Origin of the sequence: Pseudomonas sp. B13(2017) (assembly GCF_002113245.1) — a bacterium.
In the GTDB taxonomy this organism is placed as follows: domain Bacteria; phylum Pseudomonadota; class Gammaproteobacteria; order Pseudomonadales; family Pseudomonadaceae; genus Aquipseudomonas; species Aquipseudomonas putida_Z.
In genome coordinates, this window is sequence record NZ_NEJX01000006.1 from 169,425 (window position 1) to 272,548 (window position 103,124).

95 protein-coding genes, 5 tRNA genes and 1 pseudogene (1 of these 101 only partly in view) are annotated in these 103,124 nt (G+C 64.2%); 45 read left to right on the forward strand and 56 right to left on the reverse strand.

Going from position 1 to position 103,124, the window contains the following annotated elements:
- From CAG44_RS10815 to CAG44_RS10840, 6 genes are all read left to right on the forward strand, one after another.
- Positions 1-375, forward strand: partial view of a hypothetical protein gene (locus tag CAG44_RS10815; RefSeq protein WP_085592213.1) — the 3' portion only. The gene continues 708 nt to the left of window position 1, outside the view; only the last 375 of its 1,083 coding nucleotides appear in the window; its start codon lies off the left edge, out of view; its stop codon occupies positions 373-375.
- 138 nt (positions 376-513) lie between these two features.
- Positions 514-1,209 carry a sel1 repeat family protein gene (locus tag CAG44_RS10820; RefSeq protein WP_075044645.1) on the forward strand — a complete coding sequence of 232 codons (696 nt, stop codon included), beginning with the start codon at positions 514-516 and terminating at the stop codon, positions 1,207-1,209.
- A 309-nt stretch (positions 1,210-1,518) separates the two neighbouring features.
- Complete coding sequence (locus CAG44_RS10825; protein WP_025338488.1) at positions 1,519-2,211, forward strand: AzlC family ABC transporter permease; 693 nt, start codon at positions 1,519-1,521, stop codon at positions 2,209-2,211.
- Entirely contained in the window at positions 2,208-2,522 is a 315-nt protein-coding gene (locus CAG44_RS10830; protein WP_046615691.1) for an AzlD domain-containing protein, read from the forward strand. The genes CAG44_RS10825 and CAG44_RS10830 overlap by 4 nt, the downstream gene beginning before the upstream one ends.
- The gene (locus tag CAG44_RS10835) at positions 2,519-3,352 is read left to right on the forward strand and encodes an AraC family transcriptional regulator (protein WP_025338486.1); all 834 of its coding nucleotides are present in this window, start codon (positions 2,519-2,521) and stop codon (positions 3,350-3,352) included. Before CAG44_RS10830 ends, CAG44_RS10835 begins: the two co-directional genes overlap by 4 nt.
- 72 nt (positions 3,353-3,424) lie before the next feature.
- Positions 3,425-3,652, forward strand: coding sequence for a hypothetical protein (locus tag CAG44_RS10840; RefSeq protein ID WP_003260451.1), 228 nt, complete (start codon positions 3,425-3,427; stop codon positions 3,650-3,652).
- A gap of 127 nt (positions 3,653-3,779) precedes the next feature.
- Here CAG44_RS10840 and CAG44_RS10845 read toward each other — a convergent pair whose 3' ends face one another.
- The 5 genes from CAG44_RS10845 to CAG44_RS10865 all read right to left on the reverse strand — a co-directional run bounded on the left by CAG44_RS10845 (position 3,780) and on the right by CAG44_RS10865 (position 9,404).
- The gene (locus tag CAG44_RS10845) at positions 3,780-4,262 is read right to left on the reverse strand and encodes a copper chaperone PCu(A)C (RefSeq protein WP_085592211.1); all 483 of its coding nucleotides are present in this window, start codon (positions 4,260-4,262) and stop codon (positions 3,780-3,782) included.
- Positions 4,263-4,871 carry an SCO family protein gene (locus CAG44_RS10850; RefSeq protein WP_024086651.1) on the reverse strand — a complete coding sequence of 203 codons (609 nt, stop codon included), beginning with the start codon at positions 4,869-4,871 and terminating at the stop codon, positions 4,263-4,265.
- Positions 4,872-5,217: 346 nt separating this feature from the next.
- Entirely contained in the window at positions 5,218-5,802 is a 585-nt protein-coding gene (gene nfuA, locus CAG44_RS10855) for a Fe-S biogenesis protein NfuA (protein WP_003250416.1), read from the reverse strand.
- 58 nt (positions 5,803-5,860) lie between these two features.
- Positions 5,861-6,895, reverse strand: a complete 1,035-nt coding sequence (locus CAG44_RS10860) for an acyltransferase (RefSeq protein ID WP_075044641.1) — start codon at positions 6,893-6,895, stop codon at positions 5,861-5,863.
- Between the two features lie 208 nt (positions 6,896-7,103).
- Entirely contained in the window at positions 7,104-9,404 is a 2,301-nt protein-coding gene (locus CAG44_RS10865) for a fatty acid cis/trans isomerase (protein WP_085692122.1), read from the reverse strand.
- Between the two features lie 183 nt (positions 9,405-9,587).
- Here CAG44_RS10865 and metH point away from each other — a divergent pair, with 183 nt between their 5' ends.
- Together metH and CAG44_RS10880 are read left to right on the forward strand one after the other, a co-directional pair.
- Entirely contained in the window at positions 9,588-13,295 is a 3,708-nt protein-coding gene (gene metH, locus CAG44_RS10875; protein ID WP_085663175.1) for a methionine synthase, read from the forward strand.
- 171 nt (positions 13,296-13,466) lie between these two features.
- Positions 13,467-13,682 (forward strand): DUF2970 domain-containing protein, encoded by a 216-nt coding sequence (locus CAG44_RS10880; RefSeq protein ID WP_046615696.1) that lies wholly within the window; start codon positions 13,467-13,469, stop codon positions 13,680-13,682.
- 330 nt (positions 13,683-14,012) lie between these two features.
- Here CAG44_RS10880 and CAG44_RS10885 read toward each other — a convergent pair whose 3' ends face one another.
- The gene (locus CAG44_RS10885) at positions 14,013-15,089 is read right to left on the reverse strand and encodes an ABC transporter substrate-binding protein (protein WP_085692123.1); all 1,077 of its coding nucleotides are present in this window, start codon (positions 15,087-15,089) and stop codon (positions 14,013-14,015) included.
- A gap of 212 nt (positions 15,090-15,301) precedes the next feature.
- Between CAG44_RS10885 and CAG44_RS10890 the strand changes: the two genes are divergently transcribed.
- From CAG44_RS10890 to CAG44_RS27805, 7 genes and pseudogenes are all read left to right on the forward strand, one after another.
- Positions 15,302-16,954 carry a nitrite/sulfite reductase gene (locus CAG44_RS10890; protein ID WP_085692124.1) on the forward strand — a complete coding sequence of 551 codons (1,653 nt, stop codon included), beginning with the start codon at positions 15,302-15,304 and terminating at the stop codon, positions 16,952-16,954.
- The gene (locus tag CAG44_RS10895; RefSeq protein WP_025338480.1) at positions 16,938-17,432 is read left to right on the forward strand and encodes a DUF934 domain-containing protein; all 495 of its coding nucleotides are present in this window, start codon (positions 16,938-16,940) and stop codon (positions 17,430-17,432) included. The genes CAG44_RS10890 and CAG44_RS10895 overlap by 17 nt, the downstream gene beginning before the upstream one ends.
- A gap of 354 nt (positions 17,433-17,786) precedes the next feature.
- Positions 17,787-18,590, forward strand: coding sequence for a 2,5-didehydrogluconate reductase DkgB (dkgB, locus tag CAG44_RS10900; protein WP_085692125.1), 804 nt, complete (start codon positions 17,787-17,789; stop codon positions 18,588-18,590).
- A 4-nt stretch (positions 18,591-18,594) separates the two neighbouring features.
- Positions 18,595-19,548 carry a TIGR03571 family LLM class oxidoreductase gene (locus CAG44_RS10905; protein WP_085692126.1) on the forward strand — a complete coding sequence of 318 codons (954 nt, stop codon included), beginning with the start codon at positions 18,595-18,597 and terminating at the stop codon, positions 19,546-19,548.
- Entirely contained in the window at positions 19,545-19,889 is a 345-nt protein-coding gene (locus CAG44_RS10910; protein WP_085592197.1) for an adenylate cyclase, read from the forward strand. The genes CAG44_RS10905 and CAG44_RS10910 overlap by 4 nt, the downstream gene beginning before the upstream one ends.
- Positions 19,886-21,061 carry an MFS transporter gene (locus CAG44_RS10915; protein ID WP_085692127.1) on the forward strand — a complete coding sequence of 392 codons (1,176 nt, stop codon included), beginning with the start codon at positions 19,886-19,888 and terminating at the stop codon, positions 21,059-21,061. Before CAG44_RS10910 ends, CAG44_RS10915 begins: the two co-directional genes overlap by 4 nt.
- A gap of 207 nt (positions 21,062-21,268) precedes the next feature.
- A pseudogene (locus CAG44_RS27805) lies at positions 21,269-21,406 on the forward strand (DUF1348 family protein); the annotation flags it as partial.
- Here the strand turns inward: CAG44_RS27805 and CAG44_RS10925 are convergent.
- Positions 21,407-22,762 carry an ATP-binding protein gene (locus tag CAG44_RS10925; protein ID WP_085592955.1) on the reverse strand — a complete coding sequence of 452 codons (1,356 nt, stop codon included), beginning with the start codon at positions 22,760-22,762 and terminating at the stop codon, positions 21,407-21,409.
- Positions 22,759-23,469, reverse strand: coding sequence for a response regulator (locus CAG44_RS10930; protein WP_085592953.1), 711 nt, complete (start codon positions 23,467-23,469; stop codon positions 22,759-22,761). The genes CAG44_RS10925 and CAG44_RS10930 overlap by 4 nt, the downstream gene beginning before the upstream one ends.
- A gap of 168 nt (positions 23,470-23,637) precedes the next feature.
- On the opposite strand from CAG44_RS10930, the gene CAG44_RS10935 reads away from it, so the two are divergent.
- From CAG44_RS10935 to CAG44_RS10960, 5 genes are all read left to right on the forward strand, one after another.
- On the forward strand, positions 23,638-24,420 hold the full coding sequence (locus CAG44_RS10935; RefSeq protein ID WP_085692129.1) for a VacJ family lipoprotein: 783 nt from the start codon (positions 23,638-23,640) through the stop codon (positions 24,418-24,420).
- On the forward strand, positions 24,410-24,643 hold the full coding sequence (locus tag CAG44_RS10940) for a hypothetical protein (protein ID WP_085692130.1): 234 nt from the start codon (positions 24,410-24,412) through the stop codon (positions 24,641-24,643). The genes CAG44_RS10935 and CAG44_RS10940 overlap by 11 nt, the downstream gene beginning before the upstream one ends.
- Before the next feature lie 257 nt (positions 24,644-24,900).
- A complete protein-coding gene (locus tag CAG44_RS10950) occupies positions 24,901-26,133 on the forward strand; it encodes an MFS transporter (protein WP_085617563.1) in 1,233 nt (410 codons plus the stop codon).
- Between the two features lie 36 nt (positions 26,134-26,169).
- Positions 26,170-26,943 carry a helix-turn-helix domain-containing protein gene (locus CAG44_RS10955; RefSeq protein WP_025338469.1) on the forward strand — a complete coding sequence of 258 codons (774 nt, stop codon included), beginning with the start codon at positions 26,170-26,172 and terminating at the stop codon, positions 26,941-26,943.
- 107 nt (positions 26,944-27,050) lie between these two features.
- Positions 27,051-28,199, forward strand: a complete 1,149-nt coding sequence (locus tag CAG44_RS10960; protein WP_085692131.1) for a M14-type cytosolic carboxypeptidase — start codon at positions 27,051-27,053, stop codon at positions 28,197-28,199.
- 117 nt (positions 28,200-28,316) lie between these two features.
- Here CAG44_RS10960 and CAG44_RS10970 read toward each other — a convergent pair whose 3' ends face one another.
- From CAG44_RS10970 to CAG44_RS11000, 7 genes are read right to left on the reverse strand one after another with little or no spacing between them, the layout of a single operon-like run.
- Entirely contained in the window at positions 28,317-29,285 is a 969-nt protein-coding gene (locus CAG44_RS10970) for a spore coat U domain-containing protein (RefSeq protein ID WP_085592945.1), read from the reverse strand.
- Complete coding sequence (locus CAG44_RS10975) at positions 29,282-31,675, reverse strand: fimbria/pilus outer membrane usher protein (protein WP_371858547.1); 2,394 nt, start codon at positions 31,673-31,675, stop codon at positions 29,282-29,284. Before CAG44_RS10975 ends, CAG44_RS10970 begins: the two co-directional genes overlap by 4 nt.
- Before the next feature lie 12 nt (positions 31,676-31,687).
- Complete coding sequence (locus CAG44_RS10980) at positions 31,688-32,464, reverse strand: molecular chaperone (protein WP_085692132.1); 777 nt, start codon at positions 32,462-32,464, stop codon at positions 31,688-31,690.
- A gap of 39 nt (positions 32,465-32,503) precedes the next feature.
- Entirely contained in the window at positions 32,504-33,007 is a 504-nt protein-coding gene (locus CAG44_RS10985) for a spore coat U domain-containing protein (RefSeq protein WP_085592943.1), read from the reverse strand.
- A gap of 3 nt (positions 33,008-33,010) precedes the next feature.
- Positions 33,011-33,541, reverse strand: coding sequence for a spore coat U domain-containing protein (locus CAG44_RS10990; protein ID WP_085692133.1), 531 nt, complete (start codon positions 33,539-33,541; stop codon positions 33,011-33,013).
- An 18-nt stretch (positions 33,542-33,559) separates the two neighbouring features.
- On the reverse strand, positions 33,560-34,096 hold the full coding sequence (locus CAG44_RS10995; protein WP_085692134.1) for a spore coat U domain-containing protein: 537 nt from the start codon (positions 34,094-34,096) through the stop codon (positions 33,560-33,562).
- A 30-nt stretch (positions 34,097-34,126) separates the two neighbouring features.
- The gene (locus tag CAG44_RS11000) at positions 34,127-34,654 is read right to left on the reverse strand and encodes a spore coat U domain-containing protein (RefSeq protein ID WP_085692135.1); all 528 of its coding nucleotides are present in this window, start codon (positions 34,652-34,654) and stop codon (positions 34,127-34,129) included.
- 264 nt (positions 34,655-34,918) lie between these two features.
- Between CAG44_RS11000 and CAG44_RS11005 the strand changes: the two genes are divergently transcribed.
- From CAG44_RS11005 to CAG44_RS11015, 3 genes are read left to right on the forward strand one after another with little or no spacing between them, the layout of a single operon-like run.
- On the forward strand, positions 34,919-37,168 hold the full coding sequence (locus CAG44_RS11005) for an ATP-binding protein (RefSeq protein WP_085692136.1): 2,250 nt from the start codon (positions 34,919-34,921) through the stop codon (positions 37,166-37,168).
- A gap of 15 nt (positions 37,169-37,183) precedes the next feature.
- Entirely contained in the window at positions 37,184-37,645 is a 462-nt protein-coding gene (locus CAG44_RS11010) for a response regulator (protein WP_015269730.1), read from the forward strand.
- Positions 37,646-37,658: 13 nt separating this feature from the next.
- Positions 37,659-40,046: a response regulator gene (locus tag CAG44_RS11015; RefSeq protein ID WP_085692137.1), complete on the forward strand. Its 2,388-nt coding sequence runs from the start codon at positions 37,659-37,661 to the stop codon at positions 40,044-40,046.
- Positions 40,047-40,137: 91 nt separating this feature from the next.
- Here CAG44_RS11015 and CAG44_RS11020 read toward each other — a convergent pair.
- A tRNA-Gln gene (locus CAG44_RS11020) sits at positions 40,138-40,212 on the reverse strand.
- A gap of 260 nt (positions 40,213-40,472) precedes the next feature.
- Between CAG44_RS11020 and CAG44_RS11025 the strand changes: the two genes are divergently transcribed.
- Positions 40,473-40,715, forward strand: coding sequence for a DUF465 domain-containing protein (locus CAG44_RS11025; protein WP_025338457.1), 243 nt, complete (start codon positions 40,473-40,475; stop codon positions 40,713-40,715).
- A 1-nt stretch (position 40,716) separates the two neighbouring features.
- On the opposite strand, the gene CAG44_RS11030 is transcribed toward CAG44_RS11025, so the two are convergent.
- Positions 40,717-41,142, reverse strand: coding sequence for a DUF1810 domain-containing protein (locus CAG44_RS11030; protein ID WP_085692138.1), 426 nt, complete (start codon positions 41,140-41,142; stop codon positions 40,717-40,719).
- A gap of 159 nt (positions 41,143-41,301) precedes the next feature.
- Between CAG44_RS11030 and zapE the strand changes: the two genes are divergently transcribed.
- Entirely contained in the window at positions 41,302-42,372 is a 1,071-nt protein-coding gene (zapE, locus tag CAG44_RS11035) for a cell division protein ZapE (protein WP_085692139.1), read from the forward strand.
- A 127-nt stretch (positions 42,373-42,499) separates the two neighbouring features.
- Here the strand turns inward: zapE and CAG44_RS11040 are convergent, their stop codons facing one another.
- Entirely contained in the window at positions 42,500-44,389 is a 1,890-nt protein-coding gene (locus tag CAG44_RS11040) for a propionyl-CoA synthetase (protein ID WP_085692140.1), read from the reverse strand.
- 180 nt (positions 44,390-44,569) lie between these two features.
- Between CAG44_RS11040 and CAG44_RS11045 the strand changes: the two genes are divergently transcribed.
- Positions 44,570-45,436, forward strand: coding sequence for a LysR family transcriptional regulator (locus CAG44_RS11045; protein ID WP_085592929.1), 867 nt, complete (start codon positions 44,570-44,572; stop codon positions 45,434-45,436).
- Here CAG44_RS11045 and CAG44_RS11050 read toward each other — a convergent pair.
- The 5 genes from CAG44_RS11050 to CAG44_RS11070 all read right to left on the reverse strand — a co-directional run bounded on the left by CAG44_RS11050 (position 45,410) and on the right by CAG44_RS11070 (position 49,591).
- Entirely contained in the window at positions 45,410-46,564 is a 1,155-nt protein-coding gene (locus CAG44_RS11050; protein WP_085692141.1) for an HPP family protein, read from the reverse strand. The genes CAG44_RS11045 and CAG44_RS11050 overlap by 27 nt on opposite strands.
- Before the next feature lie 416 nt (positions 46,565-46,980).
- Complete coding sequence (locus tag CAG44_RS11055) at positions 46,981-48,300, reverse strand: sensor histidine kinase (protein WP_085692142.1); 1,320 nt, start codon at positions 48,298-48,300, stop codon at positions 46,981-46,983.
- Entirely contained in the window at positions 48,297-48,965 is a 669-nt protein-coding gene (locus CAG44_RS11060) for a response regulator transcription factor (RefSeq protein WP_013971919.1), read from the reverse strand. The genes CAG44_RS11055 and CAG44_RS11060 overlap by 4 nt, the downstream gene beginning before the upstream one ends.
- Positions 48,966-49,280, reverse strand: a complete 315-nt coding sequence (locus CAG44_RS11065) for a PepSY domain-containing protein (protein WP_025338450.1) — start codon at positions 49,278-49,280, stop codon at positions 48,966-48,968.
- Positions 49,280-49,591 (reverse strand): PepSY domain-containing protein, encoded by a 312-nt coding sequence (locus CAG44_RS11070; RefSeq protein WP_025338449.1) that lies wholly within the window; start codon positions 49,589-49,591, stop codon positions 49,280-49,282. Before CAG44_RS11070 ends, CAG44_RS11065 begins: the two co-directional genes overlap by 1 nt.
- A 359-nt stretch (positions 49,592-49,950) precedes the next feature.
- Here CAG44_RS11070 and CAG44_RS11080 point away from each other — a divergent pair, with 359 nt between their 5' ends.
- Positions 49,951-51,030 (forward strand): patatin-like phospholipase family protein, encoded by a 1,080-nt coding sequence (locus tag CAG44_RS11080; RefSeq protein WP_085692144.1) that lies wholly within the window; start codon positions 49,951-49,953, stop codon positions 51,028-51,030.
- 53 nt (positions 51,031-51,083) lie between these two features.
- On the forward strand, positions 51,084-51,440 hold the full coding sequence (gene queD, locus CAG44_RS11085) for a 6-carboxytetrahydropterin synthase QueD (RefSeq protein WP_025338446.1): 357 nt from the start codon (positions 51,084-51,086) through the stop codon (positions 51,438-51,440).
- A 39-nt stretch (positions 51,441-51,479) separates the two neighbouring features.
- Here the strand turns inward: queD and CAG44_RS11090 are convergent, their stop codons facing one another.
- The gene (locus CAG44_RS11090; protein ID WP_085692145.1) at positions 51,480-52,739 is read right to left on the reverse strand and encodes a hypothetical protein; all 1,260 of its coding nucleotides are present in this window, start codon (positions 52,737-52,739) and stop codon (positions 51,480-51,482) included.
- Positions 52,740-52,810: 71 nt separating this feature from the next.
- Entirely contained in the window at positions 52,811-53,278 is a 468-nt protein-coding gene (locus CAG44_RS11095) for a DUF1289 domain-containing protein (protein ID WP_161795747.1), read from the reverse strand.
- A 406-nt stretch (positions 53,279-53,684) separates the two neighbouring features.
- Between CAG44_RS11095 and acnB the strand changes: the two genes are divergently transcribed.
- On the forward strand, positions 53,685-56,294 hold the full coding sequence (acnB, locus tag CAG44_RS11100) for a bifunctional aconitate hydratase 2/2-methylisocitrate dehydratase (protein WP_025338443.1): 2,610 nt from the start codon (positions 53,685-53,687) through the stop codon (positions 56,292-56,294).
- A gap of 176 nt (positions 56,295-56,470) precedes the next feature.
- Here acnB and prpD read toward each other — a convergent pair whose 3' ends face one another.
- The 6 genes from prpD to CAG44_RS11135 form a co-directional block, all read right to left on the reverse strand.
- Positions 56,471-57,955, reverse strand: coding sequence for a 2-methylcitrate dehydratase (prpD, locus tag CAG44_RS11105; protein WP_085592923.1), 1,485 nt, complete (start codon positions 57,953-57,955; stop codon positions 56,471-56,473).
- A 170-nt stretch (positions 57,956-58,125) separates the two neighbouring features.
- Positions 58,126-59,316, reverse strand: coding sequence for a 2-methylaconitate cis-trans isomerase PrpF (prpF, locus tag CAG44_RS11110; RefSeq protein ID WP_085692146.1), 1,191 nt, complete (start codon positions 59,314-59,316; stop codon positions 58,126-58,128).
- A 157-nt stretch (positions 59,317-59,473) separates the two neighbouring features.
- On the reverse strand, positions 59,474-62,062 hold the full coding sequence (acnD, locus tag CAG44_RS11115) for a Fe/S-dependent 2-methylisocitrate dehydratase AcnD (protein WP_085692147.1): 2,589 nt from the start codon (positions 62,060-62,062) through the stop codon (positions 59,474-59,476).
- 194 nt (positions 62,063-62,256) lie between these two features.
- Positions 62,257-63,384 (reverse strand): 2-methylcitrate synthase, encoded by a 1,128-nt coding sequence (gene prpC, locus CAG44_RS11125; RefSeq protein ID WP_013971911.1) that lies wholly within the window; start codon positions 63,382-63,384, stop codon positions 62,257-62,259.
- A 167-nt stretch (positions 63,385-63,551) separates the two neighbouring features.
- Entirely contained in the window at positions 63,552-64,442 is an 891-nt protein-coding gene (prpB, locus tag CAG44_RS11130; RefSeq protein WP_003259689.1) for a methylisocitrate lyase, read from the reverse strand.
- On the reverse strand, positions 64,439-65,155 hold the full coding sequence (locus tag CAG44_RS11135) for a GntR family transcriptional regulator (RefSeq protein WP_085592915.1): 717 nt from the start codon (positions 65,153-65,155) through the stop codon (positions 64,439-64,441). The genes prpB and CAG44_RS11135 overlap by 4 nt, the downstream gene beginning before the upstream one ends.
- A 329-nt stretch (positions 65,156-65,484) precedes the next feature.
- Between CAG44_RS11135 and CAG44_RS11140 the strand changes: the two genes are divergently transcribed.
- The 5 genes from CAG44_RS11140 to CAG44_RS11160 all read left to right on the forward strand — a co-directional run bounded on the left by CAG44_RS11140 (position 65,485) and on the right by CAG44_RS11160 (position 71,004).
- The gene (locus CAG44_RS11140; protein WP_025338438.1) at positions 65,485-66,021 is read left to right on the forward strand and encodes an ATP-dependent zinc protease; all 537 of its coding nucleotides are present in this window, start codon (positions 65,485-65,487) and stop codon (positions 66,019-66,021) included.
- A 5-nt stretch (positions 66,022-66,026) separates the two neighbouring features.
- Entirely contained in the window at positions 66,027-67,562 is a 1,536-nt protein-coding gene (locus tag CAG44_RS11145; RefSeq protein ID WP_025338437.1) for an inactive transglutaminase family protein, read from the forward strand.
- Complete coding sequence (locus CAG44_RS11150) at positions 67,562-68,542, forward strand: alpha-L-glutamate ligase-like protein (protein WP_025338436.1); 981 nt, start codon at positions 67,562-67,564, stop codon at positions 68,540-68,542. Before CAG44_RS11145 ends, CAG44_RS11150 begins: the two co-directional genes overlap by 1 nt.
- Before the next feature lie 200 nt (positions 68,543-68,742).
- Positions 68,743-70,086 (forward strand): aminodeoxychorismate synthase component I, encoded by a 1,344-nt coding sequence (gene pabB, locus CAG44_RS11155; RefSeq protein ID WP_085692149.1) that lies wholly within the window; start codon positions 68,743-68,745, stop codon positions 70,084-70,086.
- Between the two features lie 183 nt (positions 70,087-70,269).
- Complete coding sequence (locus CAG44_RS11160) at positions 70,270-71,004, forward strand: phosphoadenylyl-sulfate reductase (RefSeq protein WP_085692150.1); 735 nt, start codon at positions 70,270-70,272, stop codon at positions 71,002-71,004.
- 139 nt (positions 71,005-71,143) lie between these two features.
- On the opposite strand, the gene cysB is transcribed toward CAG44_RS11160, so the two are convergent.
- The 3 genes from cysB to CAG44_RS11175 all read right to left on the reverse strand — a co-directional run bounded on the left by cysB (position 71,144) and on the right by CAG44_RS11175 (position 73,816).
- The gene (gene cysB, locus CAG44_RS11165) at positions 71,144-72,118 is read right to left on the reverse strand and encodes an HTH-type transcriptional regulator CysB (RefSeq protein ID WP_013971904.1); all 975 of its coding nucleotides are present in this window, start codon (positions 72,116-72,118) and stop codon (positions 71,144-71,146) included.
- A gap of 128 nt (positions 72,119-72,246) precedes the next feature.
- Positions 72,247-72,744, reverse strand: coding sequence for a universal stress protein (locus tag CAG44_RS11170; RefSeq protein WP_015269711.1), 498 nt, complete (start codon positions 72,742-72,744; stop codon positions 72,247-72,249).
- A gap of 124 nt (positions 72,745-72,868) precedes the next feature.
- Entirely contained in the window at positions 72,869-73,816 is a 948-nt protein-coding gene (locus CAG44_RS11175) for a putative 2-dehydropantoate 2-reductase (RefSeq protein ID WP_085692160.1), read from the reverse strand.
- A 231-nt stretch (positions 73,817-74,047) separates the two neighbouring features.
- On the opposite strand from CAG44_RS11175, the gene CAG44_RS11180 reads away from it, so the two are divergent.
- Positions 74,048-75,124: a 3-deoxy-7-phosphoheptulonate synthase gene (locus tag CAG44_RS11180; RefSeq protein ID WP_025338433.1), complete on the forward strand. Its 1,077-nt coding sequence runs from the start codon at positions 74,048-74,050 to the stop codon at positions 75,122-75,124.
- Between the two features lie 130 nt (positions 75,125-75,254).
- Here the strand turns inward: CAG44_RS11180 and CAG44_RS11185 are convergent, their stop codons facing one another.
- Complete coding sequence (locus CAG44_RS11185) at positions 75,255-75,536, reverse strand: GNAT family N-acetyltransferase (protein ID WP_025338432.1); 282 nt, start codon at positions 75,534-75,536, stop codon at positions 75,255-75,257.
- A gap of 509 nt (positions 75,537-76,045) precedes the next feature.
- Here CAG44_RS11185 and oprI point away from each other — a divergent pair.
- On the forward strand, positions 76,046-76,297 hold the full coding sequence (oprI, locus tag CAG44_RS11190) for an outer membrane lipoprotei OprI (RefSeq protein ID WP_003259780.1): 252 nt from the start codon (positions 76,046-76,048) through the stop codon (positions 76,295-76,297).
- Between the two features lie 133 nt (positions 76,298-76,430).
- Here the strand turns inward: oprI and CAG44_RS11195 are convergent, their stop codons facing one another.
- The 3 genes from CAG44_RS11195 to CAG44_RS11205 form a co-directional block, all read right to left on the reverse strand.
- Positions 76,431-77,408: a L,D-transpeptidase family protein gene (locus tag CAG44_RS11195; protein ID WP_085592905.1), complete on the reverse strand. Its 978-nt coding sequence runs from the start codon at positions 77,406-77,408 to the stop codon at positions 76,431-76,433.
- A 111-nt stretch (positions 77,409-77,519) separates the two neighbouring features.
- The gene (locus CAG44_RS11200) at positions 77,520-77,810 is read right to left on the reverse strand and encodes a hypothetical protein (RefSeq protein ID WP_025338431.1); all 291 of its coding nucleotides are present in this window, start codon (positions 77,808-77,810) and stop codon (positions 77,520-77,522) included.
- 58 nt (positions 77,811-77,868) lie between these two features.
- On the reverse strand, positions 77,869-78,474 hold the full coding sequence (locus CAG44_RS11205; RefSeq protein WP_025338430.1) for an arylesterase: 606 nt from the start codon (positions 78,472-78,474) through the stop codon (positions 77,869-77,871).
- Positions 78,475-78,484: 10 nt separating this feature from the next.
- Here CAG44_RS11205 and CAG44_RS11210 point away from each other — a divergent pair, with 10 nt between their 5' ends.
- Both CAG44_RS11210 and CAG44_RS11215 read left to right on the forward strand, forming a co-directional pair.
- The gene (locus CAG44_RS11210; RefSeq protein ID WP_016714756.1) at positions 78,485-79,168 is read left to right on the forward strand and encodes an ABC transporter ATP-binding protein; all 684 of its coding nucleotides are present in this window, start codon (positions 78,485-78,487) and stop codon (positions 79,166-79,168) included.
- The gene (locus CAG44_RS11215) at positions 79,168-81,675 is read left to right on the forward strand and encodes an ABC transporter permease (protein ID WP_085692151.1); all 2,508 of its coding nucleotides are present in this window, start codon (positions 79,168-79,170) and stop codon (positions 81,673-81,675) included. Before CAG44_RS11210 ends, CAG44_RS11215 begins: the two co-directional genes overlap by 1 nt.
- A gap of 126 nt (positions 81,676-81,801) precedes the next feature.
- Here the strand turns inward: CAG44_RS11215 and greB are convergent, their stop codons facing one another.
- From greB to CAG44_RS11240, 4 genes are all read right to left on the reverse strand, one after another.
- Complete coding sequence (gene greB / locus CAG44_RS11225; protein ID WP_013971895.1) at positions 81,802-82,275, reverse strand: transcription elongation factor GreB; 474 nt, start codon at positions 82,273-82,275, stop codon at positions 81,802-81,804.
- 11 nt (positions 82,276-82,286) lie between these two features.
- Positions 82,287-82,595, reverse strand: coding sequence for a hypothetical protein (locus tag CAG44_RS11230; RefSeq protein ID WP_025338428.1), 309 nt, complete (start codon positions 82,593-82,595; stop codon positions 82,287-82,289).
- A 223-nt stretch (positions 82,596-82,818) separates the two neighbouring features.
- Positions 82,819-83,256 carry a DoxX family protein gene (locus tag CAG44_RS11235; protein ID WP_085692152.1) on the reverse strand — a complete coding sequence of 146 codons (438 nt, stop codon included), beginning with the start codon at positions 83,254-83,256 and terminating at the stop codon, positions 82,819-82,821.
- A 113-nt stretch (positions 83,257-83,369) separates the two neighbouring features.
- Positions 83,370-84,776: a transglycosylase SLT domain-containing protein gene (locus CAG44_RS11240; protein WP_085663148.1), complete on the reverse strand. Its 1,407-nt coding sequence runs from the start codon at positions 84,774-84,776 to the stop codon at positions 83,370-83,372.
- Between the two features lie 158 nt (positions 84,777-84,934).
- On the opposite strand from CAG44_RS11240, the gene CAG44_RS11245 reads away from it, so the two are divergent.
- The 3 genes from CAG44_RS11245 to CAG44_RS11260 all read left to right on the forward strand — a co-directional run bounded on the left by CAG44_RS11245 (position 84,935) and on the right by CAG44_RS11260 (position 87,911).
- Positions 84,935-85,732 (forward strand): TatD family hydrolase, encoded by a 798-nt coding sequence (locus CAG44_RS11245; protein ID WP_085692153.1) that lies wholly within the window; start codon positions 84,935-84,937, stop codon positions 85,730-85,732.
- A 256-nt stretch (positions 85,733-85,988) separates the two neighbouring features.
- Positions 85,989-87,467, forward strand: coding sequence for a methyl-accepting chemotaxis protein (locus CAG44_RS11255; protein WP_025338425.1), 1,479 nt, complete (start codon positions 85,989-85,991; stop codon positions 87,465-87,467).
- 75 nt (positions 87,468-87,542) lie between these two features.
- Positions 87,543-87,911, forward strand: a complete 369-nt coding sequence (locus CAG44_RS11260; RefSeq protein WP_038409214.1) for an Mpo1-like protein — start codon at positions 87,543-87,545, stop codon at positions 87,909-87,911.
- Positions 87,912-88,047: 136 nt separating this feature from the next.
- On the opposite strand, the gene CAG44_RS11265 is transcribed toward CAG44_RS11260, so the two are convergent.
- The 3 genes from CAG44_RS11265 to CAG44_RS11275 form a co-directional block, all read right to left on the reverse strand.
- Positions 88,048-88,845 (reverse strand): acyl-CoA thioesterase II, encoded by a 798-nt coding sequence (locus CAG44_RS11265; RefSeq protein ID WP_085592892.1) that lies wholly within the window; start codon positions 88,843-88,845, stop codon positions 88,048-88,050.
- A gap of 77 nt (positions 88,846-88,922) precedes the next feature.
- Complete coding sequence (locus CAG44_RS11270) at positions 88,923-89,702, reverse strand: CHAD domain-containing protein (RefSeq protein WP_085692155.1); 780 nt, start codon at positions 89,700-89,702, stop codon at positions 88,923-88,925.
- Between the two features lie 17 nt (positions 89,703-89,719).
- Complete coding sequence (locus CAG44_RS11275) at positions 89,720-89,998, reverse strand: hypothetical protein (protein WP_085692156.1); 279 nt, start codon at positions 89,996-89,998, stop codon at positions 89,720-89,722.
- 178 nt (positions 89,999-90,176) lie between these two features.
- Here CAG44_RS11275 and CAG44_RS11280 point away from each other — a divergent pair, with 178 nt between their 5' ends.
- Complete coding sequence (locus tag CAG44_RS11280; protein WP_085692161.1) at positions 90,177-91,217, forward strand: patatin-like phospholipase family protein; 1,041 nt, start codon at positions 90,177-90,179, stop codon at positions 91,215-91,217.
- 177 nt (positions 91,218-91,394) lie between these two features.
- Here CAG44_RS11280 and CAG44_RS11285 read toward each other — a convergent pair whose 3' ends face one another.
- From CAG44_RS11285 to CAG44_RS11315, 7 genes are all read right to left on the reverse strand, one after another.
- The gene (locus CAG44_RS11285) at positions 91,395-93,266 is read right to left on the reverse strand and encodes a SurA N-terminal domain-containing protein (RefSeq protein ID WP_025338420.1); all 1,872 of its coding nucleotides are present in this window, start codon (positions 93,264-93,266) and stop codon (positions 91,395-91,397) included.
- Positions 93,267-93,449: 183 nt separating this feature from the next.
- Positions 93,450-93,722: an HU family DNA-binding protein gene (locus CAG44_RS11290; RefSeq protein ID WP_003259401.1), complete on the reverse strand. Its 273-nt coding sequence runs from the start codon at positions 93,720-93,722 to the stop codon at positions 93,450-93,452.
- Positions 93,723-93,874: 152 nt separating this feature from the next.
- Positions 93,875-96,271 (reverse strand): endopeptidase La, encoded by a 2,397-nt coding sequence (gene lon, locus CAG44_RS11295; protein WP_015269697.1) that lies wholly within the window; start codon positions 96,269-96,271, stop codon positions 93,875-93,877.
- 163 nt (positions 96,272-96,434) lie between these two features.
- Positions 96,435-97,718 carry an ATP-dependent Clp protease ATP-binding subunit ClpX gene (gene clpX / locus CAG44_RS11300; RefSeq protein WP_025338419.1) on the reverse strand — a complete coding sequence of 428 codons (1,284 nt, stop codon included), beginning with the start codon at positions 97,716-97,718 and terminating at the stop codon, positions 96,435-96,437.
- Between the two features lie 108 nt (positions 97,719-97,826).
- Positions 97,827-98,468 (reverse strand): ATP-dependent Clp endopeptidase proteolytic subunit ClpP, encoded by a 642-nt coding sequence (gene clpP / locus CAG44_RS11305; RefSeq protein WP_003259400.1) that lies wholly within the window; start codon positions 98,466-98,468, stop codon positions 97,827-97,829.
- 91 nt (positions 98,469-98,559) lie between these two features.
- Positions 98,560-99,873 carry a trigger factor gene (gene tig / locus CAG44_RS11310; RefSeq protein WP_024086620.1) on the reverse strand — a complete coding sequence of 438 codons (1,314 nt, stop codon included), beginning with the start codon at positions 99,871-99,873 and terminating at the stop codon, positions 98,560-98,562.
- A gap of 247 nt (positions 99,874-100,120) precedes the next feature.
- Positions 100,121-100,420, reverse strand: coding sequence for a DUF6388 family protein (locus tag CAG44_RS11315; RefSeq protein ID WP_025338418.1), 300 nt, complete (start codon positions 100,418-100,420; stop codon positions 100,121-100,123).
- A 206-nt stretch (positions 100,421-100,626) separates the two neighbouring features.
- Between CAG44_RS11315 and CAG44_RS11320 the strand changes: the two genes are divergently transcribed.
- The gene (locus CAG44_RS11320; RefSeq protein ID WP_085692157.1) at positions 100,627-100,983 is read left to right on the forward strand and encodes a type II toxin-antitoxin system RelE/ParE family toxin; all 357 of its coding nucleotides are present in this window, start codon (positions 100,627-100,629) and stop codon (positions 100,981-100,983) included.
- Complete coding sequence (locus CAG44_RS11325; protein ID WP_025338416.1) at positions 100,980-101,282, forward strand: XRE family transcriptional regulator; 303 nt, start codon at positions 100,980-100,982, stop codon at positions 101,280-101,282. Before CAG44_RS11320 ends, CAG44_RS11325 begins: the two co-directional genes overlap by 4 nt.
- 73 nt (positions 101,283-101,355) lie before the next feature.
- Here the strand turns inward: CAG44_RS11325 and CAG44_RS11330 are convergent.
- The 4 genes from CAG44_RS11330 to CAG44_RS11345 form a co-directional block, all read right to left on the reverse strand.
- Positions 101,356-101,431, reverse strand: a tRNA-His gene (locus tag CAG44_RS11330).
- 44 nt (positions 101,432-101,475) lie between these two features.
- Positions 101,476-101,560, reverse strand: a tRNA-Leu gene (locus tag CAG44_RS11335).
- 52 nt (positions 101,561-101,612) lie between these two features.
- Positions 101,613-101,688, reverse strand: a tRNA-His gene (locus tag CAG44_RS11340).
- 41 nt (positions 101,689-101,729) lie between these two features.
- Positions 101,730-101,806 (reverse strand) — tRNA-Arg (locus tag CAG44_RS11345).
- Positions 101,807-102,077: 271 nt separating this feature from the next.
- Between CAG44_RS11345 and folD the strand changes: the two genes are divergently transcribed.
- Positions 102,078-102,932, forward strand: coding sequence for a bifunctional methylenetetrahydrofolate dehydrogenase/methenyltetrahydrofolate cyclohydrolase FolD (folD, locus tag CAG44_RS11350; protein ID WP_085692158.1), 855 nt, complete (start codon positions 102,078-102,080; stop codon positions 102,930-102,932).
- Positions 102,933-103,124 lie beyond the last annotated feature (192 nt).

Below are 103,124 nucleotides of genomic sequence, written 5' to 3' on the forward strand. Positions count from 1 at the left end.
CATTCCACCCTCACCTTCATCCTGCAGCCATTGCTGCCCTGGTGCCGGGATAGCCTGCCCGCTGGCGAGCAGGCCATGCTGGAGGCGCTGCAGCGACGACCGGCGAATTTCGACCGGCTGCTGGACGGCGCGTTCGACAGCCAGTTGCACTCGGCCTTCTTCCGTCGCATCAAGAGCCAGGCCGACCCGGTGCCCTGCTATGACATGAACTGCATGCTCAGCAGCTCGCCGGTGTTCGGCGCCGACCTGTTCATCGATCGCCTGCACCTGAACGACCTGGGCAACAATGCCCTGGCCAAGGTCATTACCGCCAAGCTTGGCCTGGCCCAGGAAAAACATGCCCAGCGCAAGGTCACGCCGATCAAGCTCGTCTGACAGTTGCCAGGTGGTCTTCCGGCCAGGCCCCTTGGGTGGCTAGAATAGGCCGTCGTTCCGATCTGCCCGAGGCGCACGCTTGACCGCCATGAACATCGAAGCCATCCATCAGTACCTGGCACCCCATGGGGCTTGCCTGTGAGCCGCATGCTTCGCTTGCCCCCACTGCTGATCGCCCTGATGCCGCTGGCCGCGCACGCGCTGGAAGTGCGCATCGACCCTCATGCCGACCTGCTCTACCGCCAGGCCTTGCCCCTGCTGGAGCAGGCCGACAGCCAGGACGACGGCGCCAGCACGCTGCGCACGGCCATCGGCGGCGACCCGGAGCTCAGCCGCCAGGGCCAGGCCATGGCCCACACCCTGCCGACAGCCGTCGCCTTGCTGAAAAAGTCCGTGGAGCTGGGCCACCCGGTCGCACAGTACCGCCTGGCGCTGTACTACATGACCTACCTGCCCGCCGCGCAAATCCCGGATGCCGCCTGCCCGCTGCTCGAAGCCAGCCTCAGACAGGGCTTTGCCGCACCGGCGCCGGCCATCGCCACCTGGTGCCCGCCCTATAACGTCAGCAGCGAGTACCGTACTGCGCTGGAGGCCATCCCCAACATGGCCACCGTGTATGCGCCCTACTACCCGCAACCGGCCACGCGCCTGGCCTGCAACCGCAACCGGCCACAAGGCCTGGAAATGCAGTGGGGGCGCCAGCGTGACTACCAGGCCGAGGTATACCGCCTGCTCGGCGACCTCGACCCGCAGCACCGCCAGAGCCTGCTGCAGAAGGCCGTGGATACCAACGGCTGCGTGACAGCGCAGCAGCACCTGACCAGCCGTCCCTGACCATCAGCAGTCGCGATCCTTTGTGGGAGATGGCCCAGCCTTTGGGCTGCGCTGGCGCGTAGAGAACTCAATTCGCAAGCGCGACGCGGCCTGTGTGGGAGCGGGCGTGCCCGCGAAGCATCCAACGCGGTGCATGGCACCGGCTGCGCCGGTGTTCGCGGGCATGCCCGCTCCCACAGTGACCGCGTGTGCCTTGAAATTTTGAGCAAGACAGTTGCCCCCACAAGGTGGAGACCAGCAAGATCGTTCAAGCCATCCCCCGCCCTGTCTGGCATGCTGGCCTGCCAACGTACACGCACTGCAGCCACCATGCCCCACATCGCCCGCCAAGCCTTTCTCCACGGCGCCATCGCCATTCTCCCGTTGTCCCTGGCCGTCGCCCCCTGGGGCCTGCTGGCCGGTTCCATGGCCATCGAGGCCAACCTCAGCGCCTGGGAGGGACAAGGGCTGTCGGCCATCGTCTTCGCCGGTGCCGCGCAACTGGTGGCGATCGGCATGCTCAAGGGCGGCGCCAACCTGGCGTCGATCCTGCTGACCACCCTGCTGCTGACCTCGCAGCACCTGCTGTATGGCCTGACGATGCGCCCGGTGCTGTCCAGCCAGCCGCTGCGCTGGCGCCTGGGCCTGGGCTTCCTGCTCACTGACGAGTTCTTCGCCCTGACCAGCCAGTACGACCAGCAGCAGTTCAACCGCTGGTACGCCCTGGGCGTGGGCCTGACCTTCTACGTCGCCTGGAACCTGTTCACCCTGGCCGGCATCCTGCTGGGGCAGAACATTCCGCACCTGGACCAGCTCGGCCTGGACTTTTCCATTGTCGCCACCTTCGTCGCCCTGATCGCGCCGCTGGTGCGCAACCTGGCCACGCTGGTGTGCGTGGCGGTGTCGCTGTTCTGTTCGGTGCTGTTCAGCTACTGGCACTGGGAAACCGCCCTGGTGGCCGCAGGCCTGCTGGGCATGAGCGCCGGTTTCGTCTGCCAGAAATTCACCGGAGCCCGCGCATGACCTGGGTCCTGATTCTTGCCATGGGCGCCATCGTGTTCCTCAACCGCTATGCGTTCCTGGAGCCGCGCCTGCCCTTGCGCCTGAGCTCCAACGCCCGGCAGTTCCTCGGCTTTGCCGTGCCGGGCATGCTCACCGCAATCTGCGGCCCGATCATCTTCATGCCCGAGCACCAGTTGAACCTGAGCCTGCTCAACCCCTACCTGCTGGGTTCGCTGGTGGCCATCGCCCTGGTGCTGTTGACCCGCAGCGTGTTGCTGAGCATGCTGGTGAGCATGTTGATCTTCTTCCTCCTGCGCAGCTGGCTGGCATGAGCACGCCTCTGCGCGAGCAGACACACCTTTGGCAGGCGCCGGCACTGGGCGACGTCGAGATGCTGCACGCGCGCTATTTCCAGCAGCGTTTCGCCCCGCATGTGCATGAAGGCTATGTGTTCACCGTGATCGAGTCGGGCGCCCAGCGCTTCTGGCATCGCGGCAGCGAGCACCTGGCGCCGGTCGGCAGCATGGTGTTGATCAACCCCGACGAACTGCACACCGGGGCCACCGCCCACGAAGCGGGCTGGCGCTACCGAGGGTTCTACCCGGAACATGAACGGGTAACCGGGGTGCTCGACGAACTGGAACTGGGCCGCCACGGCATGCCCAGCTTCAAGGACAGCGTGATCCACGACCCGGCCCTGGCGCTTGCCTTCAGCCAGTTGCACCAGCTGTCCGAAGCCGGCGCCAGCGCCCTGCAGCAGCAGACCGCCTGGCGCCAGGCGGTGCTGGCCCTGGTGCAACGGCACGGGCAATGCGCCGAACCAGCCGCGCCTGGCCACGAACCGCTGGCAGTGGCCCGCGCCCGTGAGCTGCTGGAAAGCCAACTGGCCGACCCGCCCTCGCTCGAGGCCCTGGCGGCGGCGGTCAACTTGTCACCATTCCATTTCGCCCGGGTGTTCCGCCAGGCCACCGGCCTGCCGCCACATGCCTGGTTGAAGCAGCGGCGCCTGGCCCGTGCGCGGGAAATGCTCAAGCGTGGCTGGGCTGCCTCGGAGGTGGCGTTCGACCTGGGCTTTGCCGACCAGAGCCATTTGAGCCGGCAGTTCAAGCAGGCCTATGGGGTAACGCCAGGGGCTTATCGCAGCGCCTGCCTGCAAGGCTGAGCTGCGACAGCCGGCCTCAGGCAGGCCGGCCAGCCACTGCTACACTGACAAGGCTGAATGGAGGATCCTGCCATGTCCGAAAGAGAGCTCACCACCCTCCTGTCGCTGATGAACCAGCGCCAGGCCTGCCTGAGCAGTGCCTGCAAGGAGATAGCCGACTGGATCGACCGGCAGGGCGACGTGCCCGCCGCCGGCAAGATCCGCGCAAGTCTCAAGGCCCTGGAGGCCGATGAGGCCCAGGTCCGCAAGACCTTGACCTCGCTGACCCTCGACAGGCCGCTGCCCAAGTTTCGCAGCTGATTGAACCGGGGGCTGCCTGGCAGCCCATCGCGACACAAGGCCGTTCCCACAGGGGATACGCGTTCTCCTGTGGGAGCGGCCTTGTGTCGCGATGGGGCGCAAAGCGCCCCCAAAGGGTTCAGCCTGATCAGTGCTTCATGTGCATGTGATCATGCCCACCGCCCGCCTCCGCGTTGAGCGCACGCACTTCGGCCTGTACGTCCAGGGTTTCCTTGGCCCCCTTGGCATCTTCGATGGTCAGGGTCAGCGGCACTTTCTCGCCTTCCTTCACCTGATTGTTCAGGCCCATCAGCATCACATGCAGGCTGTTCGGGTCGAGAGTTACGGCCTTGCCGGCCGGCAACTCGACCGCCTTGACTTCACGCATGCCCATCACATCACCGTTCATGGTCATCTCGTGCACCTGCACGGTCTTGGCCACAGGCGAAGCCACGCCCACCAGCTTGCTGTCGCTGCTGGCGGTCAGGGTCATGAAGGCACCGGTGGACTGCTGGTGCGGCACGGTCGCCCGCACCCAGGCGTCGCTCACGGTGGTCTGGGCCAGGGCCGGCAGCGCCAGGCCCATCAGGACCAGGGCAGCCAGGCCCTGCTTGATCGGTTGCATCGACATTCAGCAGATCTCCATCAGGGTGACCAGGTCTTCGGCGCATTCCTGGGCGGTCAGGGAATGGCCCAGGCTCAGGCGCAGGGTGCCACGCGTATCGTAGACGTAGCTGGTGGACGAGTGAGAGACGGTATAGGTATCACCGGCCGGGACTTTCTCGTAGAACACCTTGAATTCCTTGGCCACCGCGGCGATTTCCTCAGGGGTGCCGGTCAGCGCGGTGAACGACGGGTCGAACGCCTTCACGTAGGCATCGAGCACTTCGGGGGTGTCGCGCTCCGGGTCCAGGGTAATCAACACCACCTGGAACAGGTCGCGATCGCGGCCGCGCAGCAGCTTGCGGATTTGCGCGGCGCGCGCCAGGGTGGTCGGGCACACGGCCGGGCACTGGGTGAAGCCGAAGAAGATCATCGGCATGCTGCCGTAGAAGCTCGACAGGGTGCGCACATTGCCTTGGGTGTCCTTGAGGCTGAACTTGCGCCCAAGGATTTCGTTGCTCATGTTCTTGCCGTACTTGAACTCGAGCCCCCGGGCCGGGCTGCAGCCTGCGAGCAGGCCAAGCCCGAGAACGCCCATCCCGGCGACAACTGCGCGCCGGGTATATAGATCATTCATGAAACCATCCTTTACAGGGAAGGTGCCGGCCCTCGGGACGGGCCGGTCGAAAAACCGGGGCATTCTGGCACGACACCCCGAGGGGTTCTACCCGACGAAGGCAAGGATCGGCTGCAGCCCTTTGAATACGGGCTGCGGCCTGTTGTCGCAGGGGTTGAAACAGTAACACTTTGTTGCTAAGGCCTGACCAGGTTGTGCGGTCGTTGTGGGAGCGGCCTTGCGTCGCGAAAGGGCTGCATAGCAGCCCCTGGGGTATTGGCGGCGAAGCTGATATTGCTGGGGCCGCTTCGCGGCCCTTTCGCGACGCAAGGCCGCTCCCACACAACAGACCGCGCCCGCCTCTACATCAGTAGTAGGCGTTCTCTTTCTGGCTGTGGTCAGTCACGTCACGCACGCCCTTCAGCTCGGGAATACGCTCGAGCAGGGTACGCTCGATGCCTTCCTTCAGGGTCACGTCGGCCTGGCCACAGCCTTGGCAACCACCACCGAACTGCAGCACGGCAATGCCGTCGTCGACCACATCCACCAGGCTCACCTGGCCGCCGTGGCTGGCCAGGCCGGGGTTGATCTCGGTCTGCAGGTAGTAGTTGATGCGCTCGTTGATCGGGCTGTCTTCGTTGACCATCGGCACCTTGGCATTCGGCGCCTTGATGGTCAGCTGGCCACCCATGCGGTCGGTGGCATAGTCGACCAGTGCGTCTTCCAGGAACGGCACGCTGACCGCGTCCAGGTAAGCGGTGAAGCTCTTCAGACCCACGGCGGTGTCGTCAGGCTTTTCTTCGCCCGGCTTGCAGTAGGCGATGCAGGTTTCGGCGTACTGGGTGCCCGGCTGGGTGATGAAAATGCGAATGCCGATGCCAGGCGTGTTCTGCTTGGAGAGCAGATCGGCCAGGTAGTCATGGGCGGCGTCGGTAATGGTTATAGCGCTCATGTAGGTTCCTCACAGACTTGCGGCCAAGTGTACGCCAACCCGGCCTTCGAACAAAGTCCTAGTATTTGACTCGGGAAAGCGCATATTCAGGGGCCTGCCCCCGTGGCGCCGCCAGCCAGGCCTGCATGCGCCGGTACAGGCCGCGCTCCAGCCACTGGTAGCTGAACCACGACATTAGTCCAATGGACGGCACGCACAGGGCGAACACCAGGTACGGGTTCAACTGCAGGCGCTGGCTGGCGAACCAGCCTGCGTACAGCACCAGCACATGGACCAGGTACACCGAATACGAACAGTCGCCCAGCGCCTTGAGCAGCCGGTTGCCGCGGAACACCGGCTCCAGGGCGACGAAGGCCAGCACGATCATTGCGCTCGGCACGCCCCAGTGCAGCAAGCGCCGGGAAGCGTCCAGGTGGTAGATGGCAAGGCCTGCCACCGCCAGCAACGCCAACGGCAGCCAGCGGCCCTGGTGGATCAGCCCGCGACGGTGCAGCACGCCCAGGCCGATACCGAGCAGGAATTCGTAGATGATGTCGTTGCTGTAGAAGCGGCTGAGCACGCCCAGCCGGCCCAGTATCTCGCTGGCCAGCAGCAGCGCGGCGGTGACCAGCAACTGGTGATGACGCTGGCGCACCAGGAAGGCCAGGCCGAACAGCAGGTAGAAGAACATCTCGAAGTTCAGCGTCCAGCCCACGTTCAGGGTCGGGTACAAGCCGTAGCCACCGGGGTTTTCCGCCGGGATGAACAGCAGCGACAGCAGCAGGTGGTGCCAGGTGAATGCCTGGTGCGGCATCCATTGACTGAAGGCCAGCAGCAGGGTTGCCATCAGCGCCGTGTAGAACCAATAGGCCGGGACGATACGCAGCGCCCGGTTGAGCAGGAACTGGCGAGGCTCGATGGCCTTGTCGCAAGTCGACAGGTAGATGACCAGCCCGCTGATGACGAAGAAGATGTCGACGCCTGCGGCGCCGCGGTCGGTGAGCAGTTGGCCGATGGGGCCGGAGGCTTGGAAGTCGAAGAAGATCTGCATGAAATGGTGGCAGACCACCACCCAGGCGGCGAACGCCCGCAGTGCCTGAAGCGAATACAGCATGGAGAACCCTGCAATTGCCGGTGCATTGAGGCCTTTGGGAGCGCGTTGCGCTCCATCGCCGGCAAGCCAGCTCCCACAAGTACTGCGCAGCCTTCAGGCATGTGCGGCCCCTGTGGGAGCTGGCTTGCCGGCGATTGGGCTGCAAAGCAGCCCCCGGACCACCCAGCAAGTCCGACCACAGGGTAATCGGAAAGGTCAGCCCAACCGATCAGAGGTTCTCGTAGCGGTTCATGTCCAGCACGCCCGCCTCGACCGGTTCGGTCTCCTTGATGAAGCTGTTCAGGTCATGGAAGTAGCGCCAGAACTCTGGGTGACTGCGACGCACACCCCAACGCATGACGATGCGCTCGAACCTGGCCGGGTCATCTTTCGCATACTCCATGTCCTCGACGAACTCCGGCACATCCTTGGTCGGGATGTTGAAGATGAAGTTGGGGTAGCTGCTGAGCACGCCCGGGTACAGCGTCAGGGTATCCAGCCCCGGCTGGTAGCGGTACGCCTCGCCCAGCAGGAACGCCACGTTGCTGTGCGCGCGGTTGCGCAGCAGGCTGTACACCTGGCGCAGGCCGCCCTGCCCTTCGATGCGCAGCATGGTCGCTTCGGGCAGCTGGTTGATCACCCTCAACCCGGCAGCCGGGCGCGACACCAGGCGGCTGAGCGACTGCTCGGCATTGCGGAACTCTTCGCTCACCTGCGGTCGCGAGCAGAATGCGCCCTGGCAGCGGTTGATCGGGTCAGGCGCGGCATTCAGGCTGCCGGTACGCTGCAACAGCTTCAGGCCGAAGTCGCGCTTGGGGTTGCGCGGGTCGAGCTGGATGCCGCTCGGGGTGTCGGTGTCGATGTCTTCATAATCCATCCACATCTTCACCTTGCCGCTGTTCTGGTACCAGTCGCCGAGGATCGCCTTGCGCTGGTCGGCCGGCATCAGGCGCAGGAAGTTGACCTCGGCGCCGTTGCGGATCAGGTCGAAGTACAGGCGCGTCTGCAACTGGTGCGAGACGTTGCCGAACACATCGAAGTTGACCGCCAGCTGGTAATAGGTGCGCTCGAACAACGGGTAGTCGAACAGCCACACGGTCAGCGGCACATCACCGATCAGGCCCTTGGTCACCGACGCGCTGTCGAAGTGGCGGAAAATGCTCAGCAACGCGTTGTCGTTACCGGCCCACAGCGTCGCCCAGCCCGGCGCCGGCATGTCGGCATAGGCTTCGCGGCGCAGTTTCTCGTACTCGTTGCGCTTGTCACGGTAGGCGTGCCACAGGCTCAGCACGCTGCCCACGTCATCGATCTGCCCAGGCATGGCCAGCAGCGGCGTGGCCTCGCCACGGTACTTGGCATCGGTGATGTAGCGGTCGTGGGCCGGCTCCTGGAACAACGCCCAGAAGTTGTCGCGGATCACGTCGGTGGCAATCTGCCCACGGCATACCGGGCCACGGATGAAGGTGCGCACGAAGTACTCGGCGTTATCCAGCATGAACTGGTAGCGCGCCACGGCCGGGATCGCTTCGAAGGTTTCGAACGGGTTGGCCCGGTGGCGCGGGCCGTAGCCTGGCAGCGCGGTGGCATGCCAGTCGCCGGCGTAGAACAGTTGCTTGACCCGCTTGAGCTTCTGCGGCCCCATCGGGTAGGTGATGTGCGTCTTGTGCACGATCACGCCCTGCACCGGGATCAACCGGTAGTAGAAGTCGGTGCCCGGCGGGTCGTTGGGGCGGCGCGTGGCGATCAGGTCGACCGGCTGGCCGCTCGGTGTACGCGAACGTACCCACTGGAAGAAGTGGCCCTGCTCGCCACCAACGAAATAGATGTGCGCCAGGAACAGGTGCTCGTACAGCCAGCGGCCGACCAGCGCCTCGGTGGAGCCCGGGCGGTTGAGCAGCTCTTCCCAGTCGGCAATCTGCTTGGCTTCGGCCGCACTTGGCTTGATCGGCTGGTACTCGACCGGCGCACCGGCGGCCAGCCAGCGGCGCATGGTGTCGTATTCCTTGTCGGTCAGGCCGGTCACCGCCAGTGGCATGCCTTCCTTGGGGTGGGCGCCGGCATAGGCATCGAACTCATGCGGCAACGGGCACATGTTGTTGCGGTTCAGGCCCAGGACGATTTCCTCGGGCAGCTTGGCGTTGGGCGTGAGCGGGGTTTTGTGCCCCAGCTCGAGCATGCGCGCCATCAGCGCGGCCTGGCTGCCCTGGTTGTCCAGCACCGAGTAGAAGCCCTTCTTGCGCCACTCGCCCTCGTTGTGGGCGTCGTAGAACAGCCGCGTGGTGGGCACTGCCTTGCTGCGCTCGCCCTGGTACACCGGAACCTTGGTGGCGCCGCGCACCGCGCCTTCGGGGCTTTCCAGCTTCAGCTGGCAGGCGGCGTCGTTGCAGGCGTGGCAGGCCACGCATTTCTCGGTGAAGATCGGTTGAATGTCCCGGGTGTAGGAAATAGCCGGGCTCGACTGGGGGGCTTGCCCGAACGCCACACTGCTGATGAGCAGGGCGAAAACGCCGGCAAGAATACGATGCACCATGTGCGGAAAGTCCTGGGTATTGAAAGCCATCACGATTTGTTGCCTGGTCGTCCTTGGGTGCCCTGCTTCGCCGACGCCCGCCCAACATGAGCCATTTTCATGCAAATGGGCGATGCGCCTAAAAACCGCGCAGCTTTGTTATGATTCTGCACCTTCTGAAATTTGCCCGACCAGGTAGTTCCTATGTCCGACCGCAGCGCTCGTCTCCAAGCACTCCAGAACGCACTCAAAGAGCGCATCCTGATCCTCGACGGCGGCATGGGTACTATGATCCAAAGCTACCGGCTCGAGGAACACGACTATCGTGGCACGCGTTTCGCCGATTGGCCAAGCGATGTCAAGGGTAACAACGACCTGTTGCTGCTCAGCCGCCCGGATGTGATCGCCGCCATCGAAAAGGCCTACCTGGATGCCGGCGCCGATATCCTCGAAACCAACACCTTCAACGCCACGCAGATTTCCCAGGCCGACTACGGCATGGAGTCGCTGGTCTACGAGCTGAACGTCGAGGGCGCGCGCATCGCCCGCCAGGTGGCCGATGCCAAGACCCTGGAAACCCCGCACAAGCCGCGCTTCGTCGCCGGCGTGCTCGGCCCTACCAGCCGCACCTGCTCGATTTCCCCGGACGTCAACGACCCCGGCTACCGCAACGTCACTTTCGATGAGCTGGTAACGAACTACATCGAGGCCACCCGCGGCCTGATCGAGGGCGGCGCCGACCTGCTGCTGATCGAGACCATCTTCGACACCCTCAACGCCAAGGCGGCGATCTTCGCCGTGCAGCAGGTGTTCGAGGAAGACGGCATCGAACTGCCAATCATGATCTCCGGCACCATCACCGACGCCTCGGGCCGTACCCTGTCGGGCCAGACCACCGAAGCGTTCTGGAACTCGGTGCGCCACGCCAAGCCGATTTCCGTGGGCCTGAACTGCGCCCTCGGCGCCAAGGACCTGCGCCCCTACCTGGAAGAGCTGGCGACCAAGGCCGACACCCATGTCTCGGCCCACCCCAACGCCGGCCTGCCGAACGCCTTCGGTGAATACGACGAAACCCCGGCGGAAATGGCCGTGGTGGTCGAGGAATTCGCCGCCAGCGGCTTCCTCAACATCATCGGCGGCTGCTGCGGCACCACCCCGGGCCACATCCAGGCCATCGCCGAGGCCGTGGCCAAGTACAAGCCGCGCGAGATTCCGGAAATCGCCAAGGCCTGCCGCCTGTCGGGCCTGGAGCCGTTCACCATCGACCGCCAGTCGCTGTTCGTCAACGTCGGCGAGCGCACCAACATCACCGGCTCCGCCAAGTTCGCCCGGCTGATCCGTGAAGAGAACTACACCGAAGCCCTGGAAGTCGCCCTGCAGCAGGTCGAGGCCGGCGCCCAGGTGATCGACATCAACATGGACGAAGGGATGCTCGACTCCCAGGCCGCCATGGTCCGCTTCCTCAACCTGATCGCCGGCGAGCCGGACATCTCGCGCGTGCCGATCATGATCGACTCGTCCAAGTGGGAAGTGATCGAAGCGGGCCTCAAGTGCATCCAGGGCAAGGGCATCGTCAACTCCATTTCCATGAAGGAAGGCGTCGAGCAGTTCAAGCACCACGCCCGCCTGTGCAAGCGCTATGGCGCTGCCGTGGTGGTGATGGCCTTCGACGAAGTCGGCCAGGCCGACACTGCCGCGCGCAAGAAGGAAATCTGCCAGCGCAGCTACGACATCCTGGTCAATGAAGTGGGCTTCCCGCCGGAAGACATCATCTTCGACCCGAACATCTTCGCCGTCGCCACCGGCATCGAGGAGCACAACAACTACGCCGTCGATTTCATCGAGGCCTGTGCCTACATCCGCGACCACCTGCCGCACGCCCTGAGTTCGGGCGGTGTGTCCAACGTGTCGTTCTCGTTCCGTGGCAACAACCCGGTGCGTGAAGCCATCCACTCGGTGTTCCTGTACCACGCGATCCAGAACGGCCTGACCATGGGTATCGTCAACGCCGGCCAGCTGGAGATCTATGACGAGATCCCGGCTGCCCTGCGTGAAAAGGTCGAGGACGTGGTGCTCAACCGTACCCCGCATGGCACCGACGCACTGCTGGCCATCGCCGACGACTACAAGGGCGGCGGCGCAACCAAGGAAGTGGAAAACGAAGAGTGGCGCTCGCTGCCGGTGGAAAAACGCCTGGAGCACGCGCTGGTCAAGGGCATCACCGCGTTCATCGTCGAAGACACCGAGGAATGCCGCCAGCAGTGCGCCCGCCCGATCGAAGTGATCGAAGGCCCGCTGATGAATGGCATGAACGTGGTCGGCGACCTGTTCGGCGCGGGCAAGATGTTCCTGCCCCAGGTGGTCAAGTCGGCCCGCGTGATGAAACAGGCGGTAGCACACCTGATCCCGTTCATCGAAGCCGAGAAAGGCGACAAGCCGGAAGCCAAGGGCAAGATCCTGATGGCCACGGTAAAAGGCGACGTGCACGACATCGGCAAGAACATCGTCGGCGTGGTGCTGGGCTGCAACGGCTACGACATCGTCGACCTCGGCGTGATGGTGCCGGCCGAGAAGATCCTGCAAACCGCCCGCGACGAGAAGTGCGACATCATTGGCCTGTCCGGCCTGATCACGCCGTCGCTGGACGAGATGGTCCACGTTGCCCGCGAAATGCAGCGCCAGGGCTTCCAGTTGCCGCTGATGATCGGCGGCGCCACCACCTCCAAGGCGCATACCGCGGTCAAGATCGAGCCCAAGTACAGCAACGACGCCGTGGTCTACGTCACCGACGCCTCGCGTGCGGTGGGCGTTGCCACCCAGTTGCTGTCCAAGGAGCTGAAAGCCGGCTTCGTCGAGAAGACCCGCCAGGAATACGAAGAAGTACGCGAGCGCACCGCCAACCGCAGTGCCCGCACCGAGCGCCTGAGCTATGCCCAGGCTATCGCCGCCAAGCCGCAGTACGACTGGGCTGGCTACCAGCCAGCGGTGCCCTCCTTTACCGGCGTCAAGGTGCTGGAAGACATCGACCTGCGCACCCTGGCCGAGTACATCGACTGGACCCCGTTCTTCATTTCCTGGGACCTGGCCGGCAAGTTCCCGCGCATCCTCACCGACGAAGTGGTCGGCGAGGCGGCCACGGCGCTGTACAAGGACGCCCGCGAGATGCTCGACAAGCTGATCGACGAAAAGCTCATCAGCGCCCGCGCGGTGTTCGGCTTCTGGCCGGCCAACCAGGTGGCCGATGACGATATCGAGGTGTACGGCGAGGACGGCCAGGCCCTGGCTACCCTGCACCACCTGCGCCAGCAGACCATCAAGCCGGACGGCAAGCCCAACTGGTCGCTGGCCGACTTCGTCGCGCCGAAGGCCAGTGGCGTTACCGACTACGTGGGCGGTTTCATCACCACCGCCGGCATCGGTGCCGAGGAAGTGGCCAAGGCCTACCAGAACAAGGGCGACGACTACAGCTCGATCATGGTCAAGGCCCTGGCCGACCGCCTGGCCGAGGCCTGTGCCGAATGGCTGCACGAGCAGGTGCGTAAAGAGCACTGGGGTTATGCCCGCGACGAACACCTGGACAACGAGGCGCTGATCAAGGAGCAGTACCGCGGCATTCGCCCGGCCCCCGGCTACCCGGCCTGCCCGGACCACACCGAGAAGGAAACCCTGTTCCGCCTGCTTGACGGCACTGCCATCGGCGAGACCGGGCCGAGCGGCGTGTTCCTCACCGATCACTTCGCGATGTTCCCGGCGGCGGCGGTCAGCGGCTGGTACTTTGCCCACCCACAGGCGCAGTACTTTGCCGTGGGCAAGGTCGACAAGGACCAGATCGAGCGCTACAGCGCGCGCAAGGGCCAGGATGTGAGTGTCAGCGAGCGCTGGTTGGCGCCTAACCTGGGTTACGACAGCTAAATCGGCGTTGGCGTCTTCGCGGGCTCGCCCGCTCCCACAGGGACCGCACTGCTCTTCAGGGTTGCGCAGTATCTGTGGGAGCGGGCAAGCCCGCGAAGAGGCCGGCAAGGCCAACCTCAGCCTCATTGCCTACACTGTCCCTGATTGCCTCTGATTTCCTCAGGAGCCACCATGGACGATTCCAGCCAGGGCAAGCCCCCTACCTTCTGGCAGATGTTGCACAGCATCCTCGCTGCCGCCTTCGGCGTGCAAAGCGGCAAGAACCGCGCCCGCGACTTCACCCACGGCAAGGCCAGCCATTTCATTGCGCTGGGGACGCTGTTCACCCTGGTGTTCATTGCCGTGCTGATCGGCCTGGTGCAGTTGGCCATGCACCTTGCTCGCTAGCCTTTGAAGGGCAGTGATTTACCTGTGGGAGCGGGCAAGCCCCGCGAAAGGGCCGGCACAGGCAAAGCAAAAACGCCTGCGGGACTCCCTCCCGCAGGCGCTCTGGCTGCATCACGGTCTTGAATACAAGTCTACTGGTGGCTGACCCAATACACGGCAGTGACCACCACCAGAACGATCAGGCAGAGGATCGCCCAGGCATCGACGCTGCTGTCAGCTTTGCGGACCTTGGTTGAGTTTCCCATTGCATTGCCTCTTGTAGTGGTTATGGGAATGCACTTCACCTCCAGCAGTTAAGACGAGCAATGCCCTTCCCTCAAGCAGGGTCTTTCAATAATTGATCGGTGATGTCAGAAACGGGTACTGGTAGTCGGGCGGCCGCCCTTCGGCACTGTAATGCTGGAAATCGATGCCGTAGTCCGGCCGCTCCAGCAGTTTCAGCCAACGGGTTGCCTTGGCCTGGTCGATCGGCTGCAACACCGGCACGCGATGCTCGCGCAGGCCATCACGGTTCACTGCCAGCCCCTGGGCATCATCGTGCAGCATCACCATGGCCCAGCCGCCGAGGGTGAAATGCCCGCCCATCAGCACGCTCAGGCGCCCGTCGATACGTGCGTGCAGGGCCTCTGGCGAGCTGTTGACGGCGCTGAACAGCACATCGCGCCCCGGCTTGCGCCCCGCCTCCTCGAACGCCTGCATGGCACCAAAGGCCATTTCGTCATTGGCCGACCACACCAGGCGGGTGGCCGGGTAGCGCTCCAGCAGTTGCTGCGCCTGCTCGTAGGCGCGCTGGCGGCTCCAGCCGCCATATACCACCTGGCGCAGGCGCACCTGGGGGAAGTCGGCCAGGGCCCGGCGCATGCCTTCCTCGCGCAGTTGCGAGGCCGGGGTGGTCTTGACCCCGGCAAACGCCAGCAGGTCCACCGGCCCGCTGTCACGGGGCAATTGCGCGACCATCTGGTGCAACATCTGGAAGCCCGCCTGCTCGTCGTTGGCCGTCAAGGTGCCCAGCAGCTCGGCATACTTGTCGGGCTGGGCCTCGATGCTGCGGGCCTGGCTGGCAGTCAGGCCGTTGTTGACCAGGAACAGCTTGACCCCGCTGCCGCGCGACAGGCGGATGATCTCCGGCGCCACGTACTGCTCGTTGACCAGTACCAGGTAATCCGGGCGCTGCGGCCCGCCCAGGATCGCCCTGGCCTGGGTCAGCGCCAGGTCGGCGCGGCGTTCGCTGTACTCCACGCGCAGGGTCATGCCCAGCTCGTCCGCGGCGGCCTGCATGAAGCGTGTATAACTGGTCCAGAACGTCTCGGTGGACAGCCCCGGGTTGAGGAAAACCACCGAAGCCGGCTGCGCGCTTGCCGCCAGCGGCAAGGCAAGACACAAGCTTTGGCACAACGCCTTGAGCATGGGTGACATCCCTGCGATGCAAACATCGGATTATAAACGCCAGGCCACATCCAGCGCACAAATGGCAGTCAGTCTCACATAGTCCATTTGGTTCTTTTCATATGCAAAAACATCACTTTAGCGCATAAACGCAACCTGCTATCGTTCCCCGGCTCCGAAGCGGAGTGCGCGGCCGTGCGCGCGAATAGCTGCATGCCTGAGACAGGACTTTTATGTACGTATACGACGAGTACGATCAGCGGATCATCGAGGACCGCGTCAAGCAGTTCCGTGATCAGACCCGCCGCTATCTGGCCGGTGAGCTGAGCGAAGAAGAATTCCGCCCTCTGCGCCTGCAGAACGGCCTTTACATCCAACGTTTCGCACCGATGCTGCGCGTCGCCGTGCCGTACGGCCAGCTGAACGCCACCCAGGTCCGCACCCTGGCCAGGATCGCCCGCGACTACGACAAGGGCTACGCCCACATCTCCACCCGCCAGAACGTGCAGTACAACTGGCCGGCACTGGAAGACATCCCGGACATCCTCGCCGAACTGGCCACCGTGCAGATGCACGCGATCCAGACCAGCGGCAACTGCCTGCGCAACACCACCACCGACCAGTTCGCCGGTGTAGCCGCAGACGAGATCGTCGACCCGCGCCCGTGGTGCGAAATCGTCCGCCAGTGGACCACCTTCCACCCGGAATTCGCCTACCTGCCGCGCAAGTTCAAGATTGCCATCAACGGCTCGCAGGAAGACCGCGCCGCCATCGAAGTGCACGACATCGGCCTGGAGCCGGTGCGCAATGCCGCTGGCGAGCTGGGCTTCCGTGTGCTGGTCGGTGGCGGCCTGGGCCGTACCCCGGTGGTGGGCTCGTTCATCAACGAGTTCCTGCCGTGGCAGGACCTGATCAGCTACCTCGACGCCATCCTGCGCGTGTACAACCGTTACGGTCGCCGTGACAACAAGTACAAGGCGCGGATCAAGATCCTGGTCAAGGCCCTTACCCCGGAAGTGTTCGCCGAGAAGGTCGAGGCCGAAATGGTCCACCTGCGCGGCGGCAGCACCACGCTGACCGAAGCCGAAGTGCAGCGTGTATCGCGCCACTTCGTCGACCCGGCCTACCTGGCCCTGGACAACGTCGACTACACCGCCCAGGACGCCGAGTACCCAGGCTTCGCCCGCTGGCGCTCGCGCAACACCCGCGCCCACAAGCGCCCTGGCTACGTGGCCGTGACCCTGTCGCTGAAGCCCACCGGCGTTGCCCCGGGCGACCTGACCGACAAGCAGCTGGACGCCGTGGCCGACCTGGCCGAGCGCTACAGCTTCGGCTTCCTGCGCACTTCGCACGAGCAGAACATCATCCTCGCCGACGTCGAGCAGCGCCAGCTGCACGCCCTGTGGCTGGAACTGCGCGAAAGCGGCTTTGCCACCCCGAACATCGGCCTGCTGACCGACATCATCTGCTGCCCGGGTGGTGACTACTGCTCGCTGGCCAACGCCAAGTCGATCCCGATCGCCGAATCCATCCAGCGCCGCTTCGACGACCTGGACTACCTGTTCGACATCGGCGAGATCGACCTGAACATCTCCGGCTGCATGAACGCCTGCGGCCACCACCACGTGGGCCACATCGGCATCCTCGGCGTGGACAAGAAGGGCGAGGAGTTCTACCAGGTGTCGCTGGGCGGCAATGCCGCGCGTGGCGCGAGCCTGGGCAAGATCCTCGGCCCGTCCTTCGCACAGGATGACATGGCCGATGTGATCGAGAAGCTGATCGCCGTGTACGTCGAGCAACGTACCGAGGAAGAGCGTTTCATCGACACCTACCAGCGTATCGGCATCGACCCCTTCAAGGAACGCGTCTATGCAGCGAATCATTAAGAACAACCAGATCGTCGACGAAACCTGGCATCTGCTGCCCAAGGAAACGTCCTTTGACGAGCTGACCAACTGCGACGACTACATCGTCCCGCTGCAGATGTGGCGCGACCATGCCCACGTACTCAAGGCCCGCGACGGCGGCCTGGGCGTGTGGCTGGACAGCGACGAGCAAGCGGAAGAAATCGGCGAGGACGTGCAGCACTTCCAGGTCATCGCACTGAACTTCCCGGCGTTCACCGACGGGCGCAGCTACTCCAATGCGCGCCTGCTGCGTGACCGCTACAAGTTCAAGGGCGAGCTGCGCGCCATTGGCGACGTGCTGCGCGACCAGCTGTTCTTCATGGCCCGTTGCGGTTTTGACGCGTTCGCCATCCGTGCCGACAAGGACCCGGAAGACGCGCTGCAAAGCCTGAAGGACTTCTCGGTGACCTACCAGGCCGCCACCGACGAGCCGCTGCCGCTGTTCCGCCGCCGCTGATCGTCACCTTGCAATGCCAGACGGCCCGCCTATATGGCGGGCCGTTTCGTTTTCCTGTACCGGCCTCTTCGCGGGCTTGCCCGCTCCCACAGGTACACCGCAGGCTTCAAGGACTGTGGCATTCCTGTGGGAGCGGGCAAGCCCGCGAAGAGGCCGGTACAGGAAGAATCTGCTATTCCAGCAACACAGTCACGACTTTGCCGCTGATTCTTGACTGTGAATCAAATGACCTTGGCCCCGCCCCACCTTAATCAATCCCCCTCAAAGCCGCACACTGCTCCCCACACGAAGAGCGATCGAACCCGAGCGACCAGGCTCGATTCGGCTCACCCCTCACTCACCAGGAGCAGATCCATGAGCATTCCATCCTTCGGCCTCGGCACCTTCCGCCTCACCGGCCAAGCCGTCATCGATTCGGTCAAGTCGGCCCTGGAACTGGGCTACCGGGTCATCGACACCGCGCAGATCTACCAGAACGAAGCCGACGTCGGCCAGGCCATCGCCGAAAGCGGCGTCAAGCGCGACGAGCTGTTCATCACCACCAAGATCTGGGTCGAAAACTACGCCGCCGACAAGCTGATCCCCAGCCTGCGCGACAGCCTGCAGAAACTGCGCACCGACTACGTCGACCTGCTGCTGATCCACTGGCCTGCCCCAGGCAACGGCGTTGAGCTGCCCGAGTACATGGCCGCCCTGGCCGAAGCCAAGGAGCTGGGCCTGACCCGCCAGATCGGTGTGTCCAACTTCAACATCGAACTGACCCGCCAGGCCATCGAAGTGGTCGGCAAAGGCGAAATCGCCACCAACCAGATCGAACTCAGCCCGTACCTGCAGAACAGCAAGCTTACCGCGTTCCTCAAGGAGCAAGGCGTCACCGTCACCTCGTACATGACCCTGGCCTACGGCAAGGTGCTGAAGGACCCGGTTCTGGCCGACATCGCCGCCAAGCACAAGGCCACCGTCGCCCAGGTTGCCCTGGCCTGGGCCCTGCAGCTGGGCTACGCGGTGATCCCGTCGTCGACCAAGCGCGAAAACCTGGCCAGCAACCTGCTCGCCCGTGACCTGAAGCTGGACGCCGACGACATGGCACGCATCGCCAAGCTCGAACGCAATGGCCGCGAAGTCAGCCCTGACGGCCTGGCGCCAATCTGGGATTGATACCATGACCACGCCCCTCGAACGCCTGACCGCTGGCGGCTTCAGCATCGGCCTGGAAGCACCGCTGGACCACGACTGGACGCCCGCCGGCGACCAGGCGCGGCGCCGCGATGGCCGCCAGTTCGGCGAGCCGGACCTGGCCCGCCACGCAGAACTGGCACAACTGGCCGACCGCCTGGGCTACCGCGCCCTGTGGGTCCGCGATGTGCCGCTGTACGACCCGTCGTTCGGCGACGCCGCCCAGGTGTTCGAGGTGTTTGCCTACCTCGGCTACCTGGCCGGGGTAACCCGCGACATCCTGCTTGGCACGGCTGCCGTGGTACTGCCGATTCGCGAACCGCTGCTGACCCTGAAATCGGCCAACAGCGTGCAGCGCCTCAGTGGCAACCGCCTGCTGCTGGGCGTGGCCAGTGGTGACCGGCCGGTGGAGTACCCACTGTTCGGTCGGGATTTCGAGGGGCGTGGCAACACCTTCCGCGAACAGGTCGCGCTGTTGCGTGATGGTGCCAACGGCCACCTGCCCGAAGGGATGGCCGTGCTACCCAGCACCGCTTCGCCGCTACCGTTGCTGGTAGCCGGCCTGGCCCAGCAGAGCCCGGCATGGATCGGCAGCAACCTGGACGGCTGCCTGGCCTACCCCGGCACAGCGGACGACCACCGGCAGCGGGTCGCCGCCTGGCGCGCGGTGGCGGGTAACAAGCCCTACAGCAGCTTCATCCACCTGGACCTGGCGGACAACCCCGACGAACCGCTGCAACGCTGGCGCTTCGGTTTCCGCGGCGGCCGCAAGGCGCTGGCGGCCGAGCTCGGCGCCCTGCGTGCGGCAGGCGTCGACCATATCGGCCTGCACCTGCGGCGTAACGTGCGGCCGCTGGACGAAACCCTGCGCGAAATCGCCGAATACGTATTGCCACAATTCCATGAGACAAAAGCCCAACTGACGGAGGCCACCCCATGAGCACCCCAACCCCACTGCCGGCCTTCGCAGGCCGCAGCTTCCAGGTCGAATACCCCGGCCTGGCCGCGCACAACATCTATTCCGCCGATGGCCGCCGCGTAAGCTACGCCATCGTTTCCGGCCCTTACGCTGGCGCCAGCGGCGAAGCCGAATGCCAGTGGCGGCAGATTGCCGAAGGGGTCTACGTGATCTCCTGGCAGGAAGCCGACGGCGCCACCGTGGTGCATGTCGATGACTTCGCCAACGGCCATTCGCAGGCCTTCTTCACCGCCAGCGACCTGACCTTCTACCGTATGCAAGGGCCATTGACCGAACTGGACACGCAGGAGCCTGCGCAATGAAAGCCGGGCACGTCCTGTTTGCCCTGGCCATCGGCGCCTTCGGCATCGGCACCACCGAGTTCACCCCGATGGGCCTGCTGCCGGTGATCGCCCAAGGTGTCGATGTCAGCATCCCCAGCGCTGGCATGCTGATTACCGCCTATGCCATCGGGGTGATGGTCGGTGCGCCGATCATGACCTTGCTTTTCAGCCGTTTCGGCAAGCGCGCCGCGCTGATGGCGCTGATGGCCATCTTCACCCTCGGCAACCTGCTGTCGTCGCTGTCACCGGACTACTACACCCTGCTCGCCTCGCGCCTGGTCACCAGCCTCAACCACGGCGCGTTCTTCGGCCTTGGCGCGGTAGTGGCCGCCAGCGTGGTGCCCAAGGAGAAACAGGCCAGTGCCGTGGCCACCATGTTCATGGGCCTGACCATCGCCAACATCGGCGGCGTGCCGGCCGCCACCTGGATCGGCCAGCAGGTTGGCTGGCGCATGGCCTTTGCGGGTACCGCCGTGCTGGGCCTGCTGGCCATGGCCGCGCTGTGGTATGCCCTGCCCAAGGGTGAACGCGGCAGCGTGCCGCACGTGCGCAAGGAGCTGGCGGTCATCGCCCGCCCCAGTGTGCTGCTGGCAATGGCCACCACCGTGCTCGGTGCCGGCGCCATGTTCACCTTGTACACCTACGTGGCACCGGTACTGGCCGAACTGACCGGCGCCTCGGACAGTTTCGTCACCCTCGGCCTGGTGCTGATCGGTGTGGGCTTCACCCTGGGCAACAGCCTGGGTGGCCGCCTGGCCGACTGGTCGCTGGATGGGGCGGCGCGGATCTTCCTCGCGGCACTGGCGGTGATCATGCTACTGATGCCGCTGGTGCTGGGCAGCCACATCGGCGCCGCCATCGCCTTGCTGGTGTGGGGCATGTTCACCTTTGCCGTGGTACCGCCGCTGCAGATGCGGGTGATGATCGCCGCCATCGAAGCACCGGGGCTGGCCTCGTCGATCAACGTCGGCGCGTTCAACCTTGGCAATGCCGTGGGCGCGGCGCTGGGTGGTGCGGTGATCAGCCTGGACCTGGGCTATGCGGCAGTGCCGATGGCAGGTGGCGTGCTGGCGGCTGCCGGGCTGCTGTTGGTGTGGCTGGGCGGGCGTAGCAAGGCTGCCGGGAAAACCGCAGCCGACGCAGCCTGCTAGAGCCCCCCCTCCTGTGGGAGCGGCCTTGTGTCGCGAAAGGGCTGCATCGCAGCCCCGGCAACCTATGCATCACAGCTGAAATCCCGGGGCCGCGTTGCGGCCCTTTCGCGACACAAGGCCGCTCCCACAGGGATTGCGCAAGCTTTCAGATTTGAGCAAGACAGTTGCCCCATCTCGAGCGGTCTCAATTGTTCCACGCACTGCAATTTTGCCGAGGACGGGCTGATGCAGAACCGTCATTCGAGCATCAACGAGCACCCTATCAACGAAGCCGAGCGCAAGTTCCGCTGGCCGTTGGGCCGGCGCCCGGATGATCACCCCGGGCTCAGCGAACTGGGGCTCTGATCAGCCCTGCGGCAGCATGACCCTGACTTCCAGCCCGCCACCCGGGCGGTTGCCCAGGGTCACGCTGCCCCCCTGCTCCAGCACGATGGCCCGTGCTGCGGGCAGGCCCAAACCAACGCCACCGGTATTGCGGTTGCGTGAACCTTCGATACGGTAGAACGGCGCGAATACCTGCTCATGCAGCTCCGGCGCGATGCCCGGCCCGCGATCCAGCACGGTAATCTCGATCTGCCTGGCGCTTACCGCCAGCACCACCGTTGGCTCACAGCCGTATTTCGCTGCATTGTCGATCAAGTTGACCAGCACGCGCTTGATACCCACGGGCCGCCCCGTGTACACACAGCGGCGCGGCCCGCTGAGGCCGACCTCGACCCCCGCGTCCTTGAAATCGTCCACCACGGTCAGCAGCAACTCGCCCAGGTCGAACACGGTCGTCTGTTCCAGCCGTGCGTCATCACGGAAGAACTCCAACGCCGCATCGACCATCGCCTGCATCTCGTCGACGTCCTTGAACAACTTGGCCTGTAGCTGGGCGTCGTCGATGAATTCGGCGCGCAAGCGCATGCGCGTCAGCGGTGCACGCAAGTCATGGGAAATGGCCGCAAGCATCTGGGTGCGGTCGTTGAGAAAATGCTTGAGCTGCGCCTGGGTGGCATTGAACGCAAGAATGGCCTGGCGCAGGTCGTGCGGGCCGACCACCGGAATGGGCGGGGCGTTGAAGTCCTTGCCAAAACGCCGCGCACCTTCGGCAAAGCGTTCCAGCGGCTTGGCCAGGTAACGCGTGGCCAGCAGCGCGACGGCAAGGCTGGAAACCAGCATCAGGCCGAGGATGATCAGGTTGCGCGGCAGTTCATCCAGGCCCCAGCTACGGCTGGTGGCACGGAACAGCACCCAGGACTTGTCGCTCAGCTCGATCATCAGCGCATAGCCACGTTCAGGTGCGTACTCCGGCATGTCGGACGGTTCGAAAGCCTCCACCCTGGCATCCGGGCGCTTTAGCAGTGCGCGCAGGATAGGCGTGCCCTCGCTGAACTCGGCATCGACCAGCACCGGCACGCCCGCTTCGTCATGGCGGCGCAGCCAGCGCACGGAATATGAGCCGTCGCCCGCCGCACTGGCGATGTTGGCACGCTGCGCCATGGGCGCGGCATCGAGGATGCGGGTGACCGCTGCAACCTTCTCGATCACCCCGCTCTCCAGCAGCGGTGGCTGCGCCCAGACACTCAGCAACAGGCTGAACAACCCCTTGAGCAGCAGCAGGAACAGCATCGCCGTCAGGGTGGTCAGCGCGATCCAGCGGGCAATGGTGATCCTGGGCCGTGGCAGGGCCTGGCGAACCCTGGCCAGCAGCTTCATCGCTTCGCGACCGTGGGCGTGAACAGGTAACCGGCGTTGCGCAGGGTACGGATCAAGGGCTCGTTGCCATTGTCGGTTTCAAGCTTGCGGCGCAGCCGGCTCACCTGGACGTCAATGCTGCGGTCATAGGCGTCGTAAGCATCGCCACGAGCCATGTCCAGCAACTGCTGGCGGCTGAGCACCCGCCGCGGATGCTCGGCGAACACCAGCAGCAACTCGAACTCACCGTTGGACAAGGGGATCATGACGTTGTCCGGCGAACGCAGCTCGCGCCGCACCACATCCAGCCGCCAGCCGGCAAACTCCAGGGTCGCGCAGGCATGGCCCGCCGTGCCACCGGCCGCTTCACCGGCACGGCGCAGCACTGCCCTCACCCGGGCCAGCAGTTCACGGGCGGCGAACGGTTTGGTCAGGTAGTCGTCTGCCCCCAGCTCCAGGCCAACCACCCGGTCACTCAACTCGCCCATCGCGGTGAGCATGATCACTGCCACCTTGTGCTCGGCCAGCAGGCGCTGGCACAGCACCAGGCCACTGTCGCCAGGCAGCATCACATCCAGAATGACCAGGTCCGGCACCCGCCGCTCGACGGCCTGCCACAGCGCCTTGCCATCCTTGGCCACATCAACCTCGTAGCCATGCTGGCAGAGAAATTTCTGCAGCAGGTCGAGCACCTCGACATCATCGTCGACTATCAGCAAATGGCTCACAAAAAAGCACCGCAAAACAAGGTTACCAAGCCGTACTTTAAGGCCATCCCCACGCAGCCGTCATATATTTCAACCCGGAAACAAAGTGTCGACGCCGAGACAATCCGGACATTCCCAGGCAAAGAAAACTGCGCAGCATCGCCGCCAGTTCTTGCCAGGAATGTATCTATGTCCCGTTCATCATCCGCCTCCCGCTCAGCGCGCTCAGCCGCGCTGGCCTTGTCGCTGCTTGCGGCGGGAGGCTGCAGCCAACGTGCACCGGCCACGGCGGCCTGCGGCAATGTCGCCTATCAGGTCAGTGACCCGGCCGAGCCCGCCAACCGCGCCGTATTCGCCTTCAACCGCACGGTCGATGACTATCTGCTGGCCCCCGTCGCCCGGGGCTACACCGCGCTGCCCGGTTTTGCCCAACAGGGCATGCACAACTTTGCCAGCAACTTCGGTGAGCCCAAGGTGTTCGTCAACGACTTGCTGCAGGGCAATGGCGAACGGGCGATGACCAGCCTCAGCCGCTTCATCTTCAACACCACCCTGGGTGTGGCGGGGCTGGTCGACGTGTCTGGCAAGATGGGGCTAAGCCAGCATCGCTCGGACTTTGGCCAGACCTTCGGGGTGTGGAACATCGCCGCAGGCCCCATCGTCGAGCTGCCGCTGCTGGGCACCCACAACCTGCGCGATGCCAGCGGCACGCTGCTGGGCCTGGCACTGGACCCGTTTGGCGGCAACAGCGATACCGTCGAAACCATGGGCAACGTAGCCACGGCCGGCGGCATCGTCGATGCACGGGCCGAAGCACTGCCATTGACCGACCTGCTGCGCACCTGGCCTGACTACTACCTTGCGCTGCGTGACTATACCGCGCAGCGGCGCAGCAACCGGGTGGCAGAAGGCAAGGCCGGCGAGCCGGGGGAGTGGCCAGTGGATTGTGCAGGGGGTGCCCGTGAAGAATGATGCCCAAGCCGCCGTGCTGCTGTTCAGGCGCCTGGAAGGCGCTGCCCGGCAACCGCTTTTGCTGCATGAACTGGAGGCCCGGGTTTCGGCCGATGGCCGGAGCCTGGTGCTGAGCCGCTATCGCGAACGCTTTACCGCCGAAGGCAAGCCCTACCGGCACGAGGCTCACCGCAGCGTACCGATTGCAGCATTGCTGCGCTGGGTGGCGCGGCAGGGTCAGTGAAATTGGGGCCGCTTTGCGGCCCTTCGCGGGCACGCCCGCTCCCACAGGTGTCGCGCTGAGCTCAGGAAGTACGCGGTTCCGGTGGGAGCGGGCGTGCCCGCGAAGGGCTGCAAAGCAGCCCCAATAAAGCCGCAGCCTCGATGGATATGTCCGAAACGCGACAGTGGCTGCCTGTTCGGCGTGAGACAGGCAAACCGGGCACTGGCTACCCTTCTTCGGCAAATGCCTTGTTCCCTTTCGCCAGAAGAAGATCGCCCATGACGACCTCCACCGCCTCCATGGCCGCCACCACACCTGCCGACCAACCCCAGGGCTTTCTGGTCCGCATCGTCGGCGCTGCCGCATTCGCCCATCTGCTCAACGACCTGATCCAGGCCGTGCTGCCATCCATCTACCCGATGCTCAAGAGCGATTTCGCGCTGAGCTTTGCCCAGATCGGCTGGATCGCCCTGATCTACCAGGTGACCGCGTCCCTGCTGCAACCCTGGGTCGGCCTGTACACCGACAAGCACCCGCAACCCTACCTGCTGCCGGCCGGCATGCTGGTGACGCTGGTGGGCATCGCCCTGCTCGCCTTCGCCAGCAGCTATGAAATGCTGCTGGTAGCCGCGGCGGTGGTCGGCGTGGGCTCGGCGACCTTCCACCCCGAAGCCTCGCGAGTGGCCAGGATGGCCTCCGGTGGGCGCTTCGGCACCGCGCAATCGACCTTCCAGGTCGGTGGCAACACCGGCTCGGCCCTCGGCCCGCTGCTGACGGCTGCCATCGTCATTCCGCACGGCCAACCGGCCATTGCCTGGTTCATGCTGGCCGCCGCGCTGGCGGTATTCGTGCTGCTGCGGGTGACCGGCTGGACCGTGCGCCACGGCCAGACCCGGCTCAAGTCCTTCGCCGGCCAGCAGGCCCCCGGCCTGTCGCGTGGCGCCATGTGGCGCGCCGTGGCGGTTATCGCCGTGCTGATGTTCGCCAAGTTCGTCTACATCGCCTCGTTCACCAACTACTTCACCTTCTACCTGATCGAGCATTTCGGCCTGAGCGTGCAGCACAGCCAGCTGTACCTGTTCGTGTTCCTCGCGGCCGTGGCCCTGGGCACCTTCGCCGGTGGCCCGGTGGGTGACCGTATCGGGCGCAAGGCGGTGATCTGGGTCTCGTTCCTCGGCGTGGCGCCCTTCGCCCTCGCCCTGCCCTACGCCAACCTGGCCTGGACGGCAGTACTGGCGGTGGCCATCGGCCTGGTGATGTCCTCGGCCTTCGCCGCCCTGGTGGTGTACGCCCAGGAGGCCGTGCCGGGCCGGGTCGGCATGGTGTCGGGGGTGATGTTCGGGTTGATGTTCGGTATCAGCGGCATCGGCGCCGCCGGGCTCGGCGAACTGGCCGACCGGCATGGCATCGAGTGGGTGTACCAGGTCATCTCGTTCCTGCCGCTGCTGGGGTTGGCCACCGCGCTGCTGCCGGCAACCCGCTCGCAAGCCCGCCCCAGCCGCTGCTGTTAAAGTGGGCGTGCCAGGCTGCCCGTACAAGAGGTCGAAATGCTGAAGCCGCAGCACGAATTGCTGGTGGAGGTGGATGAGTGGAGCTGGGAGGTGGGCAGCCGTGCGACGGACTACCCGACCGACTGGTTCATCGAGCCCCACAGCCATGCCAAGCACCAACTGATCTATGCCATCAAAGGCCTGATGATCGTCGAGTCCGGTAACGAACGCTGGACCGTGCCACCCAGCCGCGGCGTATGGATGCCCTGCGGCCAGGTGCACGCGATCCGCTGCGTGGGCGATGTGAAGATGCGCAGTGTGTTCGTGCGCACCGACGCGGCGGTGCAGTTGCCCGTGCAGAGCAAGGCTATCAGCATCTCGCCGTTGCTCAGCGAACTGATCAAGGCCTCCGTAGGTTTTACCGCGCCGTTTGCCGAGGACTCGCGTGAAGCCCGGGTGATGCGCCTGATCCTCGACGAGATCTGCGTGCTGCCGACCTTGCCGCTGAAGCTGTCGCAGCCCGGCGACAAGCGCCTGCAGGCAATCTGCGCCGCGCTGCACGAGCGGCCTGACGATAACGCCACCGTGGCCGACTGGGGCCAGCAGCTGGGGGTGGACGAAAAGACCATCCAGCGCCTGTTCCGCAAGGAAACCGGCATGACCTTCGGCCAGTGGCGCCAGCAGGCGCGGCTGATGCAGGCACTGGAGCGGATTGCCCTGGGCGAGCGGATCATCGATGTGGCGGGGACGCTGGGGTATGACAGCCCAAGTGCCTTCGCCAGCATGTTCAAGCGCCAGTTCGGTATCACGCCGAGTCAGTTCTTCAAATAGCCTGTAGGAAACGTATGATATCGCCCACGCGTTGCTGATCTCGCACAGCAACCCTGTCAAGCCGTGTACAGTACCCTCACAACAAAGCCCCAGAAGGAGCCCGGTACATGACCGTGACGCTGTCCCCCCTGCAGATCGACTGCGATTTCGACTCCGGCAACATCCAGGTGCTGGATGCCAGTAACCCGGCCCGGGTGCACCTGGCCATCCGCCCGGACACCCACAGCGGCCACTACCAGTGGTTCCACTTCAAGGTCAGCGGGCTGACGCCGGGCCAGATCCATCGCTTCAGCCTCGACAACGCCTCCGGTTCCTCCTACAAGAACGCCTGGAGCGGCTACAACGCCGTGGCCTCCTACGACCAGCAAACCTGGTTTCGCGTCCCCAGCCAGTTCGACGGCACGGCGCTGTCGTTCGAGGTAAAGGCCGAACAGCCGCACATCTGGTTCGCCTACTTCGAGCCCTACCCGCGCGCGCGCCACAACCAGCTGATCGAGCGTGCACGGCAACTGCCGGGGGTCGAATTGCTCGCCAGTGGCCGCAGCGTACAGGGCCGCGACATTCCCCTGCTGCGTGCCGGCGATGGCGCCGCAGGCAAGCGCAAGCTGTGGCTGATTGCCCAGCAACACCCGGGCGAACACATGGCCGAATGGTTCATGGAGGGCGTGATCGACCGTCTGCAGGCCAACGACGCGGTGATCCGGCAGTTGCTGGCCAAGGCCGACCTGTACCTGATCCCCAACATGAACCCCGACGGCGCCTTCCTCGGCCACCTGCGCACCAACTTCAAGGGCAAGGACCTCAACCGTGCCTGGCAGGACGCCAGCGTCGAGCTCAGCCCCGAGGTGTTCTTCGCCCAGGCGCAGATGAAGCAATACGGCGTGGATGCGTTCATCGACGTACATGGCGACGAGGAGATTCCCCATGTGTTCACCGCGGCCTGCGAGGGCAACCCCGGCTACACGCCGCGTCTGGCCAAGCTGGAAGAGCAGTTCCGCAGCACCCTGTGCAGCCTGACCCGCGACTTCCAGACCGTGCATGGCTACACCCGCGACGAACCGGGGCAAGCCAACACGACGCTGGCCTGCAATGCGGTGGGGATGGCGCATGACTGCCTGTCACTGACTCTGGAAATGCCGTTCAAGGACCATGACGACGCGCCGGATGCCGTCACCGGGTGGTCGGGGGCGCGCTCGAAAGCGTTGGCCGGGGCGGTGCTGGAGACACTGGCGAAGATGGTTGGCGATTTGCGCTGAGCCTGTGGGAGCGGGCGTGCCCGCGAAGAATCCAACGCGGTGTATGGCACCGGCTTCGCCGGTGTTCGCGGGCACGCCCGCTCCCACAAGGTCCCTCGGCCGATAGCAATCCTGCGCTCAGAACTGCACATCCAGAAGCACGCTGTCGGTATAGGTCGCAGCCGGGGGTGTAGCCTGGTCGGTGTAAACCTTGGCGTTGTAGTTGAACACCTGGCTACCGGTGCCGGTCCCCGTGCCGGGGTTCACATCGGCATCGGCACTGGCCCGTCGCGCAGCCCCTACCGAACCCCAGCGCACCGCACCGGCGCCCTTGAAAATGTCATAGGCCAGGTAGTTGTTGGCCGCCGACTTCATCCGCCGCCGCCCATTGGCCACGTTCTGCCCGTCATCCAGGCCCACGGTGTAGTTGCTGCCCTTGGTGCACGACACGCTCAGGCTCTGGCTCACCGTGCCGAACCCCGCCACCACCGGCGCGCTGGCGAAATTGATGCTGGGTGTGGTGATCTGGCAGTCGTTGGTCACCGTCATGCTCACCAGCAGGGTCTTGGTACCAGTGCCCTGGTCTCGCCCTATGCAAAGCCCGCCAACACCAATCCCGTCGCAATAGTCCCAGGTCCATTCGACAGTGAGGGTTTCCTGATACAACCCGGCCGATACGTTGCTGCCTACCTGCGTGCGCATGTAGATGGGCACGTTCTTCGGTGTACCGTTGAGCAACCCGAGCAAGTCGAGGATGCCGGTGGTCCTGAATTCGAAGGCGGTGCCACGGGTAATCGGATAGGTGGTCGTGGCGTCGGCATACAGCGTGTAGGGGATCACATCCCCGGTAGGGCCTACCAGCCCGCTGGTGGTAGAGGTGACCTTGATCTTGAAGGAGTCGGTGCTGCTGAGCACGCTGATCACCGAACCGTTGCATTGCAGGCCCGAGTTGGTACTGGAAGCTGTCTGTACCGCGCCACGTACCTGGGTCGAGTTGAGCGAACCAAACGCCGCCGGCGTAGTCAGCACTGACGTGCACTTGGCCCAGGCCGAGCCCGCCCACAACAACAAGGCGCATGCCCACAAACCACGCCAGCAGGCCTTCACTTGCACACCAACGGGCCGATCAAAGGGATCGAACCTTGTGCTTCAGGCAGGTCGAACGCCACCTGGCACTGCCCGCCCCCTTCCAGCTCCACCTGCAGGCGGTTATGCGGCGCCAGGTTCTCCAGATACACCAGGCCATCCCAACCGACCACCGCCTGGCTGCCGCTTTCTGCATGGGTGACACGGCTGCCCAGCTTGAGCACCTGCCGGTCGGCGTCCACCAGTTCGACACTGGCCGCCAGCACGCGCCTGAGCGGGAACTCCAGCAGGTAGCCGCTGCCCCGGCGCACCGCCACCCGCTGCTCCACTTCCGGCGCGAGGATGTCCGGCGGCAAGTCCATGGGGTCGATCTCGTACTTGCCGCGGTAGTAACCGCTGCTGTACGGCACCAGCAGGTGGCCACCGGCATCGGTGCGGCCGACCTCCTGGTTTTCATAGCGCACAGGCACATCGGCGTAACCACCGGTGCTGACCACCACGAAGGCATCGTCGATGCGGTTGGCAGCGAACAGCCCGGCATCCATCCACACCAGCGAACCACTGGCGTCGGCCCAGCGGGTCATCTCGCCACTGCTGCCATACACACCGGCCTGCAACTGCACCGACTGCAGGCGCCAGGTGACATCGGCCTGGCGGTAGGCATCGCGCTCGCTACCGGCGGCGTAGCCCAGGTTGTAACCGACACCACCACCCACCGGCGTCGCGCGGCTGTAGTTGACCCGCTGCAGGCTTTCGCCTTGCTGGCTGCGCTCCATGCCCAAGGCCAGGGTGCCGTGCAGGTCGAACGGGATCACCAGTTGCGCCTGCACCGCCCACTGGCTGTCCCCCACTTCACGGTTGGCCGACAGATACACGCTGCTGTTGCCCCACAGCGGCCTGCTGTAGCTCAGGTTGATCAACCGGGTTCGTGCACCGTCGCCGGCGCGCACATCGAAATAGCCGGCGCCGATGTTGCCGTATTCGTTCAGGTTCAGGCTCAACGTGACCTGTTCGCTGCGCTGGCTCAGCTGTATGTCCCGGCTGTCGACCCGGGTCAGGTCGGCATAGTCGCCATGGCGTTGCAGGCGCTGGTAGCTGAAGCCGATGCGCTGGCTGTTGTACTGGTAACCGAGGGCGACCTGGTGGCCCTGGTCGCCGTCGAACCGGCTCTGCGCCAGGGCCGCGTTGAGCACGCCGAAGTTGCCCAGCCGCATGTTGCCGCCCAGGCCGCCCAGCATCAGCGATTCGGCGCTTTCGGCATGGGTCTCCAGGGTGAAGATGTCGCTGACCCCGTAGCGCAGGCTGGCCGAAGCAACCCCTGGGCCGTAGGCAAAATCGCGCACCCCGTAGTCACGGCGCAGGCTGCCGGCTGCCACCGAATAGTCGCTCAGGCCCTGCTGCAGCAGGCTGCTGGTGACGTAGAACGGCAAGGTGGTCGACACCTGCCGGCCAAGGGCATCGGTGGTAACCACCACCGCCTCCCCGGCGCCGTTGATGAACGGCACGTTGGTCAACGTGTAGGGGCCCGGCTGCAATTCGCTGGTGCTGGACTTGTAGCCATTGATGAACAGGTCCAGCGAGGTCGGTACCGCCGCCTCACCGGAGAACGCCGGCAGCGGATAGGTGACCAGGTCGGGGCGCGCAGCGAAATCGCGCGACAACTGCAGGCCACCGACCCGCACCGAGCTGGTCCAGGGCAAGGCCCCGGTTATCAGGTCACCGGCTTCGTAGGTCAGCAGGCGCTGCTCGTCGGTGAAGCGCCAGGTGGTGTCGTAGCGCAAGAAGCCCTGGCGCGTGTCGTCGGTCGGCGCACCATTGAACGACTGGCGCCATTGCCCGGTGCTGGAGAACGTACCCCAGCTGTCGAACAGACGCAGTTCGTTCCAGGCCGCCAGGTAGCTGCCGCCGTCATCGGTGTCGTTCAGGTACAGGTCGTAGTTGAACAAGGCGCCGAAACTGCTGCGCGCATCGCTGGCCGGGTACAGGTTGCGGTCGCCCAGCTGCTGGTCGGGCAGCCAGGCCGGCGGCACTTGCAGCAGCAGGCGCTGGTTCTGGCTGTCGTAGTCGGCGTGCAGCCCGGCGATGGCCTCCAGGGCCACCTCGCCCTGCGGGTTGCCTGGCAGGGAGACGCCGGCCGCCCGCAACACCTCGCTGTCCAGGTACAACTGCCCGGCGCGCTGCTGCACCGGCACCAGTTCAGCCCTGGGCATCTGGTTCACCAGCAGCTCGAGGTACAACGTGGCATCGGCGATCGCGGACAGCTCCGTGGGTGGTGGCGGCAGGTCGTCGGCCAGCACCAGGCCAGGGCCGATCAGGGCCAGCCCCAGGCACCAGCGGTGCGTCCTCGCGGTCAGCCCCCTCACACACGGTTTCCAACCATTGCCGGGTCCTCCCTGGCCCCTGCGCGGCATTCAGGCGCAGGCTCATTGGCTTTGGCGGATGGCGTCCGCGCTGCTCTGGCCGTTTACCCTCCCCTTCAGCACACTGCCGGCACTCGGTGCCAGCGGTGCCGGCCAGCGCATGCTGGCCCCCGGCAGCACATAGCCCAGCAGGCCCTCGGCCAGTGGCTTGCTCTGGCTGCCCTGCTGCACCACCACATCGGTCAGCCGCGCATGCACCGCGCCGGTGTTGCGCAGCTCCACGTACGGCTTGCCCTGCACGGTCACCGCGCGCCAGCTGAGTTGCGGCTTGCCGACGCCCTCGGCATTTCGCTTGCCCGCGGGATCGGCCTTGCCCCACAGGCCTTCGCCGTAGACGAACAGGGGTACCGAGTAGCGCATCTGCAGGCGGATCGCCGCGGTGGTGCCGGGCTCGGCCTTGTCGACGGGGATGGCGGGCGGAATTTCGTCGATGATGATGCGGTAGGCCTGCTCCTGGCCGACTGGCGAGGGGCCGGTGCGGGTCAGGCGGATCAGTTGCTTCTGCCCGGGGGCGATGTTGGCCACCGGCGGGCTGCCAATGATCTCGCGCTGCGCCTGGTACTGTTCCTGATAGTCACCCTGGCGCCAGGCGAACACCCGCACCTGCAGGTTGGCCGGTGCCGTGCCGCGGTTTTCCAGCCACAGTGCGCCGGCCTTCTGGTCAGCCTCCAGCACCGGGTCGATCGGCCAGATCAGCACCGAGGTGGCCGCCCCGGCCGGCAGGCTCGCCAGCCACAATGCTCCGATCAATCCACGCGCCCACTTCGCGCCTGCCCCCATGAAGCTCTCCTTGAATACCGGTCGTTGGTGCCGGTGCATTCACCAGGTCACCGTCACTTGCACCACATCGGTGTAGGTCCCCGCCGGCTGCGTGCCGGTCAGCTGGACCCGCCCGTACACCGGCAGCTTGATCGCCGTCGGGTCGGTGTAGCTCACGGCCACGCTCTGGCCGATCCCCAGGCTCTGGCTGTAGGCCGCGTCCCGGTACAACTGGTAGGCCAGCACCTGCGTGCCGCCCGTACGCTTGAGGTTGCGTGTGCCACTGGCACTGTTCTGCCCGCCATCCACGCTCATGCTCAAGGCCACCCCCGGGGTGCACTGGAAGGTCACCGTGCTGCCGCCCAACGAGGTGCCGATGACTCCGCTGGCCAGCGCCGATTGCGAACCGTAGTCGAGCGTCCCGAAGCTGCTCACACCGCCCACCACCAGGCACCCGGCAACGATCTGCGCCGTCACCTGGAAGCTGCTGGTGGTCGCCGCATCCAGAGGCGCGGCCAGCAGCACGCCGAGGCCGCTCAGGCTGCCCGCCAGCCAGCTGCGCATGGTTCAGAACGACAGCTCGACGGACACTGTGTCGGTGTACACCCCCGCCGGCAGGCCGGCCTTGCCGCGTGCCTGGCCATACAGGTTGACGGTCTGGGCCGTACCGCTGCTGATCGGCAAGGTGATGGTGCCGTTGATGGCCAACACCTGCGTGCGGCCGGAATCGGTGTAGAAGTCGTACGGCACGAAGTTGCCGGCGCCATCCGCCAGCGCACGGCTGCCCCCGGTCGACTGGCCATCATGGACGCCTGCCCCCACGCGGATCACCGGTACCGTGCCGGCCGAGCAGAGAATGCTGATCGCCCCTCCTCCGCCGCCGATCACCTGGGCGTCTGCGCTGGCGAACAGGGCATCGCGAGTACCGAAGTCCAGGGCGCCGAAGTTCACCCCCGAAGTGCCCGAGCTGCCATTGACCTGGCACGCCGCGGTCAAGGTCAGCGTCGAGTCGATGGTTCCGGTCGTGGCGGCCTGCGCCTGGGAAGCCAGCATCAGCCCCAGGCCGGCAAGGATGCAGCGTGGAAGGTTCGTTCGCATCGAAATCTCCTTGTGTCGTTACCAGTCCAGGGTCACCCTCAGGGTGTCACGGTACAGCCCGGCCGGCAGCGCGCGCGGTTGCGCCACTACCACACCGTAGATGGGGATCGGTATCTGCCGGGTACTGCTGATGGTGAAGGCACGCGGCTGGCCGATGCCGTAGCGGCTGTTACCGCCTGGGTCGATCGCCAGTTGATAGGGGATCAGCTCGCGGCCGTTGCTCAGGCGCCGTATGCCGTCGCTGCCATTCAGGCCGCCGTTGATGCGCACGTTGAACGCCCGCACCTCGGGCGTGCAGCTGATCTGCAGGCTGCCCTCGCCGCTCACATCATCAACCCGGCTGCGCAGCGGCTGGTCCCAGTTCGGTCCGCGCTCGCCGAAGTCCATCAGGCCGGGGTTACCCACCGTTGCCGGTTGCGTCTCGTTGCTGCTGATCTGGCAAGCGGTGCTGATAACCAGCCGCGCCTGGATGAAACCGGTGCTGGTGCCATGCGCGGCACCACCGGGCACCAGCAGCGGGCCCAGGGAAAGCAGCAGGATCGAGGTACGGTTCATGGCGTCGCGTCCTTGTGCATGGTGGCATCCCTACCAGCTGACGGTGACTTTGAGCAGGTCAGCGTACAGGCCTGCAGGCGGTACCCAGGCCAGCTTGTCGATCCGTGCATACAACGGCAGCTCGACCGAACCGCTGTCCGGCACCCGCGCCGAATGCGCCACATTCACCGCCAGCGGTTCGCGCCAGGCAGCGTCGCGGTAAAGGCGATACGGGATGGGCCGGGCCGTGGCATCGTCACTGGCCAGGAAGCGCAAATCGCCGACGCCGCCATGCTGACCACCGTCGACGCGGACCTGATAGGGGGTGTGGGGATTGCATTCCAGGCGTGGCGGGCGCTGGCTCAACAGCGCGCCGGTGAGCGGCGCGCCAGGGCCATCCAGCCGTGCAGCAGCGCCCAGGTCTATGCGCCCCAGCGCCTGTGCCCCGGCATCGCGGGGCTGGTTGACCAGCATGCAGCCGCGCTGCACCAGCACCCGCACCTCCACCAGGAAGTCCGCCGCCATGGCGCTGCTGCTCAACATAAGGCCCAACAGGGCGGCCAGGTAGCGCTCCGTCACCTAATTATCCTTGTCGATGTCTGCTGACCTGAGCGTAGCAGCGGAGTGGCATCACGCTGCTGGCATCGAGCCATTTTTTTGTATTAGCCAAAAAGCGCTACCACCTGAAAAAAATAGCCGCACGACACAGAACGCATCGCCGAGATTCTCCTCAAATGGCCAAAGGCCGTTATCCGGGCCGATATTCTGTTAGGGTGTATCCCCTTCATCCTGCCTAGACTCATGCGGCATGCATGGAAGGACACGACAGGAGCGTTTTCATAGATGATTGCAGACAGCACGCTCACCCAAGCCCTCGAGCGCTGCGCCCAGGAGCCGATCCAGCTGCCTGGCAGCATCCAGCCCCACGGTTTCCTGCTGGTGCTGGACGAAACCGACATGCGGGTACTCCAGGCCAGTGAGAATGTCGAACACTGGCTGGGCATACCGGCCAGTGAACTGATAGGTCGCGACTTCTCCGAACTGGTCAGCGGTGCCTTCGACCTGCGCCTGCACCTGGCCCGCCTGCCACAGGACGAGGTCTTTCCGTTCCACATCAGCGATGTGTACCTGCGCCAGGACGCGCCTTGCCGCGGCAACCTGCACCTGCTGGTGCATCGTCACGACCAGGTGCTGATCGCCGAATTCGAACCCCCTCGCCTGCCGGCGGACCTTGCCGGGCAAGGCGACTACTACCCGCTGGTGCGCAGCTTCGTAGGCCGCCTGCACCAGGCCGGCAGCCTCGAGGAACTGCTGCAGCAAACCGTGCTGCAGCTCAAGCGCATCACCGGCTTTGGCAGGGTCAAGGCCTATCGCTTCGATGCCGAAGGCAACGGCCAGGTGCTGGCCGAGGTGGCCGACCCGGGCTACCCGAGCTACCTGGGCCTGTGTTTCCCCGCTTCGGACATACCGCGCCAGGCGCGCGAGCTGTACCGAATCAACCGCATCCGCGTGATCGAGGACGCCAACTACCAGGCCTCGCCGTTGCTGCCAGCTGCCAACCCGCGCACCGGCAAGCCGCTGGACCTGAGCTTTGCCGCGCTGCGCAGCGTGTCGCCAGTGCACCTGCAGTACATGCGCAACATGGGTACCCTGGCATCGATGTCGCTGTCGATCGTGGTCGACGGGCAACTCTGGGGGCTGGTGTCCTGTCATCACGAACAGCCGCGCCCGGTGGACCTGCGCACCCGTACCGCCTGCGAGCTGCTGGCCAGTGTGCTGTCGCTGCAGATCGAGTCGCGCGAGTCCCACGCCAACACTCGCCAGTTGCTGGAGCTGCGCCAACACATCGTGCGCATGATCTCGTCCATGGCCGACCATGACAGTGTCGGCGACGGCCTGCGCGACTTGCCGGAAGTACTGCTGGCCTTCGCCGGCGCCCAAGGTGCCGCGGTCATATCCGCCGAACGTTGCGACCTGATCGGCAAGACCCCTCCGGCCGCGCAGGTAAACGCCCTGGTGCACTGGCTCTCCCAGCGTGGCGAAGAGAGCGTGTTCCACAGCGACAACCTGCGCCGCGACATCGATGAACTGCCCGAGCTCGCGGCCCATGCAGGCGGTGTGCTGGCAGTGGCCATTTCGCAGATCCACTCGCACTACCTGCTGTGGTTCCGCCCCGAGCAGGTGCGCACGGTGAACTGGGCCGGGCAGCCGAACAAACAGGTCGGGCCGCAGGGCAACCTCGACCCGCGGCACAGTTTCGAAAGCTGGCAGGAAAAACTGCGCGGCTACTGCGAGCCCTGGCACCCGCTGGTCATCGAAGGCGTGCAGGAGCTGCGCACGGCAGTGCTCGGCATTGTCCTGCGCAAGGCCGAGGAACTGGCGCAGCTGGCTGGGGAGCTGCGCCGCTCGAACAAGGAGCTCGAAGCGTTTTCCTACAGCGTGTCCCATGACCTGCGCGCGCCCCTGCGCCATATTGCCGGCTACTCCGAACTGCTCGGCGAAATCGAGGGCCAGGGCCTCAGCGAGCGCGGCAGGCGCTTTCTGCAACACATCGAGGAAGCCGCGCATTTTGCCGGAAGCCTGGTCGACAACCTGCTCAACTTCTCGCAAATGGGCCGCTCTGCCCTGCGCCTGTCCGAGGTCGACCTCAACGCCCTGGTCGAGGCCATTCGCGGCGAACTGGCGCCCGACTACCAAAACCGCGAAATTGTCTGGGACATCGCCCAGTTGCCCAAGGTGGTCGGTGACCCGGCGTTCATCAACATGGCCTTGCACAACCTGCTGGCCAACGCGATCAAATACACACGTGGGCGCACCCCGGCGCGCATCGGCATCAGCGCCGTGCAACACCCGGGCGAAACCGAGATCTGCATTCGCGACAACGGCGTGGGCTTCGACATGGCCTACGCCAACAAACTGTTCGGCGTGTTCCAGCGCCTGCACCGCATGGAAGACTTCGAAGGCACCGGGATCGGCCTGGCCAGCGTGCGTCGCATCATCGAACGCCATGACGGCCGGGTCTGGGCCCATGGCAAGGTTGGCCAGGGTGCAACCTTCCACTTCACCCTCCCGCGCCACCCCGCGACTACCTGAGGCACCGCTACCATCATGCTCAAACCCATCCTGCTGGTCGAAGACAACCCACGGGACCTGGAGCTGACGCTCCTGGCGCTGGAGCGCAGCCAGTTGGCCAACGAGGTCATCGTGCTGCGTGACGGTGCCGAAGCACTCGACTACCTGCTTCGGCGCAATGCCTATGCCGAACGTGACGATGGCAACCCCGCCGTGTTGCTGCTGGACCTGAAACTGCCAAAGGTCGACGGCCTGGAGGTGCTGAAGGAAGTGCGCGCCACTGCCGAGCTGCGCAGCATCCCGACGGTGATGCTGACGTCCTCGCGCGAGGAGCCCGACCTGCTGCGCGCCTACGAGCTGGGGGTGAACGCGTACGTGGTCAAGCCGGTGGAGTTCAAGGAATTCGTCGCCGCCATTTCCGACCTGGGGGTGTTCTGGGCGGTACTCAACGAACCGCCACCCGGCTCGCTGCGCCTGAACCGGCGTGGCAGCATCTGAGGTGCCCGCGACGATGCAGCCAACGCCGCTGAAACTGCTGATGGTCGAAGACAACTCGATGGACGCCGAACTGACCCTGATGCGCCTGGAGCGCAGCGGGCTGCAAGTGCAGGCGCAACTGGTGTTCGACCATGCCGGTGTCGAGCAAGCCCTGATCGAGGCCCGCTACGACCTGATCCTGTGCGACTGCGTGCTGCCGGGCTCGTCCGGCACCGAAGTGCTGGCCATCGCCCAGCGCCTGGCACCGGACATTCCGTTCATCTTCCTGTCTGGCATCTATGGCGAAGAACATGCGGTGGAAATGATCCGCCTGGGCGCCACCGACTATGTACTCAAGAAGAACCTGCCGCTGCTGCCCAAGGCCGTACGCCGGGCCCTGACCGAAGTGCAGGAGCGCCAGCGCCGACGCCGCGCCGAAGAAGCCCTGGCCGACGTCGAGGCACGTGCACGCATTGCCATCGACGCTGCCGGCATGGGCACCTGGGACATGCGCCCGCAAGAAGGCCTGTTGTTGTGGGATGACCGCTGCAAGACCCTGTTCGGCCTGCCCGCCGATACCGAAATGAGCCTCGAGGTGTTTTACGCCGGCATCTACCCCGACGACCTGCCGCAGGTGCGCGAGGCGGTGGAGCACGCCATGTGCCCGGAAAGTGGCGGCCTGTATCGGGTCGAATTCCGCATCGCCCAACCCGCTGGCCTGGAACCGCGCTGGCTGCTCAGCAGCGGCCAGAGCCAGTTCGTCGACGGAAAGTGCGTGCGTTTTTCCGGGGTGCTGCAAGACATCCACGCCCAGCGCCTGGCCAACCAGGCACTGCACCAACTCAACGAGATGCTGGGTGAAAGGGTCGAGCGCCGCACCCGCGAACGCGACCGTGCCTGGGAGCTGTCGCAGGACTTGCTGGCCGTGCTCAACAAGGACCTGACCCCAGTCGCGCTGAACCCCGCCTGGGAAGCCAGCCTGGGCTTGTCCCGCGAACGCCTGAGCCAGTCGTCCTTGCTGCACCTGCTGCCCGAGCCCGACCAGGAGCTGCTGCTCACCGAACTGGCCGCCCTCGCCCATGGCCGCACCAGCGCCCGCTTTGTCGGGCGTATCCTGGATGCCGGTGGCCAGCAACGCTGGTTGTCGTGGGTGGTGGTGCCGGAAGACACCCTGCTGTACGTGGTGGCGCGCGACATCACCAGCGAGCGCGAAGCCGCCCTGGGCCTGGCCGAAGCCAACGCCCGCCTGCGCGAGCAGATCGCCGAGCGCGAACGTATCGAGGCCGCGCTGCAGCAGATGCAGCGGCTGGAAGCGGTCGGCCAGCTGACCGCCGGTGTGGCTCACGACTTCAACAACCTGCTGACGGTAATCCTCACCGGTGCCAGCTTCCTCGAGCGCGACCTGGCCAAAGCCGACGTTGAAAAAGCCCGTGCGCGGCTCACGCACATCCGCGAAGCCGGCGAGCGCGGCGCCAAGCTGACCTCGCAGTTGCTGGCTTTCTCCCGCCGCCAGCGCCTGGAACCGGTGGCGCTGAACCTCAACCGCACCCTGGCCGGCCTGGAAGAGTTGCTGCGCCGCACCTTGGGCGGCAATGTCTCGGTGCGCCTGGACCTGGAACCAACCCTGTGGCAGGCGCTGACCGACCCGACCCAGACCGAAATGATCATTCTCAACCTGGCGATCAATGCCCGCGATGCCATGCCCGACGGCGGCCAACTGACGCTGTCGACCCGCAACACCCGGATCGACGCCCGCCCGCAGCGCCCGGAAGACCCGGACCCTGGCGAGTACGTGATGCTGAGCATCCGCGATACCGGCTGCGGCATGAGTGAAGAGGTGCTGGCCAAGGTATTCGAGCCGTTCTTCACCACCAAGGATATCGGCAAGGGCTCGGGCCTGGGCCTGGCCCAGGTATTCGGCTTCGCCAAACAGTCCGGGGGTGGCGTGCGCATCGACACCACGCCTGGGCGTGGTACGCAGGTGGCCGTGTATCTGCCGGCAGTCAAGGGTGAAGCCGTCAACGAACCGGTGCCGTCGCTGTTCAGCCACTCGATAAGCGAAAGCGGCCGTAATCGCACCGTGCTGCTGGTGGATGACGACCATCTGGTACGCGACATGCTCGGCGATGTGTTGCGCCAGTACGGCTACCAGGTGCGCCAGGCGCACAGTGGCGAACAGGCCTTGGCCTTGCTGGATGAGCAGATCGACCTGCTACTGAGCGATTTCGCCATGCCCGAGTTCAACGGTGCGCAACTGGCACTGGCGGCACGCGAGCGGTACCCGCACCTGCCGGTGGTACTGCTAACCGGTTATGCAGAATTGCAGGGGCTGGAGTTGCCGGGCAGCCTGGTGATCCAGAAGCCGGTACAGGCCGATGAACTGGCCCGCTTGCTGAACGAGATGCTTGGAACTGCCAGGTGACCGAACAGCCCGCGACAAAACCTGCGGAAACGACAAAGCCCAGCGCTTGTCTTTCCAAGCACCGGACCGAGATACGTTTGAAGCAGGAAAATGGCAGGGGCGGCTGGATTCGAACCAACGCATGGCAGGATCAAAACCTGCTGCCTTACCGCTTGGCGACGCCCCTGTATCGGATGCAGCGTTTGCTGCTCTGACAATTCCAACTGAGTGACAACTGGGTTGTTGTCTTGGAATGCGCGGCACTTTAACAACAAACTTTCGGTCTGTGAACCCCCCGATGAAAAAAAATTACCAAAAAACAGCGAGTTAGTCATTTTCGGGGTTGGCGCGGCGACCATCCGTCGTTTTCCGCCCGCTTGGCTTCAACACAATCGCTTTCCTCCCTTCCAATCAGATGAGCCATCTGCATTGACCAAGGAGGACCCCATGCCTGTCTCCCACGACCTTTACCAGGACTTGCACTACCCGCGCGAAATCGTCCAGCAACGCCGTCAGCAGGACAAGGCACTGGACCGGCTGCTGGACGAGTACATGGACATCGACAACCAGGTGCTGGCCGCCGAGTCGATCTCGGCGGGCAACTTCGAGGATGAAGACCTGCGCCGCCTGAAAGAACGTCGGCTGGCAGTGAAGTACATGATCGAGCGCCAACTGGAGCACAAGGCCTGAACTAACCCTGCAACATGGCCAGGGTCAGGGCGTCCTGATCACCGCCGTAAAATTGCACCAGCGCCAGCTGGAACAACGGGTTGTCGGGCTCCGCCCGGGCGAACAGGGTCAGGCACGAGCGCAGCTTGAGGTGGTCGGGGCTGCCGAGCATTTCACGGGCGCTCTTGTCGCTGTGCTGCAGCAGCGCAGTCACACAAGCCTCCAGGCGTGGGCCAAGCAGCGGATGAGCCAGGTAGGCACGGGCCTCGTCGATACCGGCCAGCGCATAGCGTTCGGCCATGGCGCTGTGGCCCAGGCCATCGAGCTGCGGGAACACGTACCACATCCAGTGGCTGCGCTTGCGCCCGGCCTGCAGCTCCTGCATCACCTGGTCATACACAGGGTTCTGCGCCTCTACGAAGCGCTGCAGATCAAAGTCGGCGTGCATGCTCGCCCCTCCTCGCATCGGCTCCAGCCTCTACTGTACGCCTGCCATGGCAAACCTATCTCATCAGGCGATGATTGCCGCGCACTTTCTGTATTGGTCAAAATGGCCGCCCTCGGGCAAGCTGCACGCTGCCCCGCCATCGCCCAAGGAGCTTTGCTTTTGCCTGCCTGGATCCCTACCCCGCTACGCCAGCTTGGTCAACGCCTGCGCGGCGCCGCCGCCAACCAGAGCGAACTGCTCGGCTGGTTCGAGGACAAGGCGCACAGCCGCGGTTACCAGCTCAGCGACGGCCAACGCCGGGTGATCCACTGCATGGCCGAACAACTGGCGCAGCTCGAACAAGGCCAGCCGCGCAGCCTGTACCTGTACGGTTCGGTAGGCCGGGGCAAGAGCTGGCTGCTCGATGGCTTTTTCCAGGCCGTGCCGGTGCAGGCCAAGCTGCGCTTGCACTTCCATGACTTCTTCGCCCGCCTGCACCAGGGCATGCACCGCCACCGGGCGCTGGACGATGCATTGGGCGCGACCCTCGACGAGCTGGTGGGCGATTGCCAGGTGCTGTGCTTCGACGAATTCCATGTGCACGACATTGGCGATGCCATGCTGCTCACCCGGCTGTTCAATGCGTTGTTCTGCCGTGGCGTGTTCCTGCTGGTGACGTCCAACTATGCACCCGAAGGGCTGCTGCCCAACCCGCTGTACCACGAGCGCTTCCTGCCGGTGATCCGCCTGATCAACAGCGCGATGGAAGTGCTGGAAGTGGGTGGCGATACCGATTTCCGCAGCCTGCCGGCCAACCGCGAGCATCAGCGCTTTACCCGGGGCCACTATATGTGGCCGGGCAATGCAGCGCAGCGCCAAGCGCTGAATGTGCCCGAGCCGCAGCCGGTGATGCTGGAAGTGAACAAGCGCCCGCTGCGCGCGCTGGCCGTCGATGGCCGGCGGGTGGTGCTTGGCTTTGACGACCTGTGCGAAAAGGCCACGGCAGTGATCGACTACCTGGTGCTGGCCGGGCAGTACGATGAGTGGATCATCGATGGGCTGGATGATCTGTCTGAATGTTCGCTGGCGGCGCAGCAGCGCTTCGTCAACCTGGTGGATGTGCTGTATGACCAGGACCGGCAGGTGCTGGTGATCGGCAAGCGGCCGCTGGAAGAAAGCCTGGGCGGGCCGCTTGCCGACCTGATGCGTACGCGCAGCCGGTTGGGGCAGCTGCATCAGGTAGGGCCCTAGAACTGCATTGCCTGGGCCGGCCTCTTCGCGGGCACGCCCGCTCCCACAGGTATTGCACAGTTCTCAAGGCCTGTGACATCCCTGTAGGAGCGGGCGTGCCCGCGAAGAGGCCAGCAAGGTCAAACCCTCAGCCAGCCCTGGGCAAATCCGCCAGCACCGCCTCGATCTCCCCCAGCACCGCCGGGTCATCCAGGGTCGATGGCGGCACATAGTCCTGCCCGTCGGCAATCTTGCGCAGCACCGCCCGCAGAATCTTCCCGGAGCGGGTCTTGGGCAGCCGCTTCACCAACCGCACCCGGTTGAAGCACGCCAACGCGCCAATCTCCTCGCGCACGCTGCCCACCAGGTCCACCAGCAACTGCGCCTCGGCAATGCCCTCGCCGTCCTTGAGCACCACCAGGGCCAACGGCACCTGCCCCTTGATCTCGTCATGCACGCCAATCACCGCGCACTCGGCCACCGCCGGGTGGCGTGCCACCAGGTCCTCCATCTCGCCGGTGGACAGCCGGTGCCCGGACACGTTGATCACGTCATCGGTGCGCCCCATGATGTAGACGAAGCCGTCATCGTCCAGGTAGCCACCATCGCCGGTGTGGTAATACCCCGGGTAGGTCCGCAGGTAGGCCTGCAGGTAACGCTCATGGTCGCCCCACAGCGTCTGGCTGCACCCGGGCGGCAATGGCAGGGCGATGACGATCGAGCCCTGGTGGTTGGGCCCCAGCAGGTGGCCCTCGTCATCCAGCACGCGCACGTGATAGCCCGGCACCGCCCGGTTGCTGGACCCCGGCTTCGCCGCGCTGCCTTCCAGCCCTACGCAAGGCGCGGTGACCGGCCAGCCGGTCTCGGTCTGCCACCAATGGTCGTGCACCGGCTTGCCACTGACCCGTTCCAGCCATTCGTGGGTGCTGGAATCCAGTTTCTCGCCAGCCAGGAACAACTGGCGCAGCGAGCTCAGGTCGTGCTTGCGGATCAGCTCCCCCTCGGGGTCTTCCTTGCGGATGGCGCGCATCGCCGTGGGCGCGCAGAACAATGCGTTGACCTTGTATTGCTCCACCACCCGCCAGTAGGCCGAGGCGTCCGGGGTACGGATCGGCTTGCCTTCGTAGAACACCGTGGTGCAGCCGCTCATCAGCGGCCCATAGACGATCAGCGAATGGCCAACCACCCAGCCCACGTCGGATATGCCCCACCACACATCGCCGGCCTGCATGCCGTAGATATGGCGCATGGCGTAGCACAGCGCCACGGCATTGCCGCCGTTTTCCCGCACGATGCCCTTGGGTTTGCCGGTGGTGCCAGAGGTATACATGATGTAGAGCGGGTCGCCGGCATCCAGCTCCACCGGTGCCACCGGCTCGGCGTTGGCCAATGCCGCCTGCCAGTCCAGGTCGCGGCCTGGCTGCAGCTGGGCACGCGCCTGCGGGCGCTGCAGCACCAGCACGTTGCGCGGCTGGTGGCGGGCCAGTTGCAGGGCGCGATCGACCAGCGGCTTGTATTCGATTACCCGGTCGAACTCCAGCCCGCAGGAGGCCGTCAGCAGCAGCGCCGGCCGGGCATCGTCGATGCGCAAGGCCAGCTCGTTGGCGGCAAAGCCACCGAACACCACCGAATGCACTGCGCCAATCCGCGCGCAGGCCAGCATGGCCATGGCCGCCTGCGGCACCATGGGCATGTAGATGATCACGCCATCGCCCTTGTTCACCCCCAGCTGGCGCAACAACCCGGCCAGGCGCGCCACCTCGTCGCGCAGTTGGTGGTAGGTGTAGGCCTGCTGCACGCCGGTCACCGGCGAGTCGTAGATCAGCGCCAGCTGCTCGCCACGGCCCTGCTCGATCTGGTGATCAAGGGCCAGGTAGCAGCTGTTCAGGCGGCCATCGGCAAACCAGCGGTGGGTACCGTCGGCATTGTCTTGCAGCGTGAGGGCAGGCTTGCGGTGCCAGGCCAGGTGCGCGGCCTGCTCCGCCCAGAAAGCGGCAGGGTCGGAAATGGAATGGGCGTAGCTGTGCTGGTAGCTCATATCGAAAGAAACCCGGTACTTGTTGTTATTGAAGGGCGAAACTTGAGTATGGACCGCTACACCCGCACCGCCATGGGACTAAAGTCACAACCGACCTGCAAATTTGCAGACAACGCAAAAACGCCCCATAACGGTGCAAAGCCTCTAGAATAGGCCACCCCTTCAGCCACCGAGCAGCTCATGGACATCGATCAGGCTCGTACCTTTCTGGAAATCGTGCGTTGCGGCAGCCTGGTCGCCGCCGCCGAACGCCTGTTCGTGTCACAGACGGCGATCACCGCGCGGGTACAGCGCCTGGAGCAGCAACTGGGCTGCCAGCTGTTCGTGCGCAGCCGCAACGGCGCCAGCCTGACCAGCGACGGCGAGGCATTCGTCAGTTATGCCAACCAGATGGTGCAAACCTGGGAAGCGGCGCGCCGCGACCTGCCGCTGCCCGAAGGCTGCCAGCAAGTGCTGCACGTGGGCGCTGAGGTGAGCCTGGGCAACCCGATGCTGCTCGACTGGGTCAGTGCCCTGCACCGCGAGCTGCCCAGCCATGCCATCCGCAGCGAGGTGAGCGACGGCGAATCGCTGCTGCGCAAGGTCGAGATGGGCCTGCTGGATGCCGCACTGGTCTACCAGCCGACCTACGGCCCGGGCCTGCAGGTGGAGCAGTTGATGGAGGAAAAGCTGATCCGTGTGCGCCGGGTCGCCCAACCGGACCCGTACATCTATATCGACTGGGGCGAAGCCTTCCGTCGCCAGCACGATGCCGCCCTGCCCGACTGCGCGCGCCCGGCGCTGAGCTTCAACCTGGGCCCGCTGGCCTTGCAGTTCATACTCGACCAGGGCGGCAGTGGCTACTTCCGCACGCGGGTGGTGCAGGCCTATCTGGACAGCGGCGTGTTCGAGCGGGTACCGCAGGCGCCGGAATTCACCTACCCGACCTTCCTGGTGTACCCGCGCAAGCGCGACAGCGAAGCCCTGCAACAGGCCTTCGCCATCCTGCGCCGGCTGGTGGCCGCCGGCGCCAGCGACTGGTCACAACGCTGGGACCCGGTTATCTGAAGCCTCGGCCTTGCTGAGCAGCTGGCGCTTGAGGCCGGCGATCAGGTCGGTCTGGGTGATCACCCCCACCAACTGGTCGGCATCGAGCACCGGCAGGCAATGCAGGCCCTGTTCGCACAGCAATGGCAGCAAGCGCTCCAGCGGGTGCTGGCTGCTGACGCTGATTACCCGGCGGCTCATCACCTGCTCCATGCGCACCGCCTTGCGGCCGAACAACCCGCGCCAACTGAAGCGACCACGCTGCATGGCCGGGCCGACCAGGTCGCTGAGGCTGACTATTCCCACCAGCTTGCCCTGCTGCAGCACCGGCAGGGTTTTCAGGTGGTGGCTGGCCAGCATTTTCCAGGCCTGCTCCAGAGTGGTGTCAGGCGTGGCGAACTGCACGTCGCGGGACATCACCGAGGCCGCGGTGATACCGCCGAGGCTGCGCTGCAGGGCGTGTTGCTCGGTGGCCAGGATGATGCGTTCCAGTTCGTCACGGGTGATGTCGACGAACTCGCCCAGTTCTTCCAGGGCCTGGTCAAGGTCTTCTCCACGGATGCCGACCCGCTCGCTGGGCAGCGGATCATGGGTGTGGTGCAGGTCCTTGCGCGGCACCGTGCCTTTCGGGTAGCGCACGCCGGTGAGGCGGTTGTAGAGGATCGCCACCGCTACCAGGATCAACGCGTTGAGCAGCACCGGCTCCATCAGATGGTCGCCCATGGCGGTCAGCCCCGGGTCGGCCAGCACCGCGCTCACCGCCACCCCACCACCCGGTGGGTGCAGGCAGCGCAGCAGGCACATCACCAGGATCGAGATACCCAGGGCGGCAGCGGCCACCCACAGCTCCGGGCCGAAGCCCTGGCGCATGGCCAGGCCGACCGCGCCGGCCAGGGCATAGCTGCCCAGTACCGGCCAGGGTTGGGCCAACGGGCCCGAGTGCACGGCGAACACCAGCACGGCCGAAGCCGCCAGCGGGCCGAGCAGGTGCAAGGCGATGCTGGGGCCATAGGCCATGCTGGTCAGCCAGCCGGCGAGGAACAGGCCGAGCAACGCGCCGATACCGGCACGCAACCATTCTTTGGGGGGAATATTCAGGGGCGCTGGCAACAGCCGCTGCAGACGACTTTCGGAACGCGAGGCAGACATGTAGGTAATCGGAATCTGTAGTTTTTCTGGTTAAAAAGAAAGCCCAGCCGAGGTGGCCTGGGCCTCGTATTGCGGTTGCAATAGCACAAGGGGCTCCGTCCGTGGAGAGATGGAAACCGCAGGGTTTCGTGGGGGAATTTTGCCGGGTGGGGTGAGATTGGGCTAATTCAAAAAAATGCGGCTGTACTGCAATTTTTTTGCAGTGGTGATATGGCCCATGGGGTCATGCTTGTCGGCTCCCACAATGGGGCTGCTTTGCAGCCCATCGCCGGCAAGCCAGCTCCCACAGGGCCCTGCACATGGCTTGAGGTCGATGCGAGCGGCGTGGGAACAACTGTCTTGCTCAAATTCTAAAAGTTGGCGCGATCCCTGTGGGAGCTGGCTTGCCGGCGATGGGCCGCAAAGCGGCCCCGGCATTACCGAGCCTTGCGCGGCAAGTCGATGCTCACCCGCAAGCCACCCAGGGGGCTATCCAGCAGCGCCAGGCGCCCGCCCCAGGCCTCGACGATATCGCGCACGATGCCCAACCCCAGCCCGTGCCCGTCTACCTGCTCGTCCAGCCGCGAACCGCGCTCCAGTACCTGCTGCCGCTGGCCCTCGGGGATACCGGGGCCATCATCATCGACCCACACCTGGTAGCCCTCGGCATTCGGCACGATACCCAGCCGCACCTCGCTGTCGGCCCACTTGCAGGCGTTGTCCAGCAGGTTGCCGAGCAGCTCCAGGAAGTCCTCGCGGTCCCAAGGCAGCAGCAGCCCGGGCGGCACATCCCTGGCCAGCAGCAGGCCCTCGCCATGGATCATGCCCAGCGTCCCCAGCAACCCCGGCAGCTCGACGTCACAGTCGAACTGCGCGCCAGGCAGCGCATCCCCGGCCAGGCGCGCACGGTTCAGCTCACGCGCCAGGCGCTGCTGAATCTGCTCCAGCTGCTCACGCATCTGCGCGCGAACATCCGGCAGGTCCTTCAGGCGCTCGCTGGAGGCCAGGCTCAGCAGCACCGCCAGTGGCGTCTTCAGTGCATGGCCCAGGTTGCCCAAGGCATTGCGCGAGCGGCGCAGGCTGTCTTCGGTATGGCTCAGCAGGTGGTTGATCTGCCCCACCAGCGGCGCCAGTTCGCTGGGCACTTCGGCATCCAGCTGCGAGCGCTGGCCCTGCTGCAACTGGGCGATCTGCTGGCGTGCCCGCTCCAGCGGCCGCAGCGAGCGGGTGACGGTGATGCGCTGCAACACCAGCACCAGGATCAGCGCCACCAGGCCCATGCCCAAACCGATCTGTTGCAGGCGCCGGAAACCTTCGCGTACCGGTGAATAATCCTGTGCCACGCTGATCGAGATGTCCTGGCCCAGGCGCCGGTAGTCGGCACGCAGGGCAAGCAGTTGCTGGCCTTCCGGGCCGAGTTCGTGGCTGTCGGAAAGGCCCGGCGCGGCGGGCTTGGGCATGTCCAGATCCCACAGCGAACGGGAGCGCCAGGTGCCTTTATCGAAATCGATGCGGAAGTAATAGCCGGAAAACGGCCGCTGGTAGGCGGCCGAGATACGCCGCTCATCCAGCTGCAGGCCCGAAGGCCCGCGCACCAAGGCCACCAGCAGGTTCTCGCTTTCCTTGCGCAGGCCGTTCTCCAGATAGCGCTGCAGGCCGACCTCGAACAGCCACAGGGTCAGCTGCGCCAGCACCAGGCCGACCACCACCAGCACCGCCACCAGGCCCAGGCTCAGGCGCGCCTGGATCGACTTCACGCGGCGCTCCCGGCGTAGATGTAGCCCTGCCCGCGGCGGGTCTCGATGACGCTGCGGCCCAGCTTGCGCCGCAAGTGGTTGACGTGCACTTCCAGCACGTTGGAGTCGCGCTCGGTTTCACCGTCGTAGAGGTGCTCGGCCAAGTGGCTCTTGGACAGGATCTGCTGCGGATGCAGCATGAAGTAGCGCAGCAGGCGGAACTCGGCGGCGGTCAGCTGGATATCCACGCCGTCACGGTTCACGCACTGCCGGCTTTCGTCCAGGTGCAGGCCGGCCGCTTCCAGCGTCGGCTGGTTGGCCAGGCCACGGGCACGGCGCAACAGCGCCTGGATGCGCAGCTGCAGTTCTTCGGGGTGGAAGGGTTTGCTCAGGTAGTCATCGGCCCCGGCCTTCAGCCCTTCGATACGCTCGGCCCACGAGCCACGGGCAGTAAGGATCAACACCGGCGTGGCCAGGCCGGCGGCACGCCACTGAGCCAGCACTTCCAGGCCCGGCAGGCCCGGCAGGCCAAGGTCCAGGATGATCAAATCGTAGGGTTCGCTCTGGCCCTGGTACACCGCGTCGCGGCCATCGGCCAGCCAGTCCACGGCGTAGCCCTGGCGCTGCAGGCCGGCGGTCAGTTCATCGGCCAGCGGTACATTGTCCTCGACAAGCAACAGGCGCATTCAGTCGTCTTCCTCGTCTTTGAGCAGGGCACCGCTGCTGGCATCGAGCTTGATCTCGCGCACCACGCCTTCAGCCGTCAGCAACTCGACTTCGTATTCGTAGCGATTGTCGTCTTCTTCCAGCTCGGCCTCCAGCAGGCGCGCCCCGGGGTGACGCCCCAGGGCGGTTTCCAGCAGATGCTCGAGTGGCAGGATGATGCCCTTCTGGCGCAGTTCCAGGGCTTCGTCCTGGTCCAGGTCGCGGGCAACGGCCAGGGAACACACGGCCAGCAGGGCCAGCGCGAGGTAGCGCGCCGGCCGCAGTAGGTGGGTCATCAGTTGTCCCGCTCGTCCTTCAGCACTTCACCGGTCTTGGCGTCCAGCGCCACGTCCCATTCGACGTTCTGCGTGTCGCGCAACTCGACCTTGTAGATGTAGCGGCCGTACTCGTCTTCAAGCTCGGAGTCGGTGACGGTGGCACCCGGGTGCTTGGCCACGGCGGCGGCCTTGAGTTCGTCCAGCGACTTGACGGTCTTGGCATTGACCAGCTTGACCACTTCGTCGGGCTGCACGTCCTTGGCGATGGCGGAATGTGCACCCAGGGCAAGGGCGGCGGCTACGGTGAACAGGGCAGTCATGTGTTTCATCGTTCTTCTCTCCTGAGAACTGTGCAAGTTGTCTACGGGGTTAAGATTAACCACCGGTCCTTAATTCAACCTGAAAACAACTGGCGCCATGATAGCGCAGGTCAGGCTGCTGTCTCGCCATCACCGAATCCTGCGCGGTCCCTGTGGGAGCGGGCATGCCCGCGAACACCGGCGGAGCCGGTGCCATAAACCGCGCTGGGCCATTCGCGGGCGCGCCCGCTCCCACAGGGAATGTGACATGCTTTAGAACCTTGTTCCCTATGCGACAGCGCAACCCGATGGGTTGGGCAATCTCCTGCAGGCCCTGTGCATGCCTTGAACCCTTTACAATGACTCGCCTGCTGCCCAAGAGATCCGCCATGAGCGCCATTCACATCAAATACCCCGCCCTCACCTTCAAGGCCGGCCAACGTGCCCTGCGGCAGGTCCGCGAGCGCGGCCTGCAGGCGGCCGATGTCGGTGTGTTGCCGGGTGCGGCTGGCGGGCCGAAGCCGCTGGGCATCCAGGGCCTGGACCTGGCGCTGTTCGGTGAGTGGCTGCCGTCGGCACCACGCCAACGTGCGCTGATCGGCGCCTCGATCGGCGCCTGGCGCTTCGCCAGTGCCTGCCTCGACGACCCGGTCGCAGGCATCCGTCGCCTGGGCGAACTGTACACCGAGCAGGATTTCGCCAAGGGCGTCACCCCGGCCGAAATCAGCCGCAGTTGCCAACACATGCTCGACAACCTGCTGCAAGGCCGCGACGGCCAACTGCTGGCCAACCCGCACTATCGCCTGAACATCCTGGTAGTGAAGAGCCATGGCCAGCTCGCCCACGACCATCGCGGCCGCCTGGGCCTCGGCCTGGGTTCGGTGATCGCCAGCAACCTGCTCGGCCGTTCGCGCCTGGCCCGGCACTTCGAGCGCATCATCCTGCACGACGGCCGCGCCACGCCGCCGCTCGACGCACTGACCGACTTCCCCTCGCGCTGCCTGCCGCTGGACCAGGCCAACCTGCGCCATGCCTTGCTCGCCTCAGGGTCCATCCCCATGTTCATGGAAGGTGTGAAAGACATCCCAGGCGCAGGTGCAGGCACCTACCGCGACGGCGGCCTGCTGGACTACCACCTCGACCTGCCCTACCGCGGCGACGACCTGGTGCTGTACCCGCACTTCACCGACAAGGTCGTACCCGGCTGGTTCGACAAGGCCCTGCCCTGGCGCAAGGGCGATGCCACCCGCCTGCAGAACGTGCTGCTGATGACACCCTCGCCGCAGTACCTGGCGGCGCTGCCCTACGGCAAGCTGCCCGACCGCAACGACTTCAAGCGTTTCATGGGCGATGCGCCTGGCCGCAAGCGCTACTGGTACAAGGCCATTGCCGAGAGCCAGCGGCTGGGCGACGAGCTGCTGGAGCTGATTGCCACCGGGCGGTTGCATGAACGCCTGCAAGCCTTGTAGCGGCCATGCTGGTAGACTGCGCGCATTCTTGATTCACACAGAGTTATGACAGCGTGGAAATTTTTAAAGAATTTACATTCGAGTCGGCCCACCGCCTACCGCACGTCCCTGCCGGGCACAAATGCGGTCGCCTGCACGGCCACTCGTTCAAGGTCGGCCTGCACCTGACCGGCCCGCTCGACCCGCACACCGGCTGGATCCGCGATTTCGCCGAGATCAAGGCGATCTTCAAGCCGATCTACGAGCAACTGGACCATAACTACCTGAACGACATCCCGGGCCTGGAAAACCCCACCAGCGAAGTGATCGCCAAGTGGATCTGGGACCAGGTCAAGCCGCTGCTGCCGGAACTGTCGAAAGTCCGCATCCACGAGACCTGCACCAGCGGCTGCGAGTACAGCGGCGACTGACCCCGGCAAGGGCGCTGTAGCAGCGCCCTTGCGCCCCCCCTAGAACCTGGCCGAGGTTTCCAGCACCTGCACAGTCAGGGATCCTTCCTCACCCAGCGCCTCCGCACCCAGCCTGCGTTCGCTGCGATCAGCCAGCTTCACGACTCGACCACTGCTGTGCCTGAGTTTCACGTTGGCCACAGTTGCCCCCACCTGCAAGGCAGCCGGGTCCAACCCGTCCAGATGCCAGAGAAAATCCGCCTCCGCACGAACCGATTGCCAGCGCTGCGCCAGGCTCATGGTCCAGCCCTTCTGTTTGCGCAGGGTGAAGTTCAGGCGCCGACCACGCTCGTCAAGCGGCCAGATCTCATACGCATACACCCCGTTATCGAGGTAGGCGGCAAACCAGAAACGCTCGCATGCCGGTCGGGTTTCATCGTCGCGCCAGCGCGTGCCCAACGAATCGGCCTGCTCCACACTCAACCTTGCCCGTGGGTTCCACTCCCAGCCTTCGTCAAAGCGAGCTGCCACTAAGCCCTGCACGCCGTCCGTGGAGCCGGCTGGCGTCTCGTCGGGCCGCCAGCACAAACTGGCGATGAAACTGTGCTCTGCCTTGAACACATGACTGCTGCCCGCCCGCTGCAGACCCGTGCCCCAGGCGACATCACGCGCTTCATGGGCGTAGTCCAGCACTTCGAGGGCCATCAGGCCTGGCTCGCCAGTCAACGTGTTTATCAGCCACGCCTCCCGGTTGGCGATGCGCCTGGCCCGTTGCCCGGCGGCGTCGACCAGAACGACATTGCATAACCGCGCCCCGCGCTTGATATCGTTGTGGTTGATACCCGAAAGGTTCCACAGGTGCTGCGGGTCGGCCAGATGCTGACGCCCGGCCGCCGCCTCGGTCTGGTCCTTCACGCCCGCATAGCCTGCAAAGCCTGACAGCGCCCCCGGCTTACTGTAGACAATCCGGTTCAGCGGTTTCCAGTTCCGGTCATAAGGCCGCATTTCATAGCGCAGCGTCGCCCCGGTCCGGTCCGTACCGCTGACATAGGCTCCGAACCAGAACAGCTCGCCATACACATGACTGGGCAAGGTGTAGCTCCATGGCTCCAGCTGCAATGGCCCGGTGCCTTCGGGCTCGGCCCGCAGATACCGGTACCAGTGGTCATTGTGAAACCCGGCTCCGCCATAATGCAGCCACATGGGGGCAAGCCTGGCGGTCGAAGCGTCCCACTGATCGGGATGCAGGAGCTCATCGCCCAGCTGCCACCAGCAGCGAGCCAAAAAGGAAAATTCCGGGTGGTAGACATAGTCGCTCATGGGCGCTTCCTGTACATGGAAAACGCCGGACACTACGCGAGCGATGCCGCCCGAAATCAGCGGGAAACAGCCTACTCCAAAGCCTGTTGCAGGAACGCCGGGGCGATGTAGCGCTGGTAATGCGCCTCGGACAGCAGGAAGAACTCGCGGTCGATGGCGTCGCGCAACTGCGGCAGCTCCCAGTCGCGGAATTCCGGCAGCAGCACCATGCCGTAGGCTTCCAGGTCGCGGATCATCCGCGCCCCGCGGGCAATCAGCTGGTACGCCCAGCAATATTCCGACTGCTGCTCGACAAAGCGGATGGAACGCTGCTCCAGTTGCTGGCGCAGCAGGCCTTTGTCGAACACCTCCAGCTTGGCCATCATCACCTGCACCAGCAGCTGCTCCAGGCGCAGCCACACGGCGCGCTTCTGCGCATCGTCGTAGCCGTTCCAGTTGATCACTTCGTGGTGGAACCGCTTGCAGCCACGGCAAACCGTGTCTCCGTAAACCGTGGAGCACAGGCCGACGCAAGGGGTCTTGATGGACTTGTTGGACATGAAAAACAACAGCTTGGCGGTGGAACACGGGCTCATGTTAGCCCTTTGTCTAACCAGGGTCACTCGTTAAAGTCATCTTCGCCGCCTTACGTTCGAGCTTTTTTTGCCGTAGAATCATCCCGCCTTTTCAAAGGCAACAATGTCCGTTGGAAGCTGTTTTCAAAGCGTCACGAGCACAGTTCATCCGGTAGAACGGCGTTGGCCCGGGCCATGCATCCCTCGCATGCCCGTGCCAGCCCTCATCAGCTCCCCGTTCTGCAGGCGTAAAACTTTGAAAGCAGCTTCTGTAAGGATTCTTTGCGACTCTGGCTGGGCGGCCCACAAAGCCGTGGCAGCGCATGGGTGCATTGAATGCTGGATGAGCGTCCCGGACCCCCTTTAGGGACCACTGATGAGGGAAATAACTGTGCTTGAAGCCTACCGCAAACACATCGAAGAGCGTGCCGCCCTGGGTATCGTGCCCCAGCCGCTGAACGCCGAACAAACTGCAGGCCTGGTCGAGCTGCTGAAAAACCCGCCGGCCGGCGAAGAAGCCTTCCTCGTAGACCTGATCACCAATCGCGTACCGCCAGGGGTCGACGAAGCTGCCTACGTCAAGGCCGCTTTCCTCTCCGCCGTCGCCAAGGGCGAAGCCAAGTCGCCTCTGATCGACCGCAAGCACGCCACCGAACTGCTGGGCACCATGCAGGGCGGCTACAACATCGAAACGCTGGTCGCACTGCTGGATGACGCCGAACTGGGCGCCGTCGCGGCCGAACAGCTCAAGCACACCCTGCTGATGTTCGATGCCTTCCACGACGTGGCCGAAAAAGCCAAGGCCGGCAACGTTCACGCCAAGGCCGTGCTGGAATCCTGGGCTGCCGGCGAGTGGTTCACCTCGCGTCCGGCCATCGCCGACAAGTACACCCTGACCGTGTTCAAGGTGCCTGGCGAAACCAACACCGACGACCTGTCCCCTGCCCCGGACGCCTGGTCGCGCCCTGACATCCCGCTGCACGCCCTGGCCATGCTGAAAATGGCCCGCGACGGCATCGAGCCGCAGCAGCCTGGTTCGGTCGGCCCGCTGGCCCAGATCGAAGCCGTCAAGGCCAAGGGCTTCCCGGTTGCCTACGTCGGTGACGTGGTCGGTACCGGTTCCTCGCGTAAATCCGCCACCAACTCGGTGCTGTGGTTCTTCGGCGACGACATCCCGTACGTGCCGAACAAGCGCGCCGGTGGCTTCTGCTTCGGCACCAAGATCGCCCCGATCTTCTACAACACCATGGAAGACGCCGGCGCCCTGCCGATCGAATTCGACTGCACCAACCTGGGCATGGGCGACGTCATCGACGTTTACCCGTTCAAGGGCGAAGTGCGCCGTCACGGCAGCGACGAACTGGTCACCAACTTCGAGCTGAAAACCGAAGTGCTGCTGGATGAAGTCCGCGCTGGCGGCCGTATCCCGCTGATCGTCGGCCGTGGCCTGACCGAAAAAGCCCGTGCCGAACTGGGCCTGGGTGCTTCCGACCTGTTCAAGAAGCCGGAGCAGCCTGCCGATTCGGGCAAGGGCTTCACCCTGGCACAGAAAATGGTCGGCCGTGCCTGCGGCCTGCCAGAAGGCCAGGGCGTGCGCCCAGGTGCCTACTGCGAGCCGAAGATGACCACCGTCGGTTCCCAGGACACCACTGGCCCGATGACCCGCGACGAGCTGAAAGACCTGGCGTGCCTGGGCTTCTCCGCTGACCTGGTGATGCAGTCGTTCTGCCACACCGCGGCCTATCCGAAGCCGATCGACGTCACCACCCACCACACCCTGCCAGACTTCATCCGCACCCGTGGCGGCGTGTCGCTGCGCCCGGGCGACGGCATCATCCACAGCTGGCTGAACCGCATGCTGATGCCTGACACCGTGGGTACCGGTGGCGACTCGCACACCCGCTTCCCGATCGGCATCTCGTTCCCGGCAGGTTCCGGCCTGGTGGCCTTCGCCGCCGCCACCGGCGTCATGCCGCTGGACATGCCAGAGTCGATCCTGGTGCGCTTCAAGGGCAAACTGCAGCCAGGCATCACCCTGCGTGACCTGGTTCATGCCATCCCTTACTACGCCATCCAGAAGGGCCTGCTGACCGTCGAGAAGAAAGGCAAGAAAAACGCCTTCTCCGGCCGCATCCTCGAGATCGAAGGCCTGAACGATCTGACCGTCGAGCAAGCCTTCGAGCTGTCCGACGCCTCGGCCGAGCGTTCCGCTGCCGGTTGCACCATCAAGCTGCCAGAAAAGGCCATCGCCGAGTACCTGCAGTCCAACATCACCCTGCTGCGCTGGATGATCGGCGAAGGCTACGGCGATGCCCGCACCCTGGAGCGCCGCGCCCAGGCCATGGAAGCCTGGCTGGCCAAGCCTGAGCTGCTGTCGGCCGACGCCGATGCCGAATACGCCGAAATCATCGAAATCGACCTGGCCGACGTGAAAGAGCCTGTGCTCTGCGCGCCGAACGACCCGGACGATGCCCGCCTGCTGTCTTCGGTACAGGGCGAGAAGATCGACGAAGTGTTCATCGGTTCGTGCATGACCAACATCGGCCACTTCCGCGCTGCCGGCAAGCTGCTGGACAAGGTCAAGGGCGGTATCCCGACCCGTCTGTGGCTGGCTCCGCCAACCAAGATGGACGCTCACCAGCTGACCGAAGAAGGCTACTACGGCATCTACGGCAAGGCTGGCGCGCGCATGGAAATGCCAGGCTGCTCGCTGTGCATGGGTAACCAGGCACGTGTGCAGACCGGTTCGACCGTGGTCTCCACCTCGACCCGTAACTTCCCGAACCGTCTGGGCGACGCCACCAACGTGTACCTGGCATCGGCCGAGCTGGCTGCTGTCGCTTCGATCATCGGCAAGCTGCCGACCGTTGAAGAGTACATGCAGTACGCGAAGGACATCGACAGCATGGCTGCCGACGTTTACCGCTACCTGAGCTTCGACCAGATCGCCGAGTTCCGCGAAGCGGCAGCCAACGCCAAGATCCCGGTAGTTCAGGCGTAAGCTGAGTTGTAAGATGTAAAGGAAAGCCCCGGCAGAAATGCCGGGGCTTTCTTGTTTCAACCTGTACCGGCCTCTTCGCGGCTAAAGCCGCTCCCACAGGGCCCCCACAGTTGTCGAGGGCTGCGCAGGACCTTGTGGGAGCGGCTTTAGCCGCGAAGAGGCCAGCACAGGCAACCTCAGATCACGAACAGGTCGACAAACCTGTGCACCGCCATCTGCTCCAGCTTCTGCTGGTCCTTGCACACTTCCACAATCTCCCCACACCGCTGCCGCGCAAAGCGCGTCGCCAGGTTGTCCCTGAACTTGGCCTCCAGCAACGGTATGCCCTCCCCTCGCCGCCGGCGATGCCCGATCGGGTATTCCACCACCACCTGCTCGGTACTGCTGCCATCCTTGAAGAACACCTGCAGCGCGTTGGCGATCGAGCGTTTGTCCGGCTCCAGGTATTCACGGCTGAAGCGTGGGTCTTCCACCACCTCCATCTTCTCGCGCAGGCGGTCGATGCTTGGGTGGTTGGCATGGAAGGTGTCTTCGTAATGCTCGGCCACCAGATGACCGAAAATCAGCGGCACCGCCACCATGTACTGCAGGCAGTGGTCGCGGTCGGCGGCATTGGCCAGCGGGCCGCTCTTGGAAATGATGCGGATCGCCGACTCCTGGGTGGTAATGACGATACGGTCGATTTCGTGCAGGCGGTTACGGACCAGTGGATGCAAGGTTACCGCTGCTTCGCAGGCGGTCTGGGCGTGGAACTCGGCAGGGAAACTGACCTTGAACAGCACGTTTTCCATCACGTAGCTACCCAAGGCTTGCGGCACGCGCAGCTCTTGCTGCTCGGACGGCTTGAGCGCGAGGTCCTTGTTGGTGTGACTGAACAGCACATCGTAGAAGCCCCACTGCGGCGCAGTGAGCACGCCCGGCACGCCCATCTCGCCACGCAGGGCAATATCGGCCAGGCGCACGCCACGGCTGGAAGCATCACCGGCGGCCCACGATTTGCGCGAACCGGCGTTGGGCGCATGGCGGTAGGTACGCAGCGCCTGGCCGTCGACGAAGGCGTGGGACAAGGCGCTCAGCATCTGCTCACGGTTGGCCCCCATCAGCCTGGCGCACACGGCGGTGGAGGCCACCTTGACCAGAATCACGTGGTCGAGGCCAACGCGGTTGAAGGCGTTTTCCAGCGCCAGCACGCCCTGGATCTCGTGAGCCATGACCATGGCTTCGAGCACATCGCGCATCAACAGTGGCGTTTCACCTGCGGCTACGCGCTTCTGCGACAGGTGATCGGCAACGGCCAGGATGCCGCCGAGGTTGTCCGAGGGGTGGGCCCATTCGGCGGCCAGCCAGGTATCGTTGTAGTCCAGCCAACGTACCGTGCAGCCGATGTCCCAGGCGGCCTTGACCGGGTCCAGGCGGTAGGCGGTGCCGGGCACGCGGGCGCCGTTGGGCACCAGGGTGCCTTCCACCTGGGGGCCGAGCAGCTTGGTGCATTCGGGGAAGCGCAGGGCCAGCAGGCCGCAGCCGAGGGTATCCATCAGGCAGTTGCGCGCGGTGTCCAGGGCTTCGGCAGATTCGACCCGGTACGTGAGGGCGTAATCGGCGAGGGTTTGCAGCACCCGGTCGTAGTCCGGGCGGGCGTTGAGGTCTACGTTGGCGCTCATATGCAGCTCCGTTCAGAATTGCCGGGGCTGCTGTGCAGCCCTTCGCGGGCTTGCCCGCTCCCACAAGTACACCACAGCCTTCGGAACCTGTGATTACCTGTGGGAGCGGGCAAGCCCGCGAAGGGCCGCCAAGCGGCCCCAACTCACTAAAGCCGAGCGCCAGTGGTGCGTTAGAAGCTATCGCCAGGCACGCGAACCCAGCCCTCCATCAGCACGCGAGCACTGCGGCTCATGATTGCCTTGGTCACTGTCCATTCACCATTCACCTGGCGCGCCTCGGCCCCCACCCGCAGGGTGCCCGAGGGGTGGCCGAAACGCACGGCGCTGCGCTCGCCCCCGCCTGCGGCGAGGTTGACCAGCGTGCCCGGAATGGCCGCCGCGGTGCCGATGGCCACCGCGGCCGTCCCCATCATTGCATGGTGCAGCTTGCCCATCGACAAGGCCCGTACCAGCAGGTCGATATCACCCGCCTGCACCGCTTTGCCACTGGACGCAGTGTAGGTGCTCGGCGGCGCGACGAAAGCCACTTTCGGCGTGTGCTGACGCCCGGCAGCCTGGTCGACGTTGCCGATCAGGCCCATGCGTACGGCGCCATAGGCGCGAATCGTCTCGAAGCGCAGCAGCGCCTGCGGGTCGCCGTTGATGGCGTCCTGCAGTTCGGTGCCGGTGTAGCCGATATCCGCCGCATTGACGAAGATGGTCGGGATGCCGGCATTGATCAGGGTCGCCTTGAACGTACCGACACCCGGCACCTCGAGGTCATCGACCAGGTTGCCGGTGGGGAACATCGCCCCGCCGTCGCCATCTTCGTCGGCCGCCGGGTCGAGGAACTCCAGCTGCACCTCGGCGGCCGGGAAGGTCACCCCGTCCAGCTCGAAGTCGCCGGTTTCCTGCACTTCACCTTCGGTGATCGGCACATGGGCGATGATGGTCTTGCCGATGTTGGCCTGCCAGATGCGCACGGTGGCGATGCCGTTGCGCGGAATGCGCGCCGGGTCGACCAGGCTGCTGCTGATGGCGAACGAACCGACCGCGGCAGAGAGGTTGCCGCAATTGCCGCTCCAGTCGACAAAGGCCTTGTCGATGCTGACCTGGCCGAACAGGTAGTCGACATCGTGTTCAGGCTTGATGCTTTGCGACAGGATCACGGTCTTGCTGGTGCTCGAAGTGGCGCCGCCCATGCCGTCGATCTGCTTGCCATAGGGGTCGGGGCTGCCGATCACCCGCAGCAGCAGTGCATCACGGGCAGGGCCGGGGATCTGCGCCAGTTCGGGCAGGTCTTGCAGGCGGAAGAACACGCCTTTGCTGGTGCCGCCACGGATGTAGGTGGCGGGGATTTTTACTTGCGGTACATGAGCCATGGATGTGCTGTCCTGTCTGATAGGCATAAAAACCCGGGGCTGCCATGCAGCCCATCGCCGGCAAGCCAGCTCCCACAGGAACCCAGCTGGCTGCAGGATGTGCAATCCCTGTGGGAGCTGGCTTGCCGGCGATGGGCCGCAAAGCGGCCCCCTGCAATTAGGCGGTCGCTTCGAGGAAGTCCTGGGCGAAGCGCTGCAGCACCCCGCCGGCCTCGTAGATCGACACTTCCTCGGCGGTGTCCAGGCGGCAGGTCACCGGTACCTCCAGGCGCTCGCCGTTGGCGCGGGTAACCACCAGGGTCAGCGTCGCCCGCGGCGTACGCGCGCCCAGTACGTCATAGGTCTCGCTGCCATCCAGGCCGAGGGTCTTGCGGTCGGTGCCCGGCTTGAACTCCAGCGGCAGTACGCCCATGCCCACCAGGTTGGTACGGTGAATACGCTCGAAGCCTTCGGCGACGATCGCCTCGACACCAGCCAGGCGCACACCCTTGGCCGCCCAGTCACGGGACGAACCCTGGCCGTAGTCGGCACCGGCGACGATGATCAGCGGCTGCTTGCGATCCATGTAGGTCTCGATCGCCTCCCACATGCGGGTGACCTTGCCTTCCGGCTCGATACGCGCCAGCGAGCCCTGCTTCACGCAGCCGTCTTCCTTGCGCACCATTTCGTTGAACAGCTTGGGGTTGGCAAAGGTAGCGCGCTGGGCGGTCAGGTGGTCGCCACGGTGGGTAGCGTAGGAGTTGAAGTCCTCCTCCGGCAGGCCCATCTTCGCCAGGTACTCGCCGGCAGCGCTGTCGAGCATGATGGCGTTGGACGGCGACAGGTGGTCGGTGGTGATGTTGTCCGGCAGCACTGCCAGCGGGCGCATGCCGCGCAGGGTCCGTTCACCGGCCAAGGCGCCCTCCCAGTACGGCGGGCGGCGGATGTAGGTGCTCATCGGGCGCCAGTCGTACAGCGGCGCCACCTTCGGCCCACGGTCTTCCTCGATGGCGAACATCGGGATGTACACCTTGCGGAACTGCTCCGGCTTGACCGCGGCACGCACCACGGCGTCGATCTCTTCGTCGCTGGGCCAGATGTCCTTGAGGCGGATTTCCTTGCCGTCGACCACGCCCAGCACATCCTTCTCGATGTCGAAGCGGATGGTACCGGCGATGGCGTAGGCCACTACCAGTGGCGGCGAAGCGAGGAAGGCCTGCTTGGCATACGGGTGGATCCGCCCGTCAAAGTTGCGGTTGCCCGACAGCACGGCAGTGGCGTACAGGTCACGGTCGATGATTTCTTGCTGGATCACCGGGTCCAGGGCGCCGGACATGCCGTTGCAGGTGGTGCAGGCGAAGGCGACGATACCAAAGCCGAGCTGTTCCAGCTCCTTCTCCAGCCCGGCCTCTTCCAGGTACAACTGCACGGCCTTGGAGCCAGGCGCCAGCGACGACTTGACCCACGGCTTGCGGGCCAGGCCCAGCTTGTTGGCATTGCGCGCCAGCAGGCCTGCGGCAATCACGTTGCGCGGGTTGCTGGTGTTGGTGCAGCTGGTGATGGCGGCAATGATCACCGCGCCATCTGGCATCTGCCCTGGCACTTCTTCCCAGCTGCCGGCGATGCCTTTGGCCGCCAGGTCGCTGGTGGCGACGCGGGCATGCGGGTTGGACGGGCCGGCCATGTTGCGCACCACGCTCGACAGGTCGAAGCTCAGGGTGCGCTCGTAGACTGCGCCGCCCAGGCTGTCGGCCCACAGGCCGGTGGCCTTGGCATAGGTTTCCACCAGCTTGACCTGCTGCTCTTCACGGCCGGTCAGGCGCAGGTAGTCGATGGTCTGCTGGTCGATGGCGAACATCGCCGCAGTGGCGCCATATTCCGGGGCCATGTTGGAAATGGTGGCGCGGTCGCCCAGGGTCAGGGCACGGGCACCCTCGCCGTGGAACTCCAGGTAGGCGCCGACGACTTTCTGCTTGCGCAGGAATTCGGTCAGGGCCAGCACCAGGTCGGTGGCGGTGATGTTCGGCGCCAGCTTGCCGGTCAGCTCGACGCCGACGATTTCCGGCAGGCGCATCCACGAGGCACGGCCGAGCATCACGTTCTCGGCTTCCAGGCCACCCACACCGATGGCGATCACGCCCAGGGCGTCGACATGCGGGGTGTGGCTGTCGGTGCCGACGCAGGTGTCCGGGTAGGCCACGCCACGGTCGTTGTGGATCACCGGCGACATCTTCTCCAGGTTGATCTGGTGCATGATGCCGTTGCCCGGCTGGATCACGTCGACGTTCTTGAACGCCTTCTTGGTCCAGTTGATGAAGTGGAAGCGGTCTTCGTTGCGGCGGTCTTCGATGGCGCGGTTCTTTTCGAAGGCCTGCGGGTCGAAACCGCCGCACTCGACGGCCAGCGAGTGGTCGACGATCAGTTGCACCGGCACCACAGGGTTGACCTGGGCCGGGTCGCCGCCTTTGTCGGCAATGGCGTCACGCAGGCCGGCGAGGTCGACCAGTGCGGTCTGGCCGAGAATGTCGTGGCACACCACGCGGGCCGGGAACCACGGGAAGTCGAGGTCGCGCTTGCGCTCGATCAGCTGGCCCAGCGAGGCGTCGAGGGTAGCCGGGTCGCAGCGGCGCACCAGGTTTTCGGCGAGTACGCGAGAGGTGTAAGGCAGGCCATCGTAGGCGCCGGGCTTGATGGCCTCGACCGCCGCGCGGGCATCGAAGTAGTCCAGGTCGGTGCCTGGCAGGTGCTTGCGGAATGCAGTGTTCATATCGTTATCAGGCTCGGTCACGGTACGGTCGTGGATAGCTTTCTGGTTGCAGCCCTGTGTCAGCTGTTCCGGCCTCATCGCCGGCAAGCCGGCTCCCACAGGTATTGCACTGCTCCTGAGGCTGGTGCAGTCCCTGTGGGAGCCGGCTTGCCGGCGATGAGGCCGGAACAGGCCACCCCCACAGGTACGGCCCGTCAGCGCTGTTCGATCGGCACGAACTGGCGCTGCTCGACGCCGACATACTCGGCGCTCGGGCGGATGATGCGGTTGTTGGCGCGCTGCTCGAAGACGTGCGCAGCCCAGCCGGTCAGGCGCGAGCAGACGAAGATCGGGGTGAACAGCTTGGTCGGGATGCCCATGAAGTGGTACGCCGAGGCATGGTAGAAGTCGGCGTTGGGGAACAGGCGCTTCTGCTCCCACATGGTCTTGTCGATGGCTTCGGAAACCGGGTACAGCACCTTGTCACCCACTTCGTCGGCGAGCTGTTTCGACCAGCCCTTGATCACCTCGTTGCGCGGGTCGGACTCTTTGTAGATGGCATGGCCAAAGCCCATGATCTTGTCCTTGCGCTCGAGCATGCGCAGCAGCTCGGCAGTGGCTTCCTGCGGGCTCTGGAAGCGCTCGATCAGCTCCATCGCCGCCTCGTTGGCACCGCCATGCAGCGGGCCGCGCAGCGAACCGATGGCAGCGGTTACGCAGGAGTACAGGTCGGACAGGGTCGAGGCACAGACGCGAGCGGTGAAGGTCGAGGCGTTGAACTCGTGCTCGGCGTAGAGGATCAGCGACACGTTCATGACCTTGACGTGCAGCTCGCTCGGCTTCTTGCCATGCAGCAGGTGCAGGAAGTGGCCACCGAGGGTGTCTTCGTCGCTGGTGCAGTCGATACGCACGCCGTCGTGGGTGAAGCGGTACCAGTAGCACATCACTGCCGGGAACAGCGCCAGCAGGCGGTCGGTCTTGTCACGCTGGGCCTCGAAGGTCAGTTCGGGCTCCAGGGTACCCAGCACCGAGCAACCTGTGCGCATCACGTCCATCGGGTGGGCGTCACGCGGGATGCGCTCGAGCACTTCCTTCAGGGCTTGCGGCAGGTCACGCAGGCCCTTGAGCTTGCGCTTGTAGTCGGCCAGTTCGGCTTTGCTCGGCAGCTCGCCGTACAGCAGCAGGTAGGCGACTTCTTCGAACTCGGCACCCGCGGCCAGGTCACGCACGTCGTAACCACGGTAGGTCAGCCCGGCACCGGCCTGGCCCACGGTCGACAGCGCGGTCTGGCCGGCCACCTGGCCGCGCAGGCCTGCGCCACTGAGTACTTTTGCTTCGGCCATGGTGTTTCTCCTTTCTTGAACTTGTTATGGATTCTTTCTGGCTAATTCGGGGGTGGCTGTATCGGCCCTATCGCCGGCAAGCCAGCTCCCACAATGTCTTGCACAGGGCTCGAACCTTGTGCGGTACCTGTGGGAGCCGGCTTGCCGGCGATGAGGCCCTCACAGGCTCAACCTTTTTTCTGGGCAAACAGCGCATCGAGGCTCTGCTCGAAGGCGTGGTAACCAATGGCATCGTAGAGCTCCATGCGGGTCTGCATGGTGTCGATCACGTTCTTCTGCGTGCCGTCGCGACGCAGCGCGGTGTACACGTTCTCGGCCGCCTTGTTCATGGCACGGAACGCCGACAGCGGGTACAGCACCAGCGACACGTCGACCGAGGCCAGCTCTTCGGTGGTGTACAGCGGCGTGGCGCCGAATTCGGTGATGTTGGCCAGGATCGGTGCCTTCACCCGGTCGGCGAAGGTCTTGTACATCTGCAGTTCGGTGATGGCTTCCGGGAAGATCATGTCGGCACCGGCCTCGACGCAGGCGGCGGCGCGGTCCAGGGCGGCGTTCAGGCCCTCGACGGCCAGAGCGTCGGTACGCGCCATGATCACGAAGCTGTCATCGGTGCGGGCATCGACTGCGGCCTTGATGCGGTCGACCATTTCCTGCTGGCTGACGATTTCCTTGTTCGGGCGGTGGCCGCAGCGCTTGGCGCCGACCTGGTCCTCGATATGGATGGCGGCAGCGCCGAACTTGCTCATCGAGCGCACGGTACGGGCAACGTTGAAGGCAGAGGCGCCGAAGCCGGTGTCGACATCCACCAGCAGCGGCAGGTCGCACACGTCGGTGATGCGGCGCACGTCGGTGAGTACATCGTCCAGGCCGCTGATGCCCAGGTCCGGCAGGCCCAGCGAACCGGCGGCGACGCCGCCACCGGACAGGTAGATGGCCTTGAAGCCGGCGCGCTTGGCCAGCAGGGCATGGTTGGCATTGATGGCGCCAACCACCTGCAGCGGATGTTCAGCGGCAACGGCGTCGCGGAAACGCTGACCGGGGGTGCTCTTCACAGTCATTTCTCACCTCGTGGGCTGTTGTTGTGGGCGTCCAGGTAGTGACGCTCGATATTGCGCTTGGACGCGCCGATGTGGCGGCGCATCAGGAGTTCGGCCAGCTCGCCGTCACGGTCGGCGATGGCATCGAGAATGCGGTGGTGTTCGGCAAAGGCCTGGCGTGGCCGGTTGGGCGTGGCGGAAAACTGGATGCGGTACATGCGCACTAGCTGGTACAGCTCGCCGCAGAGCATCTTGACCAGGGTCTGGTTACCGCTGCCCTGGATGATCCGGTAATGGAAGTCGTAGTCGCCTTCCTGCTGGTAATAGCCCAGGCCGGCCTGGAACGCGGCATCGCGCTCGTGGGTGTCGAGCACCCGGCGCAGCTCGTCGATGTCGGCCTGGCTCATGCGTTCGGCGGCCAGGCGGCAGGCCATGCCTTCCAGCGATTCGCGAATTTCGTACAGCTCGATCAGTTCGGCGTGGTTGAGCGACACCACCCGCGCCCCCACATGCGGCACCCGCACCAGCAGGCGCTGGCCTTCGAGGCGGTGAATGGCCTCGCGCAGCGGCCCGCGGCTGATGCCGTAGGTACGCGCCAGCTCCGGCTCGGAAATCTTGCTGCCAGGGGCGATATCGCCCTTGACGATGGCCGCCTGGATGCGCCGGAAGACGTTTTCGGACAAGGTTTCCGTTTCGTCTGCCAGCATCGGGCTGGGGGTGGATAGGTCCTGCATATTGTCGACACCTTGCAAATCTCTTTGCCAGAAATTAGCTAATTTGACCGCGGCAGTCAAAGACAAAATGAATATTGTCGACAATCGTCTAAGAACGAACTAATGCCAGCCCGGTGCTGTCAGATCGCGCACCGCTGGCGTCAAGGCGCCGGCGTGATAGAATGCCGCGCCTCCGATGGAGTATGGATAGCCTGTCTGTCATCCATTCATGCTGTTGACAGATGAACGAGGAAGCTTGCGCAGTCGCTGCCAGTCGCCTTGCCCTGAACACGGCTCTGAACATGGCTTTGAAAACAGCCCCGAACCTTGCACTGCACCGCGCCAGGAATATGAGACTTACACCCGCATTATTGCTGCTCTGCCTCACCCTGCTGCCGGCCCTTGGCCAGGCCGCAGGCAAGACCGTGTACGGTCTCAACGAATATGCACGCCTGGGCGACCTGGACCTGGAAGTGGCCGCCAAGCTCGACACCGGCGCCAAGACCGCGTCGCTCAGCGCCCGCGACATCAAGCGTTTCAAGCGCAACGGCGAAAGCTGGGTGCGCTTCTACCTGGCCATCGACGCCGCCCATTCGCACCCCATCGAACGCCCGCTGGCACGCGTAAGCAAGATCAAGCGCCGGGCCGGCGACTATGATGCTGAATCGGGCAAGGCCTACACCGCGCGCCCGGTCATCGAACTTGAAATCTGCATGGGCCAGGCCATGCGCACCATCGAAGTCAACCTCACCGACCGCAGCGCCTTCCAGTTCCCGCTGCTGATCGGCTCCGAGGCGCTCAAGCACTTCGACGCGCTGGTCGACCCAAGCCTTAAATACGCGGCCGGCAAACCTGCCTGTGCCACCGACGCTCCCAAAGCAGAGTAATCCCGATGCGCTCTCTTACCCTCCATCTGAAAGTCCTGATCACCGTGCTGGTGCTGTTGGGCGTGGCGGTCACGGCTTATCAGATCTTCGTACTCGGCATCCCGGTAACCGAGGATGAAACCGACGACCTGTGGAACATCGACGCCAAGGTCGAGTTCGTGGCCAGCACCAAGGACCCGGTCAAGGTGCAGATGTTCGTGCCACCGCTGAACCGCGACTACGTCAGCCTCAACGAGAGCTTCATCTCCAACAACTACGGGGTGAGCGTCAACCGTGCCGACGGCAACCGCAAGGTCACCTGGTCGGCCCGCCGCGCCAGCGGCAACCAGACCCTCTACTACCGCCTGGTGCTGACCAAGCGCTACAGCAACGAGAAGACCACGGTCAAAGGCCCGACCTTCCGTGACAGCCTGGCAGTGGAAGGCCCCGAGAAGATCGCCGCCGAGGCCCTGATGGCGCCGATCCGCCAGCACTCGGCCGACGTCGAGACCTTCGTCAGCGAGACCATCAAGCGGGTCAACAACCTCAACGACGACAACGTCAAGCTGCTGCTGGCCGGCGACACCACGGCGATGAAGAAGGCCCAGGTCATCGACCTGCTGCTGTCGATCGCCCACGTACCGATGGAGAAGGTGCACACCATCCGCCTGGTGGCCGACACCCCGCAAACCCCGGAACTGTGGCTGCGCAGCTTCAACGGCACCGACTGGCTGTACTTCAACCCGGACACCGGCGAGCAGGGCCTGCCCAGCGATCGCCTGCTGTGGTGGACCGGTGACGACAACCTGATCACCGTCGATGGCGGCAAGAAGGCCAATGTTACCTTCAGCATGAACAACAGCGAGATGAACGCCATCCGCCTGGCCAAGCTGACCGACGAAAATACCGACGCCGACTTCCTCGAATATTCGCTGTACGGCCTGCCGCTGCAGACCCAGCAAACCTTCATGATCATGGTGATGATCCCGATCGGCGTGCTGGTGATCCTGGTGCTGCGCAACCTGGTCGGCCTGCAGACCCTGGGTACCTTCACCCCGGTACTGATCGCCCTGGCCTTCCGCGAAACCCAGCTTGGCTTCGGTATCGTGCTGTTCACGGTAATCACCGCCCTGGGCCTGTCGTTGCGCTCGTACCTGGAACACCTGAAGTTGCAGATGCTGCCACGCCTGTCGGTGGTACTGACCTTCGTCGTGGTACTGATTGCCGCCATCAGCCTGTTCAGCCACAAGCTGGGCCTGGAGCGCGGGCTGTCGGTAGCGCTGTTCCCGATGGTGATCCTGACCATGACCATCGAGCGCCTGTCCATCACCTGGGAAGAGCGTGGCGGCGGTCATGCCATGAAAGTGGCCATCGGCACCCTGTTCGCCGCTTCCCTGGCGCACCTGTTGATGATGGTGCCGGAGCTGGTGTACTTCGTGTTCACCTTCCCGGCCGTGCTGCTGATCCTGGTGGGCTTCATGCTGGCGATGGGTCGCTACCGCGGCTACCGCCTGACCGAGCTCGTACGCTTCAAGGCATTCCTGAAGAAGGCTGACGCCTGATGTTTGGCCTGATCAAGACGTGGAAAGCCCTGGAGGCCCGGGGCATCATGGGTATCAACCGGCGCAACGCGGACTACGTGTTGAAGTACAACAAGCGCCACCTGTACCCGATCGTCGACGACAAGATCATCACCAAGGAGCGCGCCCTGGCGGCCGGCATCCATGTGCCGGAAATGTACGGCATCATCGAGACCGAGAAAGAGATCGAGAAGCTCCACCAGATCATTGGTGGGCGCAGCGATTTCGTCATCAAGCCGGCGCAGGGCGCCGGTGGTGACGGCATCCTGGTGATCGCCGACCGCTTCGAGGACCGCTACCGCACGGTGTCCGGCAAGATCATCAGCCACGAGGAAATCGAGCACCAGATCTCGAGCATCCTCACCGGCCTGTACTCGCTGGGCGGGCACCGCGACCGTGCGCTGATCGAGTACCGGGTCACCCCTGACCAGATCTTCAAGAGCATCAGCTACGAAGGCGTGCCGGACATCCGCATCATCGTGCTGATGGGCTACCCGGTGATGGCCATGCTGCGCCTGCCGACCCGCCAGTCCGGCGGCAAGGCAAACCTGCACCAGGGCGCCATCGGCGTGGGTGTCGACCTGGCCACCGGCGTGACCCTGCGCGGCACCTGGCTGAACAACATCATCAGCAAGCACCCGGACACCACCAACGCGGTGGATGGCGTGCAACTGCCGAACTGGGACGGCTTCATGAAGCTGGCCGCCGGCTGCTACGAGCTGTGCGGCCTGGGCTACATCGGTGTCGACATGGTGCTGGACCAGGACAAGGGGCCGCTGATTCTCGAGCTCAACGCCCGCCCGGGCCTGAACATCCAGATCGCCAACGACTGCGGCCTGACCCAGCGCACCCACGCCATCGAGGCGCACCTGGAAGCGCTGGCCAAGGATGGCATCAGCGAAGATGCCGAACAGCGCGTGCGGGTATCGCAAGGCTTGTTCGGGCACGTGCACCCGCGCTGAAATCGCCGGGGCTGCTGCGCAGCCCTATCGCGACACAAGGCCGCTCCTACAGGATCACGCGATCTCCTGTAGGAGCGGCCTTGTGTCGCGACAGGGCCGCAAGGGCGAAACCCAGTGCTTGAATGTCGCCACAAAGCTAGGCGCATTTCCTGCACAGGTCTACAATCGCCCTCCTCGCTTTTACATCGCCGTCCACACTGATGCCGACCTGTACGCTCCACCCCCTGCCCTACCAGCCCGACCCTGCCGCCTATTTCGCCCGCCTGCGCCAGGCCCCCGGTGCGATCCTGCTGGACAGCGCCCGCCCCGGCGCCGAACGCGGGCGCTTCGACCTGCTCAGCGCCTGGCCGCTGCAACACCTGCAAGCGCAGCCCGACGAAGATGGCCGCACCTTCCTCCAGCGCCTGCGCGCCGGCCTGGCACGACTGGGCCATGCGCAGTTGCCCGCAGGCAGCGAGCTGCCGTTCGCTGGCGGCCTGATCGGCTACCTGAGCTATGACTTCGGCCGCCGCCTGGAACACCTGCCCAGCCTGGCCGTGGACGACCTTGGCCTGCCGGACGCGCAACTGGGCCTGTATGCCTGGGCGCTGGTGACCGACCACCAGTGCGCGACCAGCCAACTGGTGTTCCACCCGAGCCTGCCCGGCAGCGAACGGGAACGGCTGATCGCCCTGTTCGAAGGTGTCGACAACGCGGAAAGCGGCAGCTTCCAGCTACTCGCGCCGATGGCCGGCGACCTGCAGCCCGAGCAGTACAAGGCCGCCTTTGACCAGGTGCAGCGCTACATCCAGGCCGGCGACTGCTACCAGATCAACCTTACCCAGCGCTTCCGCGCGCCCTGCCAGGGCGATCCGTGGCACGCTTACCAGGCCCTGCGCAAAGCCTGCCCCACCCCCTTCTCCGGCTACCAGCAACTGGCCGACGGCAGCGCCCTGTTGAGCTTTTCGCCCGAGCGCTTCATCCGCGTCAGCCAGCGCCAGGTGGAAACCCGGCCGATCAAGGGCACCCGCCCGCGCGCCAGCAACCCGGCAGAAGACATGCGCAATGCCGAGGAGCTGCTGCACAGCCCCAAGGATCGCTCGGAAAACCTGATGATCGTCGACCTGCTGCGCAACGACCTGGGGCGTACCTGCGAGATCGGCTCGGTGAAGGTGCCGGAGCTGTTCAGCCTGGAGAGCTACCCCAATGTGCACCACCTGGTCAGCAGCATCACCGGCCAGCTGGCCAGCGACAAAGACGCCCTGGACCTGATCGGCGACAGCTTCCCCGGCGGCTCGATCACCGGCGCGCCGAAGATCCGCGCCATGCAGATCATCGACGAACTGGAGCCGGCACGTCGGGCGCTGTACTGCGGCTCACTGCTCTACGTGGATGTGCGCGGCGAGATGGACAGCTCGATTGCCATTCGCAGCCTGCTGGTCAAGGGTGGACAGGTCAGTTGCTGGGGCGGCGGCGCGGTGGTGGCCGACTCCGAGTGGCAGGCCGAATATGAAGAGTCGATTGCCAAGGTGCGGGTGTTGATGGAGACCCTGCAAGGCTTGTGATCGGCGGCGCCTGCTTCGCGGGCTCGCCCGCTCCCACAACTGGCAGATGTGCGCTGTACCTGTGGGAGCGGGCGAGCCCGCGAAGCAGGCGCCACCGACTCCAAGCCCGCCTACCCCGCCATTTTTTGTTACCATCACCTCACTACGAGCGCACAGCGCCACAGCCACGATGGAAACCGCCTGATGAGCCAACCCTTCGACGTCGCCGCCCTGGCCGCGACCTATGCCAACAAGTCCCCGCAGGACATCCTCAAGCTTGCCTTCGAGCACTTCGGTGATGACCTGTGGATCTCCTTCAGCGGCGCCGAGGACGTGGTGCTGGTGGACATGGCCTGGAAGCTGAACAAGCAGGTCAAGGTGTTCAGCCTCGACACCGGCCGCCTGCACCCGGAGACTTACCGGTTCATCGACCAGGTCCGCGAGCAGTACAACCTGCCGATCGAAATCCTCAGCCCCGACCGCGCCAAGCTCGACCCGTTCGTCAAGGAAAAGGGCCTGTTCAGCTTCTACAAGGACGGCCATGGCGAGTGCTGCGGTATCCGCAAGATCGAGCCGCTGCGTCGCAAGCTGGCCACCGTGAGCGCCTGGGCCACCGGCCAGCGCCGCGACCAGAGCCCGGGGACCCGCAGCCAGGTGGCGGCAGTGGAAATCGACAGCGCCTTCTCCACCCCCGAGCGTACCCTGTACAAGTTCAACCCACTGGCACAGATGACCAGCGAGGAAGTGTGGGGTTATATCCGCATGCTGGAGCTGCCGTTCAACAGCCTGCACGAGCGCGGCTTCATCAGCATCGGCTGCGAGCCCTGCACCCGCCCGGTGCTGCCAAACCAGCATGAGCGCGAAGGGCGTTGGTGGTGGGAAGAGTCGACGCAGAAGGAATGCGGGTTGCACGCGGGCAACCTGATCAGCAAGGCATAACACAGCTGGGGCCGCTTCGCGCCCCAATCGCCGGCAAGCCAGCTCCCACAGGAACATCACAAGCCTTCAGGCAACGGTAATCCTGTGGGAGCTGGCTTGCCGGCGATTGGGCCGCAAAGCGGCCCCGTACGATTCTAGATCAGTGCACCGGCAGCTCGACGCCTTCGAACAGGTCTTCCAGCTCTTGCTTGTTGTGGCACTGGATGGCCTTGGCCATCACTTCACGGGTCAGATGCGGGGCGAACTTCTCGATGAAGTCGCACATGAAGCCACGCAGGAAGGTGCCGCGGCGGAAGCCGATCTTGGTGATGCTGGCTTCGAACAGTTCGCTGGCATCCAAGGCCACCAGGTCGCTGTCGAGCTTGGTGTCCACCGCCATCTTGGCGACGATCCCCACGCCCAGCCCCAGCCGCACATAGGTCTTGATCACGTCGGCGTCAGCGGCGGTAAACACCACTTTCGGCGTAAGGCCGCGGTGGTTGAACGCTTCGTCCAGCTTCGAACGGCCGGTGAAACCGAACACGTAGGTAACGATCGGGTATTCGGCGACCGCTTCCAGGGTAAGCTTCGGCAGCTTGGTCAACGGATGACCCTGCGGCACCACCACGCAGCGGTTCCACTTGTAGCACGGCATCATGATCAGGTCGCCGAACAGCTCCAGCGCCTCGGTGGCGATGGCGAAGTCCACCGTCCCGTCCGCGGCCATCTCGGCAATCTGCATGGGCGAACCCTGGTGCATGTGCAAGGACACTTCCGGGTACTGCTTGATGAAGTTGCTGATCACCGGCGGCAAGGCATAACGCGCCTGGGTGTGGGTGGTGGCGATGGACAGCGTGCCCTTCTTCTCGTTGGAGAATTCCTGGGCAATCTGCTTGATGCTTTCGACCTTGCGCAGGATTTCGCCAGCGGTATTGATGATGCGCTCACCGGCCGGGGTAACGCGGGTCAGGTGCTTGCCGCTGCGGGCAAAGACTTCAACACCCAGCTCATCCTCGAGCAGGCGGATCTGCTTGCTGATACCTGGCTGGGAGGTATACAGGCTCTGCGCCGTCGCGGAGACGTTGAGGTCATGGTGCGCCACTTCCCAGATGTAGCGCAGTTGTTGAAGCTTCATAGGTTCCCCTCGGTTCAGCGATGAGTCCGCGGCAGCAGGCAGCGACGATATATAACTATATTAGTGGTTCTGGAAATAAATCTAGAACTATTTTGTTACATACCCCCGGAAATGGCCTACGGCCATCTTCATGCTTTCCTACGCCCCAAATGCTGCGCCAGCGGCACCATGTACACCGGTACCGGCGACAGTTGCAGCAGCCGTACCGCCGTGCGCCCCAATGGCACATCCACGCCGGCGCCAGCACTGTGGCTACCGAAAATCAGCAGGTCGACGCTCAGCCGCTGTGCCTGGTCGAGGATCACCTGCGCAGGGTCGCCCTGGCGTACTCGCACCGCCTTGATCACCGCCAGGTCGGCCTCCTCGCCCAGTTCGTCGCGAAAGTTTTCCAGCACACGCTGCTCGATATTGGCCATCACCGTGTTCACCCCCTGGCTGTGCAGCTGGTCGAGCGTCTGCTCATCGAGGTAGCTTTGCAGAAGAGATTCAGCGAACTGGCCCATGGGCTCTACCGCATGGATCACATACAACTCGGCGCCGAATGTGCGCGCCAGCGCCAGCGCGTGTTGCATGACAAAAGGGGCGTAGACACCGAGGTCGGTGGCGTACAGCATGGAGTGGATCATTCGACCTCCTTGACTGCCGCTGCGGCAGAGCAAGCTTCAGCTTAGCAGCGCGCCGGACGCACGCTTTGCCGTCCGGCGCGCTGCTGATGCGGGCTGGAGGGCCCCGGCGGGGCCAGAACCACCCTCAGCGAGGCTGTTCGCCCCGGTCGATGAAAGCCAGCGCCTGGTACAGCATCTCCATGCGCGGCAAGCGGCAGCCTGCCGCACGCGCCTGCGCCAACGGCTCGGCATAGATGGCCTGCAGCTCCAGCGGGCGCTTGTGGACATGGTCGTGGTACATGCTGGGCCAGTAGTCGGGCATGCGCTCGGTCACCTGGAACAGGTGCTCGGCATACCCCTCGGGCAACACATGGCCACACGCCGCCGCACCCTGCACCACCTCGGCCATCAGGGCCTGAATCAGGGCGCGGCCATGACTGTCGGCCATCAGCGGCGTGGTGCTGGCACCGAGCAGCACCGACAGGCCGTTGTAGGGCACGTTCCACACCAGCTTCTGCCAGCGTGCCTGGGCCAGGTCGGGCATGGCCTGCGAGTCGATGCCCGCAGCCCGGAACAGCCCCGAGCCCTCATTGACCAGCGCGGCACCGCCATCGTTGGCCGGCCCGCTGTGGTAGCCGAGGTTGACCGCGCCCAAGGCCTGGTGGCGGATCACGCCGGGCGCCTGGCGGTTGACGCAGATGAAACACAAGCCGCCGAGCAGGTGCATGTCGCTGCGCAAGGCCGGGCGCAACTGCTCCTCCACGCCCAGGCCGTTCTGCAGCAGCACCACCTTGGCGCCCGGTGCGGCCGCCTGCACGATCAGCGGCGCCAACTGGTCATTGCTGGTGGCCTTGGCCCCCACCAGCAGCCAGTCGCAGGGCGGCATGTCGGCGGCACTGGCATAGGCCTGCACCTTCATCTGCAAGTTGCCATGCACGGCACTGTCCACGGCCAACCCCTGCTCGCGGACAACCTCGTACTCGCTGCGCAACAGAAAATGCACATCGAAGCCGGCCCGGGCCAGCATCAACCCATAGAAGCCGCCGATGGCGCCACTGCCGATGATGCCGATACGTGGTGTGTGCGGATGCATGCCGATCTCCAGGTAAAAGTCAGCCCTCTTTTTACACAGGTTGCGCAGCGCTGGGCAGCCCATGCACGGCAAACACCTGCCATCTCGGAAAAACCCCACACGGACTGGGCCCAGCCCATTGTCGCGCCACCTGTAACGCGCTAAGGTTCGGCTCCCCGCTGCGATTATTCTTGCTGCTGGGCCGCACGGGGATAGTTGGCGGCCGGCACCCGTGACCTGACGAGTAACACGATGGCTGATTTACCGATCGATGACTTGAACGTTGCCTCCAACGAGACCCTGATCACCCCCGATCAGCTCAAGAAGGAAATCCCCCTCAGCGCCAAGGCCCTGCAGACCGTGACTGCCGGCCGTGAAGTGGTGCGCAATATTCTCGACGGCAAGGACCATCGCCTGTTCGTCGTGGTCGGCCCTTGCTCGATCCACGACATCAAGGCCGCCCACGAGTACGCCGAGCGCCTGAAAGTGCTGGCCGAGGAAGTGTCCGACACGCTGTACCTGGTCATGCGCGTGTATTTCGAAAAACCGCGCACCACCGTCGGCTGGAAAGGCCTGATCAACGACCCGTACCTGGATGACTCGTTCAAGATCCAGGATGGCCTGCACATCGGCCGCAAACTGCTGCTGGACCTGGCCGAAATGGGCCTGCCGACCGCCACCGAAGCGCTCGACCCGATTTCCCCGCAGTACCTGCAGGACCTGATCAGCTGGTCGGCCATCGGCGCCCGCACCACCGAATCGCAGACCCACCGCGAGATGGCTTCGGGCCTGTCCTCGGCAGTCGGCTTCAAGAACGGCACCGACGGCGGCCTGACCGTTGCCATCAACGCCCTGCAGTCGGTGTCCAAGCCGCACCGCTTCCTCGGCATCAACCAGGAAGGCGGCGTGTCGATCGTTACCACCAAGGGCAACCCGTACGGCCACGTGGTACTGCGCGGCGGCAACGGCAAGCCGAACTACGACTCGGTCAGCGTCGCCCTCTGCGAGCAGGACCTGGCCAAGGCCAAGATCAAGGCCAACATCATGGTCGATTGCAGCCACGCCAACTCCAACAAGGACCCGGCCCTGCAACCGCTGGTGATGGAGAACGTCGCCAACCAGATCCTCGAAGGCAACCAGTCGATCATCGGCCTGATGGTCGAGAGCCACCTGAACTGGGGCTGCCAGTCGATTCCGAAGAACCTGGACGAGCTGCAATACGGCGTGTCGATCACCGATGCCTGCATCGACTGGTCGGCTACCGAGAAGACCCTGCGCAGCATGCGTACCAAGCTGAAGGATGTGCTGCCGCAGCGCAAGCGCGGCTGATGCGATAAAGAGCGGGGCCGCTTCGCGCCCCATCGCGACACAAGGCCGCTCCTACAGGGTTATGCGATTTCCTGTAGGAGCGGCCTTGTGTCGCGATGGGCTGCGAAGCGGCCCCGCTTTTTTTACAGAATCAGACCTTGCTCGAATGCCGCTGCTGGCGCTCCATGTAGCGCTCCACGTACGAGCAGGACGGAATCACCGTGTAGCCCATCTGTTCAGCGTACTCCAGGGCCCGTTCGGTCAGGGCGGCAGCAATCCCGCGGCCACGCAGGGCGTTGGGTACGAAGGTGCGATAGATGTCCAGCGTCTGCTTGCCCAGGTCCATGTACGTCAGATAGGCACGATGACCGTCCACGTTGGTCTCGAACTGATGACCGGCCTGGTCATGGTGGATGGTCAGCGCTTCGCTCATCACTACTCCTCGCAGGTCTTCTCGGCAGACCCATACCTTAACCGATGGTGGTTTATCCGGCACAGAATCCTCTACGCCACCTGTTGCCCCCTTCGACCACTGGACGATTGCAATCGTTCGGATCCTCTGGCACTCACAAGATAGTAGGCGCCGCAGGCGGGATTGCTCAAGGTGGTGGCGGTTAAAAATGGCGAAAATGCAGCCAGATGCCATTCTTGGCAACGCGCCAGGCAGCGACCGGATGTACTAGGGCTTAAGACGCCGAAGGACAGTTAAAGTCACCCTTAGTTCAACAAAAAAGTTCCTGTACTACAGTCGCTTGCGAACCCTGTACGTTTTTTTCACAGGCGTGTCGCAAATCTTGTCGGAAAGGCGTCAAGCAACATTTTTTTTGCAGTTCTTGCGCTTAGTCAGTTTACTTACTACAAGTAATGGGTACTATGTACGCCGGCCAGTTTCTCTTTTCCGAGAGATGGCTATTTAATAGAAAGTCCTTGAAGGGGAACACGATGAACAACGTTCTGAAATTCTCTGCTCTGGCTCTGGCCGCAGTTCTGGCTACCGGTTGCAGCAGCGTATCCAAAGAAACCGAAGCTCGTCTGACTGCGACTGAAGACGCAGCAGCTCGCGCTCAAGCTCGTGCAGACGAAGCCTACCGTAAGGCTGACGACGCACTGGCAGCCGCTCAGAAGGCTCAGCAGACCGCTGACGAAGCCAACGAGCGCGCTCTGCGTATGCTGGACAAAGCCAGCCGCAAGTAATAATCCTCACGGATTGTTATGGAGCCGACCCACTTGTGGGTCGGCTTTTTTTATTGCCTGCGCACAAGGCAAACGCGCCAGGCAGAAACGAAAAGGCCTGCACTAAGGCAGGCCTGGGTGTGTCGCAATTACCTTACTGCAGTTCGGGCGGAATGCTCGAAACCATCGGTGCGCCACCCTGGTTTTCGGTCGGCACGGCAATTTCCACCGGCATGCCATCTTCCGCGGCCACCACGTCACGGACCATGTCCCAGTTCATGCGTAGGTTATTGGCCAGGTCTTCACGCTTGAGCAAGGCGTTGATAACAGCAGTGTGTTTATCGACCACCGACGGATTACCCTGGTCGTCCAGCGGCGTGTGCGCCTCCAGGTAAACCTTGCCGCCACTGATACCAAACTTGTAGGGCTCGTTGATGATGCGCACCGGCGTACCCACCGGCACCATCTTCGACAGTTCCAGCACGTTGTTGTTGAGCATGCGGAAGCAACCGTGGCTGGTACGCATGCCAATGCCGAACTTCTTGTTCGAACCATGGATCAGGTAGCCCGGCACGCCGAGGGTGAACTTGAACGGCCCCAGCGGGTTGTCCGGGCCAGCTGGCACCACGCTCGGCAGGATGTCGCCGTCAGCCGCGTGCTCGGCACGGATCGACGCTGGCGGGGTCCAGGTCGGGTTCGGTGTCTTGGCGGTGATCTTGGTATTGGCGATCGGCGAGCCCCAGCCTTCACGGCCAATGCCCAGCGGGAAGGTATGCACCACGTTCTGCCCTTTCGGGAAGTAGTACAGGCGGTATTCGGCCAGGTTGATGACGATGCCCTCGCGCGGGCCCGGCGGCAGGATGTAGCGGGTCGGCAGGATGATCTCGGTGCCGGCACCTGGCAGCCATGGGTCCACGCCCGGGTTGGCGGCGATCATTTCCAGGTAGCCGAGGTCGTTGGCAGTGCCGATATCGGCGAACGTGTCCTCGTACTTTGCCTTGATCACATGCACCTGGCCGATGATGTCTTCACCGGGTGGTGGCAGTGGCAGCTCCAGCGCAGCAGCGGGGCCTGCTACCAGCAGGGCGGCCAGGGACAGGCTACGGGTGACGGCAGGAAAGCGCGGCAACATCCGGTAAATCCTTCGAAAGGTGGGTCAAGAGAATCGATTGTACACCTGCGCCGATGCAAGCGGGAGGCATTGGCGCCATGCAAGCGTTTCAGATGATGAAAGGTGCGGTGTTCAGGCGCCCTGCAGCTCCGGCCACACCGGGCGCATGCCGCGCCGCTGGGCATCGAGGATGGCGCGGCACAGGTCGCACAGGCGGCCGTCGCGGTAGATCGAGCGCGCCACCCCCGACCAGCGCGGTTGCGCCGGCAGCAGGCCACCACACAGAGTGCGGTCGGCCGGTACGCCCAGCTCGAGCTGGCGGGCCACGAGGTGGACGCGGATTTCCTGGCAGGCGAACAGGTCGAGCTGCTCATCAGGCTCGATCAGTTGGTAGGCATACAGGGACCAGGCAGGGCGCGGCATCGGTGGCACTCGAAACGGGGGGCGCAACATTAGCCGAAAGCCGGCGCCGTTTAAAGCGTCACAGCAAGGGTTTTATCGCCGGCCAGGCATTTTCCAGCAGGCGCTGCTGGGCAGCCTGGGCCGGGTGAATGCCATCCGCCTGCATCAACTCAGGCACGCCCCCTACCCCCTCGAGGAAAAACGGCACCAGCGGCACCTGTTTTTCTGCTGCCAGCTGTTCATACACCTGGGCGAAGGCGGTGGTGTAGCGCACGCCATAATTGGGTGGCAGGCGCATACCAAGCAGCACCACCTTGGCACCGGCCTTTCGCGAACTTTCAATCATCGAGGCAAGATTTTGTTGCAATTGCGCTGGCGACTGCCCGCGCAAGCCATCGTTGCCACCCAGCTCCAGCACCACCAGGCTCGGCTTGTGCGCTGCAAGCAGCGCCGGCAGCCGCGCCTGGCCACCTGCACTGGTGTCGCCGCTGATCGATGCATTGACCACTTTGTCGTCGAAACCTTCGTCCCGCAGGCGGGTCTGCAACAGGGAGACCCAGCCCTGGCGGGTATCCAGGCCAAAACCGGCGCTGATACTATCGCCGACAACCAGCAGTGTTCCCGCCGCCGCGCTCTGGGCCAGGCAATACAGGGCCAGACCGGCACTCAACCACCACACTCGCATCGGATTCTCCATGGGCCCCAGCATTCTCGTTGCGCAGAACCTTAGCAAAGTGGTCCCCAGCGCGGAAGGTGACCTGACCATCCTGCACGCGCTGTCCCTCGACCTGGCCCAGGGCGACAGCCTGGCCATCGTCGGCGCCTCGGGCTCGGGCAAGTCGACCCTGCTCGGCCTGCTCGCCGGCCTCGACCAGCCCAGCGCCGGCAAGGTCATCCTCGCTGGCCACGACCTGGGGCCGCTGGATGAAGACCAGCGCGCGCGGGTGCGCGCCGAACATGTGGGCTTCGTGTTCCAGTCGTTCCAGCTGCTCGACAGCCTCAACGCCCTGGAAAACGTCATGCTGCCGCTGGAGCTGGACGGCCGCCGCGACGCCCGCGAACACGCGCGCACCCTGCTCGAACGGGTCGGCCTGGGCAAGCGCCTGAGCCACACCCCGCGCCAGCTTTCGGGCGGCGAACAGCAACGGGTGGCCATTGCCCGTGCCTTCGCCGCGCAACCGGCAGTGCTGTTCGCCGACGAACCCACCGGCAACCTCGACAGCCACACCGGCGAGCGCATCAGCGACCTGCTGTTCGAACTGAACAAGGAACGCGGCACCACCCTGGTGCTGGTTACCCATGACGAACGCCTGGCCCGGCGCTGCCGCCGCCAGATCCGCCTGGATGCGGGCCGCCTGGTGGCCCCGGTGGAGGCCTGATGAACCACATGCCGCTGTCCCGCCTGTGCGGCCTGGCCCTGCGCCAGTTGCTGCGCGACATTCGCGCCAGCGAAGTGCGCGTGCTGTTCTTCGCCCTGCTGGTGGCGGTCGCGGCCAGCACTGCCATCGGTTATTTCGGTGCCCGCCTCAACGGCGCCATGCAACTGCGCGCCAGCGAGTTCCTCGGTGCAGACCTGGTGCTGCAGGGCAGTGCCCCGGCCCGCGACCAGCAGATAGAAGCCGGCAAGGCGCTTGGCTTGCGCCACGCCCAGGTGGTCGAGTTCACCAGCGTGGTCGGCGGCGATAACGGTATCCAACTGTCCAGCGTCAAGGCTACTGATGGTGCCTACCCGTTGCGCGGGCAAGTGCGCAGTGCCGCGGAGCCCTATGCCGCAGAAACTCCGGGCGGCGGCCCGGCACCTGGCGAAGCATGGGTCGAGCCACGCCTGTTGGCGGCACTGGGGCTGAAGGTTGGCGACAGCATCGACGTGGGCATGAAGACGCTGCGCATGAGCCGCGTACTGACCTACGAACCGGACCGCGCCAACAACTTCTACAGCCTTACCCCACGGGTAATGATGAACCTGGCCGACCTGCAGGCCACCGGCGTGATCCAACCGGGCAGCCGGGTCACCTACCGCGACCTATGGCGCGGCGATGCCGAAGCGTTGGCCCAGTACCGCGGGGCACTGAAAAAGGACCTGGCCGCCAACCAGCGCCTGCGCGACACCCGCGATGGCAACCAGCAGGTCGGCGGCGCCCTGGGCAAGGCCGAGCGCTACCTGAACATGGCCAGCCTGGTGGCGGTGCTGCTGGCAGGCGTCGCCGTGGCCCTGTCGGCCAGCCGCTACGCCGCACGCCGCCTGGACGCCAGCGCCCTGCTGCGCTGCCTGGGCCTTTCGCGCCGCCAGGCACTGGGCCTGTACTGCCTGCAATTGGCCATGCTCGGCCTGGTCGCCGCGCTGGCCGGCGCCCTGCTCGGCTGGCTGGCCCAGCTGGGCCTGTTCCGCCTGCTGCATGGCCTGCTGCCAAGCGTGGTGCCTGCAGGCGGCATCGTCCCGGCCCTGGCTGGCATCGCTACCGGGCTGGTGGCCCTGGCCGGCTTCGCCCTGCCGCCAATTGCCGCGCTGGGCCAGGTGCCGCCGCTGCGCGTGCTACGCCGCGACCTGCTGCCGATACCGCCCAGCAGCTGGCTGGTGTACGGCGCGGCCCTGTTCGCACTGGGCCTGATCATGTGGCGCCTGAGCCTCGACCTGCTGCTCACCTTCGCCCTGCTCGGTGGCGGCCTGGTCGCCGCGCTGCTGCTCGGTGGCGTGCTGCTCCTCGGTTTGCGCAGCCTGCGCCAATTGCTGGCCGGGGCACCACTGACCTGGCGCCTAGGGCTGGGCCAACTGCTGCGCCACCCCATGGCCGCTGCCGGCCAGGCCCTGGCCTTCGGCCTGATCCTGCTGGCCATGGCCCTGGTCGCGCTGCTGCGCGCGGAACTGCTCGACACCTGGCAAGCGCAGCTGCCCAAGGATGCACCCAACCATTTCGCCCTGAACATCCTGCCGGATGACCGTGAGCCCTTCGCCCAACACCTGCAGCAGGTCAATGCCACCTCGGCACCGCTGTACCCGGTGACACCCGGCCGCCTGGTGCGCATCAACGAGCAACCGGTGCAGCAGGTGGTCAGCAAGGACTCGGCAGGCGAGCGCGCCGTGCAGCGCGACCTCAGCCTGACCTGGGCAGCCGAACTGCCCGAAGGCAATGCACTGACGGGCGGCAACTGGTGGCAGGCGTTGCCCGCCGAAGATGAAATCCCCGGTGTGTCGGTGGAGGCGGAACTGGCCAGCAGCCTGAAGCTGCAACCGGGCGACCTGCTGACCTTCGACATCGGCGGCCAGCAGCGCCAGGCCCGGGTCAGCAGCCTGCGCAGCGTGCACTGGGACAGCTTCCAGCCGAACTTCTACATGATCTTCCAGCCCGGCACGTTGCAGGGGCTGCCGACCACCTACCTGACCAGCTTCTATCTGGCACCGGGCCATGACCTGGATGTGGTGGCGCTGTCACGGGCATTTCCGGCAGTGACCATCCTGCAGGTGGACGCCTTGCTCGATCAGCTGCGCAGCATTCTCGCCCAGGTGACCCTGGCGGTGGAGTACGTGTTGCTGTTCGTGCTGGCAGCCGGGTTGGCGGTGCTCTTCGCTGGCTTGCAGGCGACGCTGGACGAGCGCATCCGCCAGGGCGCCTTGCTGCGTGCGCTGGGCGCGGCGCGGCCATTACTGGTAAAGGCGCGGCGGATCGAGTTCGGCTTGCTGGGTGCGGCCAGCGGCTTGCTGGCGGCGGTCGGGTGCGAGCTGATTACCCTGGTGCTGTACCGCTATGCCTTCGACCTGCAATGGAGCCCGCATGTGTGGTTGCTGCTGTTGCCGCTGGCAGGGGCGTTGCTGGTAGGTGGTGCGGGGGTGCTGGGGACGCGGCGGGCGTTGAATGCCAGCCCGTTGGCGGTCTTACGCGAGAGTTGATGACAGCCTGCACCGGCCTCTTCGCGGGCTTGCCCGCTCCCACAGGTCCGACACAGGTTTCAAGTACTGTGGTGAACCTGTGGGAGCGGGCAAGCCCGCGAAGAGGCCGGCACAGGCAACATCAGATCACTGCCCGTAGCTGATGCTGTTCACATACCAGGTCGCTTCACCGGTAGGTGTGTGCACCACCACCTCATCACCCTCCTCCTTCTTCAGCAAGGCACGAGCCATGGGCGAGTCGATCGAGATGTAGTCATTGCGCCCATAGATCTCGTCATACCCGACAATGCGAAACTTCATAGTCTCGCCCTCGTCGTTCTCGATCTCCACCCAGGCACCGAAAAACACCTTGCCCTCTTGCTGCGGCGAGTAGGCCACCACCTTCACATCTTCAAGACGCTTGCGCAGGTAACGCACCCGGCGGTCGATCTCGCGCAGCAGCTTCTTGTTGTACTGGTAGTCGGCATTCTCGCTGCGGTCGCCCAGCGATGCCGCCCAGGTAACCTTCTGGGTAATCTCCGGGCGGTATACCCGCCACAGGTGGTCCAGTTCTTTCTTCAGCGCCTCATGGCCTTCCGTGGTGATGATGTTGGTACTCAACAGCGCGCTCCTCAGCGGCGGGTAATCAGGCCTTGGCGCGCGATACGGGTGAGGTGGCCGATGATTTCGGCGGCCTCGTCCGGTGCCGGGGCCTGGATCACGGCCAGGTCGAAACGGTCATTGCCATACTGTGCGAGGTGGCAGCCGGTATCGGCGAACTGGATCAGAAATGCACGCGCCTGGCCCTTGCGCCGGGACAGGCCTTCAAGGTGACGTAAAAGAGTGGGTTGATGCTGGCCGCCGAGCAGGATGCGCGGTGTGCGGGACGCCTGGCTGGCAGGCAAGGGGCTCAAACAGACACTGGTACGTGGGCAACTCATGGAGCTTCTCTCCGCCTCGCGAATCCCGCTGGGCAGCGGTGGGAGGCGTCACCGAACCAGCGCTTTAGCGGTATTTCGGATGACCCGGAGAGGGGCTTTCCTGCGCCCCGCAAGTAGCTGTTTAAATCGGCGCAGACGGTATGCTAGAGCTACAAGCGGCAAGATACAAGCCTCAAGCCGAAAGTGATCGGCCTGAGGCTTGTATCTTGGCATTTGCGGTGTATCAGCGGGCGATCAGGCGGTCCAGCGAGAAGCGGCCAGCGCCTTCGATCAGTACCGCGACGGTGCCAGCCAGCAGGGCCAGGCCGAACTCATAGCCGTTGTTGGACATGAACAGGCCGTTGCCGATGTGCACCGAGAGGATCGCCACCACCAGGGTTACCGCCAGCACCAGGGCCGCCGGGCGGGCCAGCAGGCCGACCACCAGGGCCAGGCCGCCGAAGAACTCGGCACTACCAGACAACAGGGCCATCAGGTAACCCGGGGCCAGGCCGATGCTCTCCATCCACTGGCCGGTGCCTTCCAGGCCATAGCCACCGAACATGCCGAACAGTTTTTGCGCGCCATGCGCAATGAAGATGATGCCGACCAGGATACGGATGACGCTCAGGCCAGCGCCGGCGCGGGTGGAGAACAGAGCGTTGAGGGTAGCGTTGTTCATGTCGAAGACTCCTTGAAGCGGGGAAGTTGTGTTGGGATGGGCGCCATCATAATCGATTAGATAGATATGAAAATCGCAAAAAACCCAACATAACAATCGACAAAATCGATTTGTCAGCGCTTCGCCACACGCTCCAGCGCGGCACGCTCCCGGTTGAACGCTACAAAGTACTTGTTGACGCTATTGACGAAGTTGACTGGCCCCATGCCCACCTGCTCCATGGCGACACGTTCGGTCTGGAAGAACCACTGGTCGCCATTCAGCCCGCGCCGCCGCGCTTCGGCGCGCATGGCCTGGACGCGCTCGGGCCCCAGGTTGTAGGCCGCCAGCACGAAGGCCATGCGCTCGCGCTCGTTGATCTTGGCGCTGGCAAAGAACTTGCGCCGGATCAGCGCCAGGTAACGGGCGCTGGCCTGGACATTGCCATCCACCGTGGCGGTGTTGCTCACCCCCACACGCTGCGCCGCCGAAGGGGTGATCTGCATCAGGCCATGGGCCCCTCCGGTGCCGCGCGCTGCCGGGTTGAGCGTCGACTCCTTGAAGGCCAGCGCGGCCAGGTTGAGCCAGTCGATCTGCTGCGCCTCACCGTGTTTCTGCAGCACCGCCCGCAGCGCGGTCAGGCGCTGGCGATTCTTGCTGGCCAATGGGTCGTGCACCCGGTACTGGCGGCGGTAGATGCGCTCGAACGCGGCGTCCTGGTTGTCCGGCGCGCGGTAGCCCTGCAGAAAGCGATCGACCGTGGCCTGCAACTGCGGCGCATCGGGCCTCACATACCAACGCATGGCTTGCGGCGCCCCCAGTTTCACGCGGCTGTCCAGGCGCAGGCGCGGCATCACCCGGGCCCAGCGCCGGGCGATCGGCTGCTCGACTACGGTCAGGTGATAGATGCCGGCCTGGACCATTTCCAGCACATCCTCCACCGCCAAGGTCGAGTCGACCCACTCCACCTTGATCGGCGCACGCTTGCGCAGCGCCAGCTGCTGGTTGACCTGCTGGATCAACGGGCCGGCGGCACTGGCGCTGGTCAGGGCCACGGTACGCCCGGACAACTGCTCGACATGGCTGAAGCTGCGTTCGCCCTTGCGCCCCACCAGCAGCAGCGGCACCTGGTCGAGCACCGGCGCGCTGCTGCTGACCCCGCGCACCACGGCGGGGTCGAGCAGTTCACCCGGTGCGGCCAGGTCACCCTCGCCCCGGGCCAGGGCGCCGAGCAACTGCTCCTTGGCCCGCGGGATCAGCTTGAGCTGGATCTCCTGGCCGTCGGCGGCGCGGGCATTGAGGTAATGTTCCAGGGCACGCAGGCGATAGTATTCGATGCCGACCGGCTCGCCCTTGACCTCACCGGAGCTGTTGCGGCTCTGGTTGACCAGCACCCGCAGCACCTGGCTGGTGCGAATCTGTTGCAGGTCACGGACCTTGGCCGGCGCGATGTTCTGCTGCGGTCCCGGCACGCGCGCGTGGGCAGGCCCGGTCAAGGTCAGCCCAAGCGTCAGCAGGAAAATGAGCCAGCATCGCTGCATGCGAAAACGTGTCCGTGGTCGGTGGGCGGCATCCATGGGGTTGCACCGCCAAGAGAGAAATGACGGTAAAAGACCACGGCAACAGCATGAAGTTCTTGGTTTTTTCAGAAAAACACGGTTTTTGCTATGCTGGCCGCCCCGCGGCACGAGATAGCACCATGCAACTGATCGATATCGGCGTCAACCTGACCAACAGCAGTTTCCACGACCAGCAGGCGGCAATCGTCGAGCGCGCCCTTGAGGCCGGGGTCACGCAGATGGTGCTGACGGGCACCAGCCTGGCGGTCAGCGAACAGGCGCTGGAGCTGTGCCAGCAACTGGATGCGAGCGGCGCGCACCTGTTCGCCACGGCAGGCGTACACCCTCATGATGCCAAAACCTGGGATGCCGGCAGCGAGCGCCAGTTGCGCCAGTTGCTGAATGAAACACGCGTGCGCGCCGTGGGCGAATGCGGCCTGGACTTCAACCGCGACTTCTCCCCTCGCCCGCTGCAGGAAAAAGCCCTGGAGGCACAGTTGGCACTGGCTGCCGAGCTGCATCTGCCGGTGTTCCTGCACGAACGCGACGCCAGCGAACGCCTGCTGGCGATCCTCAAGGATTACCGCGACCACCTGACCGGCGCAGTGGTGCATTGCTTTACCGGCGAGCGCGACGCGCTGTTCGCCTACCTGGACATGGACCTGCACATCGGTATTACCGGCTGGATCTGCGACGAACGCCGTGGCACCCACCTGCACCCGCTGGTGGGCAACATTGCCGAGGGGCGGCTGATGCTGGAGAGCGATGCGCCTTACCTGCTGCCGCGCAGCCTGCGGCCCAAGCCGAAGAACGGGCGCAACGAACCAGCGTTCCTGCCAGAGGTGTTGCGTGAAGTGGCCTTGCACCGGGGCGAGTCGACCGAACAGACGGCGGCGCATACCACGGCAACGGCGCAGGCGTTTTTCCGACTCCCCTGAACCCGTCGCGTTCTCCTGTAGGAGCGGCCTTGTGTCGCGAAAGGGCCGCAACGCGGCCCCGGCAATCTATGCGGCGAAGCTGAAAACCTGGGGGCGCTTCGCACCCCTATCGCGACACAAGGCCGCTCCTACAAAAGCGCGTCAGAACTTGCGGCAGAATTTTCTTGATGCACATCAAGGAAGGCCCTGGCTTGCGCAGGCACAATGATGGCACCTTGCCAATATTGTTCCCGCTCAACTCAGAGAAGACCTGCCCATGGGTGCCTGGCTTAGCAATGTTTCCCTGAAGTACAAGTTCTGGGCCGTCAACGCGGTGGCCTTTGTCACGACCTTGCTGCTGGTGCTCTATGCCGTGCACCTGGAGCAGCGCGCCCGCGCCGAGGCCGCGCAGGCCCAGGCGGCCGCGCAGGCCCAACTGCTGGCTGCCTGGCCGGCCGGCCAGCCGCTACCCCGGCCGGCCAACGTCATCAGCTGGTCAGCCGGGCAAACGCCCACCTTCGCCGGTGAACCCCTCGAGGCCCTGCGCAATGCCCAAGGCTGGGTCGAACTGCCCGCCGCCCGGCTCTTGGGCAACAACCCGCTACAGGGCGCGCAGGTGCTGCGCAACGGCGATCAGCAAATGGCCGTGCTGGCCCAGTCGCCCAGCCTGCGCCAGGTGTTCCTCGACCGCTTCAGCAACTACGCGGTATGCGTGCTGGTCCTGATGCTGGCCATGCTCGGCGCCTCGCAGCTGCTGATCCGCTTCCTGCTCAGCCAGCTCAACACGCTCAAGGACGTGATGCTGCACGTGGAAAAAACCGGCGACCTGTCGGCCCGCGTACCGCTGGCCTGTGGCGACGAGGTCGGCCAGATGGCCGGGGCCTTCAATGCCATGCAGGCGACCTACCACCGCGTGGTCAGTACCGTCGCCCACACCGCAGCGCAACTGGACTCCGGTGCCGCGCGCCTGGCTGCGAGCATGAGCGACGTGCGCCACGGCATGCTCGGCCAACAGAGCGAGACCGACCAGGCCGCTACCGCCATCAACGAAATGTCGGCGACGGTGCACCACATCGCCCAGCACGCCGGCGCCACCCGTGACCTGTCACAAACCGCCGACACCCTGGCCGGTAGCGGCCAGGAGGTGGTCAGCCGGGTGCAGGACTCGATTTCCGGGCTGTCCAGCGGCGTTCAGCAAACTGCCGAGATGATTCGCCAGCTGGCCGAAGACAGCCAGAAGATCAATGGCGTGGTCAGTGTGATCCACAGCATCGCCGAGCAGACCAACCTGCTGGCGCTCAATGCCGCCATCGAAGCAGCGCGCGCCGGCGACCTGGGCCGCGGGTTTGCCGTGGTGGCCGATGAAGTGCGCAACCTTGCCAAGCGCGTGCAAAACTCCACCGACGAGATCACCACCATGGTCTCGGCCCTGCAGTCGGGCACCCGCGATGCAGTGGATTTCATGCAGGAAAGCTCGTACAAGGCCGACGACTGCGTCAGGCAGGCCCAGGAGGCCGGCGAAGCACTGGCCGAGATTACCGGTGCCGTGGCGCAGATGCGCGAAAGCAACACCCAGATTGCCGTGGCAGCCGAGCAGCAAAGCCAGGTGGCCGAGGAAATGAACCGCGCCGTGGTGAGTATTCGCGATGTCACCGAACAGACCGTGCAACAGACCGTGGGCTCGGCGACCACCAGCAGCGAACTGGCGACCCTGGCCGGTGAACTGAACAAGGCCATTGGCCAGCTCAAGCTATAGTCACCATAGCCAGCCTCGATTGGCCCCCGCCTGGGGGGCGCACTAAGCTTTGGGCATGACCGAGAGGAAATGCCCATGAGCAAACGCCTGCCCAACCTGCCCGCCTGGCAATGGCGCGGCTACCACCACAACCACCGCCACCCGACCAACCTGGTGCTGCACCTGATCGCCGTGCCGCTGTTCATCCTTGGCGCGTTGCTGATTCTGTCCGGCCTGTTCGGCCTGGATCTGGGCCAGATTGCCGTTGGCATCATTGCCTTGATCGCCGGCCTGGGCCTGCAGCGCCAGGGCCATCGCCTGGAAGCCGAGCAACCCGAGCCCTTCGCCAACCGCAAGGATGCCGTGCAACGCCTGCTGACCGAGCAATTCATCACCTTTCCGCGCTTCTTGCTGAGCGGGGCCTGGTGGAAGGCTTGGCGGGAACGACACAAGCATCGGCGCTGATGCCATTGGGGCTGCTCTGCAGCCCAATCGCGACGCAAGGCCGCTCCCACAAGAACCGCGCATGTCCTGAAATTTACGCGATCCTGTGGGAGCGGCCTTGTGTCGCGATTGGAGCGCAACGCGCTCCCGGGTTCGGTCAGGCAAACACGGTAACCGTCTGCCGACTCAAGGCCAGCAACTCGCCCTGCGCCGTCCTCAACGCAGCGGCAGCGTGCCCGTAACCATCCCGCGCATGCTCGGTTTCCACGCAATAACGGCACCAGTCCAGGGTCGACAGCTGCGCCGTGGGCTGCATGAATTCGATGGTCCAGGTCAACGTACTGCCGGCGGCCGGCTGCTTGAGAAACGGCATCAGGCTCGGTGGCCAGGCATCGACCAACGCCAGCAGGTGCGCCTCGTTGACCGGTTCTTCGGCCACCCCGCGCAAACGTACCCAGCCGCCCATCTGGCGCGACTGATTGCCACTGAACGGCAACCCACCCACCGCCCAGCGCAAGGCCACATGCTGCATGAACTCCGGGGTAACGCCTTTGATATGGGGCAGCTCGGGGGCTGCGTCTTCGAGCGCTTTCATTTCCGTGGCCGGCAACGCCGGCACATCGACCACCGATGGCCGCCCCGCACCGAAATTGCCCTGCACCAGGGTCACCACCTGGCCGTCTTGAACGGCACGGCCCAGCAAGGTGCTGACTGCCTTGCCTTCACGCAGCACCTCAACATCGAAGCGGATTGGCACATCCGCCGCGGCCGGCGCCACAAAGCTGATGGCCAGCGAACGCACGGGGCGGTCGTCGGAGATTTTCTGGCGCATGGCTTCATACACCATGGCCGCCATCAGCCCGCCAAAGGCGGCGCGACCCTGGGCCCAGCTTGGCGGGACGCTCACCGCTTCGGGGTTGGCCCGCACGGCGTCGAGCAGTTGGTTGAAATTCATTGGCCGGCTCCTGCCTGCAGCGAAAAAGGTCTGCCCATCCTAGCCAGCAAACCCTTGCCGATCAGCCCGCATATCGGTCATTTTTCGGGCTTTCGCCGCGCCAACGCCTGCTGCAGTGCATCCAGCGTCACATCCGAATGGCGCTCGGCCTCGTGCAACTCCTGCTCCCAGGCGACCTTGCACGGTGCCAGGTCGGCATGGTCGCGCGCCTGCAGCAGCCATTGCAGGCGATCATGCCAGTCACCCAGGTCGCCCTGGGCCTGCTTCAGCAAGCGCCGCAACTGCTTGCCCGCATGGTCGAGCTGCGGGTATGCCTCGTCACCGTAGCGCGCACGCTTGATCAGCAAACGCAGGCGGTGGCGGTCGTGGGCCGGGTCCTGCAGCGCTTTGTGCAATTTGCGCCACTGTTTGACCAGGCGTTTGTCGACTCGCTTTTCCAGCGCCCTGACCAGGCCCTCGCGGCCGGCTGCACGCAGGAACAGCGGAAACGCGTCGACAATCGCCAGCACCCGGGTCAGCTGCGGGCTGACGGCAACACTGGCGAAGGTCCTGCCACGCCCTTCCAGGCGCCGCTGCCCGGCCTCGGCAAAACCACGCCCGATCAGTTCGGCCGCCAGCACCTCACGGTCACGCAACGGCGTGGTCAGTGTACCCAACGACTTGGCGGCGTCCTCCAGTTGCTCCACCCCCGGCAGCCCACGCAGCGGCCGCAGCAGGCTGCGCAGGCGCCGCAGGGTGGTGCGCAGGTCATGCAAGGCCTCACTGTCGGTATCGGCAGCCAGGCGCTCGCGGCAGGCCAGCAGGCGCACCTGCAAGGCCACTATCTGGGCAACCACATGATCGAGCATGGCAGACATCGAAAGACGCTCCTTGGTCAGCGCCCGGCGCGAGACTCACGAATGTAGAAACGGGCCTTTTCGGCTTTTCTGGTACAGCTTTCATAACCCTCGAACTGCTGCTGGGTCTTGGCCCCGGTCAGCAGCGACAAGGCCTTGGAGTAGCTCACGGCACCGGCAAAGCCTTCGGCCTTGGCCAGGTCCAGTTCCTTCCAGGCGGCATCCAGTTGGGTCGCGCAACTCTCGCGGTAGGCCGTCTTGCCCGCGCAGCCAACAAGGGCCAAGGCGATCAGTGGAAGGCAGATCCAGGCTTTCATCGGTAATACCTCAAAAGAAAAAACGTTGGCTTTTTGACGCCTCGGCAGCTGAAAAGTGCCCTGCCCAGCCCGCTTGGCCCAGCCAGTTTTATTACAGTAGCTCAGCGCGATGCACATTGAAGCACAGGTGGCGATGGGTGCATTGTAGGACCATGGTTGCACTGGCCGGGGAATGTTCATGAGCAAACGCGTGGCACTGGTACTGGGATCCGGCGGAGCCCGGGGGTATGCACATATCGGGGTGATCGAGGAAATCGAGCGCCGTGGCTACGACATTGCCTGCATCGCCGGCTGCTCCATGGGCGCGGTGATCGGCGGCATCTATGCCGCCGGCAAGCTGGAAGACTACCGCAACTGGATCGAGAGCCTCGACTACCTGGATGTGTTGCGCCTGGTCGATGTCAGCTTTCGCCTCGGCGCAATTCGCGGCGACAAGGTGTTCGGGCAAATCCGCAAGATCGTCGGCGAGATCAACATCGAGCAATTGCGCATCCCCTACACGGCGGTTGCAGCCGACCTCACCAACCAGCAGGAAATCTGGTTCCAGGAGGGCTGCCTGCACCAGGCCATGCGCGCCTCGGCGGCCATCCCCAGCCTGTTCACCCCGGTGATGCAAGGCAACCGCATGCTGGTCGACGGCGGCATCCTCAACCCGCTGCCGATCGTGCCGGTGGTGTCCAGCCACTGCGACCTGATCATCGCGGTCAACCTCAACGCCACCAACCAGAAGCAGTACCAGTTACCGGTGATCGAACGCCCGGCGGCGTTCAGGATGCGTTTCGATGCGCTGCTCAGTTCGCTGGGCTCGCGCTTGCCGTTCCGGCGCAAGCCGGCGGAGGAGCTGATCCGCATCGAGCAGGAAATCGTCGCCGAAGGGCTTGCGCCGCCAAACCCATGGCTGGCCGATGCCGCCAACCCGGAAGGCCAGCAACCGGCGGCGGCGCCGGAGCGCGAAGGCGCACCGAAGTCGGCGACCGGCTCGTTCATCATCGACAACGTGGGGCCCGCTTCGCTGCTGGACTTGATCAACCAGAGCTTCGAGGTCATGCAGACGTCGTTGGCGCAGTACAAGATCGCCGGCTATCCGCCGGATGTACTGATCAACGTGCCCAAACGGGTGTGCCGGTTTTTCGAGTTCTACAAGGCGCCGGAGCTGATTGCCCTGGGGCGGGAGATTGCGCGGGATACGCTGGATAACCATGAAGGGGTGAAACGCTAGGCCTTGTACTGCCTGTAATGGCCTCATCGCCGGCAAGCCAGCTCCCACAGATACCCCGCAATGCTTGAGGCAAATGTGATACCTGTGGGAGCTGGCTTGCCGGCGATGAGGCCGGAACAGGCAGCAGAAACGAAACAGGCCGCACTGGGCGGCCTGTTCGTTCATGCATCCATCACCTTAGTAACGGGTGATGTCCGCCTTGGCTTCCAGCTGCTTGCGGTACGCCGCGAAGTCTTGCTGGCCAGCACGCGACGCGAGGTAGCGGCGGATCTGCTGCTTCTCTTCGTCGGTGGCAGTAGCGCCTTCGTTGACACCCTTGAGCTGCAGTACCACCAGGCTACCGTCACGCAGCACGACGCTGCCATAAACCGGCTTGTCCTTGGCTTGTGGCTTGCCCAGGCGGAACAGTGCCTGCAGCTCGGCCGGGTCGATGCCGTCCTCGCCGCGGGTAACTGCTTCATAGGCCTTCCAGCCCTGCCCTTCGTGCACACTGCCCGCTGCGATGGAACCGTCACGCAGGCCGGCAATCAGCTTGTCCGCCTTGGCCTTGAGCTCGGCAGTCGCCTTCTCCTTGGCCAGGTGCTCGCTGATGTTCTTGGCCACGGCTTCCAGCGGCAGCTGCTCAGGCTTGCGGTGCTCCTTGACGCGCAGTACCACGGTGGTTTCCGGGTCGAGCTCGATGGCGGTGCTGTTGGCACCCTCCTCCAACACTTCTTCGGAGAATGCGGCCTGCACGACCGAACGGTTGGCAGTGATGCCTTCACCACCCTCGCGGCCGAAGGCTGCGGAGGTTTGCACCTTCAGGTTCAGGTCCTGGGCCGGCTGGGCCAGGTCGGAAGCCTCGTAGGCGGCATCCTGCAGCTGCTTGCTGGCATCTACGTAACGCTGCTCGACCAGCGGGATCTTCAGGTCACGGGTCAGCTTGTCCTTCAGGCTGGCGAAGCTCGGCACTTCCGGCGCCTGCACGCCCAGCAGCTTGATCAGGTGGTAGCCGAACTCGGTGCGCACCGGCGCCGAGACCTGGCCATCCTGCAACTTGTACAGCGCATCTTCGAACGCCGGGTCGTAAACGCCCGGGCCGGCGAAGCCAAGGTCACCGCCGCTGTTGGCCGAACCCGGGTCCTGGGAGAACTCCTTGGCCAGCGCGGCAAAGTCTTCACCCTTGGCCAGACGCTGCTCGATCTCGTCGGCGCGGGCCTTGGCCTGGGCGTCGGTGACCTTGTCGTTGACCTCGATGAGGATGTGCGCGGCATGGCGCTGCTCGGCGAGGTTGGCGATTTCCTTCTCGTACTGGGCCTTGAGCTCTTCGTCGGTCACCTTGACCTGATCGAAGAACACCGACTTCTTCAGCTCGATGTAGTCGATCACCACCTGGTCTGGCGACATGAACTCCTTGGCGTGCTGGTCGTAGTGCGCCTTGATCTCTTCATCGCTGACCTTGACCGCGGCCGGGTCGGCCTTGAAGGTCAGGGAAGCGAAGTCACGGGTCTGCTTTTCGAGGCGGGCAAAGGCATCGACCTGCTGGTCGGTGACGAAGCTGCTGCCGGCCAGGCCGGTGCGCAGCTGGCCGATAAGCATTTCCTCGGCGAGCATGTCGCGGAACTGCATGCGGCCATAGCCCATCTGGCGAATGACCTGGTCAAAACGGTCGGCACTGAACTTGCCGTCCACCTGGAATTCCGGCGTCTGCAGGATCACTTGATCCAGCGCGGCCTCGGAGAAGGCGAATTTGGCATCTTCGGCGCCTTGCAGCAGCAGCTTGCGGCTGATCAGGCCTTTCAGTGCCTCTTCGCGCAGCAATTTGTCGTCCAGCAGCGCCGGGTCGAAATCCTTGCCCAACTGTTGCATCAGCTGACGGCGCTGCATGTCGGCCGCCTGGCTCAGCTCGTTCTGGCTGATGGTCTGGCCGTTCACCTTGGCGGCGTCCTGGCTATGTGTGGCGGCCTGGAAAATGGCTTCGAAGCCGGTCAACGCCATCAACACGACGATAAGGCCGATGATGGTCTTGGCAATCCAACCTTGTGAATTGTCCCTGATATTTTGCAGCATGCGTCCCCCAGAAACGGCTGTACCACTGCGTCGACAACCGCGGAGCGTGGGTAGAAACCTGATAAAAGAAAGGCGCATCCGAGGATGCGCCTTTTCTTAGCAAACGTGTCAGGCGGGAACGTTTGCGCCCCGCCATCACCGTGCTCGGACCTGGCCAGGCCGGGTCCGGCTGAAAGAGACGACTTAGTTGACGGCGTCTTTCAGGCCTTTGCCAGCCTTGAAGCCTGGAACCTTGGCGGCAGCGATCTTGATCGCGTTACCGGTTTGCGGGTTGCGGCCGGTGCGCTCTGCACGCTCCTTGACCGAGAAGGTACCGAAACCAACCAGTACCACATCGTCACCTTGCTTCAGGGCGCCGGTGACGGATTCGATGACTGCGTCCAGCGCACGGCCGGCTACAGCTTTCGGGATGTCAGCAGATGCGGCGATAGCGTCAATCAGTTCCGACTTGTTCACTCTAAGTCCCCTTATTTCTCTATTGAGTTTGTTTCTAAGTATGTAATGAAAAGCTTATGAAACGTGCGCTGGGTGGCCTGATGACAATAGCGTGCCGCTTTATAGCAAGGCCCCGAAAAAACTGTCAAGGAAAGCCCCCCAGCCAAAAACTACTAGTGCGTGCTAATTCTTTCCTTAGCATCGCCGTCGCGCTTTTCATCTTTCGCGACAATCTCCGGAGCCACATCTGGCAAGGGCTCCGGGGCGTATTGCAGCGCAATTTGCAGGACTTCGTCAATCCATTTGACCGGTTTGATCTGCAGATCCTGTTTGATATTTTCCGGAATCTCCTTCAGATCGCGAACATTCTCCTCGGGAATGATCACCGTCTTGATCCCGCCACGGTGTGCCGCCAGCAGTTTTTCCTTCAACCCGCCAATGGCCAGCACCTGGCCACGCAGGGTGATTTCGCCGGTCATGGCCACATCGGCACGTACCGGAATCTGCGTCAGCGCCGACACCAGCGCGGTGCACATGCCGATACCGGCACTCGGGCCGTCCTTCGGCGTGGCGCCTTCCGGCATGTGGATATGGACGTCGTGCTTCTCGTGGAAGTCGGCGGCGATACCCAGGCTGCGGGCACGGCTGCGCACCACGGTCTGCGCGGCGGTGATCGACTCGACCATGACGTCGCCCAGCGAGCCGGTCTTGATCAGCTGGCCCTTGCCGGGGATGACCACGGCTTCGATGGTCAGCAGTTCGCCGCCCACCTGGGTCCAGGCCAGGCCGGTAACCTGGCCGATCTGGTCCTGCTGCTCGGCCAGGCCGTAGCGGAACTTGCGCACACCCAGCAGGTGTTCCAGCTGCTCGCTGGCCACCTTGACCTTGACCTGCTTCTGCCCGGTATGTTCCTTGACCACCTTGCGGCAGACCTTGGCGATTTGCCGCTCCAGGCCACGCACACCGGCTTCGCGGGTGTAGAAGCGGATGATGTCGCGGATCGCCGAGACGTCGACTTCCAGCTCGTCCTTCTTCAAGCCGTTGGCCTTGACCTGCTTGGGCACCAGGTACTTGACCGCGATGTTGATCTTCTCGTCCTCGGTGTAGCCCGGCAGGCGGATGACTTCCATCCGGTCGAGCAGCGCCGGCGGGATGTTCATCGAGTTCGAGGTGCACAGGAACATCACGTCCGAGAGGTCGTAGTCGACCTCCAGGTAGTGGTCGTTGAAGTTGTGGTTCTGCTCCGGGTCGAGCACTTCGAGCAGTGCCGAGGCCGGATCGCCACGCATGTCGCTGCCCATCTTGTCGATTTCGTCCAGCAGGAACAGCGGGTTACGCACCCCCACCTTGGTCATCTTCTGGATCAGGCGGCCAGGCATGGAACCGATGTAGGTACGGCGGTGACCACGGATCTCGGCCTCGTCACGCACACCACCCAGGGCCATGCGCACGAACTTGCGGTTGGTGGCAGCGGCGATCGACTCGGCCAGCGAGGTCTTGCCGACGCCGGGCGGGCCGACCAGGCACAGTACCGGCCCGCGGATCTTCTTGACGCGCTTTTGCACGGCAAGGTACTCGAGGATGCGTTCCTTGACCTCTTCCAGGCCGTAGTGGTCCGCATCGAGGATTTCCTCGGCCTTGGCCAGGTCCAGGCGCACCTTGCTCTGGGCCTTCCACGGCACCTGCACCAGCCAGTCGAGGTAGGACCGGACCACGGTGGCCTCGGCCGACATCGGCGACATCTGCTTGAGCTTGTTCAGCTCGGCCTGGGCCTTGGCCAGTGCGTCCTTGGGCAGGCCAGCGGCTTCGATGCGCTTTTTCAGCTCTTCGACTTCGTTGTGGCCTTCGTCGCCATCGCCGAGCTCTTTCTGAATGGCCTTCATCTGCTCATTCAGGTAGTACTCGCGCTGGCTGCGCTCCATCTGCTTCTTGACCCGACCGCGAATGCGCTTTTCGACCTGCAGCAGGTCGATTTCGGCATCCAGCAGCGCCAGTACGTGCTCGACACGGGTCGGCAGGTCGACGATTTCGAGAATTTCCTGTTTCTGCTCGATCTTCAAGGCCATGTGTGCGGCCATGGTATCGACCAGGCGCCCTGGCTCTTCGATGCTGTTCAGCGACGACAGCACTTCGGCAGGGACTTTCTTGCCCAGCTGCACGTACTGCTCGAACTGCGACAGCAGCGTGCGCACGAACACTTCCGACTCGCGCTCGGCGGCGTCGACTTCGTCGATCAGGGAAACTTCGGCACGGATGTGCCCTTCTACTTCGCTGAAACGCTCCACGGCGCCGCGCTGCTCGCCCTCGACCAGCACCTTGACGGTGCCATCGGGCAGTTTCAGCAATTGCAGCACGGTGGCAACGGTACCGACGCGGTACAGGGCGTCTTCGCCCGGATCATCGTCGGCCGGGTTTTTCTGGGCCAGCAGGAGGATCTGCTTTTCGCCCGTCATCGCCGCCTCAAGGGCTTCGATGGACTTTTCGCGCCCCACGAACAGCGGGATGACCATGTGCGGGTAAACAACGACATCGCGCAATGGCAAAAGAGGCAAGTCGAGGGTGGTCTTCATGATTTCGCCTCTACAGCGGCCTTATGGCCGGAAACCGGTGGAAATGATGCTTGGACCTAATGTGGGGGCACACTTGGGAAATTACAAGCGCTAGCGCAGGAAAAGCAGAAAGGGGCCCGTAGGCCCCTTCTTGCTTGCAACCGTCAACCGGCCATTGCCTGGATCAGGCGTCCGGTGCGGCCTTGGCTTGCGGCTCGCTGTTCTCGTAGATCATCAGCGGCTGCGAGGTGCCATCGATGACGCTCTCGTCGATCACCACCTTGCTGACATCCTTCTTCGAAGGAATCTCGTACATGGTGTCGAGCAGCACGCCTTCGAGGATCGAACGCAGGCCACGGGCGCCGGTCTTGCGCTCCAGGGCCTTGCGCGCCACGGCCTTGAGCGCATCGCTGCGGAACTCGAGGTCGACGCTTTCCATCTCGAACAGCTTGGCATACTGCTTGGTCAGGGCGTTCTTCGGCTCGGTGAGGATCTGCATCAGCGCAGCCTCGTCCAGCTCGTCGAGGGTTGCCAGTACCGGCAAGCGGCCGACGAATTCCGGGATCAGGCCAAACTTGACCAGATCGTCCGGCTCGACCTCACGCAGGGACTCGCCAACCTTCTTGCCTTCTTCCTTGCTGCGTACTTCGGCGCCAAAACCGATGCCACCCTTGGTGGAGCGGTTCTGGATGACCTTTTCCAGGCCCGAGAAGGCGCCACCGCAGATGAACAGGATGTTGCGGGTATCGACCTGCAGGAATTCCTGTTGCGGGTGCTTGCGGCCGCCTTGCGGCGGAACCGAGGCCACGGTGCCTTCGATCAGCTTAAGCAGTGCCTGTTGCACGCCCTCGCCCGAGACGTCACGGGTGATGGACGGGTTGTCCGACTTGCGCGAAATCTTGTCGATCTCGTCGATGTAGACAATGCCCATCTGGGCCTTTTCCACGTCGTAGTCGCACTTCTGCAACAGCTTCTGGATGATGTTCTCGACGTCCTCACCCACGTAACCGGCTTCGGTCAGGGTGGTGGCGTCAGCAATGGTGAACGGTACGTTCAACAGGCGTGCAAGGGTTTCGGCGAGCAGGGTCTTGCCCGAGCCGGTTGGCCCGATGAGCAGGATGTTGCTCTTGCCGAGTTCGACTTCGTCACCCTTCTTGTCACGCTGGTTCAGGCGCTTGTAGTGGTTGTACACCGCTACGGCAAGCACCTTCTTCGCGCGTTCCTGACCAATGACGTACTGGTCCAGGATACCGCTGATTTCTTTCGGCGAAGGCAATTTGTGCGCGCTGCTCTCGGCCTGGGCTTCCTGCACCTCCTCACGGATGATGTCGTTGCACAGGTCGACGCACTCGTCGCAGATAAATACCGAGGGCCCGGCAATCAGTTTGCGCACTTCGTGCTGGCTTTTGCCGCAGAAGGAGCAATAAAGCAATTTGCCGCTGTCCTCGCCGTTACGGGTGTCAGTCATTCGATCGATCCAATCCGGTAGGCTTGCAACACAAGATGAAGGCAATTGCGGGCTTTTTCAAGTCCGCAGGTAGGCGCTTTCGGCGCCCACCTGCTCTGGCACCCCGGTTCAGGAGGCCAGTTGCCGCTTGTCGTAGACCGAGTCGATCAGGCCGTACTCGGCCGCGCGCGAGGCGCTCATGAAGTTGTCACGTTCGGTGTCGCGCTTGATGGTCTCGAGATCCTGGCCGGTGTGGTAGGCCAGCAGCTCGTTCAGGCGGGCCTTGATATTGAGGATTTCCTGGGCGTGGATCTCGATATCGGTGGCCTGACCCTGGAAGCCGCCCAGCGGCTGGTGGATCATCACGCGCGAGTTCGGCAGGCAGTGACGCTTGCCCTTGGCACCTGCAGCCAGCAGGAAGGCGCCCATGCTGCAGGCCTGGCCGATGCAGATGGTCGAGACGTCCGGCTTGATGAACTGCATGGTGTCGTAGATCGACATGCCGGCGGTGACGGAACCGCCCGGCGAGTTGATGTACAGATGGATATCCTTGTCCGGGTTTTCCGCTTCAAGGAACAGCAGTTGCGCGACGACGAGGTTGGCCATGTAGTCCTCTACCGGGCCAACCAGGAAGATCACACGCTCCTTCAACAGGCGCGAGTAGATGTCGTAAGCGCGTTCGCCACGGGCGGACTGCTCGATAACCATCGGGACCAGGCCGCCTGCGGCCTGGATGTCAGAGCTCTGCTGAATATAAGAATTGCGGGACATGTCCTGCGCTCACTCCCAAATAGTCATGGCTTGAATACGCACAAGCCAGCTCGAAGGCTGGCTTGTGGGGGTTTCCTACGAGAGAAGCCTGTTACTCAGCGGCGGCTGGAGCCTGTGCTGGTTTAACGGCATCTTCGTACGAGACCGACTTGTCGGTCACAGTCGCTTTCTGCAGAACAGTATCTACAACTTGTTCTTCCAGCACAACCGAACGGACTTCGTTCAGTTGCTGGTCGTTCTTGTAGTACCAGGCGATGACCTGCTCAGGCTCTTGGTAAGCCGAAGCCATTTCTTCGATCATTTCGCGAACCTTGCCTTCGTCCGGCTTCAGCTCGAACTGCTTGACCACTTCGGCCACGATCAGGCCCAGGACCACACGGCGCTTGGCTTGTTCTTCGAACAGCTCGGCCGGCAGTTGCTCAGGCTTGATGTTGCCACCGAACTGCTGAACAGCCTGCACGCGCAGACGGTTGACTTCGTTTTCCAGCAGGGCCTTCGGCACTTCGATCGGGTTGGCAGCCAGCAGACCGTCCATGACCTGGTTCTTCACCTTGGCCTTGATGGCCTGGCGCAGTTCACGCTCCATGTTCTTGCGAACTTCGGTGCGGAAGCCTTCCAGGGTCGATTCCTTGATGCCGAACTGGGCGAAGAACTCTTCGTTCAGCTCTGGCAGCACAGGAGCGGCAACGCTGTTGACGGTGATGGTGAACTCGGCGGCTTTGCCAGCCAGGTCCAGGTTCTGGTAGTCCTCAGGGAAGGTCACGTTGACAACGCGCTCTTCGCCAGCCTTGGCGCCAACCAGGCCATCTTCGAAGCCTGGGATCATGCGGCCGGAGCCCAGTACCAGCTGGGTGCCCTTGGCCGAACCACCGGCGAACACTTCACCGTCGACCTTGCCGACGAAGTCGATGTTGACCTGGTCGTCGTTCTGCGCGGCGCGCTCGACGGCCTCGAAGCGGGTGTTCTGCTTGCGCAGCACTTCCAGCATGTTGTCCAGGTCGGCGTCAGCCACTTCGGCGCTCAGGCGCTCGACGTTGATCGACTCGAGGCCGCCAACGGTGAACTCCGGGAACACTTCGAAGATGGCGACGAATTCCAGGTCCTTGCCCTTTTCGAAGGACTTCGGCTCTACCGCAGGGGCGCCAGCCGGGTTCAGCTTCTGCTCGACGATGGCTTCGTAGAAGGAAGCCTGGACCAGGTCACCGAAAGCCTCTTGACGGGCATCGGCTTCGAAACGCTGACGGATCACGCTCATCGGCACTTTGCCTGGGCGGAAGCCGGCAACCTTGGCGCGCTTGGCAGTCTGTTGCAGACGCTTGTTGACTTCGTTCTCGACGCGCTCGGCCGGAACGGCGATGGTCATGCGGCGCTCGAGAGCGGAAGTGTTTTCAACAGAAACTTGCATGGATATTCCTCGTTGCACAGACGTTAGCCGGCGTTAGCCCGACTCCAGAATCAAGGGCAAGCATTCTAGTGAGTCGCGCAGCAGAAGTCACCCCACTCGGGACGACGGGAAACCACGCCGGTCGATTAACTTTCAAGGCCCGCACGACATAACGCCGGGCCTGCTTCAATGGGGGCCGCACGACGCCCGGGGCGACCTGCAGCCGAAATACCTTGTCAAACAACTACCAGGAACGAATTCGCTGCCTTTATTCAGGGTCGATTTCGTTGAACTGGCAGTACTCCTCCCACTCCATCCCCAGCGCCTCGGCTACCTCGCGGTGCGTCTCCAGGCGCATGGCCTGCAGTTGCTCGGGGGTTTCGGCGATCAGTTGCAGGGCCAGCTCCCAAGGCTGGATACCCTGCTCCTCGGCCGCATCCTCGAACGCCCACTCGATCTGCTGGGCCTGCTCGCGCGCATCCAGCTCACGGATCTCTTCGAGCAGCTGCGGGTTGGCCTCGGCAAAGCGCTGTAGCGCCAGGGCCTGACGGGCTTCTTTTGCGATCATCGGGCTGTTCCTCTGCCGGCCAAATGGGCCGGTGTTTCAACCGGCTGAAATCTAACAGCTTTTATTGGGATGTCACTAGAGGATTGCAAGGGCCGGGCTCGATTGATTTGCAACCCGGCGAACACTCCTACAGCGCTGCGGGAAACACGCTATCGCACAAGCGATTGCCCTGCGCTTGAATGGAGTACCTTTTTTGGTACACTTCCATGGACAGGAACGCAACAACACTAGAAGTCCGCTTCTTTCGCACCGAAGCCGGCAATGAGCCTGTACGCGAATGGTTGACCTCACTCCCCCGCACCCACAAACACCTGATTGGAACCGAGATCAAGACAATACAAATCGGATGGCCGCTAGGCATGCCCATTGTCAGGAAGCTCGGGAAAGGCCTATGGGAGGCCAGGGTCAACCTTGAGAACACGATCGCCCGGGTTCTTTTTACCGTGGATGGAAACACCATGGTCCTGCTTCACGGCTTCATCAAGAAGAGCCAGAAAACACCAGCGCCAGACCTGGCCGCCGCCAGGCAGCGCCAAGCCGCCATAAAGAGGCACAAGCAATGACCACACATATCGGCTCCGACTTCGACGACTTCCTGGCAGGCGAGGGCCTTGCAGAGGAGGTATCCGCAGCTGCCCTGAAGCGCTTGATCGCCTGGCAGATCGCTGAGGCCATGAAAGCGCAGAAGATCAGCAAGAAGGCATTGGCCGAGCGCATGCACACCAGCCGCACTGCGGTTGACCGGGCGCTCGACCAGAACGACCCTGGCATGACACTGGCAACCTTGGCCAGCGCAGCGCGTGCCCTCGGGCATCGCGTAGAGGTGCGCCTGGTACCGGAAAACAGCCCTGCCCTCGCCTGAGCGCAGCGCCACCAGATCAGGGCGCAAAACAAAAAGGCGCCCGATCTCACGATCAAGGCGCCTTCGAAGAATATGGGGTGGACGATGGGAATCGAACCCACGACAACTGGAATCACAATCCAGCGCTCTACCAACTGAGCTACGCCCACCATATTGCAGTCTTGCGATGTTGCGGTACAGCCTTACAGAAGCATGGTGCGGACGAAGAGACTCGAACTCTTACAGCTTGCGCCGCTGGAACCTAAATCCAGTGTGTCTACCAATTTCACCACGTCCGCGTAACGCTTAAAACAAAGGCGCCAGATGCTATCGAGGCGCCTTTGAAGAATATGGGGTGGACGATGGGAATCGAACCCACGACAACTGGAATCACAATCCAGCGCTCTACCAACTGAGCTACGCCCACCATATTGCATTACAGCCTACTTGCTTGCCAAAGCTGCCTAATGGCGCACCCGGCAGGACTCGAACCTGCGACCATCCGCTTAGAAGGCGGATGCTCTATCCAGCTGAGCTACGGGCGCTTAAGCTTGAAGCCTAACCGAACGAGACCTTAACAGGTAACTGCTAAACCACTCATTCTGCCCGACTTAGCCAACCAGTGCTAGGCTGTGCCCGACAAGTGCGGCGAATCTTATAGGCGGGCCTGATAGTCGTCAACACCTTTCTCAAAAAAATTTAAATTATTTAAGGGCTTAGGGGATTTGCCCGACCACCCGCCTTTGCCCTTGGCCCATGTCGTGCGAGAATGCGCCCTCTTTAATTGTTTCCTTCTCGATGGTTAATCACGCGTCTATGACTGCACACCTAATCGATGGCAAGGCGATCGCCGCCAGCCTGCGCCAGCAGATCGCTCAACGTGTCGTGGAGCGTCGCCAGCAAGGCCTGCGTACGCCGGGCCTGGCGGTGATCCTGGTCGGCACCGACCCCGCCTCCCAAGTCTATGTCTCGCACAAGCGCAAGGACTGCGAAGAGGTCGGCTTCATTTCGCAGGCGTTCGACCTGCCCAGCGAAACCACGCAGCAGGCCCTGACCGAGCTGATCGACCGCCTCAATGACGACCCGGCCGTCGACGGTATCCTGCTGCAGTTGCCACTGCCGGTGCACCTGGACGCCTCGCTGCTGCTCGAGCGCATCCGCCCGGACAAGGACGTGGACGGCTTCCACCCGTACAACATCGGCCGCCTGGCCCAGCGCATCCCGCTGCTGCGCCCGTGCACGCCGAAGGGCATCATGACCCTGCTGGAAAGCACCGGCCAGGACCTGTACGGCATGAACGCGGTCATCGTCGGCGCCTCCAACATCGTTGGCCGCCCGATGGCCATGGAGCTGCTGCTGGCCGGCTGCACCGTGACCGTCTGCCACCGCTTCACCAAGGACCTCCCCGGCCATGTCGGCCGCGCCGACCTGGTGGTAGTGGCCGCAGGCAAGCCGGGCCTGGTCAAGGGTGAGTGGATCAAGGAAGGTGCCATCGTCATCGACGTGGGCATCAACCGCCAGGAAGACGGCAAGCTGGTCGGCGACGTGGTCTACGAGACCGCCCTGCCGCGCGCCGGCTGGATCACGCCGGTGCCGGGCGGCGTCGGGCCGATGACCCGCGCATGCCTGCTGGAGAACACGCTGTATGCGGCGGAAGAGCTGCACAAGTAATACCGCGTGATATGAAAACGGCACCTCTGGCAGGTGCCGTTTTTTTTGCCCGTAAAATATGCACTGACTTTACCGGCCTCTTCGCGGGCTTGCCCGCTCCCACATCTATGGTCCTCCCAGTTTCTGCAATACTGAATCTGGATGCGTAGTTGGCTTGCCGCAATCTATTCGGCGTCGAAGGGTTAAGGTTCG

Excerpts from the sequence above, each read along its gene's own strand:
- CAG44_RS10825 (WP_025338488.1), top strand. The coding sequence starts at position 1,519 with ATGCCCCACATCGCCCGCCAAGCCTTTCTCCACGGCGCCATCGCCATT.
- CAG44_RS10830 (WP_046615691.1), top strand. The coding sequence starts at position 2,208 with ATGACCTGGGTCCTGATTCTTGCCATGGGCGCCATCGTGTTCCTCAAC.
- CAG44_RS10835 (WP_025338486.1), top strand. The coding sequence starts at position 2,519 with ATGAGCACGCCTCTGCGCGAGCAGACACACCTTTGGCAGGCGCCGGCA.
- CAG44_RS10840 (WP_003260451.1), top strand. The coding sequence starts at position 3,425 with ATGTCCGAAAGAGAGCTCACCACCCTCCTGTCGCTGATGAACCAGCGC.
- CAG44_RS10845 (WP_085592211.1), bottom strand. The coding sequence starts at position 4,262 with ATGTCGATGCAACCGATCAAGCAGGGCCTGGCTGCCCTGGTCCTGATG.
- CAG44_RS10850 (WP_024086651.1), bottom strand. The coding sequence starts at position 4,871 with ATGAATGATCTATATACCCGGCGCGCAGTTGTCGCCGGGATGGGCGTT.
- nfuA (WP_003250416.1), bottom strand. The coding sequence starts at position 5,802 with ATGAGCGCTATAACCATTACCGACGCCGCCCATGACTACCTGGCCGAT.
- CAG44_RS10860 (WP_075044641.1), bottom strand. The coding sequence starts at position 6,895 with ATGCTGTATTCGCTTCAGGCACTGCGGGCGTTCGCCGCCTGGGTGGTG.
- CAG44_RS10865 (WP_085692122.1), bottom strand. The coding sequence starts at position 9,404 with ATGGTGCATCGTATTCTTGCCGGCGTTTTCGCCCTGCTCATCAGCAGT.
- metH (WP_085663175.1), top strand. The coding sequence starts at position 9,588 with ATGTCCGACCGCAGCGCTCGTCTCCAAGCACTCCAGAACGCACTCAAA.
- CAG44_RS10880 (WP_046615696.1), top strand. The coding sequence starts at position 13,467 with ATGGACGATTCCAGCCAGGGCAAGCCCCCTACCTTCTGGCAGATGTTG.
- CAG44_RS10885 (WP_085692123.1), bottom strand. The coding sequence starts at position 15,089 with ATGCTCAAGGCGTTGTGCCAAAGCTTGTGTCTTGCCTTGCCGCTGGCG.
- CAG44_RS10890 (WP_085692124.1), top strand. The coding sequence starts at position 15,302 with ATGTACGTATACGACGAGTACGATCAGCGGATCATCGAGGACCGCGTC.
- CAG44_RS10895 (WP_025338480.1), top strand. The coding sequence starts at position 16,938 with ATGCAGCGAATCATTAAGAACAACCAGATCGTCGACGAAACCTGGCAT.
- dkgB (WP_085692125.1), top strand. The coding sequence starts at position 17,787 with ATGAGCATTCCATCCTTCGGCCTCGGCACCTTCCGCCTCACCGGCCAA.
- CAG44_RS10905 (WP_085692126.1), top strand. The coding sequence starts at position 18,595 with ATGACCACGCCCCTCGAACGCCTGACCGCTGGCGGCTTCAGCATCGGC.
- CAG44_RS10910 (WP_085592197.1), top strand. The coding sequence starts at position 19,545 with ATGAGCACCCCAACCCCACTGCCGGCCTTCGCAGGCCGCAGCTTCCAG.
- CAG44_RS10915 (WP_085692127.1), top strand. The coding sequence starts at position 19,886 with ATGAAAGCCGGGCACGTCCTGTTTGCCCTGGCCATCGGCGCCTTCGGC.
- CAG44_RS10925 (WP_085592955.1), bottom strand. The coding sequence starts at position 22,762 with ATGAAGCTGCTGGCCAGGGTTCGCCAGGCCCTGCCACGGCCCAGGATC.
- CAG44_RS10935 (WP_085692129.1), top strand. The coding sequence starts at position 23,638 with ATGTCCCGTTCATCATCCGCCTCCCGCTCAGCGCGCTCAGCCGCGCTG.
- CAG44_RS10950 (WP_085617563.1), top strand. The coding sequence starts at position 24,901 with ATGACGACCTCCACCGCCTCCATGGCCGCCACCACACCTGCCGACCAA.
- CAG44_RS10955 (WP_025338469.1), top strand. The coding sequence starts at position 26,170 with ATGCTGAAGCCGCAGCACGAATTGCTGGTGGAGGTGGATGAGTGGAGC.
- CAG44_RS10960 (WP_085692131.1), top strand. The coding sequence starts at position 27,051 with ATGACCGTGACGCTGTCCCCCCTGCAGATCGACTGCGATTTCGACTCC.
- CAG44_RS10975 (WP_371858547.1), bottom strand. The coding sequence starts at position 31,675 with ATGCCGCGCAGGGGCCAGGGAGGACCCGGCAATGGTTGGAAACCGTGT.
- CAG44_RS10980 (WP_085692132.1), bottom strand. The coding sequence starts at position 32,464 with ATGGGGGCAGGCGCGAAGTGGGCGCGTGGATTGATCGGAGCATTGTGG.
- CAG44_RS10985 (WP_085592943.1), bottom strand. The coding sequence starts at position 33,007 with ATGCGCAGCTGGCTGGCGGGCAGCCTGAGCGGCCTCGGCGTGCTGCTG.
- CAG44_RS10990 (WP_085692133.1), bottom strand. The coding sequence starts at position 33,541 with ATGCGAACGAACCTTCCACGCTGCATCCTTGCCGGCCTGGGGCTGATG.
- CAG44_RS10995 (WP_085692134.1), bottom strand. The coding sequence starts at position 34,096 with ATGAACCGTACCTCGATCCTGCTGCTTTCCCTGGGCCCGCTGCTGGTG.
- CAG44_RS11005 (WP_085692136.1), top strand. The coding sequence starts at position 34,919 with ATGATTGCAGACAGCACGCTCACCCAAGCCCTCGAGCGCTGCGCCCAG.
- CAG44_RS11010 (WP_015269730.1), top strand. The coding sequence starts at position 37,184 with ATGCTCAAACCCATCCTGCTGGTCGAAGACAACCCACGGGACCTGGAG.
- CAG44_RS11015 (WP_085692137.1), top strand. The coding sequence starts at position 37,659 with ATGCAGCCAACGCCGCTGAAACTGCTGATGGTCGAAGACAACTCGATG.
- CAG44_RS11025 (WP_025338457.1), top strand. The coding sequence starts at position 40,473 with ATGCCTGTCTCCCACGACCTTTACCAGGACTTGCACTACCCGCGCGAA.
- CAG44_RS11030 (WP_085692138.1), bottom strand. The coding sequence starts at position 41,142 with ATGCACGCCGACTTTGATCTGCAGCGCTTCGTAGAGGCGCAGAACCCT.
- CAG44_RS11040 (WP_085692140.1), bottom strand. The coding sequence starts at position 44,389 with ATGAGCTACCAGCACAGCTACGCCCATTCCATTTCCGACCCTGCCGCT.
- CAG44_RS11045 (WP_085592929.1), top strand. The coding sequence starts at position 44,570 with ATGGACATCGATCAGGCTCGTACCTTTCTGGAAATCGTGCGTTGCGGC.
- CAG44_RS11050 (WP_085692141.1), bottom strand. The coding sequence starts at position 46,564 with ATGTCTGCCTCGCGTTCCGAAAGTCGTCTGCAGCGGCTGTTGCCAGCG.
- CAG44_RS11060 (WP_013971919.1), bottom strand. The coding sequence starts at position 48,965 with ATGCGCCTGTTGCTTGTCGAGGACAATGTACCGCTGGCCGATGAACTG.
- CAG44_RS11065 (WP_025338450.1), bottom strand. The coding sequence starts at position 49,280 with ATGACCCACCTACTGCGGCCGGCGCGCTACCTCGCGCTGGCCCTGCTG.
- CAG44_RS11070 (WP_025338449.1), bottom strand. The coding sequence starts at position 49,591 with ATGAAACACATGACTGCCCTGTTCACCGTAGCCGCCGCCCTTGCCCTG.
- CAG44_RS11080 (WP_085692144.1), top strand. The coding sequence starts at position 49,951 with ATGAGCGCCATTCACATCAAATACCCCGCCCTCACCTTCAAGGCCGGC.
- CAG44_RS11090 (WP_085692145.1), bottom strand. The coding sequence starts at position 52,739 with ATGAGCGACTATGTCTACCACCCGGAATTTTCCTTTTTGGCTCGCTGC.
- CAG44_RS11095 (WP_161795747.1), bottom strand. The coding sequence starts at position 53,278 with ATGTCCAACAAGTCCATCAAGACCCCTTGCGTCGGCCTGTGCTCCACG.
- prpD (WP_085592923.1), bottom strand. The coding sequence starts at position 57,955 with ATGAGCGCCAACGTAGACCTCAACGCCCGCCCGGACTACGACCGGGTG.
- prpF (WP_085692146.1), bottom strand. The coding sequence starts at position 59,316 with ATGGCTCATGTACCGCAAGTAAAAATCCCCGCCACCTACATCCGTGGC.
- acnD (WP_085692147.1), bottom strand. The coding sequence starts at position 62,062 with ATGAACACTGCATTCCGCAAGCACCTGCCAGGCACCGACCTGGACTAC.
- prpC (WP_013971911.1), bottom strand. The coding sequence starts at position 63,384 with ATGGCCGAAGCAAAAGTACTCAGTGGCGCAGGCCTGCGCGGCCAGGTG.
- prpB (WP_003259689.1), bottom strand. The coding sequence starts at position 64,442 with ATGACTGTGAAGAGCACCCCCGGTCAGCGTTTCCGCGACGCCGTTGCC.
- CAG44_RS11135 (WP_085592915.1), bottom strand. The coding sequence starts at position 65,155 with ATGCAGGACCTATCCACCCCCAGCCCGATGCTGGCAGACGAAACGGAA.
- CAG44_RS11140 (WP_025338438.1), top strand. The coding sequence starts at position 65,485 with ATGAGACTTACACCCGCATTATTGCTGCTCTGCCTCACCCTGCTGCCG.
- CAG44_RS11145 (WP_025338437.1), top strand. The coding sequence starts at position 66,027 with ATGCGCTCTCTTACCCTCCATCTGAAAGTCCTGATCACCGTGCTGGTG.
- CAG44_RS11150 (WP_025338436.1), top strand. The coding sequence starts at position 67,562 with ATGTTTGGCCTGATCAAGACGTGGAAAGCCCTGGAGGCCCGGGGCATC.
- pabB (WP_085692149.1), top strand. The coding sequence starts at position 68,743 with ATGCCGACCTGTACGCTCCACCCCCTGCCCTACCAGCCCGACCCTGCC.
- CAG44_RS11160 (WP_085692150.1), top strand. The coding sequence starts at position 70,270 with ATGAGCCAACCCTTCGACGTCGCCGCCCTGGCCGCGACCTATGCCAAC.
- cysB (WP_013971904.1), bottom strand. The coding sequence starts at position 72,118 with ATGAAGCTTCAACAACTGCGCTACATCTGGGAAGTGGCGCACCATGAC.
- CAG44_RS11170 (WP_015269711.1), bottom strand. The coding sequence starts at position 72,744 with ATGATCCACTCCATGCTGTACGCCACCGACCTCGGTGTCTACGCCCCT.
- CAG44_RS11175 (WP_085692160.1), bottom strand. The coding sequence starts at position 73,816 with ATGCATCCGCACACACCACGTATCGGCATCATCGGCAGTGGCGCCATC.
- CAG44_RS11180 (WP_025338433.1), top strand. The coding sequence starts at position 74,048 with ATGGCTGATTTACCGATCGATGACTTGAACGTTGCCTCCAACGAGACC.
- CAG44_RS11185 (WP_025338432.1), bottom strand. The coding sequence starts at position 75,536 with ATGAGCGAAGCGCTGACCATCCACCATGACCAGGCCGGTCATCAGTTC.
- oprI (WP_003259780.1), top strand. The coding sequence starts at position 76,046 with ATGAACAACGTTCTGAAATTCTCTGCTCTGGCTCTGGCCGCAGTTCTG.
- CAG44_RS11195 (WP_085592905.1), bottom strand. The coding sequence starts at position 77,408 with ATGTTGCCGCGCTTTCCTGCCGTCACCCGTAGCCTGTCCCTGGCCGCC.
- CAG44_RS11200 (WP_025338431.1), bottom strand. The coding sequence starts at position 77,810 with ATGCCGCGCCCTGCCTGGTCCCTGTATGCCTACCAACTGATCGAGCCT.
- CAG44_RS11205 (WP_025338430.1), bottom strand. The coding sequence starts at position 78,474 with ATGCGAGTGTGGTGGTTGAGTGCCGGTCTGGCCCTGTATTGCCTGGCC.
- CAG44_RS11210 (WP_016714756.1), top strand. The coding sequence starts at position 78,485 with ATGGGCCCCAGCATTCTCGTTGCGCAGAACCTTAGCAAAGTGGTCCCC.
- CAG44_RS11215 (WP_085692151.1), top strand. The coding sequence starts at position 79,168 with ATGAACCACATGCCGCTGTCCCGCCTGTGCGGCCTGGCCCTGCGCCAG.
- CAG44_RS11230 (WP_025338428.1), bottom strand. The coding sequence starts at position 82,595 with ATGAGTTGCCCACGTACCAGTGTCTGTTTGAGCCCCTTGCCTGCCAGC.
- CAG44_RS11235 (WP_085692152.1), bottom strand. The coding sequence starts at position 83,256 with ATGAACAACGCTACCCTCAACGCTCTGTTCTCCACCCGCGCCGGCGCT.
- CAG44_RS11240 (WP_085663148.1), bottom strand. The coding sequence starts at position 84,776 with ATGCAGCGATGCTGGCTCATTTTCCTGCTGACGCTTGGGCTGACCTTG.
- CAG44_RS11245 (WP_085692153.1), top strand. The coding sequence starts at position 84,935 with ATGCAACTGATCGATATCGGCGTCAACCTGACCAACAGCAGTTTCCAC.
- CAG44_RS11255 (WP_025338425.1), top strand. The coding sequence starts at position 85,989 with ATGGGTGCCTGGCTTAGCAATGTTTCCCTGAAGTACAAGTTCTGGGCC.
- CAG44_RS11260 (WP_038409214.1), top strand. The coding sequence starts at position 87,543 with ATGAGCAAACGCCTGCCCAACCTGCCCGCCTGGCAATGGCGCGGCTAC.
- CAG44_RS11265 (WP_085592892.1), bottom strand. The coding sequence starts at position 88,845 with ATGAATTTCAACCAACTGCTCGACGCCGTGCGGGCCAACCCCGAAGCG.
- CAG44_RS11270 (WP_085692155.1), bottom strand. The coding sequence starts at position 89,702 with ATGTCTGCCATGCTCGATCATGTGGTTGCCCAGATAGTGGCCTTGCAG.
- CAG44_RS11275 (WP_085692156.1), bottom strand. The coding sequence starts at position 89,998 with ATGAAAGCCTGGATCTGCCTTCCACTGATCGCCTTGGCCCTTGTTGGC.
- CAG44_RS11280 (WP_085692161.1), top strand. The coding sequence starts at position 90,177 with ATGAGCAAACGCGTGGCACTGGTACTGGGATCCGGCGGAGCCCGGGGG.
- CAG44_RS11285 (WP_025338420.1), bottom strand. The coding sequence starts at position 93,266 with ATGCTGCAAAATATCAGGGACAATTCACAAGGTTGGATTGCCAAGACC.
- lon (WP_015269697.1), bottom strand. The coding sequence starts at position 96,271 with ATGAAGACCACCCTCGACTTGCCTCTTTTGCCATTGCGCGATGTCGTT.
- clpX (WP_025338419.1), bottom strand. The coding sequence starts at position 97,718 with ATGACTGACACCCGTAACGGCGAGGACAGCGGCAAATTGCTTTATTGC.
- clpP (WP_003259400.1), bottom strand. The coding sequence starts at position 98,468 with ATGTCCCGCAATTCTTATATTCAGCAGAGCTCTGACATCCAGGCCGCA.
- tig (WP_024086620.1), bottom strand. The coding sequence starts at position 99,873 with ATGCAAGTTTCTGTTGAAAACACTTCCGCTCTCGAGCGCCGCATGACC.
- CAG44_RS11315 (WP_025338418.1), bottom strand. The coding sequence starts at position 100,420 with ATGATCGCAAAAGAAGCCCGTCAGGCCCTGGCGCTACAGCGCTTTGCC.
- CAG44_RS11320 (WP_085692157.1), top strand. The coding sequence starts at position 100,627 with ATGGACAGGAACGCAACAACACTAGAAGTCCGCTTCTTTCGCACCGAA.
- CAG44_RS11325 (WP_025338416.1), top strand. The coding sequence starts at position 100,980 with ATGACCACACATATCGGCTCCGACTTCGACGACTTCCTGGCAGGCGAG.
- folD (WP_085692158.1), top strand. The coding sequence starts at position 102,078 with ATGACTGCACACCTAATCGATGGCAAGGCGATCGCCGCCAGCCTGCGC.